This is a genomic window from Pseudomonas sp. GXZC (assembly GCF_026967615.1).
In the GTDB taxonomy this organism is placed as follows: domain Bacteria; phylum Pseudomonadota; class Gammaproteobacteria; order Pseudomonadales; family Pseudomonadaceae; genus Aquipseudomonas; species Aquipseudomonas azotoformans_A.
This window is the reverse complement of sequence record NZ_CP114115.1, coordinates 3,315,457-3,430,799: the sequence shown is the minus strand read 5'-3', so window position 1 is coordinate 3,430,799 and position 115,343 is coordinate 3,315,457. Positions and strand designations below refer to the sequence as shown.

The window sequence follows — 115,343 nt, the reverse complement described above, 5'->3', positions numbered from 1 at the left end:
GGATAACCGCCCCACTCCTTGCTCGCCACCGTCGACTCTTCAAACGTCACCCGCTCCTTCAACACGCGGCTGGTGGACTGGATCACGTTGCCGTGGATCTGGTGCTGCACGCCGGCCGGGTTGATCATCATCCCCGAGTCATGCCCGATCACCACGCGGGTCACCGACACATCGCCCGTCTGTTTATCGATGGCCACATCCGCCACCCACGCCGCCCAGGCCGCGCCGAATCCGGGGAATTTGCTGTGGATGTAGCGCGCGTAGGCAAAGCCACGGCCACGCAGCAGATGGTCCTCGTTGGCGGTTTGCATCGGCGCGGTGCGCGGCGCCCAGTTGGCGCGTTCGGCGGTGGACTTCACCAGGTCGATGGCACGCTCGTCCTTCAAGTAACGCAGGCGGTATTCCACCGGGTCGACGCCGGCGGCGAACGCCAGTTCGTCGATGTAGGACTCGTGGGCAAAGGTGTTAGGCAAGGCCGACACGCCGCGCATCCACGACGCGCGCACGATGGGCGCCATGTCGTTGATGGTCACGCGCATATTCTCGATGTCGTAAGGCGGGATCGAGGTGCGGTCGCCCATCTCGAACATCGCCGCCACCGGCTCGACGCGGCCGGTCAGCAACAGCGCCAGGGTCGGCGCGCCATTGGAGGGGTAGCTGGTTTCAAAATCGTAGGCGGCAATGCTGCCATCGGCGTTGAGGCCGCCATCGACATCCATCAGTTGCGCGGTGCCCTTGGGCTCCCACAGGTGTTCCTGCTCGCGGGTCAGTTGCACGCGCACCGGCTTGCCCACCGCACGGGACAACAGCAAGGCATCGGCGCACACATCATCCGCGCAATTGCGCCCGTAGCAGCCGGCGGCTTCCATGCGGATCACATCGATCAGCGCTTCATCGCACTCCAGCAACCACGCCAGGTCGGCGCGCAACAGATGCGGGTTCTGGCTGCCTGACCACACCCGGCTGCCGGCTGGCGAATAATCCGCCACGCCGCAGGACGGGCCGATCGAACCGTGCATCTGGTACGGCCAGAGATAACTGCGCGGCATACGCTGGGTGGCGCCGGCCAGGGCTTCGTCGACATGGCCCTGGTCAAGCACGGTACGGCGTACGCGGGGGTTGTCGCGGATGGCCTGTTCAACATCACTCATGTCCGGCAAGGCGTTGTTCCAGGGTTTCCAGTGCACCTGCAATTCGCTGGCGGCCTTGACCGCCTGCTCTTCACGCAGCGCTACCACGCCAACAAAATCGCGGATCACCACCACCGCGACGATACCGGGGATATGCGCGATGGACGACTCATCCACGCTCAACAGGCTGTTGCCGACAAAATCGCCGCAATCAAGCCCGGCATACGGCGGGCGAATCACCCTGCCATGCAGCATGCCCGGCACGCGCATGTCGTGTACGTAGGTCAACTCGCCCGTGGCTTTGCCGGGGATATCCACTCGCGCAGCGCCCTTGCCCACCAGGCGGTAGTTCTCGATGGGTTTGAGCGGCGCGTCACCGCTGATGCGCAGTTGGTCATGCTGGCCGCTGACCAGTTCGGCATACGTGGCGGTGCGCCCGTCGGCTGCGTGGATGACGCCAGCATCGACCTTCAGGCTGGCCGTGCTCACACCCAGGCGCCCCGCCGCCCGCGCCAACAGGAAACGCCGTGCTTCGGCTGCGGCATTGCGCAGGGGCACCGCGGAAATCTGCAAGGTCGCACTGGCGATGGTTGCGCCCTGGTTGGGCACACGCTCGGTGTCGCCGAGCACCATCTTCACCTGCTCCATCGTCAGGTCGAGCTCTTCGGCGACGATCTGCGCCAACGACGTGCGAATGCCGGTGCCCAGGTCCACATGGCCATTGAACGCGTACACCAGGCCGTCATCGTTTACCGCAATAAACAGCCCCAGCTCCTTGGGTTTCACGGTGGGCGTGCCGCCTTTTGCCACCGGCCCCGAAGGCGGCAGCACGTCATCGACGATCAACAAAACGCCGGCCTTGGCCAGCCACTGGTCACGGGAAAGCGGGGTGTCGGTCATGGTCATCAATCCACGGTCATCAGACGGGCCGCACGCAGCACGGCGCGCAGGATTTCGATATGGGTGCCGCAACGGCAGAGGTTGCCCGACAGCTCGTTGCGCACCTCGGCTTCGCTGGGGTTGGGGTTACGGTCGAGCAAGGCCTTGGTGGTCATGATCATGCCGTTGAGGCAGTAGCCACATTGCGCGGCCTGCTCATCGATAAAGGCTTGTTGCACCGGGTGCGGATCCTGGCGTGAGCCCAGGCCTTCCAGGGTGACAATCTCTCGGCCCACAGCACCCGCCAAAGGAAACACACAAGAACGGGCCGCCACTCCATCAATGATCACGGTGCAGGCACCGCACTCCCCCAGGCCGCAGCCGTATTTGGGACCATTGAGTTCCAGGTCATTGCGTAGCACCAGCAACAGCGGCGTGTCCGCCATGGCGCTGACGTCGCTTTTCTGCCCGTTGACCTCAAGCGTTACCGTGATGTGCTGGCTGATCATTCGCTTCGCCCGTAACAGTTGGTGAAGTATCCACTACATCAAACAGTCAAAAAAAAGCGTCGTGGACCTGGGGTCTCACGACACACTTGACGGATGAAGTGGCTACTACATGAACTCAGAGCAAGATCGATGCCAGCTGCGATTATTCCTGCGGGTCGTCGATCATCTTGCGCAACAGGAACAACACCGCGACCCGTTCGGCCGGGTTGAGATTGCTCAGGGTCAATTCGCTGATCTGCGCAGCGCGCGGCGTGGTCTGGGCGACCAGTTCGGCGCCTGCCGGGGACAGGTCCACCACCACTTTGCGCTTGTCCTGCGGGTCCGGTTCCAGGCTGATCAGCTCTTTGGCCTTGAGCCGCTCGACGATGCCGCGAATGGTCGCCTGGTCCACGGCCGTGGCCTTGACCAGCTCGGTCAGGGAGCTTGCACCGTGATCGCGCAGGGCACACAGGGTGACGAACTGCACGGCGGTGAGCTGGGAATCGCCAACATTCTGCTGAAAGATCGCCAGGTGGCGCTGGTAGGCCTTGCGCAACAGGTGGCCGACTTGTTCAGAAAATACGTAGGAATCTGGCACGGCGGAGCTCGGTGGGTGGTTAAGGTGGGGAGGCATGATACTCCATCCCCACACCTCTGATCAGCGGGCGCGGGAGGCTTGCGGCGCCACCACATCCCCGGCAATCACAACGGCTTCATCATCCAGGTACACATCGCAATTGCGCAGCGGAATATCCATATGGCACGGCGTCTTGCGTGTCCCGCCCACTTCGGTATTTGGCCCGGTGGAGAACAGGAAATTGCCATAGAACGCCCGCGCGTCCATGCACATGCCGTCGTTCTTGTCGTGCAAGCCCATGGCCGTCCACTGCGCCCGTGGCTGCAGGCCCCAGCCGATATGGGAAATGCCGTACACCTCGGGGTCGTTGAAGTACTTCATGTAGTCGCGCAGGTATTCAGCCTCGAAACCACCGTGGATGTTGGTGATGAAGCCCTTCTCGATCTCCAGGGTGATCTTCTCGCGGGTATAGGTCTTGAACGGCAGCAGGATGTCACCGATGTCCAGCACCAGCACGCCTTCGGCGGTCTCTTCGTTGGGCCAGGAGAACAGGAAACCGCTCGGCCAATGGTCCCAGCGCCCCGGTTCATCGGCAAAACCGTATTCCGTCACCGAGGGGTACTGTCCCAAAGCGGCGCGGAAGTCACTGCCGGCGCGGGATTTCACGTGGATCGAGCGCGCTTTTTTCAGCAATTGTTCGGCCGCCAATACACGCACCTTGTCCTCTTCGGTCGGCAACATGCGCGCCAACACTTCCGGCGGCTCCACCGCCAGCAGGATGCGCGTGCCGGTCTTGAGGATCTGCTCCTGCTCCGGCGAGTGCAGCAACATCATGGTGTCGACGATCAAGTCGGCGGCTTCCAGTGCACGCTGGGCGGCGATATTGCCGGTGAGCGCGGTGTCGCCGCAGTAGGCGGTCATGTCATTGCCCATCGCCCTGGGATGGTTGAACGACGGCAACTCCACCGCATACACCTTGGCCCCCAGGCGCTGCGCGGCGTCCATCGCGGCACGCACGGTGCGCGGGTCGGAGTAATGGCTCTTGAGCACGGCAACGCTCTGGGTCGGGTCGACCTTGGACAGCGTCAACACGTGTTCAAACATCTGGGTCAGTTCGCAATCACTTACCGGCATTTTCCTGTCTCCTGTGGGCCTGCACCAAGTTCAGGCACTGCGCTTCACTCTAGTGCGTTTTTATAGCGTACACGCCATTTAATAGCGATAAGACCCGAATTGCAGTCAGACTGCAAGCGGTGCACAAAAACGTTACCTATCGAAACAAACCTAGCGATTGCTAACCACAACCCGTTACACAGGACAAATACGGCCAAAAAATAAATTTGCAAAGACAGGCTTCCCATTTCAAAAAATGAGCGTATACACTTTAAAAACCTTGCGGACAGACGCCGCCGAAAATCAAAAAGAGAGAGGAACACGCCCCATGGGAAGCACTCAGAAAATCGCCATCGTCGGCGCAGGCCTGGGCGGTGCCGCCGCGGCCACCCTGTTGCAGCAAGCCGGCTTCGACGTGGATATCTACGAGCAGGCGCCGGAGTTTTCCCGGTTGGGCGCGGGGATCCACATGGGCCCCAACATCATGAAAATCTTCCGCCGAATGGGCATCGAAAAGCAGCTGGACCTGATGGGCTCGCACCCCGAGCACTGGTTCAGTCGTTGCGGCGAGAGCGGCGACTACCTGTCGCGTATCCCGCTCACCGGCTACGGCGCGTCCTACATCACCGTGCACCGTGGCGACCTGCATGCGCTGCAGATGTCCACCCTCAAGCCCGGCACCCTGCACTTCAACAAGCGCCTGGAAACCCTTGAAGAAACCGACACCCAGGTACGCCTGACCTTCGCCGATGGCCAGGTGACCTACGCCGACATCGTGATCGGCGCCGACGGCATCAATTCCAAGATCCGCGAAGAACTGCTCGGCGTGGAAAAACCGCTGTACAGCGGCTGGGTCGCGCACCGTGCGCTGATCCGGGGCGACCAACTCGCCAAGTACGACCTGAAGTTCGAAGACTGCATCAAGTGGTGGACCGAAGACCGCCACATGATGGTCTACTACACCACCGGCAAGCGCGACGAGTACTACTACGTGACCGGCGTGCCCCATGCCGAATGGGACTTCCAGGGTGCGTTCGTCGACAGCAGCCGCGAAGAGATGTTCGACGCCTTCAAGGGCTACCACCCCACCGTGCAGGCCCTGATCGAATCCACCGAAAGCGTGACCAAATGGCCGCTGCGCAACCGCAACCCGTTGCCGCTGTGGAGCCGTGGGCGCCTGGTGTTGCTCGGCGATGCGTGCCACCCGATGAAACCGCACATGGCCCAGGGCGCTGGCATGGCCATCGAAGACGCGGCGATGCTCACCCGCTGCCTGCAGGAAACCGGCATCAGCGACTACCGCACCGCCTTTGAACTCTACGAAGCCAACCGCAAGGAACGCGCATCCCGCGTACAGGCCGTGTCCAACGCCAACACCTGGCTGCGCACGCAGGAAGATCCGGCCTGGGTTTATGGCTATGACCTGTACGCCCAGGAACTGAAATCGGGGGTGGCCGCGTGAGCACTTTTCTCTACGGCGGCAACGTGCAGGCCAACGGCATTCGCCAACACTACCTGCGTTACGGCGGCAAGGGCCCGGTGCTGATCCTGATCCCCGGCATCACCAGCCCGGCCATCACCTGGGGCTTTGTTGCCGAGCGCCTCGGCGCGCAGTTCGACACCTATGTGCTGGATGTGCGCGGTCGCGGCCTGTCTTCGACCGGTCCCGAGCTGGATTACAGCGCGGACACCTGCGCCGAGGACATCGGTGCTTTTGCCGACGCATTGAACCTGGACAGCTACCACCTGATGGGCCATTCCATGGGGGCCCGCTTTGCCGTGCGCAGTGCCGTCAAACACCCTCAAGGCGTGAAGCGCGTGGTGTTGATCGACCCACCGGTCTCAGGCCCGGGCCGACGCGAATACCCGAGCAAGTTGCCGTGGTACGTCGACTCCATCCGCCAATCCCTGGTCGGCATGGACGCGCAGGCGATGCGCGCCTTCTGCGCCACTTGGACCCAGGAACAACTGCAACTGCGCGCCGAATGGCTGCACACCTGCTACGAGCCCGCCATCGTGCGTGCCTTCAATGACTTCCACGAAGTGGATTTCCACCAGGACCTGCCCCACCTCAAGGCACCTGCCCTGTTGATGGTGGCCGGACGTGGCGGCGTGATCCTTGATGAGGACATTGCCGAAATCCAGGACCTGCAACCGAGTATCCAAGTCGCCCGCGTGCCAGACGCCGGCCACATGATTCCGTGGGACGATCTCGACGGTTTCTTCGTCGCCCTCGGCGACTTCCTCACACAATAAGAATGGAGACCCCCATGCAGAAGCCTTACCGCATCGGCCAAATCGTGCCGAGCTCCAACACCACCATGGAAACCGAGATTCCGGCGATGCTCACCGCGCGCCAGGCGATCCGTCCCGAGCGCTTCACCTTTCACTCCAGCCGCATGCGCATGAAGCAAGTGCGCAAGGAAGAACTGGCAGCCATGGACGGCGAGTCCGACCGCTGCGCCATTGAGCTGTCGGACGCCAAGGTCGATGTGCTGGGCTATGCATGCCTGGTGGCGATCATGGCGATGGGCCTGGGTTACCACCGCAACTCCGAACAGCGCCTGCGCAAGGCCACTGCCGACAACGACGCCAACGCGCCCGTGATCACCAGCGCCGGCGCGTTGATCGAAGGCCTGAAAGTGATGGGTGCCAAGCGCATCGCCATCGTCGCGCCGTACATGAAACCGCTGACTGAACTGGTGGTGAACTACATCCGTGAAGAAGGCTTTGAAGTGGTGGATTGGCGCGCCCTGGAAATCCCCGACAACCTCGAAGTGGCCCGCCACGACCCGGCCAACCTGCCGGCCATCGTCGCCGGGATGAACCTGGAAGGCGTCGATGTGATCGTGCTGTCTGCCTGCGTGCAGATGCAATCGCTGCCGGTGGTGGCCAAGGTCGAGGCACAAACCGGCAAACCGGTACTCACCGCCGCCATTGCCACCACCTACGCGATGCTCAAGGCGTTGGACCTGGAGCCCATCGTGCCGGGTGCCGGTGCCCTGCTTTCTGGTGCTTACTGATTTTTGCGAGCAATGTGCAGCTTATGTGGTGAGCACGTTTTTTTGTGGTGAGCGGGCTTGCCCCGCGCCGGGCTGCGAAGCGGCCCCAAAAAAAGCGGGAGCGCTACGCACTCCAGCGCGGGGCAAGCCCGCTCACCACAGCAAGCCCGCTCACTACAGACATGAATGAGGGGATTAAACGATGAGTGAACAATCCGCCGACGCCAACTACCAGGGCGTATGGGGCAACCGCATCGGCTTTGGCAAAAAAGCCGCACTGCTGATGATCGACTTCATGCAGGGCTACACCACCGAGGGCGCGCCGCTGTTTGCGCCTGGCGTGGTCACGGCCGTGGCGGAAAGCGTCGAGCTGCTGGCCACCGCACGCCAACACGGGATTGCGGTGGTGCACACCAATATCCGCTACCATCCCGGCCATTTCGTCGATGGTGGGATCTGGGTGAAAAAAGCCCCGGTGATGAAAGACATGGTCGAAGGCAACCCACTCGCGGCGTTCTGCGCCGAGGTGTTGCCACTGGCCGAGGAAGTCGTCATTACCAAACAGTACGCCAGCGCGTTTTTCGGCAGCAGCCTGGCGCCAATGCTGCATGCCCAGGGCATCGACACCGTCGTGCTGGCCGGCTGTTCCACCAGCGGCTGCATCCGCGCCACGGCGGTGGATGCGGTGCAACACGGGTTTCGCACCATCGTCGTGCGCGAATGCGTCGGCGATCGGCACCCGGTGCCCCATGAGGCCAACCTGTTCGATATCGACAGCAAGTATGGCGACGTGGTGAGCAAGCAGGAGGCAATGCGCAAGTTCAGGGAGCAATAAGACGTTATCAAGAACTGCGCCATAGAGCGCGGTCTTGCATCAAACTGGGGCCCGCGCCCCAGTCTTCTGACACTGCCTTTGGAAGTCGCTTCTACAGCACTCCGAAGTGCTGGAACAAAAGCGGCTGTATAAAAACCATAAGTCACCGCCAGGAGACACCCAATGCCCATTGCGAATGCAGCGCCCGCGACCTCGGTCGCAGACCCCGTCAACACGCTCTACCACAAGATCACCTGGAAGCTGATCCCCTTCCTGTGCTTCTGCTACCTCGCCGCCTACCTGGACCGCATCAACATCGGCTTCGCCAAGTTGCAGATGCTCGACCAGTTGCAGTTCAGCGAAACCGCGTTCGGCCTCGGCGCCGGGCTGTTCTTTGTCGGCTATATCCTCTTTGAGGTCCCCAGCAACCTGGTGCTGGAGCGGGTCGGCGCGAAGATCTGGATCGCGCGCATCATGATCACCTGGGGCCTGCTCTCGGCCTGCACCATGCTGGTCACCTCCACCACCCAGTTCTATATCCTGCGTTTTCTGCTCGGCGCAGCCGAAGCGGGCTTTCTGCCGGGCGTGCTGTACTACCTGACCACCTGGTTCCCCACCCATCGGCGCGGGCGCATCATCGCGTTGTTCATGATCGGCCTGCCGCTCTCCAGCGTGATCGGCGGCCCGCTGTCCGGCTGGATCATGGGCCACTTCGACCACATGGGCGGCCTGCGCGGCTGGCAGTGGCTGTTCCTGATCGAAGCGGTGCCCAGCGTGTTGCTGGGCGTGCTGACGTTCTGGGCCCTGCCCAACACCTACCAGCAAGCCAAATGGCTGTCGGACGAGGAAAAAGCGCTGTTGGAAACCGAGCTGCGCAAAGACGACGCCGATGGTGCCGCCAGCAAGCACAGCTTCCGCGACGGTTTCTTCAACCTCAAGGTGTGGATGCTCGGTGGTATCGACTTCTCGATCCTGCTCAGCGCCTACGCCATGGGCTTCTGGATGCCGACGTTCATCCGCAACGCCGGGGTCACCGACACCTTCCATATAGGCGTGCTCACTGCACTGCCGAGCGTGGCCGCCCTGCTCGGCATGCTGCTGATCGGCGCCAGCTCCGACAAACACCGCGAACGCCGCTGGCACATCATCGTGCCGTTTTTCATCGGCGCGGCGGCCATGGCCACCAGCACCTTCTTTACCCATAACGTGGCGGCCACGGTAGCGCTGTTTGCGATTGCCTCGGCGGCGATCATCGGCGCGGTACCGGTGTTCTTCAGCCTGCCGGCGACCTTTCTCAAAGGCACTGCGGCGGCCACCGGTTTTGCCCTGGCCTGTTCGGTGGCGAATATCGCAGGTTTGGTGAGCAACTCGTTGATGGGCGTTGCGATCGACGTCACAGGCAGCAGTGCGGGTGCCTTGTGGTTTTTCGCCGGCTGCCTGATCCTCAGCAGCTTCCTGGTCATCGCCTTGCCGGCGAAACTGGTGAACCGTTGATAACAACAATTTTTTCGGATGAATCACCATGCAAGGTTTCCTGAAAAGCTGCGCGCTGCTGGTTGCCGTCGGCCTGTGTACCGGCACCGCCCAGGCTGCGGAGAAAGTCATTTTCGACACCGACTTCAACGTGCTCAACGATGACGGCCAGGCTTTCATCATGCTCGCCCAGCTCCATGCGCAAAAACGTATCGAGTTGCTCGGCATGACCCTGGTCAGCGGCAACGCCTGGGTCGACCAGGAGCAGGTCGATGCGCTCAAGGCCGTGGAGCGCATGGGCGTGGAGAAAGAGGTTGGCGTCTACTCCGGCGCTGCCTACCCGTTGCTGCATGACTACGCCACCTACGAGGCGGAAAAGGCGCTGTTCGGCTCCGGCTGGCCGGGGGCATTCAAGAACCCTCGCCCGACTTCGCCCACGCAGTTGATCGCACCGCCGGATGGCCTGGCGACGCACACCCAGTTGCGCAAGGAAACCGCCGCACAATTCATCGTCGACAGCGTGCGCGCCAACCCGCATCAGGTAACGATTCTGGCGGTCGGGCCGCTGACCAACGTCGCCCTGGCGATTCGTTCGGCACCGGATATCGTGCCGCTGATCAAGCGTATCGTGTACATGGGCGGCGCCCTGGAGATTCCGGGCAACACCACGCCGGCGGCGGAATTCAACTGGTGGTTCGACCCGGAGGCCGCGAAGATCGTGCTGCGCTCGCCGATCGAACACGTGATTTTCCCGAACGACGTGTGCGAGAAAGTCACCTTCGACAAAACGGTGTACCAGCGTGTGATTGCCCAGAAAGGCGCGATTGCCGACCTGTACAAGCACGAGTTCGGCCCCTTGTTCGACAAGGACCCGAGCTACCACAGCTTTACCTGGGACAGCTTGCCGGCGCTGTACCTGGTCAACCCGGACATCGTCACCGAGTCCCGGGAACTGTGGGTCGATGTGGACGCCACCTTCGGCGCCGACTACGGCCGTGCACTCGGCTACCAGAAAGGCGCACCCGTGGGCACGCAGAAAGCCAAGGTGGTGTTCGGCGTGGACCAGAAGAAATTCTGGGATGGCTACGTCAACTTGGTGACCCTGCCAACGCCGGTCAAGCACTGACCGGGCGAACGCTCCCACCCACGGTGGGAGCGCTTTTCTGCCTCAACCTGCCAACGCAAACCCGCGCTGCAGGTCCTCGATCAGCGCCGCCATATCTTCCAGTCCGATATGCAGGCGTACCACCGGGTTCAGCCCTCGGTCCGCCGCGCTGTCGCGGTCCTGGGTATCGGCCACGGTGACCAGGCTTTCATAGCCGCCCCACGAAGCGCCCAATCCGAACAGTTGCAGACCGTCGATGAAGCGCTCGAGATAGGCCGGATCAGCGCTGTTCAACTCAAATGAGAGCAAGCCATTACTGCCGGTGAAATCCCGCCGCCACAGCGCATGCCCCGGATGTTCGGGCAACGCCGGATGGAACACGCGCTTGACCTGCGGCTGCGCCTGCAACCACAGGGCGATGTCCAATGCCTGTCGCTCATGCACATCCAGGCGCGAGGCCAGGGTGCGTGCACCGCGCAGGATCAGGTAGGCATCGTCCGCGCTGACAGCATTGCCGAAGGTATCGCTCATCCGGCCCAACGCCGGCCACGCGGCCTGGGTGGTGGACACGCTGCCCATCATCACGTCGCTATGGCCGCCGAGGTATTTGGTGAGGGCCATGATGGAGATGTCTGCGCCCAACGCCAGCGGGCGATACAGGTAGCCCGAGCCCCAGGTGTTGTCCACGGCCAGCAGGACATTGCGCGGTTTGCACAACGCGGCAATGGCGGGCAGGTCGCACAGTTCGTAGAGCAACGAACCCGGGACTTCGGCGTAGACCAGTTTGGTATTGGCTTGCAGCTGGGCTTCCAGGCCTTTGCCGTCCGGCGAAAAATAGCTGACTTCAATGCCGAACGGCTGCAGGAACTCGCGAGCCAATTTGCGCACCGGCGAATACACCGCATCGGTGATCAGCACATGATCGCCGGGGCGCAGATACGCCAGGAACACCTGGGCCGCTGCGGCCAGGCCGGTGCCGTAGAGACGGGTGCGATAGCCACCCTCCAGTTCGGTGACCAGGTCTTCCAGGGCGTGGGAAGTCGGGTTGCCGCGTGCGCCGTAGGTCAACACCCGCTCGCTATCGCGGCGGGCACGAGCGTCACGCATCTGCGCCAGGTTGTCGAACAGCACGGTGCTGATGCGTGTAATCGGTACGTTGACCGCGCGGCCGCCATGGCCTTTTTCGGTACGGGCCGCATGTATCAGCCGAGTGCGCACCCGCGACGGTGCCGGCAGCGGTTTAAGGCTGGCGATCTCTGCCGTGCTCATCTGCGCCAGCAGGCCGATTTCCCAGGCCAGGTACTGGCGCGCGGCGTCCTTGTTGCCGCTGTGGCGGTCGTGGGTGAAGAACAGAAAGTCGATACACTGCGCGTCGGGCGGGTTTTGCGGGTCCTCACTCACCGGCAGGCCGGCCGCGGCCCAGGCGCCGAAACCGCCGTCGAGCAGCTGCGCCTGTAACCCTTGGGCGGCGAAGGCGGCCAACGCAGGATCATCCGCCACCAGTACCAGCGGACGCTGATCGGTTTCCAGCAACGAACGGATCGACCACCGGGAACCGGGAATATGCCCCTTGCGATAGACCATGCTTGGGCGCAGGTCGATCAGGTTGACGTCCCCCAACTCAAAGGCGCGAGGGCTGATCAACGGCAGCGGCTCATACGCCACCGGCTGCAACACCGGCAAGGCCAGCCCGCTGTCGATGCCACCGTTCAATACATACGCCTCATGCCCCAACTGGCGCAGCCAACTGGCAACAATCGGTGCGCGCACACCATCACTGTCCACCAGCACAATGCGCGCCTGACGCACACCGATGTACAGGTCGGTGGACTGGATCAACTGCCCGCCCGGCGTATGCTGCGCACCCGGCAATGTGCCGAGGGCGAACTCTTCAGCCGTGCGCACGTCGCACAGGAACAGGCTGCGCTGAGCGTCATCGGCCCACTGACGCACCTGATCCGCCGACACGCTCGCCACCCCTGCCCGCTCGGCCAATCGCTGTGCAGCCCGACGCTGTTGAGTTAGGTCGCTGCTGACCTCATCCGCATAACGGCGGGTGCTACCGTGTTCCAGTTGGAAATCTTCCAGGTACCAGCCCTGGGTGCCGTTTTCCAAGGCAAAGATCGGATTCTTCAGGCCCAGGTTGATCAGGGTCTGCGCGCCGATGATGCTGCGGGTGCGCCCCGCGCAGTTGACCACGATGGGCGTGCTGTCATCCGGCACCAGGTCATGCACGCGGTATCCCAGTTCACCATTGGGGCAGCAGATGGAGCCGGGAATGGTCATCTTGCGGTATTCATCGAACGGCCGGCCGTCCAGCACCACCAACGGCTCGCCGCGCGCTTGCCACTGCGCCAGTTGCCCAGCAGTCACATGCGGCGTGTGGCTGGCCTCTTCGACCAACTCGCCAAACGCCTTGGATGGCACGTGCACCCCGGCAAACAGCTGCAAGCCGACGGCCTGCCAACCTTCGGCGCCCCCCTCCAACACATGCACGCGGCTATAACCCAGCCCCCGTAAACGTTGCGACGTGCGCGCCGCCACATCACCGCCATCCTGGTCGTAAATCACCAGGCGCACCTGAGGGTTAGGCGCCAGTCGGCGTACCTCCAGTTCCAGACGGCTATAGGGCAAGTTCACCCCGTGGAACAGGTGGGCTTCACCGTATTGGCCGTGTTCGCGCACGTCGAACAGGGCGATTTCCTGCCCGTCGAACAGCCATTGCTGCAGTTGACTGGGGGTGATGGTCTGGCTCATGGAAGTCCCAACAATTGAAGAAAAGAGTTACTGCAACGCCAACGAACGTTCGCCCGCGGCCACTTCGCGACCCTTGGCATAGGCACGCTGCACCGCCGGCCGCGCCTTGATGCGCTCACGCCAGGCCTGGATACGGGGGTAATCGGCCAAGGCCTGGCCCTGCCGCTGCGGTTGAATCCACGGGAAGATCGCCATGTCCGCCACCGAGTATTCGCCCGCCACATAGGGCACCTCGGCCAGGCGTTGTTCCAGCACCCGATACAAGCGCGTGGCTTCGGCGTTGAGCAGGTCGAGGGCAAACGCAATCGGCTCCGGCGCCTTCTCCTTGAACAGCTGCAACTGGCTCAGATACGGGGTGATATGCCCCACCTGCCAGAACAACCATTCCTGGACCTTTTGCCGCTCGGCAGTACCCGCTGGTGGCAAGAACTGACCGGCGCTGTCGGCCAGGTAATTGAGAATCGCGCCGGATTCGAACAGGCTCAGCGGCACCTCCGGGCGATAGTCGACAATCGCCGGGATGCGCCCGCTGGCACTGATGCGCTGGAAGTCCGCCTGTTTTTGCTGGCCTTCGCGGATGTTCACCGGCACCAGGCGGTATTCCACCCCCAGCTCTTCGAGCAGGATGCCGACCTTCAAGCCATTGCCCGTGGGCCAGTAATAAAGGTCGATCATGCATAGGCCTTGATCGACGGCGCCATCTGCGAGGCGTTGTAGTTGAGGATGCGACCGTCCGCTTCCACGCCATATCGGCCGTTCAGCGATTCCAGCGGCAAGCCATACAGGTGGAAATGCAACGTCGCCTGCTCGCCCTCGACCTTGATGCCATGCAGGTCTTCACCGAGGAACGAGATCGACGTGCCCGGCTGCACGATCACTTCTTTCTCCAGCGTCAGGGTGGTGAACCCCGGCTCGCGACCTTCATCGCTGCGCGCGTAGACGTAGTTGATCTCCTGGCCTTCGATGGCACTGATGATCGCCCAGGTCTCGTGGTTATGCGGGATCGTGCTTTTGCCCGGCAACAGCGAATTCAGGTAGAGCGTCGGCGTATCACCGTCGTCATTCAGGCGATAGCGGAACGCCGTGCTGCCCTGCCCCGGCACGGGCGCGGGGAATTCATCAAAGTTGAACAGATCGCGGCGCTGGGCGAGGTTTTCCAGCAGCCCAACGATTGCATCCAAGGCCGCGCGGTCTACGCCACGCTGGTTGATGACGCGGATCTGCTGCAAAAACGCTTCGATCACGTCGGCACGGTTTTCGATACTCATCACGAATTTCCTCTTATCAGACAGACAGGCTGTAACGGCTCAAATTGGTCAACAGGTACGGGTCGTGGGCGATGGGGCCACGGCGCCCCGTGTCGCCCAAGGCATGGCGCAGGAACGTCTGGGTGCGTTCGCTGGCCGGGTTCTGGAAGATCTGCTGCGCGCTGCCATGCTCGACAATCACGCCGTTTTCGGTGAAATACACCACGTCGCTGATCTCTTCGGCGAAGCGCATTTCGTGGGTGACCAACACGCAGGTCATGCCCTCTTCGGTAAGTTCGCGGATCACCGTCAGCACTTCGCCGACGGTCTCCGGGTCTAGTGCCGAGGTCACCTCGTCAAACAGGATCAGCTCCGGACGCATCGCCAACGCTCGGGCAATCGCCACGCGCTGTTGCTGGCCGCCGGACAGTTGGCCGGGATAGGCATCGGCCTTGTGCTCCATGCGCACCTTGGCCAGCAAGGCGCGGGCGTCTTTCTCGGCGTCGGCACGGTTGCGGCCGAGCACCTTGCGCGGGGCGATCACCAGGTTTTCCAGCACCGACAAGTGCGGGAACAGGTTGTACTGCTGGAACACAAACCCAACGCGCTTACGCAACTCGATGCGCTGGGCTTCCTGGGCCAAGGTATCGACCTGGGTCTGGCCCACGCGGATGCTGCCGCGCTGGGGCTGCAACAAACCGGTGATGCAGCGCAGGATCGTCGACTTGCCCGACCCCGACGGGCCGATGATCGATACCGCCTGGCCGCGCAGCACGTCGAGGTCGATGCCCTTGAGCACCGGGTTGGCGCCGAACGACAGGTGCACATCCCGCAGGCTCACCAAGGGTTCAGTAGAAGGCATAACGGCGCTCCAGGTGTTGGGTGAGACGGGAAATCGGGTAGCAATAGGCAAAGAACAGCACCAGCAGGCTCAAGTAGATCAGCACGGTAAAGCCAGTCATGTTCACGGTGTTGCTGGCGATCTGCGCGGTGTCGATTACGTCGTGCACGCCCACCAGCGAGGCCAGCGCGGTGCCCATGGTGACCACCGCGTACAGGTTCATCCACGGCGGCAACATGCGCTTGAAGCACTGCGGCAGGATGATCGAACGGAACAACTGGCCACGGGTGAACGCCAGGGAACGCGCGGCTTCCCACTGGGTGCTGGGGATCGAACCGATGGCGCCCCGGAAGATCTCCGCCACGTTGGCGCTGGCCGGCAACGCCAGGCCGATGGTGACCTTGACCCAATCGGGGAACGACACGTAGCTGCTGCCGATGTGGATCTCGAACGGGAACACGTAGGTAGTGAAATAGATCAACACCAGCCACGGCGCATTGCGAAACACTTGCACCCACAGCCGCGCGACAAAGCCCAACGGCGAAAAGGCCAACGCACCGATCAACAAGCCCAGCACCGAGCCCAAGGCAATCGCCACCACGCTGATCAGGATGTTCTGGCCGAAACCGGCCACCAGTGCCGGCGACCATTGCAGCAACGCCGACAACACCGGGAATGAATCAATGGCCATAGCCGGGCATCCTCAGGCGCGCTTCCAGCCAGCGCCCCACACAATTGACGATAAAACTCAGCAGGCCGAAAAAGCTCAGGATCAGGATCATCAGTTCCAGCACGTTATCGCTCTGGGTCCAGATCATGATGGCCGCGTAGGTGATATCGCCCACGGCAATGGCGGAGGCCACGGCGGTCATCTTCACCAGGTCGATCAGGTTGTTGATCAGCGACGGCAAGGCAAAACGCAGCGCCAGGGGCAACTGCACATTCCACAACAATTGGCGGCTGCTGAAAGCCAGGGAACTGGCGGCTTCCAGGGTCACCGCCGGCACCGCCTCGATGCCGGCGCGCAAGGCCTCGGCATGGAACGCGCCTTTGTGCAGGGAAATCACAATGACCACCCAGGCAAACGGCGTCAGCGGGTTCGCCGCACCGACTGCCTGGGTCAGCAGCATGTTCAGCACCAGGAACGCGCAGTACAGCTGCACCAGGGTCGGCGTGTTGCGCGTGACTTCGACGAACACCCGCGCCGGTTTGGCCAGCCACGGGTTACCCGAGGTGAGCATCGCCGCGAGCGTGATGCCCGCCAACAGGCTGCCAATAATGGTGAACAGGCACAGCAGGCCGGTGGTCAGCGCGCCCTGGACCAGCGTGCCACGCTGGTAGGCATCCAACAGAAAGTTGTAGTTCAGGCCGATACCCGCAGCCCAGTGGACGAAAACCTCCATCATTGCAACTTTCCGCAGGCGCTTGCGATACGCCGTCCGGCTTCTGCAACGCTGTCAGTCGCCGTGGCGATGGACAGGCGGAACCACGGCGACAGGCCATAGGCACTGCCCGCCACTCCGGCGACGCCCTCCTCCAACAGCCAGGCCACCAGGTCATCGTCATTGTTGATGCGCTGGCCGTCCGGGCGAACGCGTCCCAGCAGCGCGGCGCAACGCACGAAGACGAAGAAACCGCCCTGAGGCTCCAGGACTTCAAGGCCGTCAACGGCTGCAAGCGTTTCCACCAGAATATCCCGGCGTAGTTGATAAGCCGCGACGTGCTCCGCAAGAAAATCCAGCCCACCGTTGTAAGCCGCCATTGCAGCCGCCTGGCCCACCGAGGACGCACCAGAAGTGGATTGGGATTGCACCACTGCGATGGCATCGGTCAAGGTTTTCGGCCCCGCCCCAAAGCCGATGCGCCAGCCCGTCATGGCGTAGGTCTTGGACACGCCGCCCACCAACAGGCAGCGGTCGAGCAAATCCGGAGCAACGTTCAGCAGACTCTGCGCCGGGCGGCCGTCGAAACGGATGTGTTCGTAGAGTTCATCCAGCAGGACCAGCACCTGGGGATGACGACGCAGCACTTCGGCCAACTCGCGCAGCTCGGTTTCGCTGTACACCGCGCCGCTCGGGTTGCCAGGGCCATTGAGGATCAGCCAGCGCGTACGCGCAGTGATGTGCTGCTCCAGCTGGGCTGGCAGCAGTTTGCAGCCCTGCTCCAGCCCACACTCGATGAACACCGGCTCGCCGCCATTGAAGCGCACGCTGTCGGGGAACGATGGCCAGTAGGGTGTCGGCACCAGCACTTCATCACCGTCATCCAGGGTCGCGGCAAACGCGTTGAAGATGATCTGCTTGGCGCCGTTGGCGATCACAATGGACGACAGTGGATAGTCCAGGCGGTTTTCATCCGCGAGCTTGCGTTGCACGGCCAAGCGCAAGGCTTTTACACCGGGCGTCGGCGTGTATTTGGTGGCACCGCCCGCGATCGCGGCATAGGCCGCCTGCTTGATGTGTTCGGGGGTATCGAAATCCGGCTCGCCGGTGGTGAGATCGAGGATATCGCGCCCCGCCTCGCGCAACTCAGTGGCGCGGGATTTGGCGGCGGCGTTGGCGGACAGCGACACCCGCTGCACGCGTTGGGACAGGCGTAGGGTCATGGCTGTACCTCAAGGACTTTGCCGGGGTTGAGCAGGTTGTGCGGGTCCAGCGCCTGCTTGATGCGGCGCATCAGGTCCAGCTCCACCGGGCTTTTATAGCGGCTGAGCAGGCCGACCTTGCGCTGGCCGATGCCGTGCTCGGCACTGATCGAACCACCGTGGGCATGGGCACTGTCGTGCACCAGGGCGCTGAGTTCGGCGTAGTGCGCCATGTGCGCGTCCACTGTCGAATCCAGTGGATGGGCCACGTTGTAATGCAGGTTGCCGTCGCCCAAGTGGCCGAAGGTGAAGTGACGCACCCCGGGAAAATGCTGCTGCAACAACGCGTCGGTGTGCGCCACAAAGGCGACCACTTGCGAGATCGGCACCGAGATATCGTGCTTCATATTGCGCCCGGCACGCTTTTGCGCCTCGCTCATGTTTTCGCGCAGCAACCACAGGGCTTCGCTTTGCGCCAGGCTTTCAGCGATCAGGGCGTCGCTGATCAACTGCTTTTCGAAGGCCTCGCCAAGCACGGCCTCGAAGGCTTCGCGAGCATGGCTTTCGCTGTGGTTGTCAGAGAGCTCAATCAGGGCGAACCAGGGCTGATTGGCCGTCTTGAACGGCTGCGGGCCCTCCGGAAACTGATCGCGCAACAGCGCCAGGCAATCAGCAGTGAGTAATTCAAACGCCGTCAGGCTCGCACCAAAACCGGCACGGGCATGGGACAGAAAAGCGACGGCGTGCGCCAGCTCATCAAACGCCAGCAATGCGGTCGCCTGGGCCTTGGGCAGCGGAAACAGCTTCAAGGTGGCGGCCGTGATAATGCCCAGGGTGCCTTCGCTGCCGATATACAGGTCGCGCAGGTCGTAGCCGGTGTTGTCCTTGCGCAACCCGCGCAGGCCATGCCAGATCTCGCCTTCGGCGGTCACTACTTCCAGGCCCAGGGTCAGATCACGGGTATTGCCATAACGCAGCACGCCGGTGCCGCCGGCATTGGTGCCGAGGTTGCCGCCAAGGGTGCAACTGCCCTCGGCGCCGAGGCTCAGGGGAAACAGGCGATCAGCTGCGCGGGCCGCGTCCTGGACATGTTGCAGGATGCACCCGGCTTCCACGGTCAGGGTGTCGTTGTCGGTGTCGACCGAACGCACACGGTTCATGCGGTCCAGCAACAGCAACACCGAACGTCCGCTGGCATCCGGCGTAGCACCGGCCATCAACCCCGTATTGCCACCCTGCACCACGATGGGCGCCTTCAGCGCCACGCAGGCACGCACCACCGCCGCCACTTCCTCGGTGTTGGCCGGATGCACCGCCGCGATCACGTGGCCGGTGTAGCGGCCCTGTTTGTCAGTGAGGTAGTGCGCCGCTTGCTCGCTGGTTTGCACATGGGCCGCGCCGAGCAACTGTTGCAAGGTGGCGAACAACGCATCACTCATGGCTGTATTGCTCATGTAAATCGCGCAGGGCCTGGGACGGCGCCATGCCGGTACGCTCGCCGAGGGCGATCAGGAAACCGCTTTTATGCCAACCCTTCACGATGGCATCGAGCTTGGCCTGGGTGTCGTGTTCGCCCTTGCGGATCCAGATCACCGAGTTGGACGGAATCAGGTCGCCCGGCAACGGAATTTCATAGCCCTCCCATTCGGCATCACTGAGCAAAGCGTGCATGGTCGGGCTGACGTGCACCGCCGCCACACACCCATTGCCACGCAGCGACAACAGCGACTCGGACTGGCTGCGGAACGCCTTGATCTGCGCGCCGTAGGTCTCTTGCAGCGGTTTGATGAAGTTGCTGCCCTGGGACACGCACACCGGCTTGTCCTTGAGGTCGGCCCACTGCTGGATGCCAGCGCCTTTGCGGATCAACGCCGCGCCGCCGACTTCTTCGTAGGGCGTAGGCACGTAATCGAGGATCTCGGCGCGCTCTTCGGTGAACTGCATATTGGCGATCAGGATGTCGACCTTGCCCTGCTGCAGGAACTGCACGCGGTTGGGCGCCAGTACCGACACGGTCTTGGTCTCGACGCCCAGCGCCTCGCCGATGCCCTTGGCCAGTTCGACGTTGTAGCCCAGGTGCTCACCGGTCTTGGGGTCCAGGGTGCCGAACGGCGGCCCGCTGAGAATCACCCCGACGCTGATGGCGTGGCGTTGCTGGATCTTGTCGAGGGTGGCATCGGCCTGGGCGAAGCCGGCGCACAGCGCCAGGCCGAGTACGGTGAAGGTCTTGAAATGCATATCAGGCGCCCTTGAACTGTTGCTGCAATTCCACCAACGCAGGCGAAGCCGGGCTGATGCGGTTGCGGGTCTGGGCGTCGATCAGCCAGCCGCTGCGGTGCAGCTCCTTGACGATCGGATCGAGCTTGGCCTGGGTATCGCTTTCGCCGCGACGGGTCCAGATCACCGAAGGCGCCGGGTTGAGTTCCGGGGTAATGACGCGGTAGTCCTTCCACTCGGGGCTGTCATTGATCAACGGGTTGATCAGCGTCGAGTCATGCACCGCCGCCACGCAGTTGTTGCCGCGCAGGGCCAGCAGGGATTCGGAAGAGCTCTTGAATGCCTTGAGCTGAGCGCCGAACTCAGTCAGTGGCTTCACGTAGCTGCTGCCCTGCGAAGTGCATACGGGCTGATCCTTGAGGTCTTCCCAGCGGGCGATCTTGCTGTCCTTGAGCACCGCCGCTGCGCCGCCAATACGGTAGAACGGGGTCGGCACAAAACCGAGGATCTCACCGCGCTCGGCTGTCCATTCCATATTGGCGATCAGCAAGTCGACCTTGCCCTGTTGCAGGAACTGCACACGGTTGGCCGGCAACACCGGCACCAATTGCACCTCTGCCTTGAGTTGACGCCCCAGTTCGTTGGCCAGATCGACGTTCAAGCCCTTGGGCTTTTGCGTGGTCGGGTCAATGCTGCCGAATGGCCCGCCAGACAACAGCACGCCGACCACCAGCACATGACGCTGCTCGATCTTGTCCAGGGTCGCATCGGCCTGCGCCGCCACACTGCTGCCCAACGCGATGATCGACCCGAGGGCCACCGGCAACCATTTTTTCAACTTCATTGGACTTCCCCCTGGCAAATGATCGGCGTACCCCGACCTGATAGAGGGGCATGCTAGGGAGAGTGTGGGGGCAACGGAAATGCAAATATCTCATATCGTTATAACTTGCCGTGTCTGCACGAGCTACGATTACGACATATGCCATTATTTACGGGGCGCGCTAAAAATACGCTTCACCCATACATAAATATCTGTAATGTTTAACTTCACACGCTTGATATAAAAACCGCCTCTGGAACCGGCCATGTCGACCCTTGACCTTGAACTGCTGCGCACCTTTATTGCCGTGGTCGACCACCACAGCTTCGCCGGCGCCGGCATGCACCTGTCGCGCACCCAATCGTCCGTGACCCAGCACATGCAACGCCTGGAGCAGCAAGTGGGGGTCAGTCTGTTCGAGAAGCGTGGCCGGCAAAAGCAACTGACCGAGCCGGGCTTGCAGTTGCTGCGCCATGCACGGCAGATGCTGTCGTTGAATGACGATGCGTTGAATTCGCTGCGTGAGAGCAGCCTGAGTGGTGTGCTGCGTATTGGCTCGCCCCACGATATTGCTGACACGATACTGCCGCCGATCCTCAGTCACATCGCCCGCTCGGCGCCGCGTTTGCGGTTGGAGATCGATGTGGGGCGCAGTCCGTTTTTGATGGATGACTTGCATCGGGGCAAGGTGGACATGGTGATTTCCACGCGGTCCGATCCGAACCTGGAGGGGTTTGCGTTGCGCACGTCGCCGGTGTGGTGGATTTGTTCGGCCCAGTATATTCACCAGGCGAGTGAGCCGCTGCCGTTGATTCTGGTGGATGAGCCGAGCATTTATCGGCGTTATGCGCTGGAGGCGTTGGAGCGGGCGAATATTCCTTGGCGCCAGGCGTACCTGGCTTCGAATTTGATCGGGATCAAGGCGGCGACTCGGGCGGGGTTGGGGGTGACGCCGCGGAGTATGGAGATGTTGGGGCCGGATATGCGGGTGTTGGGGGAGACGGATGGGTTGCCGCGCTTGCCGGAGGTGACGTATTACCTTTGGATTCGGCCGAATACGGCGAATCCGATTGCCAGGAAGGCTTATGATTTGATTCGGGGGAGTCAGGGGTTGTGATTGGGGGCATATCCGTTATTTGGGTGATGGCGGGTATTGGTTCCGCCCTTACGGCGGGTCACTTTGGAAAAGCCGGAATGCCGGCCCAGCCCAAAGTAACCAAAGGGCTCTTGCCCCAACACTCGGCACCTCGCTCACGCTCGGTGTGCCCGTAATCCGACAGTGATTTGGGGGGCCGCCGCCCCCCAAATCACTGCCGAATTCCGGCCAGCGTGTTTAACGGGGCGCCTAAGATCAAAAGCAAAAGCGCGGCGGCCTTAGAGCCGACCGGTATTGTTTGGTCTAACTCGGTCAAATGTGGGAGCTGGCTTGCCTGCGATGGCATCACCTGGGTGTACCTGATGTACCGAGGTGCCTGCATCGCAGGCAAGCCAGCTTGTGTCTTCAAGATCTCTTAAACTCAGAAGGGTGAGAGCAGTGGATGGCAGACTGAAAGCCAGCGGTGCTTAAAGCACGAGTGGGAGCCAAGTCGCCATCCACCTCTCACTCTGACCAGAAGCCCGAACAGTTGGATGAGCGGCAAAACTCGAAATCACAAGCTAGGGATAGGTCAGAGTGCTCTCACTTCTTGAGTGTAAGAGGGTTTGGCGATGATTTCCTACTATGTTGGTCTCGATGTTTCGAAAGCGACTGTGGATGTGGGGTTTCTTCCTGCGAATTACACGCAGTTTCAGGTCAGTAATGACCTTGAGGGCTTCACTCGGCTGATCACATGCCTGAACGAGCTTGAGGTGGGAAGGGTCTTGCTTGAAGCCACCGGCGGCTATGAAAGGGCATTGCTCAGAGCCTTGCGGTTGGAGGGTTTGAATGTCTTTCGCGTCAATCCAAAACGCGCTCGCGACTATGCGAGAGCAATGGGCAAGATAGCTAAAACCGATAAGATCGATGCTCAGATGCTGGCGAAATTTGCGAGAGATTTCGAGGACTTGCCGCATGTTGAACCGAATAAGGATCGGGATGAGCTGGGCGAATTGCTCAAGCTGCGAGGCAGCTTGGTCAAGAGCCGGGACAGCGACAAGCGCCGGATGAAGCAAACCACATGCGCTAAAGCCATATCCACTTACACCGATCACATCGCTTACCTGGAGGGCCAGATCAAGTCATTGGGTAAGGAGATTGAGGATGCCTCGACCGTGCTGGATCAGGAGAAAGCCAGACGACTGAGGTCGGTGAAAGGGATCGGAGCCATCACCTGCGGAACGCTCTTGGCATTTCTTCCTGAGCTTGGAACCGTGTCGGGACGCAAGATTGCGGCTTTGGCAGGGTTAGCGCCCTACAACAACGATAGCGGCAAGAAGAGCGGCCCTAGATCAATCGAGGGCGGGCGCTATACGGTGCGTGGCGCAACCTATATGTCGACCTGGTCAATGGTTCAGCACGATCCGCAAGTCAAAGCCGAATATGAGGCTCTGCGAGCGCGAGGCAAGCTTGCGAAGGTCGCTGTTGTGGCATGCATGCGAAAGCTCTTGATTCGTCTAAACGCAATGCTGCGAGATGGCACGGGTTGGAGAGAGCAGAAATCTCAGGTCCCCGCAGCCTGATAACAAATGAGGGGCACTTTACTGAAGCGCGGGCTTCGCCAGTAATACCGCTACGCGGTATTACTGGCGAAGCCATGTCCGAAAGGATTATTTTTAAAATAAATCCTCAAAGACAGTTGCTCCCACAGAAAAGCAGATCTAACTCAGCTCTGGCTCTGGCTTTGTTTTTGATTTTGATCTTGGGCGCCCCGTCAAACACGCTGGCCGAACGCAGGCTTGAATCCGTGGGTAACCCGGCAGGACGCCGGGTTAGCCGCGCTGGGCCAAGGATGGCCCATCGCGGCGGCCCACGGATTCAAGCCGGAGTGAGGGCACACCGAGCCTAAGCGAGGTGCCGAGTGTTGGGGCAAGAGCCCTTTGCTTACTTTGGGCTGGGCCGGCATTCCGGCTTTTCCAAAGTGAGCCGCCGTAAGGGCGGAACCCTAAGCAGCCGTTACCTAAATAACGGATATGCCCCAACCCACATGTCCAATCATGCCCCTGTCCGCCTCTCGCCACACCCTCAACAATGGCACATCCTAAAAAACACAAAGGCTCACCATGAATGACCACATCGAATTCACCCACCTGGAATCCAAGGCCGACCTCATCGCCAGCTTCCCAGTCATGCACCAACTGCGCCCCCACCTCACCGACGCCCCAGCATTCGCCGAACAAATCCAGCGCCAACGTCAAAACGGCTACCACCTGCTGGCAGCAAAAGAACACGGCAACGTAATCGGCCTCGCCGGCTATCGGCTGACCGAAAACACCCTGTATGGCCGCTTCATCTACGTAGATGACCTGGTCGTAGACGCCACGCAACAAAGGCGCCGCCTGGGCGAACACCTGCTGGACCGCGTACGCGAAGCAACCCGCGCCCGTGGCTACCGCTGGCTGGTACTGGACACCGGCATGCACATGGCCCTGGCCCAGCGCTTCTATTTCCGCCAGGGCCTGTTGCCCCTGGGCATGCACTTTTCCCAGGACCTGAGCCAATGACCCGCGCCCTGCTCCTCAGTTTCAGTCCCCACGGCAAAGCCGCGCAAACCTTCAAACTCGCCCGCGCCTTGTTGCGCGACCTGGTCCCCGACGCCGCGGTGACCGAGCGTGACTACGGCGGCCAGGCACTGCCGCCCCTGACCCGTGAATATGCCAACGCGCTGACCACCCCCGGCGGACTCAGCGGCAGTGCCACGGCACTCTCGGAACAATTGATTGTGGAATTGGAAGCCTGCGACCTGCTGATCCTGTGCACCCCCGTGCATAATTTCACCGTGCCGGCGGCGCTCAAGGCCTGGATCGACCATGTGGTGCGCATCCAGCGCAGTTTTACGGTGAATGAACAGTTCGCCAAAGTCGGCTTGCTACAGGACCGGCGCACCTTTGTGCTGGTCAGTTCAGGTAACGCCCGCAAGGGCCATGAGCCGGACTTCCTGACCCCGTACATGAGCACCATCCTGTCGACGGTGGGCATTCACTCGGTGGATTTCGTCTACCTGCCGGCCATGGTGCGCGGTGAAGAAGCGGTCAACCGCGCCCTGGAACAGGCGCACCGGCAACTCGCGGCGGCAATCAGCTCTGGCCTATAAAAATAATGGCGCTAGAATCAGCGCCATTCTTGCGCCTGACTTCCTGATACGAGCCCCCCATGAGCTTTGATTTCGACACGATCCACCCCCGCCTCGGCACCGGCAGCACCAAGTGGAACCGTTACCCGCAAGACGTGTTGCCGATGTGGATCGCCGACATGGACATCGCCGCCCCGCCCGCCGTCCTGCAAGCCCTGCACGCGCGCCTCGACCAACAGGTGCTGGGCTACAGCGTCGCCGGGGCGGATGTGCGCGAGGCAATCATCGCCGACCTGTGGGCCAAGTACGCTTGGCGCGTACAGCCGGATGAACTGCTGTTCCTGCCCGGCGTCGAGCCCGGCTTCAATATGGCGCTGCACGCGTTTGTAAAGCCAGGACAGCCGGTGGTGCTGCAAACCCCTAACTACCGGCCGATTCGCCTGGCACCGGGCCACTGGAACCTGCCGCGCATCGAAGTGCCCTTCGAGTTGGTGAACGGCGAATACCTCACGCCAATGCCTGCGATGCGCCAGGCGCTGACCGGCGCGGGTGCGCTGTTGCTGAGCAACCCGCACAACCCCATGGGCAAAGTCTTCCCGCGCGAAGAACTGCTGGCCGTGGCCAACGCCTGCCTGGAACAGGGCGCGCTGATCATCTCCGACGAAATCCATGCCGAACTGTGCTTCGACGGCCGTCGCCACATTCCCACCGCCAGCCTCAGCCCCGAGATTGCCCAGCGCACCATTACCCTGATGTCGGCGAGCAAGGCCTACAACGTCGCCGGCCTGAAGACCTGCTTTGCGGTGATCCAGAACGCCGAGATCCGCGAGCGCTTCAACCATGCCCGTTGCGGCATGGTCGACAGCGTCAGCCCCTTGGGCCTGGAAGCCACCCGCGCGGCCTACAGCCAGTGCAGTGATTGGCTCGACGCGCTGGTGCAGTACCTGCAAAGCAACCGCGACTACCTGCTCGACGCCGTGCAAACCCGCCTGCCTGGCGTGGTCATGCATGCGCCACAAGGCACCTACCTGGCTTGGCTGGATTGCAGCGCCCTGGGCCTGGATGACCCGCAGCAGTTTTTCCTGGAGCAGGCCAAGGTCGGCTTGAGCGCCGGGATCGAGTTTGGTGACGACAGCCAGCAATTCGTGCGCCTGAACTTCGGCTGCCCACGGGCCATGCTGGAAGAAGGCCTGCACCGCATGGAGCGCGCGCTGCGCAACCGTCAGGCCTAATTCACAACTTTTCGCAACGAGTGCCGAACCCCTGCTGTTACTGTTTTTGCCGACCGCCACAACCGGCTACAGCAGGAGTTCCATGGCATGACGACCCAGCCCCTCGATCGCTCGTCCGACCCCAAAGCCCTTCCCCGCACGCCGCCCAAGTCCGGCGCGCCGTTCCATGTGCTGCTCAAGAACAGCGCCAATAACAAGAAGGTCGAGGCCCACGACAAGACGCCGTCCGGGTTGGATGCCAGTAAGAAGGACGGCTACGAACTGGCCGCCAAGGATGCAACGCCACCGCCGGCACTGGCCGACTACAAGGCCATCGGCCCGCCCGATGAAGTCGGCCCGGGGCTGATTCGTTATGAGACCCAGGACGGCAAGAAAGTCATCGTCAGCGAACAGGACAGCCCCGAGCTGTTCAAGCAGGTCAGTACCGACTTCAAATCCCTCTCCGGCGTGGTCGCCAGCCAGAATGCCGGCTACCAGAGCCTCGGCGCCGATGGCAGCGCCCCGGCAAAACTCGCCGACTACAAATCCCTCGGCCCACCGGATGAAACCGGGCCAGGCGTGATCCGCTACGAGACTCAGGACGGCACCAAGGTTGTCATCAGCCAGCGCGATAACCCCGAGGCTTTCCAGAAAGCCAAGGACGCTTATGCCAGCTTCACCGGCCTGTCCAGCAGCGAAGACGCCGGCTACAAGCGCGCCAGCGACAATGAAGTGTGGCCACCCTACGGCGGCACGGCGGTTGGCCCGGTCGATGAAGTCGGCCCAGGCCTGATCCGCTTCGAAAGCAACGGCCAGAAGATGGTGGTGGCCCGCGACGACAACCCCAAGCTGTTCGATTACCTGGCCGGCCTGCATGAGGTCTACACCGATCCCGGCAAGAAAGCCGTGGTCGAAGGCGAGCTGAACAACGGCGCGGTGCTGGCCGACGCCAATACGCCAGTGCCGGGCCTCAACGATTACAAGAATTTCAACTGGAACAACGACCAGAAAGACAACATCCTCACCTATGAACTGCATGACGGCACCAAGGTCGTGGTGTCGGCCGACGTCAGCCCCGAGCTGTTCAAGAGCGTCGCCACCGCCAATGACACCTGGGCCAAGATCCACACCAGCGAAGGCGAAGGCTACAAGCTGGCCGGGCCGAATGACTTCCTGAAGAACACCGACATCACCTTCGGCTCCCCGGACGAACTGGGCGACGGCCTGATCCGCTATGAAACCAGCGAAGGCAAGGTCATCGTCTCCAAGGAACTCAGCCCGCAGCTCTACGACGATGTCGCGGCCAAGTGGGAAGCCTGGAGCGCCAGCTCGGTGGACGACACCCGCGCCAAGCACAACCTGCCCAAGGCCGACGAGCTGGACGTACTCAACCTGGACACCGGCGTACATGCCGATGAAAAGGACGATAAGTCGCCCACCCTCAGCGTCAGCGAGTTGGCCACCACCCAACTGATCGACACCTACCGCGAAGGCGTGAAGAACGGCTCGATCCCCAAGGACGACCCGCGCGCCAAGCTGGTTCGCGCCCTCGAAGCCCAGGCGGCCTACCAGAACGGCCACGGCATCACCGGCTACGAAGAGGCCAAGCGCCCGTTCAACACCACCTGGCGCGAGTTCGATGACAAGCAGACCGAGCTGACCTCGGCCGACATGCACGACATTATCGACGGCAAGGCCGTGCAAAAGCAGATCGGCGAGCTGTTCAACGACCCGACCGTGCAGGCTGACTACAAGTCGAAGATGGACGAGGCGATCAACAAACTGCCCAACAAGGACGAGATCAAGCAGAAGCTGCTGGACCTCACCTCCAACCCGGATTACGTGCTGTACCTCAAGGACCTGCAAAGCCAGGGCAAGACCTTTGAAGCACAGAAAGACCTCAGCGACACCCTGACGTCGTTGTCGCTGTTCGACCCGGAAGCCGCGAGCAAGGCCGCGCAGAATATCCAGGCCGACGGTTTGACCACCGACCTCAATGCGATCCTGTCGGACCCCAGCAAGATCTCCGACGAGAACAAGGAACTGGCGACCAAGGACCTGTTCGGCCTGCTCAAAGGCGTGCTCAAGGGCAACGTGCTGGACTTGCCGCGCCGTACCCAGGAAACCCTGGAAAAATTCCTCAACGAGGGCCTGCAAGGCAAGGAAAAATCCGCCGCTGTCACCAAGGCCCTGGAAGAGCTGGGCGCCGTCTACCAAAAAAATGGTGCGATCAGCGAAGCCGACCTGAAAACCGCCTTGAGCAAACCCTACATTCCGGTGGCCGATCGCGGCATGCTCGGCGAGGTGTTCAACACCCTCAACAGCAAGGGCATCCTTGGCTCCCTGGGCGCTGGCGTGAGCCTGTTCTCCGGGATTTACCAACTGGTGGGCAAAGGCGGCAAGCTGGGTGAAACCCCGGCGCAGCGCATGACCATCGCCAAGGACTTCCTGAGCTTTGCCGGCGGCTCCAGCCACTTCGTGCGCCTGGGCGACAAGATCGGGGAAACCCTGGGCAAAGGCGGCCTGGTGGACTTCCTGGGGTTGGACAAGACCTTACCGGAGATCTGGGGCAAGACCGGCATGCAGGAGCCGAACTTCGAGTTCCGCGTCAGCGAATTGCCCTCCGAGGTCAAATCCAAGATCGCCACCGCCCTCGATGCCGTGCCGGACAGCCAGTACGACGGCATCGCCAAGATGTTCGGCGACGGCGACAAGGCCGTCACCGAGGCCACCGAAGGCCTGGCCACGCACCTGGATGACGGCCTGGCGGCTGCGGGTGCGGCCAAGCTGGGAGCGTCTAAATCGGCGAAGATCGCCGGTTCCGTGATCAAGGTGCTCGGCCCGGCCACGGACATTGCCGGCGGTTTTGCCGACATCGTGTTGGGTGCGCTGGCGATCAAGAGCGGCGTGAAAGACAAAGATCCCCTGGCCCAGGCGGCCGGCGGCCTGCAAGTGGCGGGCGGTGCGTTCGGTGCCTCGGCGGGCGTACTGGGGGCTGCGGCGCTGTTTGGCGCGGGCACGGCGGCGGCGTTGACCGGGCCGTTGTTCCTGGTGGGCGTGGTGTTGGCGGTGGTCGGCGGGATCATCGGCTACTTCGTCGACCACAACAAAAAGCAGAAGGCGACCGAGAAGGAAAACGACTGGTACCGCGACCTGGCCGGCGACGGTCTATTGCAGGATAACTGGGCTGACAAAGTCGAATACGCCCACTACGAAATCCACCATTACGGTGGTCGCGACGCGCCAACCGACGACAGCATCTTCCGCTTCCAGCAGTCGGAATGGGAACACTTCGACGAGACCCCGCAAAAAGGCGGTTCGTCGAGCAACCGGCTGGATGGGGGCTTGCACAAGGACTACGAAGACCCGAACAAGGCGCCGAAGAACTTGCCGACGGACGCACCGCCAGAGAAACCGGAGCCACATCCACCGGGGGGTAGTGGACCGAAAATCGCTTGAGTCATGAATGCCCCCGCCTGAGTGCGGGGGCAGTCATTTATAACTTCGCAATGGACACTTCGGTGGACTTCACAAACGCAATCACCTCACTGCCCACCTTCAATTCCAGGTCACGCACCGAACGGGTGGTGATCACCGAAGTGACAATGCCGGACGCGGTCTGCACGTCGATTTCCGACACCACTTCCCCCAGCAGGATTTCCTTGATCACGCCCTTGAATTGGTTGCGCACGTTGATCGCTTTAATGGTCATGTCGGCTTTCCTTTTGGCTGTTGGGTCAATCCGCACGAATGCGCAGGCCCTCAACATGCGCCATCGCTACGAACATTAAAAGGAATATATAACTCTTTATTTATTCGATAACGATATATATGAACTGTTGCCCAGCCAACAGTGCTTCAACAATTTGCCCTCTCCCACCACAGCTTAATGCCTCCTGAACCCTGGAAACACGCCTCCAAAGCACATGGCACAGAGACTGCATATTCCTATAAAGCATGATGGAACATGCAAACCAAATTTTCTGAATATAAGAAAAGCCTTCTCTCAACGCCTTGCCGGAGCTGTTCCATGAAAGCCTTCACCCAACGCCTATTCGGCGCCTGCGCCCTCGCGCTGTGCCTGCAACCCCTGGCCCACGCCGCCGACACCGATCCCGCCGAAGTCAACCTCGACTACGCCTATTACTCGCCCGTCAGCCTGGTGCTCAAGCATTTCGGCTGGCTGGAACAAGCCTTGCCCCACTCCAAAGTGGGCTGGGTGTTGAGCCAGGGCAGCAACCGTTCCCTGGAATACCTCAACAGTGGCGGCGTGGACTTTGCGTCATCCGCCAGCTTGTCGGCGGTGCTGAGCCGCGCCAACGGCAGCCCGATCAAATCGGTTTACGTGTACAGCCGCGCCGAATGGACCGCGCTGGTGGTGCGCAAGGACTCACCGTTCAAGACCGTCACCGACCTCAAGGGCAAGAAAATCGCCGCCACCAAGGGCACCGACCCGTACCTGTTCACCCTGCGCAGCCTGCAACAGGCCGGGCTGAAAAAGGACGACGTGGAACTGGTGCACCTGCAACATCCGGACGGCCGCACCGCGCTGGAAAAAGGTGACGTGGACGCCTGGGCCGGTCTCGACCCGCACATGGCCGCCAGTGAAATCCAGGCCGGTTCGCGCCTGCTCTACCGCAATAAAGACTTCAACAGCTACGGCGTGGTCAGCGTCACCGAGAAGTTCGCCAAGGCGCATCCGCAGACCATCACCAAAGTGCTCGGTGCCTATGAAAAGGCGCGGGATTGGGCGGTGAAGCACCCGGATGAATTCGCCAAGCTGCTGGCCGACGAGTCCGGCCTGCCGTTGGAAGTCGCCAAGCTGCAACTCTCGCGCACCGACTTGAGCACGCCGTTCCTGAGCAGCAAGGACGTGGTGGCGTCCAAGGCGGCCGCGCCGATCCTGGTGTCGGAAGAACTGGTGCGCAAAGGCGTGAACGTGGACCAGGTGATCGACCAGTTGATCGACACCTCGTTCGGCCATTAAGGAGCCCGTGATGACCAGCAAAACCCAAGCATTGCCCCTTGCCGCACCGGGGGTGATCAACCGCAGTGCCTGGCCAAGGCGGCTCAAGGGCCTGGTGTTGCCGGTGCTGATCCTGCTGGTGCTGGAGGTGGTGGTGCGCGTGGGTTGGCTGCCGTCGTACCAGATGCCGGCACCCAGCGAGATCGCCGTGACCCTCACCGAGCTGGCCGAAGGCGCATTGTGGAAACACATCAGCGCCAGCCTCGGCAGGGTACTGTTGGGCTTTGCCATTGGCGCCAGCCTGGCCCTGGTGTTTGCCGCCTGGGTCGGTTTGAGCCGCGAGGCCGAGGCCTACCTGGAACCGACGTTTGCCGGACTGCGTTCGATCCCGAGCCTGGCCTGGGTTCCGCTGTTGCTGCTGTGGCTGGGCATCGACGAAACCTCGAAGATCGTGCTGATCGCGATTGGCGCGTTTTTCCCGGTGTACCTCAATGGCGTCGCGGCCATCCGCGATATCGACCGCAAGCTGGTGGAAGTCGGGCAGATGTACGGTTTCAGCCGGTGGCGGCTGGTGCGTCGGATCCTGTTGCCCGCCGCCCTGCCCGGTCTGTTCACCGGGTTGCGCAGTGGCTTGAGCCTGGCGTGGATGTTTCTGGTGGCGGCCGAACTGATCGCGGCGACCAAGGGCTTGGGTTACCTGCTCAGTGATGGGCGGGAGACTTCGCGGCCGGATATCGTGCTGGCGGCGATTATCGTGTTGGCGCTGTTGGGCAAAGTCAGCGATGGCCTGCTCGCAGCACTGGAAACGCGTTGCCTGGCCTGGCGCGATACCTTCCAGGGAGCCGGGCAATGAGCGCGCCACCACTGTTGAATATTCACGTCGCGCGTAAAAGCTTCGCCAGCACCACCGTGTTGAAAGACGTGCGTTTGGTGCTGCAACCACGGGAAGCCGTGAGCCTGCTCGGTCCCAGCGGCTGCGGCAAAAGCACCTTGCTGCGCATCGTCGCCGGCCTGGAAACGGACTTCCAGGGCGAACTGCACAGCCCCGATGGCGAAGTGGCCTTTGTGTTCCAGGAGCCACGGCTGATGCCCTGGCTCACGGTGGAACAGAACATCGGTTTCAGCGATGACAACCACTACGACAAGGCCTGGGTCACGCAGTTGATCGAGGAAGTCGGCCTCAAGGGCTTTGCCCAGGCACTGCCCAAGGCATTGTCCGGCGGCATGGCGCAGCGGGTGGCCATTGCGCGGGGGTTGTATTCACGGCCGCAGGTGTTGCTGCTGGATGAGCCGTTCAGCGCAGTGGATGCGTTTACCCGCATGAAGCTGCAGGATTTACTGCTGCAACTGGCCGAGCATCATGCCATCGCCTTGTTGCTGGTGACCCATGATGTGGACGAGGCGCTGTACCTGAGTGACCGGGTGCTGGTGATGGACAACCGACCGAGCAGCATTCGCCAGGAATTGGCGGTGAACCTGCCGCACCCGCGTGACCGGCGTGATCCGTTGTTGGCGCAGCTCAAGGCGCAATCCCTGACTGAGCTGCAACGTGCCCATGTGATCTGACGCCATCATTGTGGTGAGCGGGCTTGCCCCGCGCTGGGGCGCGAAGCGGCCCTAAAACAGACGCCGCGTTTCGCCAGGCTAAAATGCGCTGGCACTAATGGGGCTGCTTCGCAGCCCAGCGCGGGGCAAGCCCGCTCACCACATGAAGCCTGCTCACTACAGCATGCCCAGTCACCACAGCAAGCCTGCTCACCCCATGAATGATCAAGTCATGGCTTTGCGCAAGGTTACCCAATACCGCGTCCGCGCCTGCACTTCCAGCCCCAGACTTGAGGCCAGCAGGTTGAGGATGCGGTCGGTGTCGTCCAGGCGAAAACTACCGGTAACCCGCAGGTCTTCCAGGCTCGGCTCCCAGCGCAACACACCCGGCCGATAACGCTCCAGCTCCCTCAAGAAGTCACCCAGCGTCTGATTCTGCGCGGTCAGCACGCCATCGCGCCAGCCGAGCTGCAGCACATCGAACGGCACCCAGGTCCCTAGCCCGCTGGCTTTGAGCGGCGCTTGCTGCCCACCTTGCAACGTCGCCATCTGCCCGTTCAAATCGCGCACCTGGACCGAGCCCTTGAGCACCGACACCAGGCAACCCGTGGCCAGCTGCCGCACACACACCTCAGCCTGGCTGACCCGCAGCTCGCCGTAGCGTGTGTGCACGGTCATCGCCGTGGTGCCTGGCACATTTAACGCCAGCTCACCTTCAACCAGGCTGATGCGGCGCTGCGCCAGGTCCACGTCCACCGCCGTCGCGGTATTGAGCTGCAAGCTGCCGCCATCGGCCAGGGACATGCGTTTGCGCTCGCCGGTAGCAGTATGCAAGTCGGCACGCCAGATCTCGATGGGCAATTGACGGCTGATCAACCACGCGGTGGGCACCAGTGCAGCGATCCCCAGCGCACGCTTGAGCACGGCACGGCGTCCCGGTTGCGGACGATCGAGACTGGCCATCGCCAAAGCCTGGGGCAAGTCGCTGAAACGCTGGCGCAGGGTCTGGGCTTTTTGCCAGGTCTGTTCATGCTGGGGGTGGCTGTCACGCCAATGCTGCAATGCGGCGTAATCACGCTCAGTGGCCGCGCCGGACTCCAGCAGCGCCAACCATTGCGCGGCGGCGCGGGCGACGTCGCGGCTCACAGGTCCACCAGCAGGCAGTGTTCGTAGGCCTGGGCCATGTAGCGTTTTACGGTGCGTTCCGACACGTCCAGGCGTTCGGCGATCTCTCGGTAGCCCAAGCCTTCCAGTTGGCTCCACAGGAAGGCGCGGCGGACCAGCACCGGTAAGCCATCGAGCAATTCATCCAGAGCTTGCAGTGTTTCCAGCACCAGCCAACGCTGTTCGGGCGACGGCACGCAGGTTTCCGGGAGACTCGCCAAGGCCTTCAGATAGGCCTGTTCAAGACTGCGCCGCTGATGAAAATTCACCAACAGGCGCTTGCCGACGGTGACCAGATAGGCACGCGGCTCCTGCATCTGTGCAATCGGCTGGGCGCTGGCCAGCACGCGCAAGAAGGTATCCTGGCTCAGGTCAGCCGCATCCCAGGCATTGCCCAGGCGCCGGCGCAGCCAGCTTTCCAGCCAACTGCGGTGGTCACGGTACAGGCTCGACAGCGTCAGTTCGGGGGCGTGGGTCGGAACAACAGCATCATTCATGGCAAGCGACCTGCGCGGCGCGAGTGAGTCTCAAATGAGATTCATTCTATTTAATATCGTGCCGACACACCATGGTCTTTTCAACGTTGTGTTTATTCGCACGCCTCTGCGTCAAACACCTGCCCGCGCCCCACCACGCTGGCAGGCTTGAGTAGCGCACCTGGCGCCAATACCGCATTGGCGCCGATCCGGCACTGGTCACCGAGCAGCGCACCAAACTTATCGCAACCAGTGCGTTGCAGTGCCCCGTTCACTCGCACCAACACTTCTTTGTCATCGCGCTCATTGCGGTAGTTGGCGACGATGCTCCCCGCTTCCAGATTGATCCCCTGCCCCAGCACCGAATCACCGACAAAGTTGAAGTGCGCCAGCTTGCTGCCGCTGAACACGAAGGACGTCTTCAACTCAGCGCCGGGACCGATGATGCAGTGTTCATCCAACCAGCAACCGCCACGCAGCAGTGAACCGCTGGCGATAAAACAGTGGGCACCGATGATCAGTGGCGGCTTGAGCAAGGCACCCGCCTCGACCGTGGCGGTACGGTGAATGGCGATTTCATCCTGAATGAGGTACTCGTCGGCTGGCAGTTCGGCCAACAATTGGCGAACGATGGCGGGTGCCTGGCTGACCAGTGCCCAAGGCGCCAGGTCGGCCCACGGCGCAAGGCAGGATTGAGCGATCGGGGCGATGTAGTCGGTGAGTCGGATCAACGTGTAACCCTCTAACGGTCAGAGAAGCTCGAAACGCTAACATGCACACACGAACCTTTACTATTTGTCTTGTTATGGATATTTTATCTAGACAAGCCACTGAGGTCCGTTCCCCATGCCGACTTACCAAGACGTCATCGCCGCCGCCCAACGTTTGGAAGGCTTCGCGCACCACACGCCAGTATTCACCTCACGCACCCTCGACGCGCTGACCGGTGCCCAGGTGTTCATCAAGTGTGAAAACCTGCAAAGGGCTGGCTCGTTCAAGTTTCGCGGTGCTTTTAACGCGTTGTCGCGCTTCGATGATCAGCAGCGCAAGGCCGGTGTGGTGGCGTTTTCCTCCGGCAACCACGCCCAAGGGATTGCCCTGGCGGCGCAGTTGTTGGGCATACCGGCGACCATCGTGATGCCCACCGATGCGCCGGCCGCCAAGGTCGCGGCCACCCGCGACTATGGCGCCCGCGTGGTGCTGTATGACCGCTTCACCGAAGACCGCGAGCAGATCGGCCGTAACCTGGCCACCGAACACGGCCTGACCCTGATCCCGCCCTATGACCATCCGCACATCCTTGCCGGGCAAGGCACCGCCGCCAAGGAACTGCTGGAGACCACCGGCCGGCTGGATGCGTTGTTCGTCGGGCTCGGCGGCGGCGGCATGCTCTCGGGCACCGCACTGAGTACCCGCGCCCTGGCGCCCGACTGCCAGCTGTATGGCGTCGAGCCCGAAGCCGGCAATGACGGCCAACGCTCGTTTCGCAGCGGCAGCATCGTGCATATCGACACACCGGCTACCATTGCCGATGGTGCGCAGACTCAACACTTGGGCGACTACACCTTCCCGATCATCCGCGATCAGGTGAACGACATCCTCACCGTGTCGGATGCCAAGTTGGTGGGGGCGATGAAGTTCTTCATGCAGCGCATGAAACTGGTGGTGGAGCCTACCGGCTGCCTGGGGTTGGCGGCATTGCTCAACGAAGGTGACCGGTTCAAGGGCCAACGCGTGGGGATTATCGTCACGGGTGGCAACGTCGATATCCAGAAGTATGCCGCGCTGCTCAGCGAGGCCTCATGAAGATCATCCAGACGCCCAACGCCGCCAAGCCCGCCGGCCATTACTCGCAAGCCATCCGCCACGGCGACACGTTGTACATCTCCGGGCAATTGCCGGTCAGTCCGGATGGGCAGCACAACCTGTCGGCGTCGTTTGCCGAACAGGCCCGGATAACCTTGAACAATCTGCTGGAGATCTTGAAAGCCGCCGGCGCTACGCCAGAGGATTTGGTGAAGGTCACGGTCTATGTGGCCGGCGTCGAACACTGGCCTGCATTCGATAGCGTGTACGCCGCCGCGCTGGGCGACCACCGCCCTGCCCGCGCGGTGGTACCGGTGCCCGAGTTGCATCACGGATATCTGGTGGAGATTGAAGCCGTGGCGCGCTACTTGGCGTAGGTGTAGACCGCCGCGCGCGACACGCCCAAGTGGGACGCCACGGTTTCCATGGCCCGGCGAATATCCAGGCAGCCTGAGTCTTTGAGTTCCTGCATCAGCACACGCCGGTCCGCCGTCTTCAACGCACGCGGGGTGGTGGCCAGGCGGGCGGCGAACTGGTCGATACGCGCACGGATGACGTCGGCACCGGAAGGGTCCAGGGATTCGATGAGCTTGTCGCCGCTGACCGAGCCGAACTGCTCCAGCATGCCTTGCAGGCCACGGAACAATGAGAGATCGACGTTCATGCACAAGGCCGCGACGTACTCGCCACCCACGCCCTTGATGCCAATCGAGGTGCTCTTGACCTGGCGACCGTCGCTGAACTGGTTCTGGTAATTGGCGATGACTTGCGGATAGTCCGGGTCGGCAATCCGCGCCAGGCCCAACTCGGTGGTCGGGTCTCCCGGTGCGCGACCGGACAGGTTGTTATGGATGGCCAGGATCGAGTGCTGCGGGTCGCGCAAGTCGTGCAGCACCACTTCGCAGAACGGGCTGAAGGTCTTGCTCAAGCCTTCGGCAATCTGTTCGAGCTGGCTGATCAGGTGAGTATCGTTGGGAGAGGTGTTTTTCATGCAAGACAACATATCCAGTCCTGGACAGGGCGTCAATTTGCGCACTGTCCCTCAATGTGGAGCCGCACCCGTGGACACGCCCGCCGCACTGATCGATAGCGTAAAAATGCAGCGCAATATCCAGCGCATGCAACAGCGCGCCAATACCTTGGGCGTGCAGTTACGTCCCCATGTCAAAACCCACAAGTGCGCCGAAGTGGTGGCTGCGCAAATCGCCGCGGGTGCCCGTGGCATCACCGTTTCGACGTTGAAAGAGGCCGAGTACTTTTTCGACCTAAGCATCCACGACATCCTCTACGCTGTGGCCATGGCCCCGCACAAATTGCCCCAGGCTCTAGCGCTGCGTCGTCGGGGCTGCGCCTTGACGCTGATCACCGACAGCCTGGCCGGCGCCCAGGCCATCGTTGATTTTGGTCGCGAGCATGGCGAACGCTTTGCGGTGATGATCGAGATCGACTGCGACGGCCATCGCTCCGGGGTCAAGCCACACGACCCGCTGCTGCTGGACATCGCACGCCTGCTTGGCGACCGCCTCACCGGCGTGTTGACCCACGCGGGTGAAAGCTACGGCCTGGACACACCTGAAGCACTGCAAGCCATCGCGGAGCAGGAGCGTGCGCGGTGTGTCGAAGCGGCCGAACGCATCCGTGCGGCTGGGATGCGTTGCGCGCAGGTCAGCGTCGGTTCGACACCCACCGCGTTATCTGCCCTCAACCTGGACGGCGTGACCGAACTGCGCGCTGGGGTCTATGCCTTTTTCGACCTGGTGATGCACAACATCGGCGTATGCCGCATCGACGAACTGGCCTTGAGCGTGTTGACCACGGTGATCGGGCATCAACCGGAAAAAGGCTGGGTCATCACGGACTCGGGCTGGATGGCGATGAGTCGGGATCGCGGCACGCAATCGCAAAAACAGGACTTTGGTTACGGCCAGGTCTGCGATGAACGCGGTGAGCCGATTGAGGGGCTGCTGTTGAGCAGCGCCAATCAGGAGCATGGGGTGGTGCAGTTCCAGGGGGGCACTGTAGATGTGGCTGCGCAGTTCCCGTTGGGCACGCGTCTGCGAATTTTGCCCAACCATGCCTGTGCGACGGGGGCGCAGTTTGGCAGCTATCACGCGCTGCTGGACAATGGCGACAGGCAGGTGTGGGAACGCCTACGCGGCTGGTAACCGAAACCCTTGTAGTGAGCGAGCTTGCTCGCGCTGGAGTGCGCAGCGCTCCCTTTGTTTTTGGGGCCGCTTCGCAGCCCGGCGCGAGCAAGCTCGCTCACTACAGGGTCAGTGGGCATCCTCCAGGATCAAGTCGGCGCCCTTCTCCGCCACCATCAACACCGCCGCATGGGTATTGCCCGAGGTCACGTTGGGGAAGATCGACGCATCGACAATGCGCAGCCCTTCCAGCCCATGCACCTTCAAGCGCTTGTCCACCACTGACACCTGCGGGTCCGAGCCCATGGCGCAGGAGCCGCACAGGTGGTAGATCGAGCCGCTGTTCTCGCGGAAGTATTGCAGCATCTGCTCGTCGGTCTGCACCGCCGCGCCGGGTAGCACCTCGGCCACGGTGATGCCCTTGAGCGCTGGCGCCTGCATGATCTTGCGCATCAACCGGCTGCCCTGGATCACCTCGTCGATGTCCTTCTGGGTGCTCAGGTAGTTGGGGTCGATCAAGGCCGCATCCCGTGGGTTTTTCGAGGCGATGCGGATGGTGCCCCGGCTGGTCGGCCGGCACGGGTTGAAGCACAGCAGGAAGCCGGAATACGGCTCGGGCTTGAGGCTGGCCTTGTTGTTTTTCGGGATCTGGTACGACAGCGGGTTGAAATACAGCTGCAGGTTCGGGTCCTTCTGTTCGTCGTTACCACGAAAAAAGCCGCCGGCCTGGTTGACGCTCATCGCCAGCGCGCCCTTGCGGGTCAGCAGGTATTTCAAGCCCAGCTTGAGCTGGCCAAACAGCGAACTGAGCTCGTCGTTGAGCGTCGGGATGTTGGCCTTGTAGTAGTAACTGGCGCACAGATGGTCCTGCAGGTTTTCGCCCACTGCCGGCAGGTGCTTGACCAACGGGATGTTGTGTTCAGCCAGCAGGTGCTGGTCGGCCACGCCGGACAGTTGCAGGATCTTCGGCGTGTCCACCGCGCCGGCACACAGGATCACTTCCTTGCGCGCCGAGAAGGTGCGCGTCACGCCGTGTTGGGTGACGGCAATGCCCGTGGCGCATTGCTGATCGTCGAACAGCACGCGATCCACCAACGCATGCAACTCCACCGTCAGATTGGAACGGCCGAGCGCCGGGTGCAGGTGCGCAAAGCTGCTGGAACAACGTTCACCATTGCGCGTGTTGACGTCATACAAACCGGCGCCTTCGAAGTTCGGGCCGTTGAAGTCGTCGCTGTGGGCATAGCCCAATTGCTCGCAGCCCTTGAGGAACACGTCGCAGATCGGATGGGTCTGGCCCTTCATCGGCGTGATGCTGATGGGGCCGCTGCCGCCGTGGTACTCGGTGTCGCCCAACGGGTGGTTTTCCAGCTTGCGGAAATATGGCAGTACGTCCGCAAACCCCCAGCCGTCGTTGCCGTTGGCGGCCCAGTCATTGAAGTCATGGGCCTGGCCGCGCACGTAGATCATCGCGTTGATCGAGCCCGAGCCGCCCTGCACTTTGCCGCGCGGCGCGTAGATTTCACGCCCGGCCAACTGCTTTTGTGGCTGGCTGTAGTACATCCAGTTGAAGGTCGGGTTGTAATACATCTTGGCGAAACCGACCGGGATCTTGAACCACCAGGAGCTGTCCTTGCCGCCGGCTTCCAGCAGCAACACGGAGTGTTCGCCGGAGGCGGACAACCGGTTGGCCAGGATGCAGCCTGCGGCGCCAGCGCCGGCGATGATGTAGTCATATGTCATTCACGGTTACCGCATCAGTCGTTTTTTTTAGCCCTTGGCGGGCGAAGTGTCTTTCACGTCAGCCGGGGTCGGCGCCATTTGCAGGTGCAGGCGTTCCCCGGTGTACGGCGTGTGCTTGCGCACCACGTCCATGTTCAGTTCAACCCCCAGGCCCGGTTCGGTGGACGGGATGATGTAGCCGTCCTCCCATTGCAGCGGCTTGATCAGTACTTCGGCATGGAAACCGCCCCAGGTCATGATGCTTTCCTGGATCAGGAAGTTCGGCGTGCACGTGGCCAGCTGAAAGCTCGCCGCTGCGCCAATCGGTCCGTTGTACAAATGCGGGGCGATTTGCGCGTAATAAGCCTCGGCCATGCTCGCGATTTTCTTCGCCTCCAGCAGCCCGCCGCAGCGCGCCACGTTCATCTGCAGGATCGACGCACCGCCGGCCTGCAGCAGCTTGAAGAACTCATACTTGGTGGTCAGGCGCTCGCCGGTCGCAATCGGGATACTGGTCTTGGCCGCGACCTGGGCCATGGCTTCTTCCTGGCCCGGTGGCACCGGCTCTTCGAACCACAGCGGGTCGTATTTCTCCAGGCGCTTGGCCAGGCGGATTGCCGACGAAGGCACCATCTGCCCGTGGGTGCCGAACAGCAGGTCGCACTTGTCGCCCACCGCTTCGCGGATCTTGCGGCAGAAGGTCTCGCAGCGCTCCAGCACCTCAAGGGAGATCTGGTGGCCCGAATACGCGGTGTACGGGCCGGCCGGGTCGAATTTCACGGCGGTGAAGCCTTTGTTCATGTTCTCGATGGCGCACTCGGCGGCCAGGTCTGGGTCGTCGTAGTCGTACTCGCCCTGACTGTTGACCGGGTACAGGTAGGTGTAGGAACGCAGACGCTCGTTGACCTTGCCGCCGAGCAGCTCGTAGACCGGCTTGTTGGCGGCCTTGCCGATGATGTCCCAGCAAGCCATTTCCAGGCCACTGACCACGCCCATCATGGTCAGGTCAGGACGCTGAGTAAAACCGCTGGAATAGGCCTGACGGAAGAAACGCTCGATATGGTGCGGGTCGTGGTTGAGCAGGTAGCGCTCAAACACATCCTCGATGATCGGCAGCATGGCCTTGGGGCCGAAGGTGGCGGCGTAGATCTCGCCGACGCCTTCGATGCCGCAGTCGGTCTTGAGCTTGACGAACAGCCAGTACATGCCACCGATGTGCGGCGGCGGGACAGCAACGATATGGGTTTCAAGGGCGACGATTTTCATCTCAGGCACCTGTCTGGTTGAATTTTTTACGGTTGATTCGGGCGCGCAGGGTCAAGGCCGCAAGGGTGCCGAGCACGCCGATGAAGGCGATGTAGCCGAAATACAGGTTGTAACCGGCCTTGCCTGGGTAGGTGTCGGTCAGGTAGCCGTTGATCAGCGGGATAAAGGTGTCCGGCAGGTAACCCACCACCGAGACAATGCCGATGGCCAGGCCGGTGATGCGCAGCGGAATGTCGCAGCTGTCGAGGATTGCCCAGTACAGGCCACGGATCGCGTAGGTCATCAAACCGATGAAAATCACCGTGCCGATCAGCAGGCCCAGGCTGTTGAAGGCCGGGAACACGATCAGCCCGACCATCGCCAGGGTCACCAGCGCCAGTGCGACGATCAGCACCGAAATATTCGAGAATTTATCCCCCAGCCAGCCGCCGCCGATGCCACCGATGGGACGCATCCACAGCTTGATGGTGGTGATGGTGCCGGCCATCACGGCGGTCATGCCGCTGCCTTGCAGATAGTCGGAGAAACTGTAGGTAGCCCAGAACATGTGGTAACCGCAGAACACGATGGCGGTCACCAGCCACAGCTCGGGGATTTTCACCAACGTGGTCAAGTCAGCGATGAGGTTGAACTTGCCCTTCTCCACCGCCGCTGTCTCGGCCATGGACTTGGGATCCTTGAGCAGCACCAGCACGCAGCCGATGGCGATACACACAAAGGAATACAGGTAGACCACGTGCTTGAAGCCCTCGGCCGCCGTCTCGCTGCGGGTTTCGGTGGCATAGGCGAACAGGCCCAGGGCCACAGTGGCCAACAGCGCCTCGACCAGCCCGCGACCGCCATCGAGGATGCCGAAAAAACGGCCCTGCTCGGTGTGGTGCGCGATCATCTTCACGCGCTTGAGCACCGAGGCCCAGAACGTCAGGCCGGTGGTCAGGCCCCAGCAACCGAAAATGACCATCAGGCCGGTCATCGACGGCACCGTCGAATACCACAGGCCCAACCCACCGGTGGCAACCAGCGAGAAGAAGATCAGGAAGCGTGGCGGCAAGCGGTCGGCCAACCAGCCGCTGGGCAAGTAACTGAGCAGGAAGATCGTGCCGAGCATGGAATACAGATAGCCCAGCTCGCTGTGGTTGATATGGAACACATCGAGCATGGTGGTCTGGTAAACCTGGCGCAGGTAGAGGATCGGGTAGATCGCCCCTGCGGCCAGCACCAGCAACATCAATTGGAAATAGCGACTGGCGGTGTCATTTGCCGCGGGCACGGCAACAGGAACCTGGGCAACGGGTGCAGGCTTGGACATCATTCGGACCTCAGGCACCCGATGCACGGGTGCCCCGATAATTGTTTTTATTAAGGGTGTCGCGGGTGTGCGTGGATCAGTACTTCATGACCACCAAGCGGGTCTGGGTGAACTCAAGCATCCCGTGCTTACCGTCATCGCCGCCCAGCCCTGAGCGTTTCCAGCCGGCATGGAAACCCTGGTACGGGTCCGCCGGTGTGCGATTGACGTACAACTCGCCAGCTTCAATGGCATTCGCCACTTTCATCGCCGTGCGGTAGTTCTCGGTGTAAAGCACCGACGACAGGCCGAACTGGTGGTCGTTGGCCATGGCCAGTGCTTCATCGATGTCGCGGTACTTGAGCACCGGCAGTACCGGGCCGAAGATTTCCTCCTGGATGATTTCCATGTCCTGGCGGCAGCCGCTGAGCAGGGTCGGCGGGTAGAAATGCCCAGAACCTTCAGGCAGCACGCCGCCCACTTCCAGTACAGCACCGGCGGCGACGGCGCGCTCGACCATGGCGTGGATATTCTGTTGCGAGCTGGCGTTGACCAACGGGCCCATCAGGCTGGCGTCGGTTGCACGGTCGCCGAACTTCACGGCGCTGATCTTGCTTTTGAGCAGGGCCAAAAACGCGTCATAGATGCTTTCGTGCACATACACGCGCTCCACCGCCGTGCACAGCTGGCCGCAGTGGGTGGTCTTGGAGGCAACAATGGCGCTGGCGGCTTTTTCCAGGTCCGCATCGGCCTCGATGATCGCCGGGGTCTTGCCGCCCAACTCCAGCGAGGGCTTGGCGATGTTGGCCTTGCAGTAATCCAGCACAATGCGCCCAGCATTCACGCTGCCGGTGAGGGTAATCAAACCGACCGCCTTGTGGGTGCAGACACTGGCGGCAGTGGCATGGTCCATGGTCAGGATATTGATGACGCCGGCTGGAATTCCGGCCTTGACCACGGCTTTGGCGATTTCAAACGCCGACAGCGGCGTGTTGTTGCTCGGCCGCACCACCACCGTATTGCCTGCGATCAGCGCCGGGGCGATCTTGCGCAACAGGGTGTAGACCGGGTAGTTGAACGGGATCAGGCAAGCCACGACGCCAATCGGCTCGCGTTGCAGGAACAGGTTTTCGTCCGGGGTATCGCTGGGGATGATCTCGCCTTCGATCCGGCGTGCCCATTCGGCGTGGTAGCGGGTGATCTGCGCGGCGTAGCGCGCTTCGTTGCTGGCGTCACTGACGCTCTTGCCCGACTCGCTGGCCAGCGCCGTACCGATGGCTTCAGCGCAGCTGTCCAGGGCATCGGCAAAGGCACGCAGGTGTTCGGCGCGTTCGATACTGGTGAGTTTGCCCCAGGTTTTCTGGGCGATGGCGGCGGCGTCGACGGCGGCAATCGCCTCCTCGGCGGTGGCGGCGCTGACGTGGCCGACCAGGGTTTCGGTGGCCGGGTTGTAGACGGCGATCAGTGCGTCACTGGCAGGTTCGACAAAGTGACCGTTGAAAAAATTGCGCTCGAGTTGCATGTGGTTCGCCCAACGTTGTTGTTATCCGAGTGACATGCAGTCTTGTCATCGGCCAGCCGTTGGACAAACGATTTATTGCGTGGGGTAACGTGCGAAAAACGCAGGTTAGTCGGTTTTTACCTTCAGAGCCCGCGTTGGCGAAGCCACTGCAGGAAGCCCTTCTTCACGGGTACCACGGGCGCCTCCTGGGTCAAGGCCTGCGCGGCGTGCAGGCGGAAATCCAGCAGGGTCTTCATGGCTTCGCTGATGTCGTGGCGCGCATCCAGGCACGGTTTCAAGTATTCCTTCTCGATGCGGTACAGGGTGCAGAAGGTCTTGGCCGAAAAATCCGCCAGTGCGGCCTGGTCCGACAGAATCCCCGCCTCACCGATCACCTCCCCTGGCCCCATGCGCCCGGCTTCGAACTTGTGCCCGCCCTTGATCAACATCACCGAGACCACGCCGGATTCGACGATAAACAAATGATCGCTGACCTCCCCGGCCGGCAGGATCATGTCGCCGGCGCGGTAGGTGTGCAGGGTCATGTTCTGGCTGAAGGTATCTTTCTCTTCCTGGCGCAGGGTGGAGAAAATCGACGAACGCTCCAGCAATGCACGGGCGGCTGACATGGCCGCAGGCGCGCTGCTTTCCGTGGCCGAGAGCAAGCCGACACCCGCCGCTTGCAGGTGACGGAAGGCCAGGTCGTAAAGCTGGTTGCGCACCTCGCGCTTGAGGGCCATGGCCGGTACAAAACCGCTGATTTCATACTCGACGCCGCCACTGGCGGACGTTTTGAACGCCACACTCGGCGCCGGCTTGCCCAGCAGCGGCCGACAGCCTTGCATCGCCCGTTCCAGCGCCTCGATCACCGTTTGCGGGCGCGCATGGGGGCTGACTTGCAGGCTGACCGACAGGCCGAACATGTCCGCCGGGCGCGAGAAGTTGATGATCTTGGCCTTGGCCGCCAGAGAATTGGGGATCACTGCCAGGCTGCCCTGGGAGGTTTGCAGGCGCGTGGCGCGCCAGTCGATGTCGGTCACCCGGCCTTCGGTGCCGTCAATGGAGATCCAGTCATCGATCTGGTACGGCTTGGTGGTGTTGAGCACGATCCCGGAAAACACATCGCTCAGCGTGCTTTGCAGCGCCAGGCCGACAATGATCGCCACCGCGCCGGACGTAGCGAGCACACCCTTGACCGGCAGGTCGAGCACATAGGCCATGGCGGCGATGATCGCGATCAGGAAAATCACGGCGCCGACCAGGTCCTGCAACAGGCGCCCGGTGTGACCGACCCGCTGCATCATCACCGCACCCAGCAATACCGTGAGAGTACGCGCCGCGAACAGCCACCAGCCGATCTGCAAGGCGGTGGCCGCGAGGTGCAAGGCGGTGTTGTCCGCATAGGGCGCCACTTGCATGGGGTTCATGCCGTCGTTGAACAGCACGGCGCTGTACACAGCAAAGATCGCCAACCGCGCCGCGAGCTTCCAGTTGGCGAGGTTGACGGAAATAAGGCGCCACACGGCGATGTCGATAAAGATCAGCGCCAGGGCGCACAGCATCGGGTGATCAGCGATAAATGAGGGCATCCAGGCGACTCCAGGGCGAATGCCGTGAAGATCGCATGAAATGCCGCTGCAGGGTATAGCGGGCGTGCTTACATCTGCCCGAAACGACCGGATTGAAAGTCCGCAAACGCCTGATGAATCTCCTGCTCGGTATTCATCACGAACGGGCCATGCCCGACGATAGGCTCGTCGATGGGTTCGCCACTGAGCAGCAACACCTTGGCGTCGTCATTGGCCTCCAGCGTCAGTTGGCGACCATCACGCTCAAACAGCGCCAATTGCCCTTGGCGCGCGACCTCCTCGCCATTGACCAAGACCGTGCCGCGCAGGATCACCAGGGCGGTGTTACGTCCTTCGTGCAGGTCCAACGTGACGGGTTTGCCGGCGTTGAGGCGCAAGTCCCACACGTCGATGGGCGTAAACGTACGCGCCGGGCCTTGGGTGCCAGCAAACTCACCGGCAATCAGGCGCAGTTGCCCGGCGCCGTCGGCCAGTGGCAGTACCGGAATGTCACCGTCGACAATCGTCTGGTAACCGGCGTCGGCCATTTTGTCCTTGGCCGGCAGGTTGACCCACAGTTGCACCATCTCCAGCGCGCCGCCGCTGCGGGCGAAGGCTTCGGAGTGGAACTCTTCGTGGAGAATGCCTTTGGCGGCCGTCATCCATTGCACGTCGCCGGGGCCGATGGTGCCACCGGCGCCGGTGGAATCGCGGTGTTCGACTTCGCCATCGTAGACGATGGTTACCGTCTCAAAGCCGCGATGAGGATGTTGGCCGACGCCGCGACGTTGTTCGGTCGGGGTGAAATCCGCTGGGCCGGCGTGGTCCAGCAGCAGGAATGGGCTGATGTGTTTGCCCAGGGTGTCGTAGGAAAACAGCGTGCGCACCGGGAAACCGTCGCCGACCCAATGGCCGCGAGGGCTGGTGTAGATGCCGATAAGCTTTTTCATGGTGTACCTCCAAAGTGCCTACACCATAAGTCGGCTGGCGGTTGAGCACTAGCCGGCAAAAGCGGCCTGGATCGTCCTACGTATAGGACAATCCCTTGACTTGGCGCTGACGCAGTAGATGAAACGCGACAAAGGCCGTCAGCGCAAAACACGCCTGGATGATAATCATCGGCGCGGCACTGCCATCGCGCAGTTGGCTCAGTAACACACCGCTGCAGGTGGCGCCGAACATCTGTGCAAACCCCATCAGGCCAGCCGCCAGGCCAGCGCGGTGCGCGTTGGGCATGACGCTCCCGGTGACCGAGCCCGGCAACACCAGGCCGCCGCCAAGCGTGACCAGTGCGATCGGAATATCCAGGCCGAGTACCGACAGGCCAAACAGCGCATAAATGACCAGCGCGGACACACCGCCAACGGCGACCATCGTCACGCCCATCGTCACAATCCGCTGCGGGCCCAGACGCATGATGTTGCGTCGGGTGTAGGTGGAACCGACGATCAGCATCGACACGATCAGGCCGAAATTGATGCCGTACTCAAGCGTGCTGAAGCCCAGCAGATTGATGAACACCGCCGAAGAACCGGCGATCACCGCAAACATCGCGCCATAGGTGCACGCCAAGGCCACGGCGAACGCACGGTATTGACGACCCTTGAGCAGATCCAGGTACTGCCCGCCGAGGGTGCGCCAGTGACCGGCCTTGGGATCGAGGAAGTGGTTGCTCTCGCGAAAGAACAGCAAGGCCAGCAGTAACACCACGCTGCCAATCACCAGCGCCAGGACGATCGGCGCGTGCCAGCCGAACAGTTTGATCAACAGGCCACCGACCATCGGTGCCACCACAATGGCGTAGAGCATGCCGATCATGGTCAGAGCCAGTGCGGGCCCCGCCTCGGCCTTCCACACATCCCGCACCACCGTGCGTGCGAGTACCAACGCGGCGCAAGCGCCCAGGCCTTGCAGCACGCGGGCGAGGATGAACTGGTGGATGTCGTGGACCAGCAGCATCGACAAGGTCGCGAGCACATACAGCACCAGGCCGCCGATCAACACCGGGCGCCGGCCAATGCGGTCCGACAGCGGGCCGAACAGCAATTGTCCAAGACCGAAAGCAGCCACAAACGCCGACAGCGCCATGAGTGCCGAACCGGCTGGCGCTGCGAGTGCCTGCTCGATGGCGCCGAGGCCGGGAATGATCAATTGGGTTGAAACCTCACCCAGTGCCGTCAGGGCCACCAGTAAAAACAACAGGCTTCGCGAGGGGACCGGGGCGTTTCTCATGGGGGACATCCGGGGGGCTGGATTAATTTATATTTCGACCATAATATGCGTAAAAAATTATGTCCATAATTTTTTACCCAATGGTTACCCCCCCCGGAGCCCGCCATGCACCCTCTTCTCTTGCGTCTTCTCACGCCCCTGGCCCTGTTGATCGTCCTCAACGGTTGCAACAGCAAGGCCGACACCGCCGCCGAAGTGCCTCAGCCACGCCCGGTCCTCGCCGCCAAAGTCGAAGCCGCCGGCACTCAGCAAAGCGCCTATACCGGCGTGGTCGCAGCACGTACCGAAAGCGACCTGGGTTTCCGGGTCGGCGGCAAGGTCATCGAACGCAAGGTCGACCCCGGCCAGCATGTTTCCCGTGGCGACACGCTGCTGGTGCTGGACATCGGCGACTTCGAACTGGCCCTGCGCTCGGCGAAGAACCGCGTCAACGCTGCCCAGGCGCAACTGCGCCAGCGCCGCGACGACGAAAACCGCTACCAGCGCCTGGCCAACACCGGCGCCGTGTCGCGGCAGATCTTCGACCAGTCCGCGACCAACCTGCGGGTGGCCGAGGCCGAACTGGCCTCGGCGCAATCCGACGCCAGCCAGATCGAAAACCGTCGCACCTACTCCGTGCTCAAGGCCGATGGCGACGGCATCATCACCGACGTGCGTGTGGATCGCGGCCAAGTGGTCGCCGAAGGGCAGATTGTTGCGCGCCTGGCCCATGACGGTGCCCGCGAAGCTATCGTCAACCTGCCAGAAAACCAGCGCGACCAAGCCTCACAAAAAGCCCTGGCCTTCCCCTTCGGCGCCCCGGACCAGGCGGTGACCGCCACGTTGCGCGAACTTTCTGCCAGCGCCGACCCGACCACCCGCACCTACCGCGCCCGCTACGTGCTGCACGGTGCCGTTGACCGTTTCGCCCTCGGTTCCACCATCACCGTACGCCTGCAAGGCAACGGCCAGGCCCAGCAAACCCGCGTGCCCATTGGCGCACTGCAGGACTCGGGACAAGGCACCGGCGTGTGGCTGATCGGCGCGGACGACAAAGTCAGTTTCGCCCCGGTGAACGTCGCCAGCCTCGGCCAGGAAGACGCGCTGCTCAACAGTGGTGTTGCCCCCGGCCAGATCATCGTTGCCCTCGGCGCACACCTGTTGCACAGCGGTGACGCCGTGCGCCTGCTGCCCGCGCAAGTACTGGCCCTTAACCGCAAACAGGACAACTGAGCATGCGCGGTATCAACCTCTCGGAACTGGCGGTCAAGCATCGCGCGGTCACGCTGTTCCTGATCATCGCGATCCTGGCGGCAGGGATCTTCTCGTTCGGCAAGCTGGGTCGCGCCGAAGACCCGTCTTTCACCGTCAAAGTGATGACCATCACCGCCGCCTGGCCCGGCGCCACCGCCCAGGAAATGCAGGAACAGGTGGCCGACCGCCTGGAAAAACGCCTGCAGGAACTGGACTACTACGACCGTGTCGAGACCATCGCCCAGCCGGGTTTCGTGTCGATGCGCATGACCTACAAGGAGTCCACACGCCCCAGCGAAATCCAGGACCTGTTCTACCAGACCCGCAAAAAGCTCAGTGATGAAGCCGCGAAGCTGCCCAAGGGCGTGATCGGACCATTCTTCAACGATGAATATTCCGATGTGTATTTCGCGCTGTACGCCCTGGAAGCTGAACACCTGCCCCATCGGCAACAGGTGCAGATGGCCGAAGACCTGCGCCAGGGTTTGCTCAACCTGCCGGGGGTGAAGAAGGTCAATATCCTTGGCGAGCAGGCGCAACGGGTGTTTGTGGAGTTTTCCTACGAGCGCCTGGCAACCCTGGGCATCAAGCCGGATCAGATTTTTGCTGCATTGGCCGCACAAAACGCCGTGGCGCCGTCGGGCTTCGTCGAGACCGCCGGGGCCCGCGCCTACATCCGGATCGACGGTGCGTTCGACAGCCTGTCGCTGATCGAAAACGTGCCGCTGGAAGTCAATGGCCGCGTGTTGCGCATCGCCGATGTGGCCACCGTCAGCCGTGGTTATGAAGACCCGCCCAGCTACCGCATCCGCCATCAGGGCGACCCGGCGCTGATGCTGGGCGTGATCATGGAGAAACACTGGAACGGCCTCGAACTCGACAAGAGCCTCAAGGCCCAGGAAGCCAAGATCCAGGCCGACCTGCCGCTGGGCGTGAACTTCGCCAAGGTCTCCGACCAGGCGAAAAACATCAGCCTGGCGGTGAACGAATTCATGCTGAAATTCTTCGTCGCCCTCGCGGTGGTGATGGTCATCAGCCTGTTGGCCCTGGGCTTCCGTGTGGGCCTGGTGGTGGCGGCAGCGGTGCCGCTGACCTTGTCGGTGGTGTTTGTAATCATGCTGCTGACCGGGCGTGAATTCGACCGCATCACCCTCGGCGCGCTGATCATTTCCCTGGGTTTGCTGGTGGATGACGCGATCATCGCCATTGAAATGATGGTGGTGAAGCTTGAGGAAGGTTTCGACCGGATTCACGCCGCCACCTTTGCCTGGAGTTCCACGGCAGCGCCGATGCTGACCGGCACGCTGGTCACTATCATCGGCTTTCTGCCGGTGGGCTTTGCCCGTTCCGGTGCCGGGGAATATGCCGGCAATATCTTCTGGATCGTCGGGTTTGCGCTGATCTCGTCCTGGCTGGTGGCCGTGGTGTTCACGCCGTATCTGGGGGTGAAACTGCTGCCGCAGATCAAGCCTGTGCCGGGCGGCCATGATGCAATCTATGCCGGGCGTTACTACCAGAAACTGCGCAGCGTGGTCGAAGCCTGCGTGCGTGGGCGCTGGCTGGTCACCGGCCTGGTGGTGGCGGCGTTTGTGCTGTGCGTGCTGGGCATGGGCGTGGTGAAGAAGCAGTTCTTCCCCAACTCCGACCGCTCCGAGTTGATTCTTGAGGTGTACATGCCGCCCGGCAGTGCCTTCAAAAGCACCGAAGCGGTGGCCGCGCAGTTGGAAAAAGCCTTGCTGCAAGAGCCGCAAACCACCCTGGTCGACACCTACGTGGGCGGCGGCGCACCACGCTTCTTCCTGTCGCTGAACCCCGAACTGCCGGACCCGGCGTTTGCCAAGCTGATCGTGCAGACCCCGGACTCCCACGCGCGCGACGCTTTGAAACTGCGCATGCGTGAACGCATTGCCGCCGGTGAGTTTCCTGCGGCGCGGGTGCGCGTGACGCAGTTGCTGTTCGGCCCGCCAGTGCCGTTCCCGGTGGTGTTCCGTGTGTCCGGCCCCAATGTGGATGTGCTGCGCGGCGTCTCCGAAGACGTGCGCAAAGTGGTCGCCGCCAACAAACTGACCAAGGACGCCTTCCTCGATTGGGGCGAGCGCACCAGCGGTTATCGCCTGGTGTTGGATCAAGACCGCCTGCGTCTGCTGGGTTTCACGCCCAATGAGGTCAAGTCCCAGCTCAATGCCTTGCTCAGCGGCAACCCGATCACCGAAGTGCGTGAGGGCAACCGCACCGTCTCAGTGGTCGCCCGCGCCCAGGGCAGCCAACGCGAAGACCTCGGCAACCTCAACAACATGACCCTGACCAACAGCGCCGGTACTTCAGTGCCATTGGCCCAGGTCGGGCATTTCCAGGCAGTGATGGAAGAGCCGATCCTCAAGCGCCGCAACCGCGCGACCACCGTGGAAGTGCGCGCCGACATCATCGACGGCGTGCAACCGCCCGACGTGGAGATGGCCGTGTACAAAGACCTGCAACCGCTGATCGCCAGGCTGCCCGCCGGTTACCAGATCGACATCGGCGGCCCGGTGGAAGAAAGCGCCAAGGCCAACGTCGCCCTGGCCGCGCTGTTCCCGATCATGATCCTGCTGACGCTGACGGTGATCATGTTTCAGGTGCGCTCGTTCGGCGTGATGTTCATGGTCTTCGCCACGGCGCCGCTGGGGTTGATTGGGGCAGTGCCGACCTTGCTGCTGTTCAACCAGCCGTTCGGCTTCAATGCGATCCTGGGCTTGATCGGGATTGGCGGGATCCTGATGCGCAACACGTTGATCTTTACCGACCAGATCCGCCAGAACCAGGAGCACGGCATGGCGATTCGCGCGGCTATCGTTGAAGCCACGGTGCGGCGTGCACGGCCGGTGATCCTGACTGCACTGGCAGCGGCGCTGGCGTTTATCCCGCTGACACTGTCGGTGTTCTGGTCGTCCCTGGCTTACGTGCTGATCGGCGGAGTGTTGGTGGGCACGCTGTTGACGCTGTTGTTCTTGCCGGCGCTGTGCAGTCTGGTGCTGGGGCGGGAGAAGACGAGGATTGTCGAAAAATCCCACGTGACTGCCGGATAAGCGCTACTCCCCTCCCCTGAAAAGGTCCGCAAAGTCCCTCGCCTGAATAGACAGTGCGAGGGATTGCGGATGGATTTTCTTTTTAGTGCTTTGCCTTTTTGCGCGTCATCTGTGGGGAATCGGCGCCGATGACCCACCCTTCCCACATTGCCCTGATTGAATTTGAGCTGGATGGCTTCCATCAGAGCCTGGTGCTTTATCGCCAGCAGATGGACGCGTGGTATTCGCGTGCGCTGGATTCGGTGAGACATGGGCTGGATATGCCGTCGCTGCTGGGAATGGATCGCGTGTTGCGGGTGGGAGATTCGCAGCGGGCGGTGAGCCTTTCCGATACCGATTTTTCGACCGTGGCTCAGTGTCCGGCAGGCGGCGAGCTGAAAATCGAGAGTCTGTTCGAGTCGGTGTATGACGTGCCGATCGGCAATATCCCGGTGGAGGTGATCGGGCTGGATGACGGCAGTTCCGCTGTGGTCATGCTGGATGACCAAGGCAAAGGCTCGCACCACTGCGCGGCGGGCGGGCGTTATCAGGTGCGGGTGCAGGGGGGCGTTTCTACTGAGCAAGTGGACGCGTTGTTTGCGTCCTACGCTGGGCTGACAGGGGACTTGGAGCAGTGGCTTCGGTCTGAGTGGTCGGGTTTTAAACCGCACTGGGAGCAGTCCACCGCCAGTGCGATTGGCAGCGGCGTACTGGCGGGCAGTTGGGCGGCGATTCGTGATGTGTGGGACAGCATCAAGCTGGTGCAGGCGATTCTTGATGACCCTTTGAAATACGTCGAACAGCTGGGCGCAGAAGCGGCCAAATTGGCGCAACTCGCCACCGATGCACCCAAGGTCATGGAACAGGCAATGTTGCTGGCCAGTGATGAGGCGGCGCTGTTCCTGATGCTGCGCACGGCGATGATCTGGCTGGACGCCTTGCCGCCCGGTGAAATGGCTGAGATGGCGGCTGGCTTTGTGGTGTCGTTGCTGATTGATCTGGTGATTGGCGTGGTGTTGACCATCGCCTTGCCGGCGGCGGGTGTGGCGTATTTGAGCCTGCGGTTGGTCAAGTATGGCGGGCAGATTCTTGAGGCAGCGGTGGGTTTTGTCAGGGGGCTTTTGGGGATTCTGACGAAGTTCATGCAGGCCGTGGATCGCTACAAGGCGGTCGCGGTTCGCGGGGTGGTGGGTGGGTTGAAGCAAGGCAGGCTGCAGATGCGCTGGAAGGCGCGGCAGAACGCGATGCTGAAGCAGGTGGAGCCTGTGGATGATGTGCCTGTTTCTGCTCGAAATCCGGCGGGGGATGCGGCTGATTCTTCGGACAAGACGGTCACCAACGGCTGCCCGGTGTCGATGGTCACGGGTGAGGAACTGCTGACGCTGACCGATGGTGTGCTGGACGGGATCTTGCCGTTTGAGTGGACCCGGTTGTATCGCACCAGCGCGGTGGAAGTGGATGGCGGGTTGGGGTTTGGCTGGAGTCACTCGCTGGCGCATCGGTTGAGTGTTTCCGGGGATTCGGTGGTGTGGACCGATCATGAGAATCGGTCGACTACCCTGCCCTTGCCCACGGTTTCTCGGCCGGCGATTACCAACAGCCTGGCGGAAGCCGCGATCTACTTGGGGTCGTTGCCCGATGAGTTAGTCCTGTCTCAAGGGTTACGTTTCTACCACTTTCGCGACGGTGTGCTGACGGCGATCAGCGATGCGTATGACAACCGGTTGCGCATTTTCCGTAATTACCTGGGGCAGATTGAGCGGCTGGATAACGGCGTGGGGCGCTCGTTGTTTTTGCGCTATGCGTCGGGCCGCATTGTGGCGGTGGATTACCAGATTGAGCGGGCGGTGGATGACGGTCCGTTTGTCTGGGTGACGGAGCAGAACGTTGTTTCCTACGCCTATGACAATTTTGGACGACTGGTTTGCGCGACCAATGCCGTAGGCGAAAGCGAGGTTTATCGGTACGACGAGCAGCACGTCATTCTTGAGCGCGGTTTGGCCGGTGGGGCGAGTTTCTTTTGGGCGTGGGAACGGTCTGGTAAGGCGGCGCGATGTGTCCGGCATTGGGCGAGTTTTTCGCAGATGGACACGCGCTATGCCTGGGACGATAACGGCCAGGTCACGGTGCTTAACGCTGATGGCAGCCAGGAAGTCTATGTGCATGACCCGCGCGCGCGGCTGGTGCAGCGGGTGGATCCTGACGGGGCCGAGCACTTCAAATCCTACGATGAGAAAGGCCGGCTGACGGTTGAGCAGGATCCGCTGAGAGCGATCACGGCGTATCAGTACGACGAAGCTGGGCGTTTGGTGGCGTTGTTTCCTGGGGATGATGAGCCGACGACCTACGAGCATGACAATGGGTTCGTACGGGTTGTGCGGCGTGGTGAAGCGGTTTGGAAATATGAGCGTAATGACCAGGGCGACGTTACGCGTAGGACCGGTCCTGACGGCCATTCGACTGAGTATAGCTACAACAAACGCGGGCAACTGACGCAGGTTTGGCTGCCGGATCACAGCTACCATCGGCTGGCCTGGAATGAGCGTGGGCAGTTGCTTGAGGAGCAGTTGCCGACTGGCGGAATCAAGCGTTTTCGCTATGACGATCGCGGACGAAAAATCAGCCAGGAAGATGAGCACGGCGCGCTTACGCAATTTGAATGGAACCACGTAGGACGATTAGTCCAAATCGTCTTGCCGAGCGGTGATACGCGTAAATATACCTACAACGCTTACGGAAAAATCACCTCCGAACGGGATGAACTCGGCCACGTCACCCGCTACGAATACGCCGACGGCCTGCACCTGATCAGCCGACGCATCAACGCTGATGGCACTCAGGTCAAATATCGTTACGACAATGTGCGGTTGTTGCTCACCGAGATCGAAAACGAAGTCGGAGAAACCTACCGGCTCCAGTATCACGCCAATGGCCTGATCCAGCAGGAAACCGGGTTTGACGGCCAGCGCACGGCTTACGTCTACGATCTCAACGGCAACCTTCAGGAAAAGACCGAACACGGCGATGACGGCAGTCAGCTGGTTACCCGCTACGAGCGCGATCATGCCGGTCGACTCGTAAGAAAAACCCTGCCCGATGGCAACCTGGTCGATTACGCCTACGACCGCCAGGGCAATCTCCTCAGCGTCGAAGACGGCCACTGGGCGTTGGCCTACGAGTACGACAGCCAAAACCGACTCACCGCCGAACACCAAGGCTGGGGCACGCTACGCTACGGCTACGACGCCTGCGGTCAGCTTCAAAACCTACGCCTGCCGGACAACAACCGTCTCACCTTCAACCACGACAAAGGCGGCCACCTCGCCACCGTCGAACTGAACGGTGAAACCCTGACCTCCCACCTGTTCAAAGCCGGCCAGGAACACCAGCGCCAACAAGGCCAACTGCTCAGCCATTACCACTACGACGACCAGCAACGCCTGCACGCCCACGCCGTCACCCAACAGCAACACACCCTTTACCAACGCCACTACGACTACGACAAAGCCGGCAACCTCACCCGCCTGCAAGACACCCGCAAAGGCGAACACCACTACCACTACGACCCGCTCAGCCGCATCACCCACGCCGACCACTCCCAAGGCGAGCAAGAGCACTTCGCCCACGACCCGGCCGGCAACCTACTCATGCAAAACCGCCCCGGCCCAGACATCGTGGCGGGCAATCGCCTGATGATCCAAGGCGACCACCACTACGACTATGACGCCTTCGGCAACCTTATTCGCGAACGACGTGGCGAAGGCCACCAACTCGTCACCGAATACCGCTACGACTGCCAGCACCGGCTGATCGGGATTAAAAAGCCCAACGGCCAGACTGCCAGCTATCGCTATGACCCGTTTGGGCGGCGTATCAGCAAGACCGTTGATGGAATTACGACCGAGTTTTTCTGGCAGGGCGACAAACTCATCGCCGAACACCAAGCGGATCGCCATCGCAGTTACCTCTACGAACCCGTCAGCTTCCGGCCATTGGCGCTGCTGGAAGGCTTTGGTCCAAAGGAAACCAAGGCCTACCACTACCAACTTGACCACCTAGGTACGCCGCAGGAACTTACCGCCCCGGATGGTGAAATCGTGTGGTCCGCCCACTACCGCGCGCATGGCGAAATCAGCCGTCTCGACATCAACAAAATCGACAACCCGCTGCGTTTCCAAGGCCAATACTTCGACCCAGAAAGCGGGCTGCACTACAACCGTCATCGCTACTACAATCCGGATATTGGTCGCTACCTGACGCCTGATCCGGTGAAATTGGCGGGTGGGATCAATGCGTACCAGTACGTGCCCAATCCTACGGGATGGGTGGACCCGTTAGGGTTAAACACTTGTCCAGGTGCAGATAGTTGCAAGCCCCCCCTTAAAGCGCCAAAGCCTTTTGATGCCGTTAGCGTTAACTCTGGCGAGCCAATCACCCCTGCACCGGCGCAGACAGCAAGACAGGCGAAAATCAAGGGGCTTACCGAAGCCAATGCTAAACGTCGAATTTTGGAATACGAAACGAAGTACGATATGCACATGGTCGGTAAACATGGTCCAGAGGTAGAGAGCGCCAAGTTAAGTAGGCGGTCGATCGATGGAAAAGACCCCATAACAGGTATGATCCCAAAGAACGGAAAGGGAGTTCCAAGTTCGCAATTTAACAGCTGGAAGCTTCAACTTCAGGCGTGGACTAAGGCAACTTCTCGAACTGAACGAGGGCTATCGCGCTTCACTGGCGTTGATGACAAGAAAAACGATATTGTGCGAATAGAATCACCAGGGGCTGGGCGTGGATATCGGCCAAATAAAAACGACCCGAACAACCCAATTTTCAACCCGTCCATGAATGGTGCAGAAATGAAAATTCGTGAAGACGGCACGCCCTTTACTCTATTCCCCATTAAGGAATGAAAAAATGTTATTTCACCCTTCCTCTGAACAGATTCCTTTCGACGCCAGCTTGAACTATTTCATAGGTGTTTTCGATATTTACGACAGGGAGGAAACTCGAGGAGAAGCACTCGCCCGATTTAACCCTAACGAAAATAAAGACCGAGAGGCGCTTATTCTTGAGTATTGCCTAGATCCGTTCAACAAGCTTTCCTATCGTCACAGATACAAACTAATAGAATGCTTACTCAACGCACTAAATACTAAAGACTTCAACTTTCGCTCTTATTTTGAGGACGATCCGGACGCGTATTCAAAAATGGCCTGGGACGAAACAGAAATAGACGACCCTCGAGGTTTCTTCGCCGACATATACCGACTGGCAAACGAGGTTTGGAAAGACGACCTCCAAAAAGCCAGCCTGGAAGACCAATCAACTTGGTAACACCACCTTCAAGGCAACACAGCCCCCTGTGGTGAGCGAGCTTGCTCGCGCTGGGTCGCGCAGCGGCCCCACTCCAGGCAATGGGAATTTTCAGGCAAATCGACATTGTCTGTTTTGGGGCTGCTGCGCAGCCCAACGCAGGGCAAGCCTGCTCGCCACAGAAGCCTGCTCACCACAGAAGGATATCAATCAGCGGAAAGTCACCGCTTCGACAACTCCATAATCATCCGACTCAGCAAATAAACCCGCGGCACCACACTCTCCACCTCCGCATACTCCTCCGGCGTATGAATATTCCCGCCGACAATCCCAAACCCATCCAGCGTCGGCGTCCCAACCCCAGCCGACAGGCTCGCATCCGCCGCCCCGCCGCTGCCTTCGATGGTCAGTGTCTTGCCCAACTCCGCATAAATCCCCTGGGCAATCGCGACCAACTTGTCTGACTCTGGCGTCTGCGGCATCGGTGGCAAGCCACGTTGCAAACTGGTCTTGACTTCGGTCTCCGGGATCAGCTTGTTCGCCGAGACTCGCGCCAGGTCTTTCTCGATGCGATCAAACTCTTCCGGTAATGCCGCACGCACATCGGCTTTGGCAGTGGCTTGGTCGGGAATGACGTTGGTGCGATCCCCGGCCTTGATCACGGTAAAGTTGATGGTGGTTTTCTTCTCTTCATCCCCCAGCTTGCCCAGTTGCAGGATCTGGTGCGCAGCTTCCATGGCGGCGTTGCGGCCAAGTTCCGGGGCGACGCCGGCATGGGCGGCCTTGCCTTTGACTTCAACCACGGCGGTGGCGCTGCCTTTGCGCCACACCACCAGGCCGTCGGCGGGGCGGCCGGGTTCGAGGTTGAGGGTCACATCATGGCCCTTGGCGGTTTTGCGGATGAGGTCGGAGGCGGCATCGGAGCCAGTTTCCTCGCTGGCGTCGAGCAGGAAGGTGATCTGCGCGTAGTCCTTGAAGCCCTGGTCCTTGAGGACTTTAAGCGCGTAGATGCCGGCGACGATACCGCCCTTGTCATCCATCACGCCGGGGCCATAGGCGCGCCCGTCCTTGATGTGGAAGGGACGCTCAGCGGCCGAGCCTTCCTTGAACACCGTGTCCATGTGGGCCATCAGCAGGATCTTGGCTTTGCCAGTGCCCTTGAGGGTGGCGACCACGTGACTGTTGTTGGCCGCTTTGTCCGGCACCAGTTCGATGGAGAACCCCAGCTGTTTAAGTTCATCCACGGCAATGTCGCGCACCTGGGTCAGACCCGGTTCATAACCTGAACCCGAGTCGATATTCACCAGGCGCTCCAGCAGTTTCAGGGCTTCGGCCTTGTACTGTTCGGATTGCGCCTGGATCTGTTTATGGGGTTCGGCGCTGTAGGCCGGCAGGGCGAAGGACAGGGCCAGGGTGGCGGCCAGGAGGGTACGGGGGAAAGTGAAGAGCATGAACCGATCCTTGTTGTTGTTGAAAGGTGCCGCCACACCCTACCCCACTAGATCGATCGCAACCAACTCCCCTGTACCGAACTGACGCGGTTACGCCCACTGCTCTTGGCTTCGTACAGCGCCTGGTCGGCGTCGTTCAGCCACTGCGTGGAGTCGGCGTGGGTCGGTTGATAGGGCGCCAGGCCGATGCTCAAGCTCGCGCGCAAGGTCGGGTCCTGGGCGTAGGCCAGGGCGTTGAAACGGTCACGCAGGGCGTCCATCACTTCAGTGGCGCGGTTGAGCGCCATGTCGGGCAGGATCACGCAGAATTCATCGCCACCGTAACGCCCGGCCAGGTCGGTGGCGCGCAGGTTCTGGCGCAGCACTTTGCTGAGCTGGCGCAGGACGATATCGCCGGTGACATGACCGTAGGTGTCATTGATGGTCTTGAAATGGTCGATGTCGATCAGTGCGATGGCGGCGCCAGCAGGACCTCGGCGGCAGCGTTGGAATTCGATTTCCAGGTGGTCCTTCCAGGCGCCGTGGTTGAGCAGGCCGGACAGGCTGTCGGTGCGGCTCAGCGCCAGCAATTCACGTTTGTGCCGCGCCAGCGTCACCGCCTGCCGGTAGCAGATCCAACCCAATGCCAGCGGATACAGCATCAGGATCGGCAGGCAGGCGTAGAGTTGTGCCTGAGAGGTGACGGCGATGAAGGCCGGAGTAAAAATCAGCAGCGCCGTACCGATACCCAGCGCCTGCGCCACCCAGCCCGCCAGCATGAAGCGCGGTCCGCCGATGGCCACGTTGTTCATGGTCATCATCGATAAGGTGGTCACGCTGGGCAGCGGGTTGAAGTGCATCGCACCGACCCAGAACCCACCGCAAAAGGAATCGAACAATAGGTTGCGCCGTTCGCTGCGCAGTGCGTTGTTGCTGCGCAGCGTCAACTGAAAAGCCACATGCGGCCAGGCAAAGGCGTTGATCACCATCCAGGCCCACACCCACCAAGCGGGGGCCAGGGGATACATCCCGAACACCACACACACAAAACCGAGCGTCAGCCCGAGGGTACGGGATTTGTACAGCCGTGAAGCGAGCGGAAGTCCGGTGCCTTCTGCAGCTGACATGGTGGGGTGAGATCCTGGAGGAATGCCTGGAGTCTATCAGGGCAACGGCAGATCGCCACTACCGCTCATAAGCTCAACACTCAGTGGGCAAAGCCCCGCGCCAGCATCAAGGCAACGCCCACTAGCAACAGCGCCGTGATGCGCTGCAACACCACCCGGCGCTTGGGGTTTTCCAGCACGTGCTTGATGCGCTGGCCGAAATAGCAATACAGGCAGCCGCTGGCGAATTGCAGCAACAGGAATGTCAGCCCGAGGATGGCAATGTCCACCGTCGAACGGCTCTCCCCGGTCCCGGCGAACTGCGGGAACACCGCGCTGAACATGATGAGGGTCTTGGGGTTGGAAAACCCGGTCAGCAAGCCCTTGCCGAACAGGTTGCGCGCCGCTTCCACATGGCCGATCCGTTCGATCACCACGCCGCTGCTGGTCCACTGTTTGTAGGCAAGGTGCAGGATGTACGCCACGCCGACCACCTGGATACCCTGGGTGATCACCGGGTAGCCCTTGATCAATTCGGAAAAGCCCACGGCAAAGATCAGGATCGAGATCAGGTACGCCACACTGGCGCCGATTTGTGCCGGGATCGAACGGCGCAGCCCGTCGCGCACGCCCAGGCTTAACAGCAGCAGGGTCATGGGGCCGGGGCTGAAGGTCATGGTGGCGCAAAACAGCAGGAAATACAGGAACGAGGAAAGGGTTAACGCGCTTGTCATGGCCGGAGACCTGGGGGATGGAGCCCGCAGTCTAGGCAGTTGGCATTGCGCAAGGCAGGTAAAGTAATGCCTAATTCGCCCTGACTTTACCGGTAAAATTACCAGCAAAGATAAGGAAGTCACGTGTTCGTATCGGCCATCGCCTTTGTAGAAGGTGCCCCCAAGGTGCAACAGATCGTCGAGGCGTTCAGCCAGGCCATCGAAAACGGCGAATGGGCGCCCGGCAGCAAATTGCCCTCGGTGCGCGCACTGACCGAGATCCTGGGCGTGAGCAAATTCACCCTCAATGAGGCCCTTGACCGCCTGCGCGGCCGCAACCTGCTCACGTCCAGTCAAGGTCGTGGCTATTTCGTGGCGATAGACCACCCAAGCCCGACAACTTCGAACTGGGTGGACCTGCTGCCTCAAGACCTGCTCAGCGTATTGCGCCGCCCCTTGGCCGCGGCCAACGGCGACCTGCGCCCCGGCGGCGGCCACCTGCCGGAAACCTGGCTGGACAGTGAAGCCCTGCGCCAAACCCTGCGCAGCGTGGTGCGTGCGACGTCACTGCGCATCGCCAGCCTGGGCACACCGGCCGGGTTGCTGCCGTTGCGCCAGGCCCTGCAACAGAAGCTGCACGGCGAGGGCCTGTCGGTGCCGGTGGAACAGATCATCACCACTCCCAACACCGTGCAAGGCCTGGACATGCTGATGCGCCTGCTGGCACGTCCTGGCGATACGGTCCTGCTCGATGCACCGTGTTATTTCAACTTCCACGCCAACCTGGCGCTGCACGGGGTCAAGGTGGTGACGATCCCGCGGCGCCCCGACGGTTTTGACTTCACGGCCCTCGAACACCTGCTGGCCGAGCAGCGCCCCAGCCTGTACCTGACCACCAGCGTGTTGCACAACCCCACCGGCCACTCGTTCAACCCAGGCCAGGCGTTCCGCCTGCTGCAACTGACCCAGCAGTACCACTGCCATATCATCGAGGACGACCTCTACGGCGACCTGCACCCCAACCCGCCGCCGCGCCTGGCCGCCCTCGCCGGCCTCGACCAGGTCACCTACCTGTCGGGCTTTTCCAAGATCCTCAGCGCCAACGCCCGCGTCAGCTTCGTGGTGGCCGCGCCGCAACTGGCGGCCAACCTCACCAACATGAAGCTGATGAGCGGCGGCGTGACCTCCGAACTGTTCGAACAGATCGTGTATCGCATGCTCAGCGAAGGCAGTTACGCCAAGCACCGCAAGCGCATGGTGCAGCGCTTGATGGAGACCGGCGGACGCGTGGAACAATGGCTCAAACGATGCGGCTGCGAGTTGCCGATGGGTTACGAAGGCGGGATGTTTATCTGGGCGCGCCTGCCGCCTGGGGTCAACGGCGAACTGTTGGCCCAGGCGGCCTTAAAGCAGGGCATGGTGCTGGCGCCCGGCGCGCTGTTTGGCTACGACCCGGCGCAGCGTGACTCGATGCGTTTCAACGTGGCCCACACTGATGAACCCCAGGTGCAGCGATTGTTTGAGACGCTGTTGCGAAACGCCGGCTGAATCAACTGACGATGTCGCTCTGCTGCAATTTACCGTGGACCAGCAGGACGAAGGCCGGCTCGTCAGGTTTGCCGGCGATTCGCAACGTACTCATCTGACGTGCCGGGTCATAGGTCACCATCGCCTCACCACTGGCGCCAGAAAGTGCAGTGACAAACTTCAACGGCTGGTTACCCAGTGCCGTGCGAATCCCGGAGACATCCACCCGGTCCTCGCCGCTGACGAAGTCCATGATCTGATCGGGCGCGTCGTGGGTCGACTCGCTGGTTTTCCCATAAACAAAAACGTCGTTGCCCTTGCCGCCCCACAAGATGTCCGCCCCGCCCGCCCCATATAAGCGGTCATTGCCGGCCCCGCCTTTGAGCGTGTTGGCTGCTTCGTTGCCCACCAGCAAATCGTTGCCGGAGCCGCCGACAGCGTTTCGATGGTCACGCCACAGGCAATCGAGACATTGCCCTTGAGGCCGCCGACATCCGAGAAAGTCCCGCCTTTGAGGCTGATCTGTTGGTCCTGCTTATAACCGGAAAAGTCCAATGTATCGGTGCCGCCGCCACCCCAAATGGCAGCGACCATCTTGTCCTTGTCGGTCTTGACGCTGAGGAAATCCCGGTCGGTATTGGAATTGAAACCGTAGGTAGTGTCGTCCTTGCGGGTTTCATGGTTGGCGCCGTATTTCTGCTGATAAGCGCTGATGTCGTCAAGTTGCGGCGCAGATGCGCGGGTGCTGCCATGGTCCATATAGCCTTCGTCTACGCCGAAATAGCTCATGACGGTATGGCTTTCAGAGTCCTCGAAATACCCGGATTTCGCAGGCCCGGAGCTGACGTCATACTGGCTGGGATGGCTCATCCCCAAGGCATGGCCCAGCTCATGCACAAGGGTAAAACGACCCGCGTCACCCTGAGAGGCGTGGGGGACGATGTGATCGTCCGCGGTATCAACAAACCAGGCTTCGCCGCTTCGCGAGTCCTTGGGGTTTGGCAAATAAGTCTGTGGATAGGGCTGGCCTTGTTTATTGGGCAAATGCGTGTAATTGCCAATGGTCAGGTGACCTTCGCTTTTCTCCGTTTTCGGTCCTTCGGTAAATGTGATGTTTGCCACATCAGAAATGGATTGCAAACTGCGCCGGGTCTGTTCTTTTTGAGAGTCTAGGACACGGGTGAATCCGGCAAGTTTGCGTGGCCTTTTATCCTTGACTTCAGAGGTTCGAAACTCATAAGTCACCTCATAATGACCGTCACCGTTCTTATCCGGCCAGCCCGCACTTCCTCGCCAGAGCCTTTGTGTGGCCTCTTCCGGCGTCTTGGACGGTAATCCATTGTGTTGAATGCCAGCACCGCGATCATCTCGGTGCTGAAATTGTTCAATCGTCTGGAACGTGGTGCTCGCTCGCGAAGTAACGGCTGTCATGAATGCACTCTCATCAGGCAATAAAACCTGATCTTCTGGCCTTGAGTACCCAGTCGGATGTGCGTTTAAGCCGGGAATCCCTGCGACTCAGGCCATGCGAACCTCTAGCGTTGTTCCCGACTGGCGTAGGACCTCACCCCGATCTTGGCGCATCAAACCCGCAATTTTGCTTCGTCGTGTATCTCCTTATCGCCAGATACACTGCAATACAAAGGGCACAAGGCAAAGGCAGCGACAGTGGCTAGACTGCGCCCCCATGAGTATTTAACGAGGAATGCAGCATGGATCATGTCGATCACATCCTGATCGTCGATGACGACCGGGAGATCCGCGAACTGGTAGGCAACTACCTGAAGAAAAACGGCATGCGCACCACCGTGGTGGCCGACGGCCGCCAGATGCGCAGCTTCCTCGACACCACCCCCGTGGATCTGATCGTGCTGGACATCATGATGCCCGGCGATGACGGTTTGCAGCTGTGCCGCGAACTGCGGGTGGGCAAGCACAAGGCCACGCCGGTGCTGATGCTCACCGCGCGCAACGATGAAACCGACCGCATCATCGGCCTGGAAATGGGCGCCGACGACTACCTGGTCAAACCCTTCGCCGCCCGTGAATTGCTAGCGCGTATCAACGCCGTATTGCGCCGCACACGGATGCTGCCGCCGAACCTGGTGGTCAGCGAAACCGGCCGGCTGATCCGCTTCGGTCGCTGGCGCCTGGACACCACTGCCCGCCACCTGCTCGACGAAGACGACACCCTGGTGGCCCTGAGCGGTGCCGAATACCGCCTGCTGCGGGTATTCCTCGACCACCCGCAACGCGTGCTCAACCGCGACCAGTTGCTCAACCTGACCCAAGGCCGCGACGCCGATCTGTTTGATCGCTCCATCGACCTGCTGGTGAGCCGCCTGCGCCAACGCCTGCTGGATGACGCCCGCGAACCGGCCTACATCAAGACCGTGCGCAGCGAGGGCTACGTGTTCTCGCTGCCGGTGGAAATCCTCGGGGCCGAACAATGAGCTTAAGGTTTGGCTGGCCGCGTACCCTGGCGTCACAATTGTCGCTGATCTTCCTGATCAGCCTGGTGTGCGCCCATGGCTTGTCCTTCAGCGCGCAGTTCTACGAGCGCTACATCAGTGCGCGCACGGCCATGCTGGGCAACCTGGAAAACGATGTGTCCACCTCGGTGGCCATTCTCGACCGCCTGCCGGCCAACGAACGCACCAGCTGGTTGCCGCGTCTCGACCGTCAGAACTACCGCTACCTGCTTAATGCCGGCGAAACCGGCGAACCGATGAGCAGCGATGATGTGCCCATGGCCGCCACCTCCATCGCGGATGCGCTGGGCGAACACTACGCGCTGACCTTCCGCGACATCCCCGGCATGCAGAAACACTTCCAGGCGCACATGACCCTCGCCGACGGCAGCCCGATCACTATCGACGTGCGCCCCACCATGCTGCCTGTCGCCTATTGGCTGCCGGTGGTGCTGGTGCTGCAACTCGCGTTGTTGCTGGGTTGCACCTGGTTCGCCGTGCGCTTGGCCATCCGCCCATTGACCCGCCTGGCCCGCGCCGTGGAAACCCTCGACCCCAACGCCCACCCCACGCCGCTGGACGAAAATGGCCCCACCGAAGTCGCCCACGCCGCCGCCGCGTTCAACGAAATGCAAAAACGCATCGCCGAATACCTCAAGGAACGCATGCAGATCCTCGCGGCGATTTCCCACGACCTGCAAACCCCGATCACCCGCATGAAACTGCGCGCCGAATTCATGGAGGACTGCGCCGAACGCGACAAACTCTGGAGCGACCTGGGCGAGATGGAACACCTGGTACGCGAAGGCGTGGCCTACGCGCGCAGCGTCCACGGCGCCACCGAAGCCAGCCATCGCATCAACCTCGACGCCTTCCTCGACAGCCTGGTATTTGATTACCAAGACATGCACAAACAGGTCAGCCTCAGCGGCAAAAGCGCCGTGGTCCTCGACACCCGCCCCCACGCCCTGCGCCGGGTGCTGGTCAACCTGGTGGACAACGCCCTCAAATTTGCCGGCGCTGCGCAACTGGAGGTCGGCTCGACGGCCAATGGCGAACTGTCGATCAAGGTCCTGGACAACGGCCCCGGCATCGCCGAAGACGAACTGATCCAGGTGATGCAACCGTTCTACCGCGTGGAAAGCTCACGCAACCGCGGCACCGGCGGCACCGGCCTGGGTTTGGCGATCGCCCAGCAATTGGTGGTAGCGATTGGCGGCACGCTGACCTTGAGCAACCGGCCGGAAGGTGGGTTGTGTGCGCAGATCAAGATCAGCCTATAGCCTCACCTGAACCGCAAGGGCCAGCCCGTTCAAGGTCTTAGGTAGAGATGGCGATAAGTACCCTGTGGCGAGCGGGCTTGTCCCGCGTTGGGTTGCGAAGCGACCCTAGAAGGATGAATGCGGTGAGTCAGGCACTCTTCGGCCGCTGGTCCTGGGGCTGCTTCGCAGCCCAACGCGGGACAAGCCCGCTCGCCACAGTTGCAATGTTCGCTCTTTATGGGAGGGTATCAGCCAGATATCGCCGGGTTTTCAAAGACCTTGAAAGGGCTCACCGTAAGGGCGGAACCAATACCCGCCGTTACCCAAATAACGGATATGTACCCCTACCCAATCAACTAGCCGCCGTAGAAGGCTCCAGCTGCCGCTGCGCCAACCAGATTTCCTCCTGCAACCACTGCCCAAACACCTGCAACTGCGGCATATCCGTCTGCTCCGGCCGAGTCACCAGCCAATACGACTGATGCCCCTCCACATGCACATTCAGCACCTGAGTCAACTGCCCAGACGCCAATTCCGCCGCCACCATATGCCAGTCAGCAATCGTAATCCCCAACCCATCCGTAGCCGCCCGAATAGCCAGATCCAACAGATCGAACTCATACCCACCCTGGGTATCCACCCCATGGATCCGCGCCGCATCCAACCAATGTTTCCACGTGAGATACCGCTGATCCTCACTGGCCAACACATGCAGCAAAGTCATGCGATTCAAGTCCACCCCATCGCTGCACTCACGGGCATACAACGACGGCGCACACACCGCAATATGCCGCTCCTGAATCAACAACGAACTGTCCAAGCCATCCCATTCACCATTGCCAAAACGAATCGCACAATCGAGCGTGCTGGTCTGCGCCAGGCTGTCCTGCAAGCAAGTGGTGATGCTCAACTCCAGCTCCGGGTGGGCCTCACGCAGGCGCCCCAGGCGCGGCATCAACCAGCGGTTGGTAAAGGTCGGCGGCGCATTGACGTGCAGGCGATTGGAGTGGGTTTTCTGCTGGATACTGCGCACCGTCAGTTCGATTTTGTCGAAGGATTGGTGCAGCGCACGCAGCAATACGCGCCCGGCGCTGGTCAGCTCCAAGTGGTGATGACGCCGCTCCAGCAGGTTCTCGCCCAACTGTTCTTCCAACTGCCGGACCTGGCGGCTGACCGCGCTCTGGGTCACGTTCAACAGCTCCGCAGCCCGGGTAAAACTGCCGGTGCTGCCGGCCACCTCGAAAGCCTTGAGGGCATTGAGACCGGGCATTTTGCGTTTCATGAAAGGCACTCGAAGACGACTGACGAGGCGCCAAGCATCCCACGATCCGTAGGAGGTTTCCTAGCCAACATGATTTTTTGTATCTGCCAGCCCGTCTATCTCCACACCTTGGCGCCCTGACGCGGACTAACATGCGTTTAATGAACGTTTAACGGCTGAATTTATCGTTTGTCGATCTTTGCGCAAATCACAAAACTGCGGGCATCTCTAATAAAAACAACATGAGAGCAGCCCCATGTCCGACTCCAACGTTCTAGCGACCCTGGACGGTAACGCGCCGCACCCCGCTGTCGACGCTCTGTGCAACCAAGTGCAGCGCGGCGAGATCAACCGCCGCCAATTCCTGCGCACCGCCGCCCTGCTCGGCATCACCGCGGCCAGTGCCTCCACCTTCATCGGTTCAGCCTTGCTCGGCAGCGACGCCCAGGCGGCCGACGGCGCGCCCGCCCGCCAAGGCGGCAGCCTGCGGTTTGCCTGCGCCATCCAGGAAATCCAGGACCCGATGCTGATCACCTGGATCGAAGCCTCGAACCTGTTGCGCAACTCCCTGGAATACCTGACCTGGGTCGACGCCGATAACATCACCCACCCCTACCTCGCCGAAAGCTGGAGCCCATCGGAGGATCTGGCCACCTGGACCTTCAACCTGCGCCAGGACGTGAAGTGGAGCAACGGCGACAGCTTCAACGCCGATGACGTGCAGCACAATATCCAGCGCTGGATTGCCGCCGACTCCAAGTCGGTCAACCGCACCGCGTTCCAGGACATCAAGGCCTTCGAAAAAGTCAGCGACTACCAGTTTCGCCTGCAACTCAAGCGGCCGATCCTGGCGATCCCGGAAATGCTCAACGCCTTCACCTGCGCCCTGGTGCACCGCAGCTTCAAGGCCGGCGATGACTGGGCGAAAAACCCGTTGGCCACCGGGCCGTTCAAGCTGGTGTCGTTTGCCGTGAACAAGCAGGCGACCTTCGCCAAGCGCGCCGACTATTGGGGCAAACCGGCCAACCTCGACGAACTGCGCTACATCGACATGGGCACCGACGTGTCCACCCACCTCGCCGCCCTGCAAGCCGGCCAAGTCGACGTGCTGTACCGCGTCACCGTGGCCGAACTGGACCTGGCTAAGCGCCTGCCCGGTGCGCAACTGCTCAGCTGCAAATCCGCGCAGACTGTGGTGATGCGCATGGCCTGCGACCAGAAGCCCTTCACCGATGTGCGCGTGCGTAAAGCCGTGGTGCTCTGCGCCGACAACGCCCAGATGCTCAAGGTCGCCTATCGCGGCATGGGCACCCTGGGCGAGGACCATCATGTGGCCCCTTCCCATCCCGAATATTTCCCACTGCCCAAGCGCGAACGCGATGTGGCGGCGGCGAAAAAACTGCTGGTCGAGGCCGGTTTTGCCAATGGCCTGGACATCGACCTGATCGTCGGCAACACCCAGGGTCGTTATGAGCAGGACTGCGCGCAAATCCTGCAGCAAAACTGCCTGGAAGCCGGGATCCGCATCAACCTCAAAGTGGTGCCGGCCGCCCAGTACTGGCCGATCTGGGACAAGGCCGCGTTCAGCCTGACCTACTGGGCCCATCGCCCGCTCGGCGTGATGTCCCTGGAACTGGCCTACCGTGGCGGTGGCGCCTGGAACGAAAGCCACTACAGCGACCCGGCCTTCGACGCGGCGCTGGACAAGGCCATGGGCATCATCGACCCGAAACAACGCGCAGTGGCCATGCAAAGCGTCGAGCAGATCCTGCAGGACGCGTGCGTGATCGTGCAGCCGTTCTGGGGCGACAAGTTCACCGCCGTGAGCAAAAAGGTGCAGGGTTTCCAGGTGCACCCTTCCGACTTCTACCCCATGGGCGATGTCTGGCTGAGCGCTTGAGCTTCTGAGTTGCAGAGCTGAGGCGCGACACCCTTCCCATTACCCGTCGGAGCATGCACCTGATGGCTCATTTTCTATTGCGCAAACTGCTGATGCTGTTAGCGACACTGCTGTCGGTGTCGCTGATCGTGTTCCTGGCCCTGGAGCTGAACATCGAGGACGTGGCAATCAACGTCCTCGGCCCCTACTCCGCCGCCGACCAGCGCGCGGCGTGGCTGCTGGAACACGGCTACAACCAACCCTTCCTGTGGCGCTACCTGGTGTGGCTCAAGGACTTCGTGACCGGCGATTGGGGCACCTCGGTGTACTTTCGCGAGCCGGTGTTGAAACTGCTGTTGCCCAACCTGTGGCAAACCCTGACCCTGGCCGGGCTGGCCTTGCTGGTCATGGTACCGGTGGCGTTGACCCTGGGCATCTTGGCCGGGATTCGCCAGGGCTCGCTGATCGACCGGCTGGTGTCGTTCCTGTCGATCGTCACCACCTCGATTCCGGACTTCGCCAGTGCGGTGTTCGCCTCGGCGATCTTCGTGTTCTGGCTCAACTGGTTGCCCGGCGTAAGCAGCATGAGCGATGGCTTCAGCGCCGTGGAACTGGTGCTGCCGCTGATGGTGCTGTGCCTGTTCGGCATTGGCTACCTGGCGCGCATTACCCGCGCGTCAATGGTGGAAGTGATGCAAGCGCCGTATATCCGCACCGCACGGCTCAAAGGCGCGTCCACTACGCGCATTGTGCTGCGCCACGCGTTGCGCAACGTGCTGATCGCGCCGGTCACGGTGATCATGCTGTACATCCCGTGGCTGCTGTCGAACGTCATCGTGGTGGAGGTGTTTTTCGCCTACAAGGGCTTCGGCTCGCTGCTGTACACCGCGTCGCTCAACCATGACGTCTACCTGATCGAAGCCTGCGCAATGATCAGCGGCGTGGTGGTGGGTATCAGCAAGATCTTCTCGGACCTGGCCTACACCTGGCTCAACCCGCGCATCACCCTGCACAGTCTCGGCGGAGGCCGCCAATGAACCTGCTCAACGCCTTCAAACATCCCCTGGCCCTGCTCGGCCTGCTGCTGGTCGGCGGCTGGGTGCTGATCGCCCTGTGCGCGCCGTGGCTGGCGCCCCATGATCCGCTGGAAAGCTTCACGCCGTTGCTCACACCGATGACGGCTGGCGAAGACGGCGCACGCTTCTTGCTCGGCACCGACATGATCGGCCGCGACATCCTTTCGCGCTTGATCTGGGGCACGCGCACCGTGCTGTTCTGGTCGATCCTCGCCACCCTCACCGCGTTTGCCGTGGGCATCGCCATGGGGCTGTGCGCCGGCTACTTCAACGGTTGGGTGGACGCGGCGCTGTCCTACGTGGCCGATACCGTGCTGTCGTTCCCGGTGCTGGTGTTATACATCGTGATCATCATCGCCCTCGGCGCCTCGGCGCTGAATATCCTGATTGCGGTGACCTTCACCAGCGCCCCGGCGATCTTTCGCATCATGCGCGCGTTGACCATCGACATCCGCTCGCGCGACTACGTGCTCAGCGCCATCACCCAGGGCGAAGGCTCGCTGCGCATCATGCTGGTGGAAATATTGCCCAACTGCGGCGGGCCGCTGATCGTCGATTTCTGCCTGCGTATCGGCTACACCGCGATCATGATCGGTGCCTTGGGCTTCCTCGGCCTCGGCCTGCCACCGCCTACGCCGGACTGGGGCGGCATGATCAACGACGGCCGCGCCATGGCCATTTCCTTCCCGCACCTGGTGATCTTCCCCTGCATCGCCATCTCCACCCTGATGCTTGGCCTGAGCCTGCTCGCCGACGGGCTGGATGAACACGCGCAGCAAGGCGCAAGGAGTTGAGCATGAACAGCCAGCAAACCGTATTGCGGGTCGACAACCTCAGCGTCGAACTGCCCAAGGGCGCCGACCGTAGCCACGCCGTGCAGGGCATCAGCCTGGAAGTGCGCAAGGGCGAAATCCTCTGCGTGATCGGTGAGTCGGGCTCGGGCAAATCCGTGCTGTCGGCGGCGATCATGGGCGACTACGCCAAAGGCCTGCGACATGCCGGCGGCGTGATCGATTTTCTCGGCGACGACATCTGCACTCTTGACGAAGCCCGCTTGCGCGCCCTGCGTGGCAACCGCATCGCGATGATCTTCCAGGAGCCCATGGCGGCGCTGAACCCGGCGATTCGCATCGGCAAGCAAGTCGAAGAAATCTTCGACATCCACGCCCCGCAGATGCCCACCGCCGAGCGCCGTGACCGCATGCTCGCGCTGTTGGAGTCCACCCAACTGCCGGACCCGCCGCGCATCGCCAACAGCTTTCCCCATCAGCTTTCCGGCGGCCAATGCCAGCGCGTAGTAATCGCCATGGCCTTGGCGATGAACCCGGATTTGCTGATCGCCGACGAGCCCACTACCGCCCTCGATGTAACGACCCAAGCCCAGGTGCTGAAACTGGTGCGCGACCTGCGCGGGCGTGGGCAGCACGGCATTCTGTTTATCACCCACGACTTCGGCGTGGTGGCGCAGATCGCCGACCGCATTGCAGTGATGGAAGGCGGCCGCCTGGTGGAAATCGGCGAGCGTGACCAGGTGCTGAACGCACCGGCGCACGCCTACACGCGCAAGCTGATCGCAGCCGTGCCGGCGCTGCACCCGGAGCTGCATGCGCCGAGTGCCGACGGCGAAATGGCCCTGCGTATCGAGCACCTGACCAAGACCTACACCGTCGGCGGCAGCTCGGTGGCGGCGCTGCGCAATGTGTCGCTGAACCTGCCACGGGGCAAGACCCTGGCGATTGTCGGCGAGTCCGGCTCGGGCAAAAGCACCCTGGTCAAGGCGGCGATACGCTTGGTGGACAGTGACAGTGGGCATGTGTGGGTGGGCGATACCGATTTCCTGGCCTTGAATGGCTCGGCGTTGGCGGCCAATCGGCGGCGTATCCAGATGATTTTCCAGGACCCCTATGGTTCGTTGAACCCGCGCCACCGTGTCGGCGACATCATCGCTCGCGCTGCGCAATTGCGTGGGTTGTCGGCCAAGGATGCCTGGGCCGAGGCCGGTGATTTACTGGAACAGGTCGGCCTCAAGCGTGATGCATTGCAGCGCAAACCCCGGCAGTTCTCCGGCGGCCAGCGCCAACGCATCGGCATCGCCCGTGCCCTGGCGATGCGCCCGCAAGTGCTGATCGCCGATGAAAGCGTGTCGGCGCTGGATGTGTCGGTGCAGAAGCAGGTGCTGGAGTTGCTCGCTGACCTGCAAAAGCAGCTGAACCTGAGCATCCTGTTCATCACCCACGACCTACGGGTGGCCGCGCAGATCAGCGACCACATCGCCGTGATGCGCCAGGGTGAAGTGGTGGAGTACGGCACCGCCGAACAGGTGCTGTTGCGCCCACAAAACGCCTACACCCAGGCACTGTTGGCGGCCGCACCGGGCGCGTCCGAACTGCCCGCCGCCGGGCCGCCCTTGCGGCTAATCCGCCCCACGGCTCACTGAGTTCAACCCTTTTCCCTGCGTCGCAGCGTTCGCTGCGGCAACGGGCTGCTGTTGCCCAAAAAAACTAAAAACGAGAGTAAAACCATGCGACCAACGATGCGCTACTTCACCCTCATCCCTGTGCTCGGCGCCCTCGCAGCGCCGGCCATGGCCGTGCAGGTCACCGACAACCTCGACCTCGGCGGCGCCATCCGCGCGCGCTGGGACTACGACCCGGACCGCGACATCCAGAAGTTCGGCCTGGACACCGTGTTCCTCAGCGCCAAGTACAACTCCGACAGCTGGATCGGCGAGGCGCAGTACCGTTTCTACGGGCGTTCGTACCCCTACCAGTACACCAAGAACTACGGCGACATCCAGTTCGCCAAGTTCGCCTGGGTCGGCTACAAGTTCAACCCCGAGCAACAGGTGCAAGTGGGCCTGAACACCGTGCCATTCGGCTTGCAGCCCTACTTCGGCAGCACCTTCTACGAAACCCTGGGCAACGTGATCGGCCTGGAAGACGTGCAGCAGGTCGGCGCCAAATACGTGCAGCAGAGTGGCGACTGGAATATCCAGGCCGGCTACTACCTGCGCCCGGCGTGGCAAGGCAAGGGCACCAGCAAGGGCGTGACCTATTCCAGCGTGGTCTCCGGCGCCGACAGTTACGTCGCCGACGGCAGCGACAACCAGGAACGCAATACCGTGGTGCTGCGCGTGGCCAAGGCCCTGGACCTGGGTGACTGGAAATCCGAAGTCGGCCTGTCCGGCCTCACCTCCACCCTGGAAAACAAAGACACCGGCAACGATGGCCGACGCAACGCCGTGGCCCTCCACTACCTGGGCAAAAACGGCCCGTGGGGCCTGCAATTGCAGGCGGCGCGCCAACAGATGTCGCCGCGCAACGCCGGCACCGACGAAGTGGTGACCCTGGGCGGTTATGACGGCACCTTCAACGTCGCCAGCCGCGGCAACCTGTATGTGGCAGACCTAAGTTATGACGTGGGCGGCAAGTACCTGTGGGATCAGGTCAGCGGTGTGAAGCTGTATGCCAACTACAGCGCCTTCGACAAGTCCGCCGATGAGTTCAAGACCTCCCAGCGGGTGATCCTCGGTACGTCGTTTTCGTTCAGCAAGTTGTGGATTGCGACGGAGTGGTTGATTGGCAAGAATGACCCGTACATCGGTGGCAGCAGCTACACCCAGAGCCTGGGGGCTGGGGGTAGCAACCAGTGGGAGAATCAGCTGTACATGAACATTGGTTACTATTTCTAAGCCACTGCTCCTTGTAGTGAGCGGGCTTGCCCCGCGCTGGGCAAGCCCGCTCACTACAAACACGGTAGGAGTCCATTTCATGCGCCACCTCCCCTCTCTCAACATGCTCCGCGTCTTCGAAGAAGTCGCCCGCCACCGCAGCTTCAGCCAGGCCGCCGTAGGCCTCAACGTCACCCAGGGCGCAGTCAGCCGCCAGATCAAGCAACTGGAGGACTACCTTGGCGTTGCCCTCTTTATCCGCACGCCCCAAGGCCTGTCCCTGACCGAAGCCGGTTTTGCCCTCTCCCCGCACTTGAGCGACGCCTTCGACCATATCGAACGCGCCCTGCAAGCCGTGCGCGTGCCCAACCTGCGCCAGCGCCTGCGTATCGTCGCACCGCCGACCTGGGCCACGCGTTGGCTGTCCGCGCATTTGCGGCGCTTCTGCGAGCGCTACCCGGATATCAATCTCAGCATCACCCACCAGGCGACCCACGACAACCTGGCGGAAATCGACTGCCAGATCCGTTTCGGCCTGGAACCGGCGGCGCATTGCAGCAGTGAGCTGCTGGTGATGGAGCGGCACATCGCGGTCGCCAGTCCGGAATTGTTCAGCGACGGCCGACCGCCGGACCTGCGGCGATTTCCGCTGCTGCATATCCTGCACGACGGCAAGCGTTTGAAGGTCTGGGAAAACTGGCTGGCGGCCATGGGCCGTGAGGACATCGATGCGGACCAGGGCCTGGAATTCAGCACCCTGGACCAGGTGATCCACACCGCCCTGGCAGGCGGTGGCTTGGCGGTGATCGACCGGCAGATGATCGAACGTGAGTTGGCCAACGGCAGCCTGTTGCCGATCACCCCCGTGGAAGTGATCGGCCCTTATGGCTATTGGCTGGATGTGGCGACGGACAAACAGGGTTTATCCAAGGTGCGGTTGTTTACGCAGTGGCTGGGCCAGGTCAGCAACCCCTGACACCGGCGGAGCCTTGGTTTCCGGGGCCCAGGCCCAGGAAATGATCGCGCCGAACACCAGGATCGCCGCAAGAATGCCCATTGTGGTGAGCGGGCTTGCCCCGCGCTGGGGCGCGAAGCGGCCCTAATTCAGACATCCAGTTAGACCTTATTGGCAGGTTTTGGGGCTGCTGCGCAGCCCAGCGCGGGGCAAGCCCGCTCACCACAACAGCCCACTCACCACAGCACGCCCGCTCACTACATCATCACATCACAAGGGGGTTACAGGCCCCCCATCAACAGGTATTTGATCTCCAGGTAATCCTCCAGCCCGTACTTGGAACCTTCACGGCCCAGGCCCGATTCCTTGATGCCGCCAAACGGCGCGACTTCGGTGGAGATGATCCCTTCGTTGATCCCCACCATGCCGGCTTCCAGGCCTTCGGCCATGCGCCACACGCGGCCGATGTCGCGGCTGTAGAAGTAGGCGGACAAGCCGAACGGCGTGTCATTGGCGCGTTGCAGCACTTCAGCCTCGTCCTTGAAACGGAAGCACGCCGCCACGGGCCCGAAGGTTTCTTCCTGGGCGATCAACATGTCGCCGCGGGCTTCGGTGAGGATGGTCGGTTCAAAGAAGGTGCCGCCCAGTGCATGGCGACGGCCGCCGCACAACAGCGTGGCGCCCTTCTCCAGGGCATCACCGACATGGGCTTCGACCTTGGCCAACGCAGCGGCGTTGATCAGCGGGCCTTGCTCCGTTTCGCCATCCAAGGCACTGCCAACACGCATGGCGCTGACGGCTTCGGCCAGTTTGCGGGTGAAGGCGTCGTACACGCCGTCCTGGATAAAGAAACGGTTGACGCACACACAGGTCTGCCCGGTGTTGCGGAACTTGGAGGCCATGGCGCCTTTGACGGCGGCATCCAGGTCGGCATCGTCGAACACAATGAACGGCGCGTTGCCGCCCAGTTCCAGAGAGACCTTTTTCAGGGTGTCCGCCGCCTGGCGCATCAGCAGCTTGCCGGTGCGGGTCGAGCCGGTGAACGACAGCTTGCGCACCACACTGGAGGCTTGCAGTGCACCGCCAATCGCCACGGCATCGCCGGAGACAATGTTGAACACCCCCGCCGGAATCCCCGCCTGCTCGGCCAACACCGCCAGGGCGAACGCCGACAGCGGGGTTTCTTCCGAAGGCTTGAGGATCATCGTGCACCCCGCCGCCAGCGCCGGGCCGACCTTGCGGGTGACCATGGCCAGGGGGAAGTTCCACGGCGTGATCGCCGCGACCACACCGATGGCTTCCTTGACCACGATGATGCGCGCATCCGCCTTGTGGCTCGGGATCACATCACCGTAGGCGCGCTTGGCTTCTTCACCAAACCATTCCAGGAAGCTCGCGGCGTAGACCACTTCGCCCATGGCTTCGGCCAGGGGTTTGCCCTGCTCCAAGCTGAGCAATTGCGCCAGGTCTTTCTGGTTGCTGAGCATCAGCTCACTCCAGCGCTTGAGGCGCTGGCTGCGTTCCTTGGCGGTGAGCTTGCGCCAGGCCGGCAAGGCGCGGTGGGCGGCGTCGATGGCCAGGTTGGTTTCTTCGCCGGCGGCGCGCTGTACATCAGCGATCAGCGCGCCATTGGCCGGGTTGAGCACCGGGTAGGTCGGCCCACCGCTGGACCATTGACCATTGATGTAGTTGCCCTTGCGGATCAGCGGGTTCATGCCACGGCCTCGATCAGGTTGAAACGGTCCAGGCCCGGACGGGCCGCACGCAGGATGCGCTTGCCGGCGGTGTAGTCGTTGATCACATCGCACGGGGTGTAGTTGCGCTCCAGTTCGTGGAGTTCCTCGGCATCCAATGGGGTGTCCAAGGCGGCCAGTGCGCTATCGAATTGTTCGGTGGTGTCGGCGCCCACCAGCATCACGTCGACGCCGGGGTGGTTGGCGACCCAGGCCTGGGCGATCTGCGCGTTGGACACGCCACGGGCGCGGGCCACGCGTTGCACCGAGTGGGCGATGTCAAACGACGCCTGGTCGCTGTACATCTGCTGGGTGAAGAAGTCGGTCTGGTTGCGGGTCGACTGCACTTCGCCGGTGAGCAAGCCACGGGCCAGCGGGCTGAACACCGAGACGCCCAGGCCCTGATCGCGGCAGAACGGGATCATCTCACGCTCTTCTTCGCGGTAGGCGCAGTTCAGTTGCAGTTGCATGTTGATCGGCTTGACCCAGCCATTGCGCTCGCAAGCCATGAGGATCTTGGCCAACTGGCCGGTGAGCATGGTCGACACGCCGATGTAGCGCGCCTTGCCGGAACGCACGATGTCGTTCAATGCGTTCATGGTTTCTTCGACCGGAGTGTTCACATCGAAGTAATGCAGCATGAACACGTCCACATAATCCATGCCGAGGCGGCTGAGGGAGGCGTCGATGCTGTCCATGATGTGCTTGCGCGAATGACCGCTGGCGTTGATGCCGCTGCGGGTGCCGTAGCCGACCTTGGTGGTGACGACGATCTCGTCACGCCGCGCCACGCGCTTGAGGATGCGCCCCACCACTTCTTCGCCGACGCCGGCGGAATAGAAGTCAGCCAGGTCGATGAAGTTGACGCCGTTGGCCAGGGCGTGGGCGACGATGGGCTCGCTTTGCTTTTCGTCGAAAATCCACGGTTTCCAGTCCGGGGTGCCCATGTTCATGGTGCCCAGGCACAGGCGCGAGACTTGCAGGCCGGAGTTGCCCAATCGAGTGTATTGCATGGGAATCTCCTCAGGCCTTTGGCGTGTAGAAAGGGTTGCTGATGTGGTTGACCACGTCGGCCAACTGCGCGGTGAACGGCGTGCCGGTCAGGGCGGCGCGGATCGCGGTGCGGCAGGCGTTGTAGTTGTTCAGGTAGACGGCGTCGAGGTCATCGCAGCCTGGGTTGACCCAGTTCGCGGTGACGATGGCCCACCCGTCTTCGGCTTCCGGAGGCAAGGTGCCGTCGAGCAGGGCTTCCAGCACCGCCTTGGCGATACCGGCCTGGGACGCGCCCCAGGTGGCGTTGCCGTGCAAATCGCTGCTGATTTCAGCCTTGTTGACGTACAGGGTCATGGGCTTGACCGGGATATTCGGTTGGGCAATCACCATGAACGGGCAATGGCCCTGGCTTGGTGACGCGAGGCTATTGGCGAAAGCCTGGCCCGCCGGGCCGTTGCGTGGGCCGATCAGGATATTGATGTGGGCCGCGTTGACGCCCGGGCCTTCGAAACCTTCGCCGATGTAGAGATCCAGTGTTTTCATTGCGCAAACGCTCGTTGTTGTTATGGGGAGCTGGTTGGCGAATTTTTAGCACTGGGTAGGAAAGCGGCCGTAACCATTAAAAGTCATGGGGCGGTGAGTTTTGCTCATACCCCCTGCGACGATGGTGGTCGTCTTGTGCGTTGACCATCGTTGTTACACACCATATAGTGTGCCCACAAACAAAACAGACCACTACATAGTGTGCAGTATCGGGATTTACCGACCACACTATGCGCAGTATTTCAATGCCTTGAAGCCTGCAAAAACACTTATTTTTCGAATACCAGGAAGGAGCATTTCCATGCTGAGTTGGGATGAAGTCGACAACGAAGACACCGGTGCAGCGGTGATCAAGGGCGCCAACGCCGGCCACGCCAGCGAAGCCAACATGGACCGTCTCGACGGTGCCGGCGCCGCCGCCGCGCTGGAAGCCCGTAACGTGACCGCCAACGACTCCGCCGCGATCATCCGCGCCAAGGCCGCCCTCGACAAACTCGACGTCGCCGAAGGCCTCGCCGAGCTTGAAGGCTCCGCCGCCCGCGTCGCCGTTGACGAAAAACGCATGATCAACTGCCGTGCCGACCTCAACCAACTCGTGCCGTTCAAGTACGACTGGGCCTGGCAGAAGTACCTCGACGGTTGCGCCAACCACTGGATGCCGCAAGAGGTCAACATGACCGCCGACATCGCCCTGTGGAAAAACCCCGAAGGCCTGACCGACGACGAACGTCGCATCGTCATGCGCAACCTCGGCTTCTTCTCCACCGCCGACTCCCTGGTCGCCAACAACCTGGTGCTGGCCGTGTACCGCCTGATCACCAACCCGGAGTGCCGCCAGTACATCCTGCGCCAGGCCTTCGAAGAAGCGATCCACACCCACGCCTACCAGTACTGCATCGAATCCCTGGCCATGGATGAAGGCGAGATCTTCAACATGTACCACGAGATCCCATCGGTCGCGAAAAAAGCCGCCTGGGGTTTGAAATACACCCGTTCGATCTCCGATCCGAAATTCGAAACCGGCACCGTCGAAACCGACAAAGAGCTGCTGCGCAACCTGGTCGCCTACTACTGCGTACTGGAAGGCATCTTCTTCTACTGCGGCTTCACCCAGATCCTTTCCATGGGCCGTCGCAACAAAATGACCGGCGTCGCGGAGCAGTTCCAGTACATCCTGCGTGACGAGTCGATGCACCTGAACTTCGGTATCGACGTGATCAACCAGATCAAAATCGAAAACCCACACCTGTGGGATGCCGAGATGAAGGAAGAAGCGACCCAGATGATCCTGCAAGGGACGCAGCTGGAGATCGAATATGCGCGCGATACCATGCCGCGAGGTGTGCTGGGCATGAACGCGGCGATGATGGAGGACTACCTCAAGTTCATCGCTAACCGTCGTCTGTCGCAGATTGGGTTGAAGGAAGAGTATCCAGGGACGACTAACCCATTCCCATGGATGAGCGAGATCATGGACTTGAAGAAAGAGAAGAACTTCTTTGAGACTCGTGTGATCGAGTACCAGACTGGCGGCGCGCTGAGCTGGGACTAAAAGTGTGGGAGCGGGCTTTGTGGCGAGGGAGCTTGCTCCCGCTGGGCCGCGAAGCGGCCCCAAAAGCTTGGGAGCGCTGCGCACTCCAGCGGGAGCAAGCTCCCTCGCCACAGTAAGCCAGCTTGTGTCTTCAAGATCTCTTAAACTCAGAAGGGTGAGAGCAGTGGATGGCAGACTGAAAGCCAGCGGTGCTTAAAGCACGAGTGGGAGCCAAGTCGCCATCCACCTCTCACTCTGACCAGAAGCCCGAACAGTTGGATGAGCGGCAAAACTCGAAATCACAAGCTAGGGATAGGTCAGAGTGCTCTCACTTCTTGAGTGTAAGAGGGTTTGGCGATGATTTCCTACTATGTTGGTCTCGATGTTTCGAAAGCGACTGTGGATGTGGGGTTTCTTCCTGCGAATTACACGCAGTTTCAGGTCAGTAATGACCTTGAGGGCTTCACTCGGCTGATCACATGCCTGAACGAGCTTGAGGTGGGAAGGGTCTTGCTTGAAGCCACCGGCGGCTATGAAAGGGCATTGCTCAGAGCCTTGCGGTTGGAGGGTTTGAATGTCTTTCGCGTCAATCCAAAACGCGCTCGCGACTATGCGAGAGCAATGGGCAAGATAGCTAAAACCGATAAGATCGATGCTCAGATGCTGGCGAAATTTGCGAGAGATTTCGAGGACTTGCCGCATGTTGAACCGAATAAGGATCGGGATGAGCTGGGCGAATTGCTCAAGCTGCGAGGCAGCTTGGTCAAGAGCCGGGACAGCGACAAGCGCCGGATGAAGCAAACCACATGCGCTAAAGCCATATCCACTTACACCGATCACATCGCTTACCTGGAGGGCCAGATCAAGTCATTGGGTAAGGAGATTGAGGATGCCTCGACCGTGCTGGATCAGGAGAAAGCCAGACGACTGAGGTCGGTGAAAGGGATCGGAGCCATCACCTGCGGAACGCTCTTGGCATTTCTTCCTGAGCTTGGAACCGTGTCGGGACGCAAGATTGCGGCTTTGGCAGGGTTAGCGCCCTACAACAACGATAGCGGCAAGAAGAGCGGCCCTAGATCAATCGAGGGCGGGCGCTATACGGTGCGTGGCGCAACCTATATGTCGACCTGGTCAATGGTTCAGCACGATCCGCAAGTCAAAGCCGAATATGAGGCTCTGCGAGCGCGAGGCAAGCTTGCGAAGGTCGCTGTTGTGGCATGCATGCGAAAGCTCTTGATTCGTCTAAACGCAATGCTGCGAGATGGCACGGGTTGGAGAGAGCAGAAATCTCAGGTCCCCGCAGCCTGATAACAAATGAGGGGCACTTTACTGAAGCGCGGGCTTCGCCAGTAATACCGCTACGCGGTATTACTGGCGAAGCCATGTCCGAAAGGATTATTTTTAAAATAAATCCTCAAAGACAGTTGCTCCCACATTAATCCGGTTTCACTGACTTATGCCCAATCAAACCATCAAGACCCCCTGCGTCGGCCTGTGCTCCACCGTTTACGGGGACCTGGTCTGCCGGGGCTGCAAGCGTTATCACCATGAGGTGATTCAGTGGAACGGCTACAACGCCGACGAGAAACAGGCAGTGTGGCTGCGCCTGGAGCAATTGCTGGTGCAGGTCATGGCCAGCAAGTTGGAGGTGTTTGATGCGCAGTTGCTGCGTCAGCAGCTTGAGACGCGCAAGATCCGCTTCATGCCGCACCAGTCGGCGTATTGCTGGGCGTATCAGCTGATTGCCCGGGGTGCGCGAGTGATTTCCAAGCTGGACGCGTATGGGCTGGCGTTGCTACCGGAGTTTCGCGAGCGCAGCCTGGCGGATCTGCGGGATGCGATTGACCGGGAGTTTTTCCTGCTGTCAGAGGCGCATTACGAGCGGTATATCGCGCCGGGGTTCATCAGGGAGGCGTTTGGGCCCCCACTGATAACCAGTTTCTGACTCAGCCATTCCAGGAGGCTGCGCGTTCGGCCTGCAGGTCATAACGCTCAATCGCCTCCTGGCACACCCGCGCCTCCAGACGCCCCTGCTCCACCAACGCCGTCAACGCCGCCAGCACGATGTGATGGCGGTCCACCTCAAAAAAATCCCGCAACGCCGCCCGTGTATCACTGCGCCCAAAGCCGTCAGTGCCCAACACGGTGTAGTTGGAATCCAGGTAAGAGCCAATCATCTGCGGCACGGCCCGCACATAGTCGGACACCGCAATCACCGGTGCGCCTTTGGGCAAGCATTCCTTCACATGGCTGATCCGCGCAGCGGCCTGCGGGTGCAGCCGGTTCCAGCGCTCCATCTCCCGTGCATCCCGCGCCAGCTCGCTGAAACTGGTGACGCTGAACACTTCACTCGTCACCTGCCAATCGTCTGCCAGCAACTGTGCCGCCGCTTGCGCCTCGCGTACCAACGTGCCGGACCCGAGCAGGCGCACCTGGGCATTGGCCGTGCCTTGCAGGCGGTACATACCTTTGATAATCGCCGCTTCAACCCCTTCCGGCAGGCTTGGCTGCGGGTAGTTTTCGTTCATCAGGGTCACGTAGTAGAACTCGTCCACATCCTGTTCCAGCATCTGGCGCATGCCGTGGTCGAGGATCACCGCGAATTCCCCGGCGAACGCCGGGTCGTAGGCGCGGCAGTTGGGCACGGTGGCCGCGGTGAGATGGCTGCTGCCATCCTGATGCTGCAAGCCTTCGCCACCCAGGGTGGTGCGCCCGGCGGTGGCGCCGAGCAGGAAGCCACGGGCGCGTTGGTCGGCGGCGGCCCAGATCAGGTCGCCGACGCGCTGGAAGCCGAACATCGAGTAATAGATGTAGAACGGCAACATGCGCAGGCCATGCACCGAATAACTGGTGGCCGCCGCGACCCAGGAACTGATGGCGCTGGCTTCACTGATGCCCTCCTCCAGGATCTGCCCGTCGGTGGCTTCGCGGTAGCTGAGGATCGAGCCGATGTCTTCCGGCTCGTAACGCTGGCCGACACTGGAATAGATGCCAATCTGTTTGAACAGGTTGGCCATGCCAAACGTGCGCGCTTCATCCGCCACGATCGGCACGATGCGCGGCCCCAGCGCCTTGTCCTTGAGCAGGTTGGTCAACATGCGCACGAACGCCATGGTGGTGGACATTTCCTTGCCGTCGGCCGCCGTGGCGAAGCCGGCGTAACCCGATACGGCTGGCACGCTCACCGGGGCGGCGACCTGGCTGCGGCTGGGCACGTAGCCGCCCAACGCTGTTCGGCGCTGGTGCAGATAGCGCAACTCCAGGCTGTCCTCGGCCGGTTTGAAGAAGCTCAGGGATTCGGTCTGTTCATCGGTCAGCGGCAACTGGAAGCGATTGCGGAAGGCGATCAACGCGTCGCGGTCCAACTTCTTCTGCTGGTGAGTGGTCATCTTGCCCTGCCCGGCCTCGCCCATGCCGAAGCCTTTCTTGGTCTGGGCCAGGATCACCGTGGGTTTGCCTTTGACTGCGCGCGCGGCGTGGTAGGCCGCATGGATCTTGACCATGTCGTGGCCGCCGCGTTTGAGGCGGTCGATCTGCTCATCGCTCATGCCCTCGACCAGCCGGGCCAGGGACTCGCTCTGGCCGAAGAAGTGTTCACGGTTGTAGGCACCGTCCTTGGCGGCGAAGGTCTGGAATTGACCGTCAACCGTGTTGGACAAAGTGTTGACCAGCGAACCATCGGCGTCCTTGGCCAACAACGCATCCCAGTCCGAGCCCCACACCAGCTTGATCACGTTCCAGCCGGCGCCGGCAAACAACGCCTCCAACTCATCGATGATGCGCCCATTGCCACGCACCGGGCCGTCGAGGCGTTGCAGGTTGCAGTTGACCACCCAGGTCAGGTTGTCCAGGCCTTCGCGGGCGGCCAGGGTCAGGGCCGACATGCTTTCCGGCTCGTCCATCTCGCCGTCGCCGAAGACGCCCCACACATGGCGGTCGGTGGTGTCCTGCAAATTGCGGTGCTGCAAATAGCGCATGAAGCGCGCCTGGAAGATCGAACTGATGGGACCAATGCCCATGGAACCGGTGGGAAACTGCCAGAAATCCGGCATCAGCCACGGGTGCGGGTAGCTGGACAGACCGCGTGCGCCCTGCTTGGGCCCGCCTATTTCCTGGCGATAGTGGGCCAGGTCGCTCTCGCTCAAGCGGCCTTCAAGGAAGGCTCGTGCATAGATGCCGGGCGCGGAATGCGGCTGATAGAACACCAGATCGCCACCGAAGCCCTCGTTGCGGGCGCGAAAAAAGTGGTTGAAACCGACTTCGAACAAGTCCGCCGCGCTGGCGTAACTGGCGATATGACCACCCAGCTCGCCGTAGGCCTGGTTGGCACGCACCACCATGGCCAAGGCGTTCCAGCGCACCAGCGAGGCCAGACGTTCTTCAGTAGCCAGGTCGCCGGGGAATGCCGGTTGCTGCGCCACGCTGATGCTATTGATGTAGGGCGTGCCGTGGCGCGGTTTCCAGTCGATGGGCGGCGCACTGGCGTCCTGGGCCAGCAGGTCGAGGATCTGCCGCGCCCGCGCGGGGCCGGCGTGGCTGACCAGGGACGCCAGGGCGTCGCGCCACTCATCCAACTCTTGCTGATCCATCACCGCATTCGTGAAACCGTTCATGGGCACCTCCGGGCTTTTTTTCCAGTTTATGTCGGTGCGGGAGGATTTTTTGCCTGTTATCAGGCGCACGCCGTTGAATTTTGAGCATGAATCACTGCCAATCGTGTTTTTGCCAGCACGTTATGCTCAAGCAGGACGATAGCCCGCAATTGTGTTTAAAATGCCGCCCGCTCAACGACCGACGTTTAACGATGACCCCAGACGCACTCGCCACCCTGCACACCCACCTGCTCGCCGCCCTGGCGACCCCGCCGGCTGAAACCCGCCGCCTGTTCCACGGCCGTGGCCGTTGCTGGCCGGGCCTGGAGCAACTGACGGTGGACTGGTTGCAAGGCGTGCTGCTGGTGGCGTTGTTCAAGGAGCCGGACGCTGCGCAGCTGGAAGCCTTGAAGCACTTGCTGAAAACCGAGTTCGGTACGTACACCATCGCCCTGCAACACCGTTACCTGCCGCAAAGCACCACCGAATGGCTGTCGGGTGACCCGGTCGACGAGTTGACCATCACCGAAGGCGGCCTGCGCTACCTGATCGACCTGGGTAAAAAACAGAACAGCGGGCTGTTCCTCGACATGCGTTACGGCCGCAACTGGGTACGCGAGCACGCCAAGGGCCAGCGCGTTCTCAACCTGTTTGCCTACACCTGTGGCTTCTCGGTGGCGGCCATCGAAGGCGGCGCCGACCACGTGGTGAACCTGGACATGGCCCGTGGCGCCCTGAGCCGGGGCCGTGACAACCATCGCCTGAATGGTCATGACCTGAGCAACGTCAGTTTCCTCGGCCACGACCTGTTCAAGTCCTGGGCCAAAGTTACCAACAACGGCCCCTACGACCTGGTGATCATTGATCCGCCCTCCTTCCAGAAAGGCAGCTTCCTGCTGACCAAGGACTACCAGCGCGTGCTGCGCCGCCTGCCGGATCTGCTCACGCCACAGGGCACCGTATTGGCGTGCATGAATGACCCGGCCTTCGGCGAAGACTTCCTGATCGACGGCGTTACCCGCGAAGCACCGAACCTGCGTTTTGTTGAAAGGCTGCAAAACCCGCCGGAATTTCCTGATATTGATGTGCGAAGTGGCTTAAAGGCATTGGTGTTCCGCCAGGGCTGATGCCGAAACGTCTTACGCTTGCTACGCTAAGTGATACACCGGGGTGGTGAACCTTCTTACCCCCTTCCCGGTCGATACCTGCATTCCCCGGCCAGACTCGACGGCGTCACGTCGTCGGCTGCCCCGTTTCACCTTTTGGAGAACCGCCCGTGATATCGACCCTGCATGTAGCCAGACTCAAAGCCTGGGGCGCCCACGGCTTTACCGCCACCGGTGTGGTATTGGCCTTCCTGGCCACCCTGGCGCTGCTGGAAAACTCTCCCAAGGCCTGCCTGCTGTGGCTGGGCCTGGCACTGGTGGTGGACGGGGTTGATGGCTCACTGGCGCGACGGGTGAATGTCAGCACGGTACTGCCGAGCTTCGACGGCTCGGTGCTCGACCTGGTGATCGATTACCTCACCTACGTGTTTATCCCCGCACTGTTTATCTATCGCTATATCGACCTGCCGGACTTTACCCATCTCTTCACGGTGTCGGTGATCCTGGTGTCGTCGCTGTTCTGCTTCTGCAACGTCAACATGAAGAGCAAGGACAACTACTTCGTCGGCTTCCCCGCCGCATGGAACGTGGTGGCCTTGTGCGTCTATATCATCCAGCCAGAAGCCTGGGTCACCTTGCTCACCGTGATCGGCCTGGCCCTGCTGACCGTGACGCCGATGAAATTCCTGCACCCGTTCCGGGTGAAACGGTTCATGCCGATCAACATCGCAGTGACCACAATCTGGCTGCTGTGCAGCTTCTTGATGGTGATGGATTACCCGAACACCAACCCATGGACGTTTGGCTTGTGGTCGGTGATGTCGGCGTATTTCCTGGGGATTTGTATCTGGCGGACGGCGTTGGAGTGGCTGGAGAAGCGTCACGGTTGATACCGTTGCCGGTGGGTTGCAGGTAAGATGGCGGCCTTTGGCGCAGCCCCTTTCTGCGCCCCGCCACTCTAAGCCCTGCCCATGCCCTTCGAACTCAGCGTAGACCTCACCACCCTGGCCATCCTGGCGGTTGTCGCCTTTATCGCCGGTTTCATCGACGCCATCGCCGGCGGTGGCGGTTTGCTCACCACCCCTGCGCTGCTCACCGCCGGCATGCCGCCGCACCTGGTACTGGGCACCAACAAGCTCAGCTCCACCTTTGGCTCGGCCACCGCCAGTTTCACCTTCTATCGGCGCAAGCTATTCCATCCGCGCCAGTGGGTGCATGCCATCGTCGGCACGCTGATCGGTGCGTTGACCGGCGCCGTGGTCGCCCATTACCTGCCCGCTGAAACCCTGAACAAGATGTTGCCGGTGATTGTGTTCGCCTGCGGTGTGTACCTGTTGTTCGGCGGCACGCCCAAGGCGCCGCTGGACGCCGATGCGCCGATCAAGAAGAAATGGCAATCCACCCAGGGCTTCGGCCTGGGCTTCTACGATGGCGTGGCCGGCCCCGGCACCGGGGCGTTCTGGACCGTGAGCACGATGCTGTTGCACCCCATCGACCTGGTGAAAGCCAGCGGCGTGGCGCGCAGCATGAACTTCGTCAGCAACGCGGCGGCGCTGACGGTGTTCATCATCAATGGTTCGGTGGACTGGATCGTCGGCCTGGCCATGGGCGTCTCGGTGATGTGTGGCGCATTCTTTGGCGCACGCAGCGCAATCAGCGGCGGCGCCAAATTCATTCGCCCGGTGTTTATCACCGTGGTCCTTGGCCTGACCGTGCGCCTAGCCTGGCAGCACTGGTTCAGCGTGGCCTAGGCGACGGGCCAGGTAGAGGTCGATCAGGTAACGAGCAATCGAACGTGACGCCGGCAACGGCGGCAAATCGTGGATGTTGAACCACTGCGCGTCTTCGATCTCATCAGCCTGGGGCACGATGTCACCGCCGGCGTACTCGGCATGGAAACCCAGCATCATCGAATGCGGGAACGGCCAGCACTGGCTGCCCATGTACTGGATGTTCTTGACCTCCACCTGCACTTCCTCGCGCACCTCGCGGATCAGGCAGTCTTCGGCCGACTCGCCCGGCTCGGCAAACCCCGCCAACGTGCTGTACACCCCCGTGACAAAACGTGGCGAACGCGCCAGCAGGATCTCGTCGCCACGGGTCACCAGCACGATCATGCTGGGCGAAATACGCGGATAGCTGCGCAAATCGCAGGCCTGGCAATGCATCGCACGCTCACGTGGCACTTGGACCATGGCCTGGCCGCAACTCCCACAAAACCGGTGTTCCCGCGCCCAGGTGCCGATCTGCGCCGCGTAGCCCAGCACCTTGTAAAGGGTGTGATCGCCTTGCAGCATGAAGCCGCGCAGCCCCTGCCAGCTGCAACCCGGCACTTCAGTAGAAGCATTGAGTTCCAGCAGGTACACCGGCTCGCCGTCGAGGTGGCCGATGCCGTGTTCGGCGAACACCGACAGGTCCTGGCGCTTGAGCCATTCCCGGGGGAACAACGGGCCGTTGGTGTCATGCAAAAAGCCGTCGCGGCTGCGGGCGACGGCCCAGCCGCCGGGGGTGTCGTTGTCCAGCAGCGTTGTGGTAATCCAGCCTGGGGTCATGTCAGTCAATCCACGAATTCGGGTTTCTGCTTACTCATGTGGGCCGCGATGGCCACGCGCAGGTCGTTGGATTGCAACATAGCCGAGTTCCAGGTGGCAACGTATTCCAAGCCATCATTGACGGTGTGGTCACGCATGTAGCTGATCATGGCCTTGGTACCGGTGACCGCAATCGGCGATTTGGCAGCGATTTCATGGGCGATGTCCATGACGCCAGCCAACAGGCTGTCCTGATCGGGATAGACGCGATTGACCAGGCCGATACTGCGCGCCTCTTCGGCGCCAAACTGACGGCCGGTGTAAGCCAGCTCGCGCAGCATGCCGTCACCGATGATGCGCGGCAGGCGCTGCAGGGTGCCGACGTCAGCGGCCATGCCGATGTCGATTTCCTTGATGGAGAATTGCGCACCTTCGGCGGCGTAGCGCATGTCGCAGGCGCTGATCAGGTCGATGGCACCGCCGATGCAGTAACCCTGGATCGCCGCCAGCACCGGCTTGCGGCAGTTGTCGACGGCATTGAACGAGGCTTGCAGCTCCAGGATCTTGCGGCGCAGCAAGCGCGCATTGCGGCCCACGTCCTTGCCGAACTCATTGGCCACCGAGGCCAGCATCATCAGGTCGATGCCGGAAGAGAAATGCTTCCCGGCACCGCTCAGCACCACGGCGCGTACGGCGTCGGTGTCTTCGACCCACTGGAAGATGTCGATGATTTCGGTCCAGAACACCGCGTTCATCGCGTTGATCTTTTCCGGGCGGTTGATCTGCACATGGGCAACGTTGCCGGTGAGTTCGACGACGAAAGCTTGGTATTCGGACATGGCAGTGATCCCTGACTGGCGAGTGATAAGGCCCGAACTATAACAAGGGAACGTGACGGCACATCGGCCAAAAACGGGACGGGCAAAGGTAATGGAACGTTGTGGGCGCGCGCTTCATGCAGCGCCGATACATTTCATCCAGAGAGGCCGATTTATCGGCTATACAATCAGGGCCATTGCCTGGAGCCGCCTATGCCGACCCCGTTTCGCTCATCCTTGATCCTAGCCCTGGTGGTCGTGCTCACCGGCATCGGCGCCGGGTTGGGCGGGATGTTGCTGGCGTTGTTGCTGCATGGCATTCAGCACCTGGCCTACGGTTATAGCCTGGACAGCCTGGTCAGCCATGAAACCTTCCTGCTGGGTGTGACGGCGGCGGCACCTGAGCGGCGGCTATTGGTGCTGGTGATATGCGGCCTGGTCGCGGGAATGGGCTGGTGGGTGATTTATCGCTATGGCCGGCCGCTGGTGAGCATCAAGCAAGCGGTGTCGGAAAAGATGCCGATCATGCCGCCCAAGACCACCCTCGCCCACGCCTTGCTGCAGATCATCACCGTAGCCTTGGGTTCGCCCCTGGGACGTGAGGTGGCACCACGGGAAGTCGGCGCGTTAGTCGCCACCTGGTTGTCCCAGCGCGCGCGACTCGACCCGCAGATGCATCGCCTGATCGTCGCTTGCGGCGCCGGCGCAGGCCTGGCGGCGGTGTACAACGTGCCGTTGGGTGGCGCGGTGTTCGTGCTGGAAGTGCTGGTGGGCGCATTCAGCTGGCCGGCGGCGGTGATTGCGTTGGCGACCTCGGCGATTGCAGCGTCGGTGGCGTGGGTCGGGTTGGGTGCGGAATCGCAATATGGGGTCCCGCACTTTGTGTTGAACCCTGCCCTGATCGCATGGGCGGTGGTCTGCGGCCCGGTCTTCGGCGTGGCGGCGTACGCTTTCACGCGGCTCACTGGCAAGGCGCGGGCGAATGCCGCCAGGGGCTGGCGCCTGCCAGTGCTGTCATTGATCAACTTCACGATCATCGGCGGCCTGGCGATGCTGTTGCCGCAAATCCTAGGCAATGGCAAAGGCCCGGCGCAGCTGGGTTTCGACAATGAACTGACCATAGGCTTGGCGGCATTGTTGCTGGTGGTCAAAGTCCTGATCACCACCAGCAGCCTGCGCGCCGGCGCCGAAGGCGGCTTGCTCACCCCCGGCCTGGCTAACGGCGCTTTACTGGCGATCCTCCTCGGCGGCGCCTGGAGCCTGGTGTGGCCCGGCATACCCCTGGGCGCATTTGCAATCATCGGCGCCGCCGCTTTCCTCGCTGCCAGCATGAATATGCCGTTGACCGCGATTGTGCTGGTGGCGGAATTCACCCGCATCGACCATGACTTCCTGGTGCCGATCATCCTCGCAGTAGTCGGCTCGATGTGCGTCAGCAAGCTGTGCAACCACTGGGAAAATGCTGGATAAAACCCCGCACACACGCCATCCTTTGCGCTTTTAGCCGCCCATTCGCGGCGTTCGACGTTTAAAGGATAAGCCCCATGCACGCCCAACCCCTCACCCCCGCCGAATTCGAGTTCATCGAAAACACCCTGCTCAAGTACGGCGACGACCACTCGGTGCTGAACCTGGCTGAACTCGACGGCTACTTCACCGCGCTGGTCTCCAGCCCGGTCCAGGTGGACGTAGCTGAGTGGTTCCCCACGATCTGGGGCGGCCAGAACCCGGAATGGGACAACATGGACGAAGCGCAAAGCTTCCTCAAACTGTGCGTGCGCCACCTCAACACCCTGGCCGCACAACTGTCCACTGACGCCAACAGCTTCAACGCCCGCTTCGACGAAACCGAACACCAAGACCACACCGTGACCCTCGCCGAAGAATGGTGCTTTGGCTACATCCGCGGCGCCGCCATCGGCAACTGGCCGGAACTGCCGGCAGAACAGGCTGCACTGCTGGAAAAAATCTCCTGGTGCGCCGAACAAGACAACTTCGAGCTCCCGGCCGACCTGGACGTACAAGCACACCAGCAACGCGTCAGCGAAATCGAACCGGCAGCGCGGGCGCTGCATGATTACTGGCTGGCGAAGCGGTAATAGCCTGCAGGGCGTCTCCCAAAGACCGAGGTGCCTGCATCGCAGCGATGCGGCGATCCGACAAGCCAGCTCCCACAGTTGGAACGATATACACCCAGTAAATATAAGCGGCCGTGCCCCCAAGCTCGACAAGCACCACCCCTATACCCGATTATTCAACTCCGCCCGCCGCCCGCGCCATGAATCAGGAGCCCTGTACCTTGAGTTCGCAGAAAACCGTGACCGTCACCCCGCCCAACGTCCCCCTCAATGGCAAGGTCGCGCCCCCCGGCTCCAAATCCATTACCAACCGCGCCCTGCTGCTCGCCGCCCTGGCCAAAGGCACCAGCCGCCTCAGCGGCGCGCTCAAGAGCGACGACACCCGCCACATGTCCGTGGCCCTGCGCCAAATGGGCGTAACCATCGACGAGCCCGACGACACCACCTTCGTCGTCACCGGCCAAGGCAAACTGCAACTGCCGCCGCAGCCACTGTTCCTCGGCAACGCTGGCACCGCCATGCGCTTCCTCACCGCTGCCGTCGCCACCGTGGAAGGCACCGTGGTGCTGGACGGCGATGACTACATGCAAAAACGCCCAATCGGCCCGCTGCTCGCAACCCTCGGCCAGAACGGCATCCCGGTCGACAGCCCCACCGGTTGCCCACCCGTGACCGTACACGGCGTCGGCAAGATCAAGGCCAAGCGTTTCGAGATCGACGGCGGCCTGTCCAGCCAATACGTATCGGCCCTGTTGATGCTCGCCGCCTGCGGCGAAGCGCCGATTGAAGTGGCGCTGACCGGCAAGGACATCGGTGCCCGTGGCTACGTGGACCTGACCCTGGACTGCATGCGCGCCTTCGGTGCCCAGGTTGAAGCCGTCGACGACACCACTTGGCGCGTAGCCCCGACCGGCTACACCGCCCACGACTACCTGATCGAACCCGACGCCTCCGCCGCCACTTACCTGTGGGCCGCTGAGGTGTTGACCGGTGGCCGCATCGACATCGGCGTGGCCGCGCAGGACTTCACCCAGCCGGACGCCAAGGCCCAGGCCGTGATCGCGCAGTTCCCCAACATGCAGGCCACGGTGGTGGGCTCGCAGATGCAGGACGCCATCCCGACCCTGGCGGTGCTTGCGGCGTTCAACAATACCCCGGTGCGTTTCACCGAACTGGCCAACCTGCGGGTCAAGGAATGTGACCGCGTACAGGCCCTGCACGACGGCCTCAACGAGATCCGCCCTGGCCTTGCGACCATCGAAGGCGACGACCTGCTGGTGGCCAGCGACCCGGCCCTGGCCGGCACCACCTGCAACGCGCTGATCGACACCCACGCCGACCACCGCATCGCCATGTGCTTCGCCCTGGCCGGGCTGAAAGTCTCGGGGATCCGCATCCAGGACCCGGACTGCGTGGCCAAGACCTATCCTGACTACTGGAAGGCCCTGGGCAGTCTTGGGGTTCAGTTGAGCTACTGAGGGCTCGGCGTCGGAATGGGGAGGCAACGCACATGACCATCCGCCAACCCTGCCCACCCGGCGCCTGCGTCTGCGACCGCGAACAATTGCTGCAAGCGCCGGGCGCCGACCTGCGTATCCTCAACCTGACGCGCCAGGAAGAGAAGAAACTGCTCGACCGCCTTGAACACCTCAAGAGCCTGCAAGACCTGGAGCGCATGCAACAGCTGATGTACCAGCAATTGGGCATCCGTGTGCACATCGCGCCGGGTCACACCGAGGTCAAGAGCATGCGCGGCATCCAGATCGTCATCGACGAGCTGCCGGGCCTGTGCCGCAAGACCCGCCAATCGATCCCGGCCGCGATCCGTCGAGGACTGGAGAATCAGCCGGAAATCGCTTACCGCCTGTTGGACGCCCACGATTTGTTTCGCGAAGGTTGAATCAACCGGCGACTGTTTGCGTTTCGAACAGCCCCTCGCCCAAGGCCCTGGCCTTTTCCAGATGCGCCTGCGCCCCGCCGCTTTCCGAATCCAGCAACAGCGCTGACGTGACCACCTGTGCGCCGCAGTAATCGAAGATCCCGTAGTCGATCTGAGTGCGCATGGCCTTGGCATAACCATGTCGATCAAACGCGCCGTCGTCGGCAGCGCCCAGGGCCAGCAGATGGACCTGCAAGTGGCGCAATTTCTTCACCACCGGGGTATCGGGGCCGTAATCGATGGCCCAGCCGTTGATGAACACGCGGTCGATCCAGCCTTTGAGCAGTCCCGGCATGGACCACCAGTAGATCGGGAATGCCAGCACCAGCGCGTCGGCACGGTCGATACGGGCCTGTTCAGCCAGTACGTCGGCTGGCGGCGTGGCGCGCGTGCGGTGTACCCGATGGTCGGCGGCGTTGTAGCGCGGGTCGAACCCTTCGGCGGCGATATCGGCCATTTCGAAGGTGTGGCCCGACGCAGCGAGGCCGGCGGCGACCTGGGCGGCCACGCTGTGGGTGAGGGATTGTGGGTCGTGATGAGCAACAACGATGAGTGCGTGCATGACATTGACTCCCTGAGAGGTTACGCTGGACTTAAGTTACGATTAGTAAGTTACTTTTGGTATATAAGCATGTCAAGCACAGCGTCCCCTGCTCCTCGTCGTCGCCTGTCCCGCGAAGATCGCCTGCGCCAACTGCTGGACGTGGCCTGGCAACTGGTGCGCGATGAAGGCACCGAAGCCCTGACCCTCGGCCGCCTGGCGGAATTGGCGGGCGTGACCAAGCCGGTGGTCTATGACCATTTCGTCACCCGCGCCGGATTGCTGGCCGCGCTGTATGAGGACTTCGATGCGCGTCAGGACCAGGTCTTTGCCAGCGCCATCGCGGCCAGCAGCGCAACCCTTGACGACCGGGCCTGGGTGATCGCCTCTTCCTATGTGGATTGCGTGTTGTTGCAGGGTCGGGAAATCCCAGGGGTGATTGCAGCCCTCAGCAGTTCGCCGGAACTGGAGGCCCTCAAGCGCCAGTACGAGGCGATCTTCCTCGACAAATGCCGTGACGCGCTGTCGCCCTTTGGTCGCCTCTCCCAGGCGGGACTGCGCGGCATGCTGGGGGCGGCGGAGGCACTGTCCCAGGCCGCAGCCAGTGGCGAGATCAGTCGCGAAGAGGCGCAGCAGGAGTTGCTGGCGACTATTCTGGCGATGGTCAATCGCGGCCGCGTTTAAATAATTTCTGACGGGTGAGGAATAAACCGGCGCGGCGGGTGTTTACCTGAGTACGGCGTGTGAATACAGCACAACGCCAGTACTCAAACCTATAAATACCAGGAGTTCGTCATGCTGAAAAAATTCTCCCTCGCGGCTGCCGTCGTCATCGCCTGCGCCTCCTCCATGGCCTTCGCCGCCCCGGCCAAGGTGGCCGACAGCGCCAAGGGTAAAGTGCTGGTGGACAGCAAGGGCATGACCCTCTACACCTTCGCCAAAGACAGCGCCGGCAAGTCCGTGTGCAACGGCCAGTGCCTGGCCAACTGGCCGGCGTTCACCGCCTCGGCAGCAGCGAAGGATGCGGACGGCTACACCGTGATCACCCGTGACGACGGCAGCAAGCAATGGGCCTACAAGGGCCAGGCGCTGTACACCTGGGTCAAGGACAGCAAGCCTGGCGACATCACCGGTGACGGCGTTGGCGGTAACTGGAACCTGGCCAAGCCATAAGGTCAGTGCGGGGCTGTCGTTCAGCCCCGCTTCTGTATGAACATCTGCACCTTGCGCGCCAGTTGATCAAGGTGCCGATCCCGTTGCTTCTCGGCATCCACCATGGCGCGCTTGCCATGTTTTTGCAGCAGATAGGTATGAATCTGCCGCACCTCCAATGAGCGGTAGATCGCCGCCACATCCAGCACGCCCATCAAACCCTCCGTGCCGTAGTCCCGTGTATTCATCAGCACCTGGGTGCCGCGCGCGCCGCGCACTTGGAAGCCCATGCCTTCGAACGCCGGCACTTTCTCAATTGAACACGCCAACTCCGCATGGGGATAACGACTCAGTACGTCACCCATCATTGCGCGCGCCACACCCTGGCGCCGGTAGCCGACCTGCACCGCCATGAACGCGATACCGCAGGCTTCGGGATCGTCCTTCACCGGCAGGTACAGGCAAAAGCCGATCAGCTTGTCCTCTTCCATCGCCACCACCAACTCGACGGCAATGCCCTTGGCGCCATTCAGCGCCTCCAGGTACAGGTGCACCTCAAAGCCAATGGCGTACTGATAGATGTTGTACAGCAGGTTGCTCGGCGGTAGCGCCACGCTGCTGATGTCGGTGAGGTTGTCGACCACCATCTGCAGGATCTGAGCGTTGATGGGCTCGGGGCACGGCGTGGTGTAGCGGGTAAGGCTGAACATGCAAATTCCTGGGTTTAGCGTCAAGGCAGCGGCGATTGTACCTGTTGCAGTGCGCACACCTCACGCAAACATCCGCGCAACCAGCGATGGGCCAGGTCGGCATCCAGCCTGGGGTGCCAGAGCATCGACACGCTGAAGGTGGGCAACGCCAACGGCAATGCAAAGCTGTGCAGGCCTGCACGTTGGTGGGTCGTGTAGCGTTCGGGCACGCTGGCGATCAGGTCGGTGTCGCGGGCCAAGGCGATGGCGGTGGCGAAACCGGCGACCACGGTATTGATCTGTCGCGTGAGGCCCTGAGCTTGAAGTAAGTCATCGATCTGGCCCCGGTCCTGGCCGCGCCGGGAGACGTAGACGTGCTGGCCTGCGGCGTAACGTTCAACGCTGACGTCACCCTGGCTGAGGGGATGGCCACTGCGCACCACACCGACCAGGCGATCGCGAAACAGCGCCTGGGTCAGCACTTCCGGGCTGGCGGTGGGGTCGACCACGCCGGTTTCCAGGTCGACGCTGCCCTCACGCAGCAGGGTACTGTCCTTGTCGGTTTTATTGATGAACCGCAGGCGCACGCCGGGTGCACCCTCAGCAATGCGGGCCAGCAGCGCGGGGCCGAAGTTTTCGACGAACTCTTCGCTGGTGCGCAGGGTGAAAGTGCGCGCCACCTGGGCCATGTCCAACGATTGCACTGGGCGCAGCACCGCATTGGCCTCCTGCACCAAGCGGCTGACCTGCTCACGCAACGCCATCGCCCTGGGCGTGGGCACCAGGCCGCGACCGGCGCGCACCAGCAACGGGTCGCCGGTGGTCTCGCGCAATCGGGCCAACGCACGGCTCATGGCCGAAGGGCTCAGGCGCAGGCGTTTGGCCGCCGCCGCGACACTGCCTTCGGCGAGCAGCACATCCAGGGTGATCAGCAGGTTGAGATCGGGCATCGGCACTCCTTATAGGGCGTTGCATGCATCTATTAACTGTAACTCATGCGTCTTCCGCCATGTTAGGCGACGCCGTAGATTTGTGACAGTTGCCTTTACTCAAGGATTTTCCATGTCTACCTCTTCACGCGGCAGCCTCATCAGCCTGTCCCTGTCCACGCTGCTCGCCTCGCTGGGCACCAGCATTGCCAATGTCGGCCTGCCCAGCTTGGCGCAGGCGTTTGATACCTCTTTCCACGCCGTGCAGTGGGTGGTGCTGGCTTATCTGTTGGCGATCACGGCGGTGATTGTGAATGCAGGACGCCTGGGCGACCGGTTCGGACGGCGGCGGTTGTTGCTCGCCGGGTTGCTGTTGTTTGCCGTGGCGTGCGGACTGTGCGGCATCGCGCCGTCTCTGGCATGGCTGGTTGCAGCACGCGTCCTGCAAGGACTGGGTGCGGCCGTGATGATGGCGATGGCCCTGGGCATGGTCGGTGACACCGTCACTCAAGAGCGTACCGGCCGCGTGATGGGTTTGTTGGGCACGATGTCGGCCGTCGGTACCGCGATGGGCCCCAGTGTCGGCGGTGTATTGCTGAGTGTGTGGGGCTGGCGCGCGATTTTCCTGATTGGGGTGCCATTGGGAGCGATGGCGATTGCCCTTGCCTACCGCTATTTGCCGGTTGATCGGCCCCACGTGGCATCCCTCGCCGACTCGAGTTTCTGGACATCATTAAACGATGCGTCATTGCGCACTGGCCTGTTCATGAGTGCCCTGGTGGCCGCCGTGATCATGGCCACTTTTGTGGTGGGGCCGTTCTATTTGTCCCGAGGCCTGGGGCTCGATCCCGAGTGGATGGGCCTGGTCATGGCGGTCGGGCCCTGCGTCGCGGCCATCAGCGGTGTTCCGGCCGGCAGGCTCACCGACCGCCTCGGCAGCCAACGCATGACCCTGTCCGGCCTGGGCCTGATGGCCTGTGGCGCGCTGCTGTTGTCCTGCGCGTCGGGCCTGTTCGCCTATCTGGGCGCACTGGTGATCCTGACCACCGGCTACAGCCTGTTCCAGGCCGCCAACAACACCGCCGTGATGACTGATGTAGAGCCCGCGCGGCGCGGCACGGTCTCGGGCCTGTTGAACCTGTCACGCAATCTCGGGCTGATTGTCGGCGCCTGGGCGCTGGGGGCGTTATTTGCCTGGACCAGCCCGGATGTCACCCGTGCCCTCCCCCAATCCATTGCCTTTGGCCTGCACGCAACGTTCGGCGTCGCACTGGCCATGATCCTGCTGGCATGCATGATGGCATGGCGCCGCTTCAGTGCCTTGAACCCCCTGCAGAACACCCACTGAGGCAAAAAAACAAAAAAGGCGTTGCACCAGACCGGGTTACATCGCGCATCATGGGCACTTTCAAGCTCAAGGGTAACGTCCATGCGCGTTCTGTCATTGATGATGGGTCTTACGACGCTGGCCGCCACTACGGTGTTCTGCGCCAGCGCGATGGCGAATGAAGAAAGTCAGTTGGTACAACAGATCAACCAATACCGCAGCCAGGTGCAACGCTGCGGCGACCAGGGTTCCCAGGAACTGCCGCCATTGGCCAGCGATACGCGGCTGGTGCTGCCAGCCACCAACGTTGGCGACCTGCAGCAGGCGCTTGCGCGGGCTGCGTACCCGATGGTCAACGTGCAGGCCATCAGCCTGTCCGGGCCCAAGGATGCCCAGGCGGCCATGAAGGCCGTGCGCGAAAGTTTCTGCCGCGTGGTGCTGGACCCGCAATTTGTCGATATCGGCGTGAGTAACAGCGGCCAGGACTGGCGCATCGTGCTCGCTCGACCACTGCTCACCAGTGGCCTGGGCGATTGGCAGACTGAAGGCAAGCAACTGCTCAACCTGATCAACACCGCGCGCTCACAACCGCGCCAGTGTGGCACCCAGGCGTTCACGGCCACCACGCCCTTGTCCTGGAATGACGACCTGGCCGGCGCCGCCAACAGCCACACGCGCAACATGGCCAACGGCAACTTCTTCGATCACCTCGACCACGACGGCCGCACCCCTGGGGATCGCGCCGAACTGGCCGGGTATATCGCGAAGAACATCGGCGAAAACATCGCCGCCGGGCTGGATACGCCACGCAAGGTCGTGGACGGCTGGCTCGCCAGTCCCGGCCATTGCGCCAACCTGATGAACCCGCAATTTCGTGAGTTGGGCGCGGCGTATGCCATGGACCCTAAGAGTGATGCCGGGATTTACTGGACGGGGGTTTTCGGCGCGCAATAAGGCTCTTTGCAGTTCTATCCAAACGGATGATGCATCAAATTGCTATCACCGCGATAATCCCGCTGAACTGCCAGCGGGCATTCCGGTCTGTTGCTTGTTGGGCCGTCCCTTCCAGGCAGTGAAAAGACCGTGGCAAACAAGGTGTTATCGCAATGATGAATTGGCTGCAAAGCAGCAGCGACATGGCTGAGCAGGTTCGCCAGCATGATTGGGCAAGTACGCCCCTGGGGCCGCTGGAACAGTGGCCGGATGTGCTCAAGACCACCGTCGCATTGTGCTTTGCCTCAAGCTTCCCTCAGTCCATTGCCTGGGGGCCGCAGTTGACCATGCTGTACAACGACGCCTTCATCCCCATTCTCGGGGACAAACCCTACGCATTGGGGCGTCCGTTCAACGAGGTGTGGCGCGAGGTCTGGGCCGAAGTCAGCCCGATTGCCCAGGCCGCCTTTGAAGGGCACGCCACCTATATCGAGAACTACCCGCTGTTGATCGAGCGCGGCGCCGGTCTCGAACAGGCGTACTTCACCTTTTGCTACAGCCCCATCCGCGACCCTCTGGGCAAGGTGGTGGGGATGCTGGATACCGTCACCGAAACCACCGCCACCGTATTCCTCAACCGCCGCCTGGCGGTGTTGGACGCGGTGGGCAGCGCCGTGGCCAATGCCACCGACGCCGAAAGCATCATGTCCACCACCACGCGTCTGCTGGCCGAGCACTTGCAGGTTTCCAATTGCGCCTACGCCGACATGGACGCCGACGAAGACGGCTTTACCATTCGCGGCAACTGGGCGGCGGCGGGCTCACCGAGCATCGTCGGGCACTACAGCCTGGCGTCGTTCGGCGCGCGGGCCGTGCAGCAGCTGCGTGCCGGAGAACCGCTGGTGGTGCAGGACAACCGCGCCGAGTTCGCGCCGGAGGATGCCGCCAGTTACCAAGCCCTGGGCGCGCTGGCGACCGTGTGCTTCCCGCTGATCAAGGATGGCCGCTTGACCGCGTTGATGGCGGTGCACCACAAGACGGCACGCGTCTGGTCTCCCTACGACTTGGCGCTTGTCGGGGAAGTCACCGAGCGTTCCTGGGCGCATATCGAGCGGGTCCGCGCCGACGCCGCCGTACGCGAGGGCCTGGCGGCGTTCACCGAGCTGAATGCCACCCTGGAACAACGGGTACAGGAGCGCACCCTTGCCCTCACCCAGGCGGAAGCGGCGTTGCGCCAGTCCCAGAAGCTCGAAGCCATCGGCCAACTGACCGGCGGCGTGGCCCATGACTTCAACAACCTGTTGACCATCATCCGCTCGTCGGTGGACTTCCTGCGCCAACCGGGGCTGTCCGAAGAGCGGCGACAACGCTATATGAGCGCCGTTTCCGACACCGTCGAGCGCGCCAGCAAACTCACCAGCCAACTGCTCGCCTTCGCCCGACGCCAACCGCTCAACCCGGAAGTCTTCGATGCAGGCCTGCGGGTCAAGAACATCGGCGAAATGCTCGAAAGCGTCACCGGCGCGCGCATCCATGTGCAGGTGCAATTGCCTGAGCGTCCTTGCCATGTGCGCGTCGACGCCAGCCAGTTTGAAACCGCGTTGATCAATATCGCCCTGAACGCCCGGGACGCCATGGACGGGCAAGGCACCCTCACCTTGCGCGTGGCCACGGTGGACACCCTGCCGCGCATCCGGGGCGACGAGGAAAGCCGCCAACCCTTTGTGAGCATTGCCCTGGCCGACACCGGCAGCGGCATTCCCGGCGACACAGTCGAACGCATTTTCGAACCGTTCTTTACCACCAAAGCCGTGGGCAAAGGGACCGGGCTGGGGCTGTCTCAGGTATTTGGCTTTGCCAAGCAGTCCGGTGGCAACGTCGACGTGGCCAGCGAGCTGGGACAAGGCACTGTATTTACCTTGTACCTGCCGCAGGTCGCGCCCCAGGTGCTGTCCCATCAGCCTCTTCAGGAAGACCTCACGCCGATCCCCGACACGGCACAGCGCCATATCCTGATCGTGGAAGACAACCTGGAAGTGGGCCGCTTCGCCAACCAGATCCTGCAAGACCTCGGTTACCGGACCACATGGGCGACCGATGCGGAGCAGGCACTGGCATTGGCCGGCGCGGGCGCCCAGGCGTTCGATGGGGTTTTCTCGGATGTGGTGATGCCCGGCATGACGGGCGTAGCGATGGCTAAGGTATTGCGCCAACGGCGACCGGACTTGCCGGTAGTGCTCACCTCAGGCTACAGCGATGAGCTGGCCGACAGTGGTTACGACGGGTTCGAATTCCTGCCCAAGCCTTATTCAGCCGACCAAGTCGCCCGAGCGCTCGCCAGGGCGATGCCCTGACAGCTGATCTGTGAAGAGTGGGATTGTATGGTGAGTGGGCTCTAGTAGTGAGTAGGCTTCTGTGGTGAGCGGGCTTGCCCCGCGCTGGGCTGCGAAGCGGCCCCAACAAGATCACCGCATTTTTCCAGACACACCGTGGCGCTTGGTTTTAGGGCCGCTTCGCAGCCCAGCGCGGGGCAAGCCCGCTCACCACAGAAGCCAGCTCACCACAGCTATAACCCTCAGCCACAGCCACACCACAGCCACAATCTTGCGTCCTACTCGGCCACCGCCACCTGATTACGCCCCTGGGCCTTGGCGCGATACAGCGCTTTGTCAGCGGTGTTCATCAGGCCGTGCAGGTCTTGGTCCTGAGTATGGGTGGACGCCACGCCGAGGCTGGCGGTCAACCCATGCACCGGCTCGGAGGCCAGACCCGAGATGGCCTTGATCAACTGCTCGGCAATGTCCCGTGCGGTTTCCAGTGACGTATTGGGCAGCAACACCGCAAACTCCTCGCCACCCAAGCGCCCGTACACATCGGCCTGGCGGAACGAAGCACTGATCACCCCGCCAATCTGGCGCAACACCTGGTCACCGGCTTGGTGACCGTAGGTGTCGTTGATTTCCTTGAAGTGGTCCATGTCCATCATCAACGCACACAACGGCTGATGATTGTGACGGCATTGTGCGTACAACACCTGGGCATGTTCGAAGAAGGCGCGGCGGTTCATCAGGCCGGTGAGTTCGTCGGTCTGTGCGGCGCGGGTGGAAATGTTGTGGGCACGTTCCATCTGGCGAGTCAGGCGGAAGGCCTTTTCCAAGGCATCCGACAGCTTGCGCGTGGCACTCACCACAAAAGTGGAAAACACCAGGACCGCAATGGCCACGCCCACTTGCATCGAGGACGGCTGGAACAGCAGCCACAGCGTGCACGGCAACAGCACCACGGCCATGGAGGCCAGCGTCATGTAGCGATAAGCCGAATAACAGGAGACTGCGCTGACTGACATGCCCACGGTAAACAGCATCACCAGCACCTGGGAAAGCCGGTCATCGGTGGGCATGACCGCCAACGCGCCGATTCCCCAGGTTCCGGCAGACAGCATCAACGTGACCCAGTAGCGGCGCTCCCAACGGTCCGGCGTGCGCTCGGCATTGGGACAGCGAAACCATTCCATGAACATTTTGATGCGAAACAGGGAAGTCGCCGCCAATACCACCAGCCAGACCAGGATGACCTGATGGTCAAACCGGTCCCAGCACAGCCAGCAGAGCATCACCGCGGCCAGGTAACTGCCGAAAATCGCGGCAAATGACTGCCGGAACAGCTGGTGCAAACGGTCGGTTCGCACCTGCTCCTCTATAAAGCAATCCTGGTCCTGCCCACGCCCAAGGCCATTCATGAAATTCGCCTGATTCGACTGCCACGACAAAGGCGCCATTGTGGCACCCTGCCAGTAGTGCGGACAACAGAATCCAGCACGGTAGAGCCTTTAAAACGGTTCCGGGCGCAGAATCAGCACGCCCAGCGGCGGCAGATTCAACGACAGCGACACCGCCTGCCCATGGTGCGGCTCATCCTGGGTAAATACCTCGCCTCCATTACCGTAATTGGAGCCTGCGTACATCTCGGCGTCACTGTTGATCACCTCACTCCAGCGCCCGCTGAACGGCACGCCGACTTTATAGCCCTCGCGCGGCACCGGGGTGAAGTTGGCCACCACCAGCACGGGCTTGCCGTCCTTGCTCCAGCGCAGCCAGGCGTAGACGCTGTTGATCGCATCGTCGCCGATCAACCACTGGAAGCCTTGGGGCGCGTCATCCTGTTCGTGCAGGGCCGGTTCTTCGCGGTACAGGCGATTAAGGTCGCCCACCAGCTTCTGCACGCCTTTGTGCTCAGCGTACTGCAGCAGGTACCAATCCAGTTGCTGGTCATGGTTCCACTCGCGCCATTGGCCGAATTCGCAGCCCATGAACAACAGCTTTTTGCCGGGGTGCATCCACATGAACGCCAGGTAAGCCCGCAGGTTGGCAAACTTCTGCCAACGGTCGCCAGGCATCTTGTCGATCAGCGAATGCTTGCCGTGCACCACTTCATCGTGGGAGATCGGCAGGATGAATCGCTCGGACCAGGCATACACCAGGCCAAAACTCAGCTCGTTGTGGTGATGGGCGCGGTACACCGGGTCCTGCTGGATGTAATGCAGGGAATCGTGCATCCAGCCCATGTTCCATTTGTAGTTGAACCCCAGGCCGCCCTGCTGGGTCGGCTGGCTGACGCCGGGCCAGGCGGTGGATTCTTCGGCGATCACCAGGGCACCGGGGGCCTCGATGGCGACCACATCGTTGAGGTGACGCAAAAAGTCGATGGCTTCGAGGTTTTCGCGGCCGCCATGGCGATTCGGCACCCATTCGCCGGCTTTGCGTGAATAGTCGCGGTAGAGCATTGAGGCCACGGCATCCACGCGCAGCCCGTCGATGTGGAAGTGTTTAAGCCAGTGCAACGCCGAGGCCAGCATGAAGCCATGCACTTCGGTGCGGCCCAGGTTGTAGATCAGCGTGTCCCAATCCTGATGGAAACCTTCCAGCGGGTTGGCGTATTCGTACAACGCGGTGCCGTCGAATTGCGCCAGGCCGTGGGTGTCGGTGGGGAAATGCGCCGGCACCCAGTCGAGGATCACGCCGATATCCGCCTGGTGCAGCGCGTTGACGAAATAGGCAAAATCCTGCGGCGAACCGAAGCGTGCCGTGGGTGCGAATTGTGACAAGGCCTGATAGCCCCACGAGCCGCCGAACGGGTGTTCCATGATCGGCATCAGTTCAATGTGGGTGAAACCCAGCTGCTGCACGTAAGGAATCAGACGCTCGGCCAGTTCGCGCCAATTGTACTGACGCGCCACTTCGCCCGCCTCGTCCAGCTCGGCCTGCCAGGAACCCACGTGCAGTTCATAGATCGACAGCGGCGCGGTGGTCTTCTGTTTCTCGACCCGCGACTGCATCCATTCGTGGTCCTGCCAGTCTACCTGCAAGGGTTCGGCAACCTTCGAAGCCGTGTCGGGCGGCAATTGAGTGGCCAGCGCCACGGGGTCGGCCTTGAGCGGCAGGATCCCATTGGCGCCGAGCACTTCGTACTTGTAGGCCGCACCCGGCTGCAGGCGTGGGATAAAGATCTCCCACACGCCGGAAGGATGGCGCAGGCGCATCGGATGCCGGCGCCCGTCCCAGATATTGAAATCGCCCACCACCGACACGCGTCGCGCATTCGGTGCCCATACGGCAAAGCGCACACCTTGCACGCCGTCGACGCTGGTCACCTGGGCGCCCAGGCAACTGCCGAGGTCGCGGTGATTGCCTTCGGCGAACAGGTACAGGTCCATTTCACCCAGCAACAGTTGCTGGAAGCTGTAAGGGTCTTCGGTGATCTGCTCGCCACCGGCCCACTGGATTTTCAGCAGATACGCCTGGCGCGTCTGGAAGTGCCCGACAAACAGGCCCGGCACCTGGGTCGCGTCGAGGCTGCCGATCTGTTCGCCGCTGTCACGCGCCAGCACCTGGACGCTCAAGGCTTCGGGCAGGAACGCACGGATAAACTGGCCGCCGTGTTCATCATCGTGTGGCCCGAGAATCGAGAACGGGTCGTGGTGTTCGGCGCGTACCAGCGCTTCGACGTCCTTGGACGCCGGCAATGCAGTCAATTTCGGTTGCAGCGGTTCTTTATGTGTAAAGCTCATGACGTCTCCCCACCGCGCGCAGTTTTAGATATGGGTGCTTCCTTTATAGAAGCAGTTCCGCTCAGTAAACCGTGCAACCCTTGCAAGGGCACCGGCAACCAAGTCGGACGGTTCTCTGCTTCGTAGGCCACTTCGTACGCGGCCTTCTCCAGGCTGAACAACGCCAGTGCAGCGTCCTGGCCTTTGGCATCCTGCCAGTCATGCGCCAGTGTAGACGTAGCTGACTGATAAGCCTGGATAAATGCCTGGCGTGCTTCTTTCAGATAACGATCGGTTACACGTTTACGGGATACCGCCGCTTCGGGCGAGTGATCCACCCCTTGCACATTCAAGGCCATGGCCGCCGCGTAATCGAACGAGCGCAACACACCGCTCACATCTTTATACGGGCTGTGCTTGCCCCGTCGTTCGTGCAAGGGCCGCGCCGGTTCGCCTTCAAAATCGATCAAGTAGGCATCGCCTTTCACCACCAGCACCTGGCCCAAATGCAAGTCACCATGCACCCGAATGCGCAACCCGCCCGCCGTGGCTTTTGCCAAGGCCTGTACATGACTGGCGATGGCTTTTTTCTGCGCAAGCAAATCACTGACCAGCGCTTGATCGGCCGGGTTCAATTGGCTTTGATGAAGTTTGAGCAACTGCAACGCGCGGTCCAGCTGCGCGCCGACGTCCTTGGCCCAGGCCTGGGTGTCCTTGGCGCTGGTAACCTCCGGCTTGAAGTCTTTATTGGCAGTGTCAGCGCCGAGCACCCGGTGCATTTCACCCAGGCGCTGGCCGAGCAACCCGGCAAAGTCCGCCAGCTCGCCAAGGGCGTTGTAATGCTGCTCCTGCTCGGAGATGGCTTCAGCCAGCTCGTCGCGAATCGCCCGTTCCAGGTTGTTCTGGGTCCAGCTCCAAGCGTCGCCCTGGTTGCTCAGGTAACCCTGGGCAATCATCAGCAGGTTGTCCTGCCCTTCGGCGTCGTGGCGCACCATCGAGCCCAGCAGTGGCGAGATGTTGGGGTAGCCAGCTTCGGTCAGGTAGGCGCTCATTTCCAGTTCCGGGTGCACGCCGGAAGCGACTTTGCGGATCAGTTTGAGCACCAGGCTTTCAGCCACGACCACTGAGCTGTTGGACTGCTCGGCGGACAGGTAGCGCACCTCAGCCTCATTCGTCAGTTGCAGCTTGGCCAGGTGCGGCGTGGCGGCAAAGCGCAGCTCGCCCTCGCTGGTAGTGAGCACGGTGCCGGCCTGCAAACCTTGAATCACCGCCCGGATAAAGTGCTCAAGGCTGAAGGCATCGGTCACCAAACCTACCTGACGCACCCGCCTTACGCGGGCCAACGCCAGCTGTTGCGGCAAGGCACTGGTGAACTGGTCTTCACCGAGAAAACCCAACGGCAGCTGATACCGGCTGACTTGACCACCCGCTGTCACTTCAAGCTCGCTGAGCAACACGGGATGCTGTGGATCGCCAAAGCGCGCGCCGTAGGCAATGCGCACGCTGTCGATGGCCGTGTCCTTGCCGGCAAACCAGCGACGCTTGGGCAGCCAGGCTGGAAGCACCGTCTGCTCCAGGGAACCGCGGCACGGCTCGTCCAGCAATTCTTCCATGCGCTTTTTCAATACCAATGTGGTGAAGTCCGGCATGCTCTGGGCGGGTTCCACGTGCCAGCTCGGCATCTGGTTTTCCGGCGCCAACACAAACCAATAAAAGCCATAAGGCGCCAGGGTCAGCAGGAAATTAAGCTGGCCGATGGGTGGGAAAGCATTACCGCCGAGCATCTCCACCGGCACCATGCCCGCAAACGCCGACAGGTCCAGCTCGGCCGCCTGGGCGCTGCGTGACACATTGGCCACGCAAAGGATGATTTCGTTGCGCCCATCTTCGCCGGTGAATTCACGGGTATAGGCCAGGATGCGGCGGTTGCTCGGCGAAAGCATTTTCAAGCTGCCACGGCCAAACGCCTTGGATTGCTTACGCACCGCCAGCATGCGCCGGGTCCAGTTCAGCAGCGAATGCGGGTCTTGGGCCTGAGTCTCGACATTCACCGATTGATAGCCGTATTGCGGGTCCATGATCGGCGGCAGTACCAGGCTGGCCGGGTCGGCGCGGGAAAAACCGCCGTTGCGGTCAATGGACCATTGCATCGGCGTGCGTACGCCATCGCGGTCGCCGAGATAGATGTTATCGCCCATGCCGATCTCATCGCCGTAGTACAGGGTCGGCGTGCCAGGCATCGACAGCAACAGGCTGTTGAGCAGCTCGACACGGCGACGATCACGCTCCATCAATGGCGCAAGACGGCGACGAATGCCCAGGTTGATCCGCGCACGACGGTCTGCCGCGTAGTAGTTCCACAGGTAGTCGCGCTCCTTGTCGGTGACCATTTCCAGGGTCAACTCATCGTGGTTGCGCAGGAAGATCGCCCATTGGCAGTTGGCCGGAATCTCCGGGGTCTGCCGTAGGATATCGGTGATCGGGAAGCGATCTTCCTGGGCCAGGGCCATGTACATGCGCGGCATCAGCGGGAAGTGAAAGGCCATGTGGCACTCATCGCCATCGTCGCCTTTTTTGTCACCAAAGTAGAGTTGGGTGTCTTCCGGCCACTGGTTGGCTTCGGCCAACAGCATGCGGTCCGGGTAATGCGCGTCGATCTCGGCGCGGATCTGCTTGAGCACGTCGTGGGTTTCAGGCAGGTTCTCGTTGTTGGTGCCGTCGCGTTCGATCAGGTACGGGATGGCGTCGAGGCGCAGGCCGTCAATGCCCATGTCCAGCCAATAGCGCATCACCGACAACACGGCTTTCATCACCTGGGGGTTGTCGAAGTTGAGGTCGGGCTGGTGGGAATAGAAACGGTGCCAGAAGTATTGGCCGGCGACCGGGTCCCAGGTCCAGTTGGACTTCTCGGTATCGAGGAAGATGATGCGCGTGCCGTCGTATTTCTGGTCATCATCCGACCACACGTAGAAGTCCCGCGCCGCCGAGCCAGGCTTGGCCTTGCGGGCGCGCTGGAACCAGGGGTGCTGGTCGGAGGTGTGATTGATCACCAGCTCGGTGATCACCCGCAGCCCGCGCTTGTGCGCCTCGGCAATAAAGCGCTTGGCGTCGGCCAGGGTCCCGTAGTCGCTGTGCACGCCACGGTATTCGGCAATGTCATAGCCGTCGTCGCGACGTGGCGAGGGGTAGAACGGCAATAGCCAAATGGTGTTTACACCCAGGTCCGCGATGTAGTCGAGCTTGGCGATCAGGCCGGGAAAATCACCGATACCGTCGTTATTGGAGTCGAAATAGGATTTGACGTGAACCTGGTAGATCACCGCGTCCTTGTACCAGAGCGGGTCTTTGATGAAGGTGGCAGCGTTGGGTTTCTTCGCCATTGGAAACTCCTGGAAAATGCATCGCAAGGTTCAAGACGATGGGGTGATGCGCCAGATGCCAAACGGCATCTGCGGCTCCAGCCGTGTCCACTGGGTCTTGCCGTACCAGGTCCAGCGATGGCCGTTCATCAGGTCTTCACCTTGGGTCTGGGCATCATCCGGCAGCCCCAACTCCCACAATGGCAACTCGAAGTTGGCTTCCTGGGCGTTATAAGGATCCAGGTTCACCGCCACCAGAATGAAGTTGCTGCCGTCCTCGCTGCGCTTGCCGAAATACAGAATGTTGTCGTTCCAGGCGTTGTAGAGCGTGAGCCCCAGGTGCGTCTGCAGCGCCGGGTTCTGCCGGCGGATGCGGTTGAGCTGGGCGATCTCGGCAATAATGTTGCCGGGCGCGGTGAAGTCCCGTGGGCGGATCTCATATTTCTCCGAGTCCAGGTATTCCTCTTTGCCCGGCACCGGGGCCGACTCGCAGAGTTCGAAGCCGGAATACATGCCCCACAGGCCCGAGCCCATGGTGGCCAGCGCGGCACGGATCAAGAAGCCAGGGCGGCCGGAGTCGTGCAGGAAGGCTGGGTTGATGTCCGGCGTATTCACGAAGAAATTCGGCCGGTAGCATTCACGCCACGGCGACTCGTTCAGCTGCGTCAGGTATTCGCTCAACTCGGCCTTGGTATTGCGCCAGGTGAAATAGGTGTAGCTCTGGGAATAGCCGACCTTGCCCAGGCGCGCCATCATCGCCGGCGTGGTGAAGGCTTCGGCCAGGAAGATCACGTCCGGGTACTTGGACCGCACATCGCTGATCAGCCATTGCCAGAACGGCAGCGGCTTGGTGTGGGGGTTGTCGACGCGAAAGGTCTTTACGCCCTCTTCCACCCAACCCACCACAATGTCGCGCAGCTCGGTCCACAGGCTCGGGATGGCATCTGCGGCATAAAAGTCGACGTTGACGATGTCTTGGTACTTCTTCGGCGGGTTCTCCGCGTATTTGATCGTGCCGTCCGGGCGCCAGTTGAACCAGCCCGGATGCTCCTTGAGCCACGGATGGTCCTGGGAACACTGGATGGCGAAGTCCAAGGCGATTTCCAGGCCATGCTCGGCGGCCGCCTGGACCAGGCGGCGGAAATCATCGCGGCTGCCCAGTTGCGGGTGAATGGCCTCATGGCCGCCGTCTTCGCTGCCGATGGCGTAGGGGCTGCCCGGATCATCCGGGCCGGCGCTCAGGGAATTGTTCTTGCCTTTGCGGTGGCTGCGCCCGATGGGGTGGATCGGCGGGAAGTACAGCACGTCAAAACCCATGTCATGGATCATCGACAGGCGCGAATGCACGTCATTAAAGGTGCCGTGACGCGCCGGATCGTCGGTGATCGAGCGCGGGAACAGCTCATACCAGCTGGCGAACAGCGCTGCCTCGCGCTCCACATCAATCGGGTAGACGGTGCTGATGCTCAGGTAGGCGCGGTGATCGGCCTGGGTCATCAGGTGTGCACTGTCTTCGTGCAGGAACTGCGCAACCTGCTCGGTTTCCAGCAGGCCGGAGAGTTCGTGGTGCAACAGCATCAGGCGGTCACGCAGCTCATTGTCACTGCGCTCGGCGGCCTGTAGCACCAGGCTGCGGCCTTCCTGCAGTTCCAGGCTGACCGGCACGCCAGCCTCATGCTTCTTGCGCAGCTCATAGCAAAAGCTGGCGAAGGTATCGATCCAGGCTTCGATGCAGTATTCGTGAGGGCCTTGCTGGGCCACAGTAAACGCGCCTTCCCAGCCGTTGTTGCCCACGTCGGTCATGACCACGCTGTGCCAGCTTTCGTCCTGCAGCGGGCGCCAGCGGATCAGCACGGCGAGCTTGTCATGGCCGTCGGCAAACACTTTGCTGGTGACATTGACCCGTTGGCCGACCACGGCCTTGACGGCAAATTCGCCGCCATCAATCACGGGGGTGGTGCTTTCGATTGCGATCCTGGGCAGCAACAGTGCCTGGGACAGTGGTAACAAGGAGTCTGTTTCAGCAGTCATCGAGCATCTTCCCCTTACGCCCTGTGGACGCTCTTTGCTTGATCCGAATTCTGAGGCGGCCGGGCTCTTCCTGAGCGAGGCCGTAATAGGTCCGAGCCTGGGCCCCCGTTAAAAGTTCAGCTGGATGTGCCGCCATCGGGCGGGGAATCAATTCGCCTCGGCGGCTGTCCACCGATAGAGCAAAGCACAAAGGAGGCCACACCGATGAATATCCCGATCCCAGCGGAAACGCCGGACCCGAATATCGACAAACCCACCCTGCCGCCGACCGAACCGGAACCGATTCCGGAAAAAGAACCACCTGAAAACGAGCCACCACCGGTGGAAGAACCGCCGACGACCATGCCGCCCGTGATCGTCAGTCCTTCTCAAAACGCTTGACGATCTTTGGCATCACGCTGAACACCGCCAGCGCCAGCAAGGTACTCAGCACCGCTGTCGATTCCCGGCCCAACCCGGCCGAGACCCCAATCGCAGCGGTCATCCACAAGCCGGCGGCGGTGGTCAGGCCTTTGACGTGCCCCTCTTCATCATCCTTGCCCTTGATGATCGTACCGGCGCCCAAGAATCCGATCCCCGCAATCACCCCTTGCACCACCCGGCTCATGGCGTCCGCCTGGTTGCCGGACATTTGCGGCACCATCACAAACAAGGCAGCGCCCAGCGCCACCAGCATATGGGTGCGCACCCCGGCGGCCTTGCCCTTGCTCTCTCGCTCAAAGCCGAGAATGCCGCCCAGGATCGCGGCGATCAGCAGGCGCACGGTGATCTGGGTGAGCTGCTTGGCGTCGCCAATGTCGGCGAATTCAGCCTGCAGGGTTTGCCACACTTCATGCCACCACGCGTCCATGGATGCTGCCCTTTGTCATTATTGGTAATGGATGGACAGCAGCGACCGCCAGTCAGTTGCCTGGAACCCCCACACATCGCTGGGCCCTAACTTTACATCGCCCACAGATAAGGAGAACGGCATGCCCATTCGTATCGAAAACCAACTGTGCTACTTCATGCTTGATGACAACGGCCAGGAACAGAGCGTGCCAGCGACCCGGGTCAATATTGTTACCGACCTCGACAAGTCGATGTCCTACGTGGAGTTGGCCGCCGAGCGGATCTATATCACCGAGGCCGAGGCCGACGCCCTGACGGTGGCCGGTGCCCACGATGGGCGCCAGCATGTGAAGGCCGAAGAACCTGGTTCGCTGATTTAATTGATCTGTGTCAGCGCCCTTGAAATAACGCTGCACCCCTGGTGCCATGGGGTGCAGCACATTGTCGCAGCGGCCATTCACCGCCCCATCTGATCCTCTTTTTATCGCCATACCTGAGTCTGTTATGCAAACAGCGCCACGCGCATAGTTCATCCGCCTGATGGAGGCTGATGAGCGAACGACCATGAGCGAACACATCCCAACCGTGGAAATCTTTGAGCCCACACACCCAAAGAAGGTGAAGGCCAAATCCAGCGACAACCTGATTCATACCCGCAGTTTCACCGGCCTGTTCCGCACCTTGCGCGTGAGCGGTGCAGCCTTCCTGTTCCTGGCGTTTTTCGGCACGGTGTGGCTGAACTGGGACGGTCGGCAGGCCGTGCTGTGGGACTTGGCTGAAAGCAAATTCCATATCTTTGGCGCGACCTTCTGGCCGCAGGATTTCATCCTGTTGTCGGCGCTGTTGATCATCTGCGCCTTCGGCCTGTTTGCGATCACCGTGTTTGCCGGCCGCGTGTGGTGCGGCTACACCTGCCCGCAGAGCTCGTTTACCTGGCTGTTCATGTGGTGCGAAAAAGTCACCGAAGGCGAGCGCAACCAGCGTATCAAGCTGCAAGCGGCACCCTGGAGCCTGAACAAACTGGCGCGACGCTCGGCCAAGCACACCTTGTGGCTGGGCATCAGCGTGCTGACCGGCCTGACGTTTGTCGGCTATTTCACGCCGATCCGCCCCTTGGCGGCTGAACTGCTGACTTGGCAGATGGGCGGCGTCAGTTTGTTCTGGGTGCTGTTTTTTACCGGCGCCACCTACATCAATGCGGGCTGGCTGCGCGAAGCGGTGTGCATGCACATGTGCCCGTATGCGCGGTTCCAGAGCGTGATGTTCGACAAGGACACCCTGACCATTTCCTACGACGTGGCCCGTGGCGAAAACCGTGGCCCGCGCAAACGTGACGTCAAACCCGCCGACGTCGGCCTGGGTGACTGCATCGACTGCCAGCTGTGCGTACAGGTCTGCCCCACCGGGATCGACATCCGCGACGGCCTGCAAATGGAGTGCATCGGCTGCGCAGCGTGCATCGACGCCTGCGATTCAATCATGGACAAAATGGGCTACCCGCGTGGCCTGGTGAGCTACACCAGCGAACATCAACTGCAAGGCGGCAAGACGCACCTGCTAAGGCCGCGCCTGATCGGCTACAGTGCCGTGCTGCTGGTGATGATCGCTGCGCTGGTAGTGGCGCTGGTGGAACGGCCGATGGTGTCGCTGGATGTGACCAAGGACCGTGGCATGTTCCGTGAAAACGCCCAGGGTCTGATCGAAAACATCTACAGCCTCAAGGTGATCAACAAGACCCAGCAACGCCAGGACTATCGCCTGGAACTGGTGGACGCCGACGGCTTCCAGTTGCAAGGCAAGACCGAGATCAGCCTGGCGCCGGGGGAAATCAGCGATGTGCCGGTGTCGGTGGCATTGTTGGCGGATAAACCGGCGAGCAGTTCGCAGACCTTGCGTTTCAAAGTCTCGGACGTGGATGAGCCAGGGATCTACAGCATTGCCGACAGCCGCTTTGTGGCGCCGTTGAACCGATAAAAACATTCACACTGACTGAGCCCCCATGAAACGCTACGAAAAATTCGCCGACGACATTGCAGAACTGATCCGCTCCGGCGTCCTCGGCCCCGGCCAGCGGGTGCCGTCGGTGCGCTATGCCAGCCAGACCTACGGCGTCAGCCCGTCCACGGTATTCCAGGCCTACTACCTGCTGGAGCGCCGTGGCCTGATTCGCGCGCGGCCGCGTTCGGGTTACTTCGTCAACACCCATGCGCCCAGTCCGTTTTCCGAGCCGGTGGTGAGCGAGCAGGTGCACGAGTCCACCGAAGTGGACGTGAGCGAACTGGTGTTCTCGGTACTCGACTCGATCAAAGACCCGAACACCGTACCCTTCGGCTCGGCATTCCCCAGCCCCATGCTGTTCCCGCTACCACGCCTGGCCCGCTCCCTGGCCAGCGCCAGCCGCGAAATGGACCCGCGCCTGGTGGTCACCGACATGTCGCCGGGCAACCCGCAACTGCGTCGCCAGATCGCCCTGCGCTACATGGTCGGTGGCCTGATGCTGCCCATGGAAGAACTGCTGATCACCAACGGCGCCTTGGAGGCCTTGAACCTGTGCCTGCAAGCCGTCACCGAACCGGGTGACCTGGTGGCCATCGAAGCCCCGGCGTTCTACGCCTGCCTGCAAGTGCTGGAGCGCTTGAAACTCAAGGCCGTGGAAATCCCCGTGCACCCGCGCGACGGCATCGACCTCAACGCCCTCGCGCAAACCCTGGAGCGCTACCCGATCAAGGCCTGCTGGACCATGACCAGCTTCCAGAACCCCATGGGCGCGACCCTGCCGGAAGCCAAGAAACAGGCCCTGGTCGAACTGCTACGCGGCCATCAGGTGCCGCTGATCGAAGACGATGTGTACGCCGAGCTGTATTACGGCCAACAGGCGCCGAAACCCGCCAAGGCCTTCGATACCGAAGGCCTGGTGATGCATTGCGGCTCCTTCGCCAAAAGCCTGGCCCCCGGCTATCGCGTGGGTTGGGTGGCGGCCGGACGTTTTGCGCAGAAGGTTGAACGCCTGAAGCTGATGACCTCGCTCTGCCCGTCAATGCCGGCCCAGGCGGCGATTGCCGATTACTTGCAGCACGGCGGCTATGACCGGCACCTGCGCAAATTGCGCTACGCCCTGGAGGAGCAGCAAAGCGCCATGCTGGCCGCTATCGCCCGCTATTTCCCGGCGCAGACGCGGGTCAGCCAACCCGCCGGTGGGTATTTCCTGTGGCTGGAACTGCCGGAGCAGACGGATTCGTTGAAGTTGTTCCAGATGGCGTTGGCGCAAGGCATCAGCATCGCGCCGGGACCGATCTTCTCGGCCACCCAGCGCTTTCGGAACTGCATTCGCTTGAACTACGGCAGCCCGTGGACCGAGGCGTCGGAAAAAGCCATGGATACATTGGGGCGCATTGTTCGGTCGTTTTGAGCCGGAACCCCACGCCACCAGGCGCCACATAAAAAAGCGCATGTATCACGCCTGGACATGCGCCTTGCCGAATTCCGCCTGGAGGTTCTCATGCACATGCCCGCCGTCTCTATTCCTGCACAGCTACCTGTTCCACCCCACTACATGCGTGCAGCCGAACAACAACAAGTGCGCGAGATGACAGGCCCCATGGGCCGCCCCGCTGGCGATCATCGATCGGCAGACAGGATCATCGAGCAAAGCCCTGTTCTGCAGCACTTCCTCGATAACCGCGATCATGACCACTTACTGGATGAGCTAAAGATGCAGGTCGGTGACTGGACCACCGCCAACCCGGAACCGGACGCCAGGGCCAATGCGGCCTACGACCTGGACAAGGTGTTACGTTTCCTGGACAACCTGGACGACCGCCACTTGAATGCCAGCCATAGCCGTAACGGACAGGTCGACGGGGTCGTCAGTGATGGCTACAGCACCCTCGATAATTCGGAAGCCAGCCTGCTCCAGGCATTTTCCCGCAAAGGCTACGACGTGCTGCGCCATCTACGGACCTGAAAAGCGGGTGCTTAACGCCCACCGCCCAGATCGAGGAACGTCCCGGTCGCGTACGAAGCCTTATCCGACAGCAGCCAGATAATCGCCTCTGCCACCTCATCCGGGCGCCCGCCACGGGCCATGGGAATACCGGATTCGAGCTTACTGACGCGATCCGGATCGCCACTCAAGGCATGGAAGTCAGTGAAAATATAGCCAGGGCGCACCGCATTGACGCGAATGCCTTCACCCGCTACCTCCTTCGACAACCCGATGGTGAAGGTGTCGAGTGCGCCTTTGGACGCGGCATAGTCGACATACTCACCCGGCGACCCCAGGCGCGCGGCCACTGACGACACATTGACGATACTACCGCCCTGCCCGCCATGCTTGGGCGACATACGCAGCACCGCATGCTTGGCACACAGGATCGGGCCGAGCACGTTGGTCTTGATGATTTTCAGGATGCGGAACTCGGACATCTCGTCAACGCGGGACTTGTGCCCCACCGTGCCCGCATTGTTGACCAGTGCGGTGACACGGCCCAGTTTGGCGTCCACCCGGTGGAACAGCGCGATCACTTCGTCCTCGATACTCACATCCGCCCG

96 protein-coding genes and 2 pseudogenes (2 of these 98 only partly in view) are annotated in these 115,343 nt (G+C 61.6%); 51 read left to right on the top strand and 47 right to left on the bottom strand.

Annotation, left to right across the window (positions count from 1 at the left end; genetic code table 11):
• From OZ428_RS15905 to OZ428_RS15890, 4 genes are all read right to left on the bottom strand, one after another.
• Nucleotides 1-2,030, bottom strand: partial view of a molybdopterin cofactor-binding domain-containing protein gene (locus OZ428_RS15905; RefSeq protein WP_269134043.1) — the 5' portion only. The gene continues 1,498 nt to the left of window position 1, outside the view; only the first 2,030 of its 3,528 coding nucleotides appear in the window; it begins with the start codon at nucleotides 2,028-2,030; its stop codon lies off the left edge, out of view.
• A gap of 5 nt (nucleotides 2,031-2,035) precedes the next feature.
• The gene (locus OZ428_RS15900; protein ID WP_269134042.1) at nucleotides 2,036-2,518 is read right to left on the bottom strand and encodes a (2Fe-2S)-binding protein; all 483 of its coding nucleotides are present in this window, start codon (nucleotides 2,516-2,518) and stop codon (nucleotides 2,036-2,038) included.
• 142 nt (nucleotides 2,519-2,660) lie between these two features.
• A complete protein-coding gene (locus OZ428_RS15895) occupies nucleotides 2,661-3,095 on the bottom strand; it encodes a MarR family winged helix-turn-helix transcriptional regulator (RefSeq protein WP_330913874.1) in 435 nt (144 codons plus the stop codon).
• A 60-nt stretch (nucleotides 3,096-3,155) separates the two neighbouring features.
• The gene (locus tag OZ428_RS15890) at nucleotides 3,156-4,208 is read right to left on the bottom strand and encodes a 2,5-dihydroxypyridine 5,6-dioxygenase (protein WP_038850416.1); all 1,053 of its coding nucleotides are present in this window, start codon (nucleotides 4,206-4,208) and stop codon (nucleotides 3,156-3,158) included.
• Nucleotides 4,209-4,515: 307 nt separating this feature from the next.
• On the opposite strand from OZ428_RS15890, the gene OZ428_RS15885 reads away from it, so the two are divergent.
• The 6 genes from OZ428_RS15885 to OZ428_RS15860 all read left to right on the top strand — a co-directional run bounded on the left by OZ428_RS15885 (nucleotide 4,516) and on the right by OZ428_RS15860 (nucleotide 10,602).
• Entirely contained in the window at nucleotides 4,516-5,649 is a 1,134-nt protein-coding gene (locus OZ428_RS15885; protein ID WP_269134040.1) for an FAD-dependent monooxygenase, read from the top strand.
• Nucleotides 5,646-6,443, top strand: a complete 798-nt coding sequence (locus tag OZ428_RS15880) for an alpha/beta fold hydrolase (protein ID WP_269134039.1) — start codon at nucleotides 5,646-5,648, stop codon at nucleotides 6,441-6,443. The genes OZ428_RS15885 and OZ428_RS15880 overlap by 4 nt, the downstream gene beginning before the upstream one ends.
• Nucleotides 6,444-6,457: 14 nt before the next feature.
• The gene (locus tag OZ428_RS15875) at nucleotides 6,458-7,210 is read left to right on the top strand and encodes a maleate cis-trans isomerase family protein (RefSeq protein WP_269134038.1); all 753 of its coding nucleotides are present in this window, start codon (nucleotides 6,458-6,460) and stop codon (nucleotides 7,208-7,210) included.
• Between the two features lie 181 nt (nucleotides 7,211-7,391).
• Nucleotides 7,392-8,024, top strand: coding sequence for an N-carbamoylsarcosine amidohydrolase (locus OZ428_RS15870; protein WP_269134037.1), 633 nt, complete (start codon nucleotides 7,392-7,394; stop codon nucleotides 8,022-8,024).
• A gap of 162 nt (nucleotides 8,025-8,186) precedes the next feature.
• A complete protein-coding gene (locus OZ428_RS15865; RefSeq protein WP_016977975.1) occupies nucleotides 8,187-9,497 on the top strand; it encodes an MFS transporter in 1,311 nt (436 codons plus the stop codon).
• A 28-nt stretch (nucleotides 9,498-9,525) separates the two neighbouring features.
• Nucleotides 9,526-10,602, top strand: coding sequence for a nucleoside hydrolase (locus tag OZ428_RS15860; protein WP_269134036.1), 1,077 nt, complete (start codon nucleotides 9,526-9,528; stop codon nucleotides 10,600-10,602).
• Between the two features lie 42 nt (nucleotides 10,603-10,644).
• On the opposite strand, the gene metC is transcribed toward OZ428_RS15860, so the two are convergent.
• The 10 genes from metC to OZ428_RS15810 are packed head-to-tail and all read right to left on the bottom strand — an operon-like array spanning nucleotide 10,645 to nucleotide 21,071.
• Nucleotides 10,645-13,338: a cystathionine beta-lyase gene (gene metC / locus OZ428_RS15855; protein ID WP_269134035.1), complete on the bottom strand. Its 2,694-nt coding sequence runs from the start codon at nucleotides 13,336-13,338 to the stop codon at nucleotides 10,645-10,647.
• A 27-nt stretch (nucleotides 13,339-13,365) separates the two neighbouring features.
• Complete coding sequence (locus OZ428_RS15850) at nucleotides 13,366-14,013, bottom strand: glutathione S-transferase family protein (protein ID WP_269134034.1); 648 nt, start codon at nucleotides 14,011-14,013, stop codon at nucleotides 13,366-13,368.
• Complete coding sequence (locus tag OZ428_RS15845; RefSeq protein WP_269134033.1) at nucleotides 14,010-14,606, bottom strand: cysteine dioxygenase; 597 nt, start codon at nucleotides 14,604-14,606, stop codon at nucleotides 14,010-14,012. Before OZ428_RS15845 ends, OZ428_RS15850 begins: the two co-directional genes overlap by 4 nt.
• Before the next feature lie 16 nt (nucleotides 14,607-14,622).
• A complete protein-coding gene (locus tag OZ428_RS15840; protein ID WP_033901629.1) occupies nucleotides 14,623-15,447 on the bottom strand; it encodes an amino acid ABC transporter ATP-binding protein in 825 nt (274 codons plus the stop codon).
• Complete coding sequence (locus tag OZ428_RS15835) at nucleotides 15,434-16,117, bottom strand: amino acid ABC transporter permease (protein WP_269134031.1); 684 nt, start codon at nucleotides 16,115-16,117, stop codon at nucleotides 15,434-15,436. Before OZ428_RS15835 ends, OZ428_RS15840 begins: the two co-directional genes overlap by 14 nt.
• Entirely contained in the window at nucleotides 16,107-16,832 is a 726-nt protein-coding gene (locus OZ428_RS15830; protein WP_016977968.1) for an amino acid ABC transporter permease, read from the bottom strand. The genes OZ428_RS15835 and OZ428_RS15830 overlap by 11 nt, the downstream gene beginning before the upstream one ends.
• A complete protein-coding gene (locus tag OZ428_RS15825; RefSeq protein ID WP_269134030.1) occupies nucleotides 16,829-18,031 on the bottom strand; it encodes an aminotransferase class I/II-fold pyridoxal phosphate-dependent enzyme in 1,203 nt (400 codons plus the stop codon). The genes OZ428_RS15830 and OZ428_RS15825 overlap by 4 nt, the downstream gene beginning before the upstream one ends.
• On the bottom strand, nucleotides 18,028-19,449 hold the full coding sequence (locus tag OZ428_RS15820) for an FAD-binding oxidoreductase (protein ID WP_269134029.1): 1,422 nt from the start codon (nucleotides 19,447-19,449) through the stop codon (nucleotides 18,028-18,030). Before OZ428_RS15820 ends, OZ428_RS15825 begins: the two co-directional genes overlap by 4 nt.
• Nucleotides 19,442-20,248 (bottom strand): transporter substrate-binding domain-containing protein, encoded by an 807-nt coding sequence (locus OZ428_RS15815; RefSeq protein WP_269134028.1) that lies wholly within the window; start codon nucleotides 20,246-20,248, stop codon nucleotides 19,442-19,444. The genes OZ428_RS15820 and OZ428_RS15815 overlap by 8 nt, the downstream gene beginning before the upstream one ends.
• A 1-nt stretch (nucleotide 20,249) precedes the next feature.
• Nucleotides 20,250-21,071, bottom strand: a complete 822-nt coding sequence (locus tag OZ428_RS15810) for a transporter substrate-binding domain-containing protein (RefSeq protein WP_269134026.1) — start codon at nucleotides 21,069-21,071, stop codon at nucleotides 20,250-20,252.
• Nucleotides 21,072-21,315: 244 nt separating this feature from the next.
• Here OZ428_RS15810 and OZ428_RS15805 point away from each other — a divergent pair, with 244 nt between their 5' ends.
• The 6 genes from OZ428_RS15805 (at nucleotide 21,316) to OZ428_RS15780 (ending at nucleotide 29,928) form a co-directional block, all read left to right on the top strand.
• On the top strand, nucleotides 21,316-22,167 hold the full coding sequence (locus tag OZ428_RS15805) for a LysR substrate-binding domain-containing protein (RefSeq protein WP_269134025.1): 852 nt from the start codon (nucleotides 21,316-21,318) through the stop codon (nucleotides 22,165-22,167).
• Nucleotides 22,168-22,757: 590 nt separating this feature from the next.
• Nucleotides 22,758-23,708, top strand: a complete 951-nt coding sequence (locus OZ428_RS15800; protein ID WP_269131116.1) for a transposase — start codon at nucleotides 22,758-22,760, stop codon at nucleotides 23,706-23,708.
• A gap of 540 nt (nucleotides 23,709-24,248) precedes the next feature.
• Entirely contained in the window at nucleotides 24,249-24,689 is a 441-nt protein-coding gene (locus OZ428_RS15795; protein ID WP_269134023.1) for a GNAT family N-acetyltransferase, read from the top strand.
• Nucleotides 24,686-25,279, top strand: coding sequence for an FMN-dependent NADH-azoreductase (locus tag OZ428_RS15790; protein WP_269134022.1), 594 nt, complete (start codon nucleotides 24,686-24,688; stop codon nucleotides 25,277-25,279). Before OZ428_RS15795 ends, OZ428_RS15790 begins: the two co-directional genes overlap by 4 nt.
• Before the next feature lie 59 nt (nucleotides 25,280-25,338).
• A complete protein-coding gene (locus OZ428_RS15785) occupies nucleotides 25,339-26,490 on the top strand; it encodes a MalY/PatB family protein (RefSeq protein WP_269134021.1) in 1,152 nt (383 codons plus the stop codon).
• A gap of 87 nt (nucleotides 26,491-26,577) precedes the next feature.
• Nucleotides 26,578-29,928 (top strand): hypothetical protein, encoded by a 3,351-nt coding sequence (locus OZ428_RS15780; protein ID WP_269134020.1) that lies wholly within the window; start codon nucleotides 26,578-26,580, stop codon nucleotides 29,926-29,928.
• 37 nt (nucleotides 29,929-29,965) lie between these two features.
• On the opposite strand, the gene OZ428_RS15775 is transcribed toward OZ428_RS15780, so the two are convergent.
• Complete coding sequence (locus tag OZ428_RS15775) at nucleotides 29,966-30,181, bottom strand: TOBE domain-containing protein (RefSeq protein WP_003173733.1); 216 nt, start codon at nucleotides 30,179-30,181, stop codon at nucleotides 29,966-29,968.
• Between the two features lie 318 nt (nucleotides 30,182-30,499).
• Here OZ428_RS15775 and OZ428_RS15770 point away from each other — a divergent pair, with 318 nt between their 5' ends.
• Genes OZ428_RS15770 through OZ428_RS15760 form a run of 3 tightly spaced genes read left to right on the top strand, consistent with a single transcriptional unit; the run spans nucleotide 30,500 to nucleotide 33,001 of the window.
• Entirely contained in the window at nucleotides 30,500-31,456 is a 957-nt protein-coding gene (locus OZ428_RS15770; protein WP_038844016.1) for an aliphatic sulfonate ABC transporter substrate-binding protein, read from the top strand.
• Between the two features lie 10 nt (nucleotides 31,457-31,466).
• Complete coding sequence (locus OZ428_RS15765; protein WP_269134018.1) at nucleotides 31,467-32,288, top strand: ABC transporter permease; 822 nt, start codon at nucleotides 31,467-31,469, stop codon at nucleotides 32,286-32,288.
• On the top strand, nucleotides 32,285-33,001 hold the full coding sequence (locus OZ428_RS15760) for an ABC transporter ATP-binding protein (protein ID WP_269134017.1): 717 nt from the start codon (nucleotides 32,285-32,287) through the stop codon (nucleotides 32,999-33,001). The genes OZ428_RS15765 and OZ428_RS15760 overlap by 4 nt, the downstream gene beginning before the upstream one ends.
• 204 nt (nucleotides 33,002-33,205) lie before the next feature.
• On the opposite strand, the gene OZ428_RS15755 is transcribed toward OZ428_RS15760, so the two are convergent.
• The 3 genes from OZ428_RS15755 to OZ428_RS15745 all read right to left on the bottom strand — a co-directional run bounded on the left by OZ428_RS15755 (nucleotide 33,206) and on the right by OZ428_RS15745 (nucleotide 35,351).
• A complete protein-coding gene (locus OZ428_RS15755; protein WP_269134015.1) occupies nucleotides 33,206-34,126 on the bottom strand; it encodes a FecR domain-containing protein in 921 nt (306 codons plus the stop codon).
• Nucleotides 34,123-34,641, bottom strand: coding sequence for a sigma-70 family RNA polymerase sigma factor (locus OZ428_RS15750; RefSeq protein WP_269134014.1), 519 nt, complete (start codon nucleotides 34,639-34,641; stop codon nucleotides 34,123-34,125). Before OZ428_RS15750 ends, OZ428_RS15755 begins: the two co-directional genes overlap by 4 nt.
• Before the next feature lie 92 nt (nucleotides 34,642-34,733).
• A complete protein-coding gene (locus tag OZ428_RS15745) occupies nucleotides 34,734-35,351 on the bottom strand; it encodes an LpxA family transferase (RefSeq protein WP_269134013.1) in 618 nt (205 codons plus the stop codon).
• Nucleotides 35,352-35,466: 115 nt separating this feature from the next.
• Here OZ428_RS15745 and OZ428_RS15740 point away from each other — a divergent pair, with 115 nt between their 5' ends.
• Nucleotides 35,467-36,426 carry a threo-3-hydroxy-L-aspartate ammonia-lyase gene (locus tag OZ428_RS15740; RefSeq protein ID WP_269134011.1) on the top strand — a complete coding sequence of 320 codons (960 nt, stop codon included), beginning with the start codon at nucleotides 35,467-35,469 and terminating at the stop codon, nucleotides 36,424-36,426.
• Nucleotides 36,423-36,803 (top strand): RidA family protein, encoded by a 381-nt coding sequence (locus OZ428_RS15735; RefSeq protein ID WP_177053947.1) that lies wholly within the window; start codon nucleotides 36,423-36,425, stop codon nucleotides 36,801-36,803. The genes OZ428_RS15740 and OZ428_RS15735 overlap by 4 nt, the downstream gene beginning before the upstream one ends.
• Here the strand turns inward: OZ428_RS15735 and OZ428_RS15730 are convergent.
• Nucleotides 36,791-37,417 carry a helix-turn-helix transcriptional regulator gene (locus OZ428_RS15730; RefSeq protein ID WP_033901663.1) on the bottom strand — a complete coding sequence of 209 codons (627 nt, stop codon included), beginning with the start codon at nucleotides 37,415-37,417 and terminating at the stop codon, nucleotides 36,791-36,793. The genes OZ428_RS15735 and OZ428_RS15730 overlap by 13 nt on opposite strands.
• Nucleotides 37,418-37,487: 70 nt before the next feature.
• Here OZ428_RS15730 and OZ428_RS15725 point away from each other — a divergent pair, with 70 nt between their 5' ends.
• The gene (locus tag OZ428_RS15725) at nucleotides 37,488-38,591 is read left to right on the top strand and encodes a DSD1 family PLP-dependent enzyme (RefSeq protein WP_269134010.1); all 1,104 of its coding nucleotides are present in this window, start codon (nucleotides 37,488-37,490) and stop codon (nucleotides 38,589-38,591) included.
• Nucleotides 38,592-38,699: 108 nt separating this feature from the next.
• Here OZ428_RS15725 and OZ428_RS15720 read toward each other — a convergent pair whose 3' ends face one another.
• The 7 genes from OZ428_RS15720 to OZ428_RS15690 form a co-directional block, all read right to left on the bottom strand.
• Entirely contained in the window at nucleotides 38,700-40,313 is a 1,614-nt protein-coding gene (locus tag OZ428_RS15720; protein WP_269134009.1) for a GMC family oxidoreductase, read from the bottom strand.
• Nucleotides 40,314-40,340: 27 nt separating this feature from the next.
• Nucleotides 40,341-41,558: a mandelate racemase/muconate lactonizing enzyme family protein gene (locus OZ428_RS15715; protein WP_269134008.1), complete on the bottom strand. Its 1,218-nt coding sequence runs from the start codon at nucleotides 41,556-41,558 to the stop codon at nucleotides 40,341-40,343.
• Between the two features lies 1 nt (nucleotide 41,559).
• The gene (locus tag OZ428_RS15710) at nucleotides 41,560-42,867 is read right to left on the bottom strand and encodes an MFS transporter (protein ID WP_269134007.1); all 1,308 of its coding nucleotides are present in this window, start codon (nucleotides 42,865-42,867) and stop codon (nucleotides 41,560-41,562) included.
• A 76-nt stretch (nucleotides 42,868-42,943) separates the two neighbouring features.
• Nucleotides 42,944-44,368: an aldehyde dehydrogenase gene (gene aldA, locus OZ428_RS15705; protein WP_269134006.1), complete on the bottom strand. Its 1,425-nt coding sequence runs from the start codon at nucleotides 44,366-44,368 to the stop codon at nucleotides 42,944-42,946.
• Nucleotides 44,369-44,490: 122 nt separating this feature from the next.
• A complete protein-coding gene (locus tag OZ428_RS15700; protein ID WP_269134005.1) occupies nucleotides 44,491-45,936 on the bottom strand; it encodes a mechanosensitive ion channel family protein in 1,446 nt (481 codons plus the stop codon).
• Nucleotides 45,937-46,004: 68 nt separating this feature from the next.
• Nucleotides 46,005-46,865 carry a pirin family protein gene (locus tag OZ428_RS15695; RefSeq protein WP_269134004.1) on the bottom strand — a complete coding sequence of 287 codons (861 nt, stop codon included), beginning with the start codon at nucleotides 46,863-46,865 and terminating at the stop codon, nucleotides 46,005-46,007.
• Nucleotides 46,866-46,941: 76 nt separating this feature from the next.
• Nucleotides 46,942-48,147 (bottom strand): multidrug effflux MFS transporter, encoded by a 1,206-nt coding sequence (locus OZ428_RS15690; protein WP_269134003.1) that lies wholly within the window; start codon nucleotides 48,145-48,147, stop codon nucleotides 46,942-46,944.
• Nucleotides 48,148-48,252: 105 nt separating this feature from the next.
• On the opposite strand from OZ428_RS15690, the gene OZ428_RS15685 reads away from it, so the two are divergent.
• The 4 genes from OZ428_RS15685 to OZ428_RS15670 all read left to right on the top strand — a co-directional run bounded on the left by OZ428_RS15685 (nucleotide 48,253) and on the right by OZ428_RS15670 (nucleotide 57,761).
• Nucleotides 48,253-49,359 carry an efflux RND transporter periplasmic adaptor subunit gene (locus tag OZ428_RS15685; protein WP_269134002.1) on the top strand — a complete coding sequence of 369 codons (1,107 nt, stop codon included), beginning with the start codon at nucleotides 48,253-48,255 and terminating at the stop codon, nucleotides 49,357-49,359.
• 2 nt (nucleotides 49,360-49,361) lie between these two features.
• Nucleotides 49,362-52,445 (top strand): efflux RND transporter permease subunit, encoded by a 3,084-nt coding sequence (locus tag OZ428_RS15680; RefSeq protein ID WP_269134001.1) that lies wholly within the window; start codon nucleotides 49,362-49,364, stop codon nucleotides 52,443-52,445.
• Nucleotides 52,446-52,573: 128 nt separating this feature from the next.
• Entirely contained in the window at nucleotides 52,574-57,337 is a 4,764-nt protein-coding gene (locus OZ428_RS15675; RefSeq protein ID WP_269134000.1) for an RHS repeat-associated core domain-containing protein, read from the top strand.
• A gap of 4 nt (nucleotides 57,338-57,341) precedes the next feature.
• Nucleotides 57,342-57,761 carry a hypothetical protein gene (locus OZ428_RS15670; protein WP_269133998.1) on the top strand — a complete coding sequence of 140 codons (420 nt, stop codon included), beginning with the start codon at nucleotides 57,342-57,344 and terminating at the stop codon, nucleotides 57,759-57,761.
• A gap of 200 nt (nucleotides 57,762-57,961) precedes the next feature.
• Here OZ428_RS15670 and OZ428_RS15665 read toward each other — a convergent pair whose 3' ends face one another.
• From OZ428_RS15665 to OZ428_RS15655, 3 genes are all read right to left on the bottom strand, one after another.
• The gene (locus OZ428_RS15665; protein ID WP_028616627.1) at nucleotides 57,962-59,191 is read right to left on the bottom strand and encodes a M20/M25/M40 family metallo-hydrolase; all 1,230 of its coding nucleotides are present in this window, start codon (nucleotides 59,189-59,191) and stop codon (nucleotides 57,962-57,964) included.
• Nucleotides 59,192-59,238: 47 nt separating this feature from the next.
• Nucleotides 59,239-60,297 carry a diguanylate cyclase gene (locus OZ428_RS15660; protein ID WP_269133997.1) on the bottom strand — a complete coding sequence of 353 codons (1,059 nt, stop codon included), beginning with the start codon at nucleotides 60,295-60,297 and terminating at the stop codon, nucleotides 59,239-59,241.
• An 80-nt stretch (nucleotides 60,298-60,377) separates the two neighbouring features.
• Nucleotides 60,378-61,010, bottom strand: coding sequence for a LysE family translocator (locus OZ428_RS15655; protein ID WP_269133996.1), 633 nt, complete (start codon nucleotides 61,008-61,010; stop codon nucleotides 60,378-60,380).
• 123 nt (nucleotides 61,011-61,133) lie between these two features.
• Here OZ428_RS15655 and OZ428_RS15650 point away from each other — a divergent pair, with 123 nt between their 5' ends.
• Nucleotides 61,134-62,537, top strand: coding sequence for an aminotransferase-like domain-containing protein (locus OZ428_RS15650; RefSeq protein WP_269133995.1), 1,404 nt, complete (start codon nucleotides 61,134-61,136; stop codon nucleotides 62,535-62,537).
• Between the two features lies 1 nt (nucleotide 62,538).
• On the opposite strand, the pseudogene OZ428_RS15645 reads toward OZ428_RS15650, so the two are convergent.
• A pseudogene (locus tag OZ428_RS15645) lies at nucleotides 62,539-63,275 on the bottom strand (M10 family metallopeptidase C-terminal domain-containing protein).
• Between the two features lie 953 nt (nucleotides 63,276-64,228).
• On the opposite strand from OZ428_RS15645, the gene OZ428_RS15640 reads away from it, so the two are divergent.
• Both OZ428_RS15640 and OZ428_RS15635 read left to right on the top strand, forming a co-directional pair.
• Nucleotides 64,229-64,969: a response regulator gene (locus OZ428_RS15640; RefSeq protein WP_028616631.1), complete on the top strand. Its 741-nt coding sequence runs from the start codon at nucleotides 64,229-64,231 to the stop codon at nucleotides 64,967-64,969.
• On the top strand, nucleotides 64,966-66,270 hold the full coding sequence (locus OZ428_RS15635) for an ATP-binding protein (RefSeq protein WP_269133994.1): 1,305 nt from the start codon (nucleotides 64,966-64,968) through the stop codon (nucleotides 66,268-66,270). The genes OZ428_RS15640 and OZ428_RS15635 overlap by 4 nt, the downstream gene beginning before the upstream one ends.
• Before the next feature lie 331 nt (nucleotides 66,271-66,601).
• Here the strand turns inward: OZ428_RS15635 and OZ428_RS15630 are convergent, their stop codons facing one another.
• Entirely contained in the window at nucleotides 66,602-67,531 is a 930-nt protein-coding gene (locus OZ428_RS15630) for a LysR substrate-binding domain-containing protein (RefSeq protein ID WP_269133993.1), read from the bottom strand.
• A gap of 235 nt (nucleotides 67,532-67,766) precedes the next feature.
• Here OZ428_RS15630 and OZ428_RS15625 point away from each other — a divergent pair, with 235 nt between their 5' ends.
• The 6 genes from OZ428_RS15625 to OZ428_RS15600 all read left to right on the top strand — a co-directional run bounded on the left by OZ428_RS15625 (nucleotide 67,767) and on the right by OZ428_RS15600 (nucleotide 75,111).
• Complete coding sequence (locus OZ428_RS15625; RefSeq protein WP_269133992.1) at nucleotides 67,767-69,410, top strand: ABC transporter substrate-binding protein; 1,644 nt, start codon at nucleotides 67,767-67,769, stop codon at nucleotides 69,408-69,410.
• A gap of 62 nt (nucleotides 69,411-69,472) precedes the next feature.
• Complete coding sequence (locus OZ428_RS15620) at nucleotides 69,473-70,426, top strand: ABC transporter permease (protein ID WP_269133991.1); 954 nt, start codon at nucleotides 69,473-69,475, stop codon at nucleotides 70,424-70,426.
• Complete coding sequence (locus OZ428_RS15615) at nucleotides 70,423-71,259, top strand: ABC transporter permease (protein WP_269133990.1); 837 nt, start codon at nucleotides 70,423-70,425, stop codon at nucleotides 71,257-71,259. Before OZ428_RS15620 ends, OZ428_RS15615 begins: the two co-directional genes overlap by 4 nt.
• A gap of 2 nt (nucleotides 71,260-71,261) precedes the next feature.
• Nucleotides 71,262-72,902, top strand: a complete 1,641-nt coding sequence (locus OZ428_RS15610) for a dipeptide ABC transporter ATP-binding protein (RefSeq protein ID WP_269133989.1) — start codon at nucleotides 71,262-71,264, stop codon at nucleotides 72,900-72,902.
• Nucleotides 72,903-72,986: 84 nt separating this feature from the next.
• Entirely contained in the window at nucleotides 72,987-74,156 is a 1,170-nt protein-coding gene (locus tag OZ428_RS15605) for a hypothetical protein (protein ID WP_269133988.1), read from the top strand.
• Nucleotides 74,157-74,235: 79 nt separating this feature from the next.
• Nucleotides 74,236-75,111, top strand: a complete 876-nt coding sequence (locus OZ428_RS15600; RefSeq protein WP_269133987.1) for a LysR substrate-binding domain-containing protein — start codon at nucleotides 74,236-74,238, stop codon at nucleotides 75,109-75,111.
• Here OZ428_RS15600 and OZ428_RS15595 read toward each other — a convergent pair.
• The 4 genes and pseudogenes from OZ428_RS15595 to fae all read right to left on the bottom strand — a co-directional run.
• Nucleotides 75,058-75,213 (bottom strand): annotated as a pseudogene (locus tag OZ428_RS15595) (MFS transporter); the annotation flags it as partial. The gene OZ428_RS15600 and the pseudogene OZ428_RS15595 overlap by 54 nt on opposite strands.
• A gap of 158 nt (nucleotides 75,214-75,371) precedes the next feature.
• Nucleotides 75,372-76,805: an NAD-dependent succinate-semialdehyde dehydrogenase gene (locus tag OZ428_RS15590; RefSeq protein ID WP_269133986.1), complete on the bottom strand. Its 1,434-nt coding sequence runs from the start codon at nucleotides 76,803-76,805 to the stop codon at nucleotides 75,372-75,374.
• Nucleotides 76,802-77,836, bottom strand: coding sequence for an aldo/keto reductase (locus tag OZ428_RS15585; RefSeq protein ID WP_033899610.1), 1,035 nt, complete (start codon nucleotides 77,834-77,836; stop codon nucleotides 76,802-76,804). Before OZ428_RS15585 ends, OZ428_RS15590 begins: the two co-directional genes overlap by 4 nt.
• A 10-nt stretch (nucleotides 77,837-77,846) precedes the next feature.
• Complete coding sequence (gene fae / locus OZ428_RS15580) at nucleotides 77,847-78,359, bottom strand: formaldehyde-activating enzyme (RefSeq protein WP_269133985.1); 513 nt, start codon at nucleotides 78,357-78,359, stop codon at nucleotides 77,847-77,849.
• 301 nt (nucleotides 78,360-78,660) lie between these two features.
• Between fae and OZ428_RS15575 the strand changes: the two genes are divergently transcribed.
• From OZ428_RS15575 to OZ428_RS15565, 3 genes are all read left to right on the top strand, one after another.
• The gene (locus OZ428_RS15575) at nucleotides 78,661-79,911 is read left to right on the top strand and encodes a ribonucleotide-diphosphate reductase subunit beta (RefSeq protein ID WP_005788524.1); all 1,251 of its coding nucleotides are present in this window, start codon (nucleotides 78,661-78,663) and stop codon (nucleotides 79,909-79,911) included.
• Nucleotides 79,912-80,247: 336 nt separating this feature from the next.
• Complete coding sequence (locus OZ428_RS15570; RefSeq protein WP_269131116.1) at nucleotides 80,248-81,198, top strand: transposase; 951 nt, start codon at nucleotides 80,248-80,250, stop codon at nucleotides 81,196-81,198.
• Nucleotides 81,199-81,346: 148 nt separating this feature from the next.
• Nucleotides 81,347-81,835: a DUF1289 domain-containing protein gene (locus tag OZ428_RS15565; RefSeq protein ID WP_269133984.1), complete on the top strand. Its 489-nt coding sequence runs from the start codon at nucleotides 81,347-81,349 to the stop codon at nucleotides 81,833-81,835.
• Nucleotide 81,836: 1 nt separating this feature from the next.
• Here the strand turns inward: OZ428_RS15565 and mdeB are convergent, their stop codons facing one another.
• A complete protein-coding gene (gene mdeB / locus OZ428_RS15560) occupies nucleotides 81,837-84,503 on the bottom strand; it encodes an alpha-ketoglutarate dehydrogenase (protein ID WP_269133983.1) in 2,667 nt (888 codons plus the stop codon).
• Nucleotides 84,504-84,694: 191 nt separating this feature from the next.
• Here mdeB and OZ428_RS15555 point away from each other — a divergent pair, with 191 nt between their 5' ends.
• The 3 genes from OZ428_RS15555 (at nucleotide 84,695) to OZ428_RS15545 (ending at nucleotide 87,339) form a co-directional block, all read left to right on the top strand.
• Nucleotides 84,695-85,609, top strand: a complete 915-nt coding sequence (locus tag OZ428_RS15555) for a class I SAM-dependent methyltransferase (protein WP_269133982.1) — start codon at nucleotides 84,695-84,697, stop codon at nucleotides 85,607-85,609.
• Between the two features lie 149 nt (nucleotides 85,610-85,758).
• Nucleotides 85,759-86,478, top strand: a complete 720-nt coding sequence (gene pcsA, locus OZ428_RS15550) for a phosphatidylcholine synthase (RefSeq protein WP_269133981.1) — start codon at nucleotides 85,759-85,761, stop codon at nucleotides 86,476-86,478.
• Nucleotides 86,479-86,559: 81 nt separating this feature from the next.
• Nucleotides 86,560-87,339 (top strand): TSUP family transporter, encoded by a 780-nt coding sequence (locus OZ428_RS15545; RefSeq protein ID WP_033898325.1) that lies wholly within the window; start codon nucleotides 86,560-86,562, stop codon nucleotides 87,337-87,339.
• Here the strand turns inward: OZ428_RS15545 and nudC are convergent.
• Both nudC and OZ428_RS15535 read right to left on the bottom strand, forming a co-directional pair.
• A complete protein-coding gene (nudC, locus tag OZ428_RS15540; protein WP_033898318.1) occupies nucleotides 87,307-88,140 on the bottom strand; it encodes an NAD(+) diphosphatase in 834 nt (277 codons plus the stop codon). The two genes, OZ428_RS15545 and nudC, sit on opposite strands and share 33 nt — an antisense overlap.
• A 5-nt stretch (nucleotides 88,141-88,145) precedes the next feature.
• Nucleotides 88,146-88,958: a crotonase/enoyl-CoA hydratase family protein gene (locus OZ428_RS15535; RefSeq protein ID WP_033898316.1), complete on the bottom strand. Its 813-nt coding sequence runs from the start codon at nucleotides 88,956-88,958 to the stop codon at nucleotides 88,146-88,148.
• 192 nt (nucleotides 88,959-89,150) lie between these two features.
• On the opposite strand from OZ428_RS15535, the gene OZ428_RS15530 reads away from it, so the two are divergent.
• From OZ428_RS15530 to OZ428_RS15515, 4 genes are all read left to right on the top strand, one after another.
• Nucleotides 89,151-90,407 carry a chloride channel protein gene (locus OZ428_RS15530; RefSeq protein WP_269133980.1) on the top strand — a complete coding sequence of 419 codons (1,257 nt, stop codon included), beginning with the start codon at nucleotides 89,151-89,153 and terminating at the stop codon, nucleotides 90,405-90,407.
• A 74-nt stretch (nucleotides 90,408-90,481) separates the two neighbouring features.
• On the top strand, nucleotides 90,482-91,036 hold the full coding sequence (locus tag OZ428_RS15525) for a UPF0149 family protein (protein ID WP_269133979.1): 555 nt from the start codon (nucleotides 90,482-90,484) through the stop codon (nucleotides 91,034-91,036).
• 200 nt (nucleotides 91,037-91,236) lie between these two features.
• A complete protein-coding gene (gene aroA / locus OZ428_RS15520; RefSeq protein ID WP_269133978.1) occupies nucleotides 91,237-92,493 on the top strand; it encodes a 3-phosphoshikimate 1-carboxyvinyltransferase in 1,257 nt (418 codons plus the stop codon).
• Between the two features lie 32 nt (nucleotides 92,494-92,525).
• The gene (locus tag OZ428_RS15515) at nucleotides 92,526-92,915 is read left to right on the top strand and encodes a hypothetical protein (protein ID WP_016980323.1); all 390 of its coding nucleotides are present in this window, start codon (nucleotides 92,526-92,528) and stop codon (nucleotides 92,913-92,915) included.
• Nucleotide 92,916: 1 nt separating this feature from the next.
• Here OZ428_RS15515 and OZ428_RS15510 read toward each other — a convergent pair whose 3' ends face one another.
• Nucleotides 92,917-93,516, bottom strand: a complete 600-nt coding sequence (locus OZ428_RS15510) for an NAD(P)H-dependent oxidoreductase (protein WP_269133977.1) — start codon at nucleotides 93,514-93,516, stop codon at nucleotides 92,917-92,919.
• 69 nt (nucleotides 93,517-93,585) lie between these two features.
• Here OZ428_RS15510 and OZ428_RS15505 point away from each other — a divergent pair, with 69 nt between their 5' ends.
• Entirely contained in the window at nucleotides 93,586-94,179 is a 594-nt protein-coding gene (locus tag OZ428_RS15505) for a TetR/AcrR family transcriptional regulator (RefSeq protein ID WP_038850161.1), read from the top strand.
• Nucleotides 94,180-94,290: 111 nt separating this feature from the next.
• Complete coding sequence (locus OZ428_RS15500; protein ID WP_016980326.1) at nucleotides 94,291-94,668, top strand: COG4315 family predicted lipoprotein; 378 nt, start codon at nucleotides 94,291-94,293, stop codon at nucleotides 94,666-94,668.
• 20 nt (nucleotides 94,669-94,688) lie between these two features.
• Here OZ428_RS15500 and OZ428_RS15495 read toward each other — a convergent pair whose 3' ends face one another.
• Both OZ428_RS15495 and OZ428_RS15490 read right to left on the bottom strand, forming a co-directional pair.
• Nucleotides 94,689-95,357 carry a GNAT family N-acetyltransferase gene (locus OZ428_RS15495; protein WP_269133976.1) on the bottom strand — a complete coding sequence of 223 codons (669 nt, stop codon included), beginning with the start codon at nucleotides 95,355-95,357 and terminating at the stop codon, nucleotides 94,689-94,691.
• A gap of 20 nt (nucleotides 95,358-95,377) precedes the next feature.
• Complete coding sequence (locus OZ428_RS15490) at nucleotides 95,378-96,286, bottom strand: LysR family transcriptional regulator (protein WP_269133975.1); 909 nt, start codon at nucleotides 96,284-96,286, stop codon at nucleotides 95,378-95,380.
• 112 nt (nucleotides 96,287-96,398) lie between these two features.
• On the opposite strand from OZ428_RS15490, the gene OZ428_RS15485 reads away from it, so the two are divergent.
• From OZ428_RS15485 to OZ428_RS15475, 3 genes are all read left to right on the top strand, one after another.
• Complete coding sequence (locus OZ428_RS15485; RefSeq protein WP_269133974.1) at nucleotides 96,399-97,613, top strand: MFS transporter; 1,215 nt, start codon at nucleotides 96,399-96,401, stop codon at nucleotides 97,611-97,613.
• Nucleotides 97,614-97,694: 81 nt separating this feature from the next.
• Nucleotides 97,695-98,546 carry a CAP domain-containing protein gene (locus tag OZ428_RS15480; protein ID WP_028615957.1) on the top strand — a complete coding sequence of 284 codons (852 nt, stop codon included), beginning with the start codon at nucleotides 97,695-97,697 and terminating at the stop codon, nucleotides 98,544-98,546.
• Nucleotides 98,547-98,698: 152 nt separating this feature from the next.
• Nucleotides 98,699-100,879 carry a GAF domain-containing hybrid sensor histidine kinase/response regulator gene (locus tag OZ428_RS15475; RefSeq protein WP_269133973.1) on the top strand — a complete coding sequence of 727 codons (2,181 nt, stop codon included), beginning with the start codon at nucleotides 98,699-98,701 and terminating at the stop codon, nucleotides 100,877-100,879.
• A gap of 257 nt (nucleotides 100,880-101,136) precedes the next feature.
• On the opposite strand, the gene OZ428_RS15470 is transcribed toward OZ428_RS15475, so the two are convergent.
• From OZ428_RS15470 to OZ428_RS15455, 4 genes are read right to left on the bottom strand one after another with little or no spacing between them, the layout of a single operon-like run.
• Complete coding sequence (locus tag OZ428_RS15470) at nucleotides 101,137-102,303, bottom strand: GGDEF domain-containing protein (RefSeq protein WP_033901476.1); 1,167 nt, start codon at nucleotides 102,301-102,303, stop codon at nucleotides 101,137-101,139.
• A gap of 51 nt (nucleotides 102,304-102,354) precedes the next feature.
• Nucleotides 102,355-104,592, bottom strand: a complete 2,238-nt coding sequence (glgB, locus tag OZ428_RS15465; protein WP_269133972.1) for a 1,4-alpha-glucan branching protein GlgB — start codon at nucleotides 104,590-104,592, stop codon at nucleotides 102,355-102,357.
• Entirely contained in the window at nucleotides 104,589-107,951 is a 3,363-nt protein-coding gene (gene treS / locus OZ428_RS15460; RefSeq protein ID WP_269133971.1) for a maltose alpha-D-glucosyltransferase, read from the bottom strand. The genes glgB and treS overlap by 4 nt, the downstream gene beginning before the upstream one ends.
• Nucleotides 107,952-107,981: 30 nt before the next feature.
• Nucleotides 107,982-109,961, bottom strand: a complete 1,980-nt coding sequence (locus OZ428_RS15455; RefSeq protein ID WP_269133970.1) for an alpha-1,4-glucan--maltose-1-phosphate maltosyltransferase — start codon at nucleotides 109,959-109,961, stop codon at nucleotides 107,982-107,984.
• Nucleotides 109,962-110,165: 204 nt separating this feature from the next.
• Between OZ428_RS15455 and OZ428_RS15450 the strand changes: the two genes are divergently transcribed.
• Nucleotides 110,166-110,342 (top strand): hypothetical protein, encoded by a 177-nt coding sequence (locus tag OZ428_RS15450; RefSeq protein ID WP_177075939.1) that lies wholly within the window; start codon nucleotides 110,166-110,168, stop codon nucleotides 110,340-110,342.
• Here OZ428_RS15450 and OZ428_RS15445 read toward each other — a convergent pair.
• Nucleotides 110,320-110,811, bottom strand: a complete 492-nt coding sequence (locus tag OZ428_RS15445) for an MgtC/SapB family protein (RefSeq protein ID WP_012723945.1) — start codon at nucleotides 110,809-110,811, stop codon at nucleotides 110,320-110,322. The genes OZ428_RS15450 and OZ428_RS15445 overlap by 23 nt on opposite strands.
• Before the next feature lie 121 nt (nucleotides 110,812-110,932).
• Between OZ428_RS15445 and OZ428_RS15440 the strand changes: the two genes are divergently transcribed.
• The 4 genes from OZ428_RS15440 (at nucleotide 110,933) to OZ428_RS15425 (ending at nucleotide 114,756) form a co-directional block, all read left to right on the top strand.
• The gene (locus tag OZ428_RS15440; RefSeq protein WP_033901481.1) at nucleotides 110,933-111,172 is read left to right on the top strand and encodes a DUF3203 family protein; all 240 of its coding nucleotides are present in this window, start codon (nucleotides 110,933-110,935) and stop codon (nucleotides 111,170-111,172) included.
• Between the two features lie 184 nt (nucleotides 111,173-111,356).
• Complete coding sequence (ccoG, locus tag OZ428_RS15435; RefSeq protein WP_269133969.1) at nucleotides 111,357-112,766, top strand: cytochrome c oxidase accessory protein CcoG; 1,410 nt, start codon at nucleotides 111,357-111,359, stop codon at nucleotides 112,764-112,766.
• A gap of 25 nt (nucleotides 112,767-112,791) precedes the next feature.
• A complete protein-coding gene (gene mapR / locus OZ428_RS15430) occupies nucleotides 112,792-114,201 on the top strand; it encodes a GntR family transcriptional regulator MpaR (protein WP_269133968.1) in 1,410 nt (469 codons plus the stop codon).
• A gap of 90 nt (nucleotides 114,202-114,291) precedes the next feature.
• Nucleotides 114,292-114,756 (top strand): hypothetical protein, encoded by a 465-nt coding sequence (locus tag OZ428_RS15425; RefSeq protein WP_269133967.1) that lies wholly within the window; start codon nucleotides 114,292-114,294, stop codon nucleotides 114,754-114,756.
• Between the two features lie 11 nt (nucleotides 114,757-114,767).
• Here the strand turns inward: OZ428_RS15425 and OZ428_RS15420 are convergent, their stop codons facing one another.
• Nucleotides 114,768-115,343, bottom strand: the 3' portion of a protein-coding gene (locus tag OZ428_RS15420; protein ID WP_269133966.1) for an SDR family oxidoreductase. It continues 171 nt past the right edge of the window; the window shows 576 of its 747 coding nt (coding positions 172-747); the start codon falls outside the window, past its right edge — the gene reads right to left on this strand; it ends in the stop codon at nucleotides 114,768-114,770.

Excerpts from the sequence above, each read along its gene's own strand:
- OZ428_RS15900 (WP_269134042.1), bottom strand. The coding sequence starts at position 2,518 with ATGATCAGCCAGCACATCACGGTAACGCTTGAGGTCAACGGGCAGAAA.
- OZ428_RS15890 (WP_038850416.1), bottom strand. The coding sequence starts at position 4,208 with ATGCCGGTAAGTGATTGCGAACTGACCCAGATGTTTGAACACGTGTTG.
- OZ428_RS15885 (WP_269134040.1), top strand. The coding sequence starts at position 4,516 with ATGGGAAGCACTCAGAAAATCGCCATCGTCGGCGCAGGCCTGGGCGGT.
- OZ428_RS15875 (WP_269134038.1), top strand. The coding sequence starts at position 6,458 with ATGCAGAAGCCTTACCGCATCGGCCAAATCGTGCCGAGCTCCAACACC.
- OZ428_RS15870 (WP_269134037.1), top strand. The coding sequence starts at position 7,392 with ATGAGTGAACAATCCGCCGACGCCAACTACCAGGGCGTATGGGGCAAC.
- OZ428_RS15865 (WP_016977975.1), top strand. The coding sequence starts at position 8,187 with ATGCCCATTGCGAATGCAGCGCCCGCGACCTCGGTCGCAGACCCCGTC.
- OZ428_RS15860 (WP_269134036.1), top strand. The coding sequence starts at position 9,526 with ATGCAAGGTTTCCTGAAAAGCTGCGCGCTGCTGGTTGCCGTCGGCCTG.
- metC (WP_269134035.1), bottom strand. The coding sequence starts at position 13,338 with ATGAGCCAGACCATCACCCCCAGTCAACTGCAGCAATGGCTGTTCGAC.
- OZ428_RS15850 (WP_269134034.1), bottom strand. The coding sequence starts at position 14,013 with ATGATCGACCTTTATTACTGGCCCACGGGCAATGGCTTGAAGGTCGGC.
- OZ428_RS15845 (WP_269134033.1), bottom strand. The coding sequence starts at position 14,606 with ATGAGTATCGAAAACCGTGCCGACGTGATCGAAGCGTTTTTGCAGCAG.
- OZ428_RS15840 (WP_033901629.1), bottom strand. The coding sequence starts at position 15,447 with ATGCCTTCTACTGAACCCTTGGTGAGCCTGCGGGATGTGCACCTGTCG.
- OZ428_RS15835 (WP_269134031.1), bottom strand. The coding sequence starts at position 16,117 with ATGGCCATTGATTCATTCCCGGTGTTGTCGGCGTTGCTGCAATGGTCG.
- OZ428_RS15830 (WP_016977968.1), bottom strand. The coding sequence starts at position 16,832 with ATGATGGAGGTTTTCGTCCACTGGGCTGCGGGTATCGGCCTGAACTAC.
- OZ428_RS15825 (WP_269134030.1), bottom strand. The coding sequence starts at position 18,031 with ATGACCCTACGCCTGTCCCAACGCGTGCAGCGGGTGTCGCTGTCCGCC.
- OZ428_RS15820 (WP_269134029.1), bottom strand. The coding sequence starts at position 19,449 with ATGAGTGATGCGTTGTTCGCCACCTTGCAACAGTTGCTCGGCGCGGCC.
- OZ428_RS15815 (WP_269134028.1), bottom strand. The coding sequence starts at position 20,248 with ATGCATTTCAAGACCTTCACCGTACTCGGCCTGGCGCTGTGCGCCGGC.
- OZ428_RS15810 (WP_269134026.1), bottom strand. The coding sequence starts at position 21,071 with ATGAAGTTGAAAAAATGGTTGCCGGTGGCCCTCGGGTCGATCATCGCG.
- OZ428_RS15805 (WP_269134025.1), top strand. The coding sequence starts at position 21,316 with ATGTCGACCCTTGACCTTGAACTGCTGCGCACCTTTATTGCCGTGGTC.
- OZ428_RS15800 (WP_269131116.1), top strand. The coding sequence starts at position 22,758 with ATGATTTCCTACTATGTTGGTCTCGATGTTTCGAAAGCGACTGTGGAT.
- OZ428_RS15795 (WP_269134023.1), top strand. The coding sequence starts at position 24,249 with ATGAATGACCACATCGAATTCACCCACCTGGAATCCAAGGCCGACCTC.
- OZ428_RS15790 (WP_269134022.1), top strand. The coding sequence starts at position 24,686 with ATGACCCGCGCCCTGCTCCTCAGTTTCAGTCCCCACGGCAAAGCCGCG.
- OZ428_RS15785 (WP_269134021.1), top strand. The coding sequence starts at position 25,339 with ATGAGCTTTGATTTCGACACGATCCACCCCCGCCTCGGCACCGGCAGC.
- OZ428_RS15780 (WP_269134020.1), top strand. The coding sequence starts at position 26,578 with ATGACGACCCAGCCCCTCGATCGCTCGTCCGACCCCAAAGCCCTTCCC.
- OZ428_RS15775 (WP_003173733.1), bottom strand. The coding sequence starts at position 30,181 with ATGACCATTAAAGCGATCAACGTGCGCAACCAATTCAAGGGCGTGATC.
- OZ428_RS15770 (WP_038844016.1), top strand. The coding sequence starts at position 30,500 with ATGAAAGCCTTCACCCAACGCCTATTCGGCGCCTGCGCCCTCGCGCTG.
- OZ428_RS15765 (WP_269134018.1), top strand. The coding sequence starts at position 31,467 with ATGACCAGCAAAACCCAAGCATTGCCCCTTGCCGCACCGGGGGTGATC.
- OZ428_RS15760 (WP_269134017.1), top strand. The coding sequence starts at position 32,285 with ATGAGCGCGCCACCACTGTTGAATATTCACGTCGCGCGTAAAAGCTTC.
- OZ428_RS15750 (WP_269134014.1), bottom strand. The coding sequence starts at position 34,641 with ATGAATGATGCTGTTGTTCCGACCCACGCCCCCGAACTGACGCTGTCG.
- OZ428_RS15740 (WP_269134011.1), top strand. The coding sequence starts at position 35,467 with ATGCCGACTTACCAAGACGTCATCGCCGCCGCCCAACGTTTGGAAGGC.
- OZ428_RS15735 (WP_177053947.1), top strand. The coding sequence starts at position 36,423 with ATGAAGATCATCCAGACGCCCAACGCCGCCAAGCCCGCCGGCCATTAC.
- OZ428_RS15730 (WP_033901663.1), bottom strand. The coding sequence starts at position 37,417 with ATGAAAAACACCTCTCCCAACGATACTCACCTGATCAGCCAGCTCGAA.
- OZ428_RS15720 (WP_269134009.1), bottom strand. The coding sequence starts at position 40,313 with ATGACATATGACTACATCATCGCCGGCGCTGGCGCCGCAGGCTGCATC.
- OZ428_RS15715 (WP_269134008.1), bottom strand. The coding sequence starts at position 41,558 with ATGAAAATCGTCGCCCTTGAAACCCATATCGTTGCTGTCCCGCCGCCG.
- OZ428_RS15710 (WP_269134007.1), bottom strand. The coding sequence starts at position 42,867 with ATGTCCAAGCCTGCACCCGTTGCCCAGGTTCCTGTTGCCGTGCCCGCG.
- aldA (WP_269134006.1), bottom strand. The coding sequence starts at position 44,368 with ATGCAACTCGAGCGCAATTTTTTCAACGGTCACTTTGTCGAACCTGCC.
- OZ428_RS15700 (WP_269134005.1), bottom strand. The coding sequence starts at position 45,936 with ATGCCCTCATTTATCGCTGATCACCCGATGCTGTGCGCCCTGGCGCTG.
- OZ428_RS15695 (WP_269134004.1), bottom strand. The coding sequence starts at position 46,865 with ATGAAAAAGCTTATCGGCATCTACACCAGCCCTCGCGGCCATTGGGTC.
- OZ428_RS15690 (WP_269134003.1), bottom strand. The coding sequence starts at position 48,147 with ATGAGAAACGCCCCGGTCCCCTCGCGAAGCCTGTTGTTTTTACTGGTG.
- OZ428_RS15685 (WP_269134002.1), top strand. The coding sequence starts at position 48,253 with ATGCACCCTCTTCTCTTGCGTCTTCTCACGCCCCTGGCCCTGTTGATC.
- OZ428_RS15680 (WP_269134001.1), top strand. The coding sequence starts at position 49,362 with ATGCGCGGTATCAACCTCTCGGAACTGGCGGTCAAGCATCGCGCGGTC.
- OZ428_RS15675 (WP_269134000.1), top strand. The coding sequence starts at position 52,574 with ATGACCCACCCTTCCCACATTGCCCTGATTGAATTTGAGCTGGATGGC.
- OZ428_RS15670 (WP_269133998.1), top strand. The coding sequence starts at position 57,342 with ATGTTATTTCACCCTTCCTCTGAACAGATTCCTTTCGACGCCAGCTTG.
- OZ428_RS15665 (WP_028616627.1), bottom strand. The coding sequence starts at position 59,191 with ATGCTCTTCACTTTCCCCCGTACCCTCCTGGCCGCCACCCTGGCCCTG.
- OZ428_RS15660 (WP_269133997.1), bottom strand. The coding sequence starts at position 60,297 with ATGTCAGCTGCAGAAGGCACCGGACTTCCGCTCGCTTCACGGCTGTAC.
- OZ428_RS15655 (WP_269133996.1), bottom strand. The coding sequence starts at position 61,010 with ATGACAAGCGCGTTAACCCTTTCCTCGTTCCTGTATTTCCTGCTGTTT.
- OZ428_RS15640 (WP_028616631.1), top strand. The coding sequence starts at position 64,229 with ATGGATCATGTCGATCACATCCTGATCGTCGATGACGACCGGGAGATC.
- OZ428_RS15635 (WP_269133994.1), top strand. The coding sequence starts at position 64,966 with ATGAGCTTAAGGTTTGGCTGGCCGCGTACCCTGGCGTCACAATTGTCG.
- OZ428_RS15630 (WP_269133993.1), bottom strand. The coding sequence starts at position 67,531 with ATGAAACGCAAAATGCCCGGTCTCAATGCCCTCAAGGCTTTCGAGGTG.
- OZ428_RS15625 (WP_269133992.1), top strand. The coding sequence starts at position 67,767 with ATGTCCGACTCCAACGTTCTAGCGACCCTGGACGGTAACGCGCCGCAC.
- OZ428_RS15620 (WP_269133991.1), top strand. The coding sequence starts at position 69,473 with ATGGCTCATTTTCTATTGCGCAAACTGCTGATGCTGTTAGCGACACTG.
- OZ428_RS15615 (WP_269133990.1), top strand. The coding sequence starts at position 70,423 with ATGAACCTGCTCAACGCCTTCAAACATCCCCTGGCCCTGCTCGGCCTG.
- OZ428_RS15610 (WP_269133989.1), top strand. The coding sequence starts at position 71,262 with ATGAACAGCCAGCAAACCGTATTGCGGGTCGACAACCTCAGCGTCGAA.
- OZ428_RS15605 (WP_269133988.1), top strand. The coding sequence starts at position 72,987 with ATGCGACCAACGATGCGCTACTTCACCCTCATCCCTGTGCTCGGCGCC.
- OZ428_RS15600 (WP_269133987.1), top strand. The coding sequence starts at position 74,236 with ATGCGCCACCTCCCCTCTCTCAACATGCTCCGCGTCTTCGAAGAAGTC.
- OZ428_RS15590 (WP_269133986.1), bottom strand. The coding sequence starts at position 76,805 with ATGAACCCGCTGATCCGCAAGGGCAACTACATCAATGGTCAATGGTCC.
- OZ428_RS15585 (WP_033899610.1), bottom strand. The coding sequence starts at position 77,836 with ATGCAATACACTCGATTGGGCAACTCCGGCCTGCAAGTCTCGCGCCTG.
- fae (WP_269133985.1), bottom strand. The coding sequence starts at position 78,359 with ATGAAAACACTGGATCTCTACATCGGCGAAGGTTTCGAAGGCCCGGGC.
- OZ428_RS15575 (WP_005788524.1), top strand. The coding sequence starts at position 78,661 with ATGCTGAGTTGGGATGAAGTCGACAACGAAGACACCGGTGCAGCGGTG.
- OZ428_RS15570 (WP_269131116.1), top strand. The coding sequence starts at position 80,248 with ATGATTTCCTACTATGTTGGTCTCGATGTTTCGAAAGCGACTGTGGAT.
- OZ428_RS15565 (WP_269133984.1), top strand. The coding sequence starts at position 81,347 with ATGCCCAATCAAACCATCAAGACCCCCTGCGTCGGCCTGTGCTCCACC.
- mdeB (WP_269133983.1), bottom strand. The coding sequence starts at position 84,503 with ATGAACGGTTTCACGAATGCGGTGATGGATCAGCAAGAGTTGGATGAG.
- OZ428_RS15555 (WP_269133982.1), top strand. The coding sequence starts at position 84,695 with ATGACCCCAGACGCACTCGCCACCCTGCACACCCACCTGCTCGCCGCC.
- OZ428_RS15545 (WP_033898325.1), top strand. The coding sequence starts at position 86,560 with ATGCCCTTCGAACTCAGCGTAGACCTCACCACCCTGGCCATCCTGGCG.
- nudC (WP_033898318.1), bottom strand. The coding sequence starts at position 88,140 with ATGACCCCAGGCTGGATTACCACAACGCTGCTGGACAACGACACCCCC.
- OZ428_RS15535 (WP_033898316.1), bottom strand. The coding sequence starts at position 88,958 with ATGTCCGAATACCAAGCTTTCGTCGTCGAACTCACCGGCAACGTTGCC.
- OZ428_RS15530 (WP_269133980.1), top strand. The coding sequence starts at position 89,151 with ATGCCGACCCCGTTTCGCTCATCCTTGATCCTAGCCCTGGTGGTCGTG.
- OZ428_RS15525 (WP_269133979.1), top strand. The coding sequence starts at position 90,482 with ATGCACGCCCAACCCCTCACCCCCGCCGAATTCGAGTTCATCGAAAAC.
- OZ428_RS15515 (WP_016980323.1), top strand. The coding sequence starts at position 92,526 with ATGACCATCCGCCAACCCTGCCCACCCGGCGCCTGCGTCTGCGACCGC.
- OZ428_RS15510 (WP_269133977.1), bottom strand. The coding sequence starts at position 93,516 with ATGCACGCACTCATCGTTGTTGCTCATCACGACCCACAATCCCTCACC.
- OZ428_RS15505 (WP_038850161.1), top strand. The coding sequence starts at position 93,586 with ATGTCAAGCACAGCGTCCCCTGCTCCTCGTCGTCGCCTGTCCCGCGAA.
- OZ428_RS15500 (WP_016980326.1), top strand. The coding sequence starts at position 94,291 with ATGCTGAAAAAATTCTCCCTCGCGGCTGCCGTCGTCATCGCCTGCGCC.
- OZ428_RS15495 (WP_269133976.1), bottom strand. The coding sequence starts at position 95,357 with ATGTTCAGCCTTACCCGCTACACCACGCCGTGCCCCGAGCCCATCAAC.
- OZ428_RS15490 (WP_269133975.1), bottom strand. The coding sequence starts at position 96,286 with ATGCCCGATCTCAACCTGCTGATCACCCTGGATGTGCTGCTCGCCGAA.
- OZ428_RS15485 (WP_269133974.1), top strand. The coding sequence starts at position 96,399 with ATGTCTACCTCTTCACGCGGCAGCCTCATCAGCCTGTCCCTGTCCACG.
- OZ428_RS15480 (WP_028615957.1), top strand. The coding sequence starts at position 97,695 with ATGCGCGTTCTGTCATTGATGATGGGTCTTACGACGCTGGCCGCCACT.
- OZ428_RS15475 (WP_269133973.1), top strand. The coding sequence starts at position 98,699 with ATGATGAATTGGCTGCAAAGCAGCAGCGACATGGCTGAGCAGGTTCGC.
- OZ428_RS15470 (WP_033901476.1), bottom strand. The coding sequence starts at position 102,303 with ATGGCGCCTTTGTCGTGGCAGTCGAATCAGGCGAATTTCATGAATGGC.
- glgB (WP_269133972.1), bottom strand. The coding sequence starts at position 104,592 with ATGAGCTTTACACATAAAGAACCGCTGCAACCGAAATTGACTGCATTG.
- treS (WP_269133971.1), bottom strand. The coding sequence starts at position 107,951 with ATGGCGAAGAAACCCAACGCTGCCACCTTCATCAAAGACCCGCTCTGG.
- OZ428_RS15455 (WP_269133970.1), bottom strand. The coding sequence starts at position 109,961 with ATGACTGCTGAAACAGACTCCTTGTTACCACTGTCCCAGGCACTGTTG.
- OZ428_RS15450 (WP_177075939.1), top strand. The coding sequence starts at position 110,166 with ATGAATATCCCGATCCCAGCGGAAACGCCGGACCCGAATATCGACAAA.
- OZ428_RS15445 (WP_012723945.1), bottom strand. The coding sequence starts at position 110,811 with ATGGACGCGTGGTGGCATGAAGTGTGGCAAACCCTGCAGGCTGAATTC.
- OZ428_RS15440 (WP_033901481.1), top strand. The coding sequence starts at position 110,933 with ATGCCCATTCGTATCGAAAACCAACTGTGCTACTTCATGCTTGATGAC.
- ccoG (WP_269133969.1), top strand. The coding sequence starts at position 111,357 with ATGAGCGAACACATCCCAACCGTGGAAATCTTTGAGCCCACACACCCA.
- mapR (WP_269133968.1), top strand. The coding sequence starts at position 112,792 with ATGAAACGCTACGAAAAATTCGCCGACGACATTGCAGAACTGATCCGC.
- OZ428_RS15425 (WP_269133967.1), top strand. The coding sequence starts at position 114,292 with ATGCACATGCCCGCCGTCTCTATTCCTGCACAGCTACCTGTTCCACCC.